Below are 115,343 nucleotides of genomic sequence, written 5' to 3'. Positions count from 1 at the left end.
CTGCCCATTTTAACCGGCACCGTTGGTCCCGATGTTATCGACGTCCGCGGGTTGGGGGCTACTGGTCACTTCACCTTCGACCCCGGTTTCATGGCGACTGCGTCCTGCGAGTCGAAGATCACCTACATCGATGGCGACAAGGGTGTCCTGCTGCACCGCGGCTACCCGATCGAACAGCTCGCCGAAAAATCGGACTACCTGGAAACCTGCTACCTGCTGCTCAACGGCGAACTGCCGAACGCCGAGCAGAAGGCCCAGTTCGTCAGCACCGTGAAGAACCACACCATGGTTCACGAGCAGCTGAAATCCTTCTTCAACGGCTTCCGCCGCGACGCTCACCCGATGGCGGTGATGTGCGGCGTGGTCGGCGCCCTGTCGGCGTTCTATCACGACTCCCTGGACATCAACAACCCGCAGCATCGCGAGATCTCTGCGGTGCGCCTGGTCGCAAAAATGCCGACCCTGGCCGCGATGGTCTACAAGTACTCCATGGGCCAGCCGATGATGTATCCGCGCAACGACCTGTCGTACGCGGAAAACTTCCTGCACATGATGTTCAACACGCCGTGCGAGATCAAACCGATCAGCCCGGTGCTGGCCAAGGCAATGGACCGGATCTTCATCCTCCACGCCGACCACGAGCAGAACGCCTCTACCTCCACCGTGCGCCTGGCGGGCTCCTCGGGCGCCAACCCGTTCGCCTGTATAGCCGCCGGCATCGCTGCACTGTGGGGTCCGGCCCACGGCGGCGCCAACGAAGCCGTACTGACCATGCTCGATGAAATTGGCGATGTCTCCAACATCGACAAGTACATCGCCAAGGCCAAGGACAAGAACGATCCGTTCAAGCTCATGGGCTTCGGTCACCGCGTTTACAAGAACCGCGACCCACGCGCCACCGTGATGAAGAAGACCTGCGACGAGGTGCTGAGCGAACTGGGCATCAAGAACGATCCGCAGCTCGAACTGGCGATGCGCCTGGAAGAGATCGCACTGACCGATCCGTACTTCATCGAGCGCTCGCTGTACCCGAACGTCGACTTCTACTCCGGCATCATCCTGAAGGCGATCGGCATTCCGACCAGCATGTTCACCGTGATCTTCGCCCTGGCACGCACCGTCGGCTGGATCTCGCACTGGAAGGAAATGCTCTCCAGCCCGTACAAGATCGGCCGTCCGCGCCAGCTGTACACTGGCCACGAGCAGCGTGACATCGTTGACTTGAAAGACCGCAAGTAAGCTCTTCGAGCCGAACGTAAAAAAGGCTGCCCTTGGGCAGCCTTTTTTATAGCGCAGCAACCGAAAGACCGCTGCTCACCGCTTCGCGGGCATGCCCGCCCTCAGACTCAGGGCTTTTCAGCCTTGTCGCGCAACCCTTTGAGGGTATTGAATGGGGCGTCGACCACGAACTTGTTGGCCAGCCAGGACGGCACACTGCCTCCAGGCTCGGTGTGCACTTGGTAAGTAACCTCGGTGCTGTCACCCTTGGGCACCAGCTTCCAGAAGCCTTGGACCTGTGCCACACGCACATAGCCCTTTTCCTCCGGCAGGTATTTGGGGTCCTCCTCGAGCTTTCGGACCAGGCTGCCGTCAGCCTCCTCGGTGGTGGTCACGTGAAGGATCGAATCACGCGGCGTCACCGGCCAGGGCGTATTGAAACGAGTATAGGTCCAGCTCTGCGCGCCATCCTGCTTGAGCAGCTTTTGCGACTCGCACTCATGAATCCACTTGCAGGCACCTACGGTGTCCTCCTGCAAAGCCTTGACCTTGGCCAGCGGCGCCTTGATCAAGGTCACGCCGCGATAGGCTTTGTACTTCGAACCCGGCACTTCACTGAGGGACACCTTGATGCCGTCCTCATCCTTGGCCACCTGCCAGTTCTCGGCCCAGGCAGCCGGCGACAGCAGAACACCGACGCCACACAGCAGTGCAATACGCTTGATCGATCTCATCGTTTTGTTCCTTGTTGTCGAAGATCCAACCTGTTACGCCGCCGTCATTTGCTCCAACCAGCCGAGAATCCTGATCGCCTCGTCGCGATCATTGCCGCACACCTCCACGTCCGCCTTGAACCCACCACACACCGCCGGCCGCTCAGGCTTGCCGAACAACTCACAGAGGTTGTCAGTGGTCAGGTGCAGGCACCGCTCGCCAGCTGGCTTGCCCTGGGGCATGCGCGGCATCGGCGAGCTGATGGATGGGGCGATGCAGCATGCGCCGCAGCCCTCTCGGCATTTCATGAAACAGGACTCCCACGAGCAAAACGGGACGAACGTCCCTGGATAGTAACCGCTCAAACATATGTTTGAAATTACGGATCGGATGAAATCTGCCGTGACCCGGCAGTCAGTTGGAACACCTACTGACGAAACTCGAAATCGATAGCAGCGCCCTCCACATCATGACGACTGTCGTTGCGCAGCTGTAACTGCATTTCGTTGTTGATCAGACGCCCATTGAGTTGGAAGGGACTGTCATCGCTGACCGGCTTTTGCGGAAACATGGACGGCAGCAAAGGCTTGCGCCGCATCACCGGATCACCCACCTCTGGCTTGAGTTCTTCCACCATCGCGGCAGGCAAACTCAGGTCTAGCTTTGGCTTGGGCAATGGCTTGGCGACCGCCTTGGTCAAAGGTTTTTTGCGCACTACCTTGCCGGATGGCTTGGCCTTGCCCCTGCCCGGCGTCTTGCTCGCGACTTGGCCGGCCTTGTTCGCCGCCTGCTTGCGTACCGGCTTGGCCGCCGCCTTGGTTTGCGTCGCAGACGCTTTGGCCGCCGGCTGCGTGGCGTGTGCCATAGCAGCGGACAGGCACAACGGCGCCAGGCAAAGGAGTAGGACAAAAGAGCGAAGCGCTTTCATGGACATCAGGAGCGTGCTGGAAAAGTGTGCGTATGCTCTCTGTTCCGACCGCCCCTGGCAAGATTTACAACAGTGATCCTGTCGACGATTTGCATAACTGATGAGCCAGCAGACCCAGCGTGATCACTGCACGCTCGGCCTCCTTGTTCCATGGAATACCGCAGTTGAGCCGAATGCAATGGTTGAACTGCTCGGTGTTGCTGAAGATAAGCCCCGGCGCGATGCTGATGCCTTGCTCCAATGCCCGCACATGCAGATCTTGGGTGTTGACCCTCCCAGGCAGGCTCACCCACAGAATGAATCCTCCCGTAGGCCGGGTCATCTGCGTACCTTCAGGAAAATGCTGCTGCACGGCCAACTGATAGGCGCTGAGGTTCTTGCGGTACTCCTGGCGGATGTACCGCAGGTGGCGGTCATATCCACCGTTTTCTAGATAGGCGGCCACACCCATCTGGGTGACGCTGCACGCCGAATGGGTGGTGAAGGTCTGCAGGCGCTGGATCTCGTCCTGGTAACGACCGGCGATCATCCAACCTACCCGCACTCCAGGCGAAAGGGTCTTGGAAAAGCTTGAGCAGTAGATGACCCGATCCAGACGATCGAATGCCTTGAGCGCCTTGGTCCGGCCTTGCTCGAACATCAGTTCGCCATAGATGTCGTCCTCGACGATCTGGATATCGAAGTCCGAGGCCAGACGCAACAGCTGCTTTTGCCGATCCTCAGGGATCGTGCCCCCCAAGGGATTGCTCAGACGCGGGGTCAAGACCAGGGCCTTGATTGACCATTGGTTGGCAGCCAACTGCAAGGCCTCAAGACTGATGCCGGTCGACGGGTCACTCGGAATCTCGATGACCTTGAGCCCCAACAAGTCGGCCAATTGCAGCAATCCATAATAGGTGGGCGACTCCGCAGCGATCAGGTCGCCTGGGCGAGTCAGTACCCGCAACGACATTTGCAGGGCATCGACGCAACCATGGGTCACCACCACCTCACGCGGATCGACCAGCACCCCGGCGTCACGCATACGAATGGCTATCTGCCGGCGCAGTGGCTCGAAGCCAGGACTGAACATGTAACTGAAGGCGCGCGGGCTGTGAAAGCGCGTCACTTTGGCCAATTGCTGATGCAGAGCCCGCACCGGCAAATAGTCAACGTGCGGGACTGCCGCACCAAAGGGGAAAACTCCGTCTCGTCGCGCCTCGGTCAGCACCTGCTGGATGATGCTCGCACGAGTGACCAGGCCCGGCCGCTCGACCCGGGCGATATCCGGGGTCTGTGCGGTGAGTGCCGGGGTCTGGTGCACGTAGTAGCCGGACTGCGGCCGCGCGCGGATCAGGCCTTGATCCTCCAGATTGGCATAGGCCTGCAGCACCGTAGCATGACTGACGTTGAGCTGGGCGCTCATCTTGCGCACGGAGGGCACACGCTCACCAGGCTGGTAGACACCTCGGCGGATGTCATCGGCCAGTTGCTGGGCAATGCGCTGGTACAACAGCAGGTTGGTCATGGCGGCTCTCGAAACGCGGACGGGTTCGTTGTTCTTGTGCGACTCAAAGCCGAGTCAGAATACCGTAACAGTTACGAAGTGTACTGGGACAGATTGGAGAATAGTCAACAATACAGTGAGGTAACAATCACAGAATCAACAAACCCGCCCGTTACCGACGAACGAGATAGCCAAAAACCTACAAGAACGCCCGGCTTCAACGCGCTGGCGCGAGCTTGCCCTTGTCGTCGGAAAAGACGATTTCGACCCGACGGTTCTGCGCCCTGCCCCGCTCGGACGCATTGGCGTCGATCGGATACTGGTCGCCATAGCCTTCGACCTGTATGCGTTTTTCGTCTACACCCAGGTCGATCAACATATCAGCCACGGCCTGGGCACGATCCCGCGATAGCGCGAGGTTATCCTCGGGCAGTCCGGTACTGTCGGTATACCCTTCGACCCGCACCACACGACGAGGATTGAGCTGCAGGAACTGGACGAGCTTGAGCACCGTGCGGCTGGCGGAGGTCTTGAGCTCGGCGCGACCAGTGTCGAACAGCACATCGCCCAACGTCATCACCAAGCCACGATCGCTTTGCTCGGAGGCCATGGCCGCGATCTGCGCTTCGACCCACTTACCCTGCTGTTGGACGCTGGCCAATTTGGCTTCGCGCAGACCCAGCTGCAAGCGCTGGCGCTCCAGGTCGAGCTTGGCCAGACGCTCTTGATTGAGCGCCAACTTGGCATGCTCGGCCGCGATCTCGCTGTAGCGCTTGCTCAAATAGGCGTAGTGACGCACGTCGGACCCGGTTCCGATGTAGCTCGAGAGACGCTCGGCACGCGCCAGGGATTCACCAGCACGAATCACATCGCGCGGCGCGCTGCGCAGCACATCGGCATCATCCTTGACCTTTTGGAAGGCGACCGCCGCTTCATCGAGCGCCGACTCGCTGCGCTGGCTCGCGCAACCCTGCAACCCGACCAGCGCCATCAGCGCCAGTGCAGCCATTGATTGGCGACGCATCATGGCTGGACCTCCAGTTGCTTGCGAAGGCGCTTGACCCGCGCCTGCACGACCTGAAGCTGCTCTTCGCTCTTCTGGGTCAACACCCGAGCCTCGGCCAGGCGCGCATCCAGCTCGGCCTGCTCGGCGCGCATGCGCGCGTCACGGTAATCCTCGGTGGCCATGTTGGTCTTGGCTCTCGCCAGTTTGTCTTCGGCCAGTTTCAATTCCGCCACCTGCTCGGTGGCACCGACGGCCTTGGCCTGCTCCAGGGCCTGCTCGGACAGACGCATCTGCTCGTTGGGCGCAGGATCGTTGGCACAGCCAGCCAGGCCGAGCATGGCCAAGGCAAGGATCAGTGGTTGGGTTCTCATTGCATTCCTACTGTTTAGGGGCATCCAGAGGCGCCTGCATCTGCGCCTTCCAGCGCTCGACATTGCGCTGCAGCACAGCCTGGGACACCCCGGAGATCGGCAATTCTGTCAGTTTTTTTGCCAGTTGTCCGCGCAGCCAGGCGTCATTGCAGGCCGAGTTGTGCGACACAGCGAGGTACAGGCCTGGGCGGTCCACCGGCAAGCCTCGGGCGATCAAGTCATTGCCCATCCCCAGACTCTGGACCATGCCCATGCCCGAATAGCGCCCGGCCAGCACATAATCGACCTGGCCCAGTACCAGTTTCTGGAAGGCCTGAGTCAGGTTCTGCGCAGGGGCCAGCTTGAGCTGGGCCTTGGCGAAGGCTTCGAAAGCCGGAGTCAGGCGAGCCCGCTCGGAAATACTGCCTTGGTACTGGGCAAGGTCCGCCGGCCCGTCGAAGACCAACGTGGCGTCATGACGAGTCCAGACAAGGTACTCGTTGAGCTGCAACGGCGGATGGATGTAGTCCAGGGCGGTCAACTGTTCGACCTGCATGGGCGTATCGATCAACAGGTCCATACGCCCGCTGCGCACTTCCTCCAGCGCCTGGTCGCGCTTGCCGGCGTGCAGCACTTCGACCGACACCCCAAGCTCGGCGGCGACCTGACGCAGCAGGTCGACATTGGCACCGATCAGATGCCGAGGATCTTTCGGATCCTGCCAGGAATACGGCGGAGCATCCGGGCTGCCAGTCGCCACCAGGCGTTCGCACTTGCCTGCTGCCATTGTCCATGGCGCCGACAACGCCGCCATGCAGGCCAGCACCCTGCCCGCTTTGCGAAACTCCATGCCCTACTCCTTGCAGCCAGAAAAAAGCCCGGCCCTCGTTTCGGAGGGCCGGGCTTCTTTATAAGTGAAGCCGCCGGATCAGACCAGCTTTTCCAGCTCTGGAACCGCCTCGAACAGGTCGGCGACCAGGCCGTAGTCGGCGACCTGGAAGATCGGTGCTTCTTCGTCCTTGTTGATCGCAACGATCACCTTGGAGTCCTTCATGCCCGCCAGGTGCTGGATCGCGCCCGAGATACCGACGGCGATGTACAGCTGCGGCGCAACGATCTTGCCGGTCTGGCCGACCTGCATGTCGTTGGGCACGAAGCCTGCGTCGACCGCGGCACGCGAGGCACCGACAGCAGCGCCGAGCTTGTCGGCCAGGGCGTACAGATGCTTGAAGTTGTCACCGTTGCCCATGCCGCGACCGCCGGAAACGACGATCTTGGCAGCGGTCAGCTCAGGACGGTCGGACTTGGCCAGCTCTTCACCAACGAAAGCAGACTTGCCAGCGTCGTGCACGGCACCAACGGCCTCGACAGCAGCCGAACCACCCTCGGCGGCCACGGCGTCGAAGCCGGTGGTACGCACGGTGATGACCTTGACCGCAGCGCTGGACTGCACGGTAGCAATGGCGTTACCGGCATAGATCGGGCGCTTGAAGGTGTCGGCAGACTCGACCGAGATGATCTCGGAGATCTGGTCGACGTCCAGCAGCGCGGCGACGCGTGGCAGGATGTTCTTGCCATTAGTGGTGGCCGGAGCCAGCACGTGGCTGTAGCCCTTGCCTAACTCGGCGATCAGCGGCGCTACGTTTTCCGGCAGCGCGTGAGCGTAGGCGGCATTGTCAGCGACCAGTACCTTGGCAACGCCAGCGATCTTGGCGGCAGCTTCAGCGACACCACCGACGTTCTGGCCTGCAACCAGCACATGGATATCCCCACCGATCTTGGCGGCAGCGGCAACAGTGTTCAGGGTAGCCGGGGCAACGGCACCGTTTTCGTGTTCAGCGACAACCAGGATAGTCATTTAGATTACCTTCGCCTCGTTCTTCAGTTTCTCGACCAGTTCAGCCACCGACTTGACCTTGATACCCGCGCTGCGAGCAGCCGGGGCTTCGACTTTCAGGGTCTTGGTGGTGGAAGCGGTGGAGACGCCCAGCGCGTCTGGAGTGACAGTCTCCAGCGGCTTCTTCTTGGCTTTCATGATGTTCGGCAGCGACGCATAGCGTGGCTCGTTCAGACGCAGGTCGGTGGTGACGATCGCCGGCAGGTTCAGCGCGACGGTCTGCAGGCCGCCATCGATTTCACGGGTGACGTTGAGCTTGTCGCCAGCCACTTCGACCTTGGAGGCGAAGGTGCCTTGGGCGTAGCCGGTCAGCGCAGCCAGCATCTGGCCGGTCTGGTTGTTGTCACTGTCGATGGCTTGCTTGCCAAGAATGACCAACTGTGGCTGCTCTTTATCGACAATGGCCTTGAGCGCCTTGGCCACGGCCAGGGAGTTGAGCTCTTCGGCGGTCTCGACCAGGATGGCGCGATCGGCACCCAGCGCCAGGGCGGTACGCAGCTGCTCCTGAGCAGCGGTCGGACCGACGGCAACGGCGACGATCTCGGTCGCAACGCCCTTTTCCTTCAGGCGTACGGCTTCTTCCACGGCGATTTCGCAGAAGGGGTTCATGGACATCTTGACGTTTGCAAGGTCGACGCCGGAGTTGTCCGCCTTGACGCGAACCTTGACGTTGTAGTCGACCACTCGTTTGACAGCTACAAGAACCTTCATGGATTCCTCGTTACTCTCCGGTGAAAAGAATGTCGCCTGGGGCATGCCCGGCGATTGCGCGTGGGTACAAGGGCACCTCTAAAAACGTTCCTGGCTGCGGGGAATTTCCTGTGACCGAACAGTCCTGTTTCGACTTCGCCGGCAAAACCGACGGGTCATTTTCTGTCGTGGCGTGTAGACTCCACTACAAAACCGGATTCGGCCCGAAAACCCTGCTCCATGCCTGGTCTTTAGGGGTACACCTGCGCCCGGCGGTCAGCCTACGGCGAGCGTAAAACCGCTCGTATCTTGACCGTAACACCTAATCCGGTCAATACGGCAAATCGGCCAGCCTCCAGCCGCGTTCCAGTGATTTTACTGGGCTCCGGCAAATTCAAACAAACGTTTGTATTGGACCCGCCAAGTGGTGTAGATATAATGCGCGGCCAAGACAAAGCGGTGTAGTCCGTCATCCACGAAGCTACAGCTTACACAGTCGTGCATGGCCCTCCATCACCCAAAAAGACAAGACAAGCAACAGCGATGAGCCTTGAGTAGGAGAGAACCAGTGGAACGCGAATACATGGAATTCGACGTGGTCATCGTCGGCGCAGGCCCGGCGGGCCTGTCCGCCGCCTGCCGCCTGAAGCAGAAGGCCGCCGAAGCCGGTAACGAGATCAGCGTCTGCGTGGTCGAGAAAGGCTCGGAAGTCGGTGCCCACATCCTCTCCGGCGCGGTGTTCGAGCCACGTGCTCTGAACGAACTGTTCCCCGACTGGAAAGAACTCGGTGCTCCGCTGAACACCGAAGTCAAGCGCGACGACATCTATGTACTCAAGGATGCGAGCAGCTCGACCAAGGTCCCTGACCTGTTCGTGCCAAAGACCATGCATAACCAGGGTAACTACATTATCTCCCTGGGCAATCTGTGCCGCTGGCTGGCCCAACAAGCCGAGAACCTGGGCGTGGAAATTTACCCAGGCTTCGCCGCCCAGGAAGCGCTGTTCGATGAGAACGGCGTGGTCCGCGGGATCATCACGGGCGACCTGGGGGTCGACCGCGAAGGCAACCCTAAAGACGGCCTGTACACGCCAGGCATGGAACTGCGCGCCAAGTACACGTTGTTCGCCGAAGGCTGCCGTGGTCATATCGGCAAACAGTTGATCAAGCGCTTCAACCTCGACAGCGAGTCCGACGTCCAGCACTACGGCATTGGCCTCAAGGAAATCTGGGAAATCGATCCGGCCAAGCACGAGCAAGGCCTGGTGGTGCACACCGCCGGCTGGCCGCTGGACGTAGTGAGCGCCGAGAACACCGGCGGCTCCTTCCTTTATCATCTGGAGAACAATCAGGTGGTGGTCGGCCTGATCGTCGACCTCTCCTATGCCAACCCCTACCTGTCGCCATTCGATGAGTTCCAGCGCCTGAAGCACCACCCGGTGATGAGCCAGTACCTCGAAGGCGGCAAGCGCATCAGCTACGGTGCCCGCGCCATCTGCAAGGGCGGCCTGAACTCGCTGCCGAAGATGGTCTTCAACGGCGGCGCACTGATCGGTTGCGACCTGGGCACCCTGAACTTCTCCAAGATCAAAGGCAGCCACACCGCCATGAAGTCCGGCATGCTCGCCGCCGACGCCGTGGCCGAAGCTCTGTTCGCCGGTCGCGAAGGTGGCGACACCCTCGACAACTATGTCAGCGCCTTCAAAGCCAGCTGGCTGTATGAGGAGCTGTTCGCCAGCCGCAACTTCGGCCCTGCGCTGCACAAGTTCGGCCCCTTGCTCGGTGGTGCGTTCAACTACATCGACCAGAACTGGTTCGGCGGCAAGCTGCCGTTCACCCTGCACGACACCAAGCCAGACTACGCCTGCCTCAAGCTGGCGGCCGATTCGCAGAAGATCGACTACCCCAAACCCGACGGCAAGCTCAGCTTCGACAAGCTGAGTTCGGTGTTCCTCTCCAGCACCAACCATGAAGAGGAACAGCCCTGCCACCTGAAACTGGCCGATGCCAGCGTACCGATCGCCAGCAACCTGCCGCTGTATGACGAACCTGCCCAGCGCTACTGCCCGGCCGGCGTGTACGAAGTGGTTACCCAGGAAGACGGCAGCAAGCGCTTCCAGATCAACGCGCAGAACTGTGTGCATTGCAAGACCTGCGACATCAAGGACCCGGCCCAGAACATCACCTGGGTCACTCCAGAAGGCGCAGGCGGGCCGAATTACCCGAACATGTAACATCGCCCCGCATGAAAAAAGCCCCCAAGGCCAGGCCTTGGGGGCTTTTTCGTTTGGGTTGCAGGCCATCACATCGCCGGGGTTTGCGTCCTGTATCGGATCTGCGTACTGCTCGTATCCAGCCCAAGTTGGGCCAGCCGTTCGCGCACATGTGCCAGACATGTGCCGCCATCGGGCAGGTAATGCCCGGACGCGTCGTTGATCATCCCCAAAAGATCCTGCACAGCCATGTGGGTCGCAACACGAGTGATGGTGAGCTCTCCGGCGCACACCACTGGATTGCCGGAGCCGAGTTGGCTATGACGGATATAGCTGCTGCGGGACGCGGTCTTGTCCCAACGCCGGATGATGATGCTTCCCTGTGGGGTGTAGACCCACGTGTAAGAATCGATTGCGGTATTGGGCTCAAGATAGACCGGTTTCTTGTCTTTGAGATCGTAGGCCAGAAGCCTGCCCTGATACTCGCCAATCAACTGGCACACCCCCGTGAGCGTTTCCGGTTCATACGAACGCCAATTCAGCCAATCGGACAGCAGTGGCCCCCAATTGACCGGATAGGTGTACCCGGCAAAGTCCAACGGCGTCTGACCGCCCTCCTCACGCCAGTCCAGCCAATTGATCGTACCCGTCCAGTTTGCGCCTGACGTTGGCAACAGCCATGGACTGTCGGACCCGAGCACACGGTTGCTCATGTGGTCATTGACCACCAGATCCAGCGCGTTCATACGCCATGCTGGACCGTAGCCGTCGCCGCTTACCTGATACAGCTCCACGCTGACGAGTTCGTCGGCAAAGATGGCGCGCCCTTGGAACATACTGGCCAGATCCACCTCGGCAGCCAGCGCCGAGCCTCGTTCGAAATTCCTGGCCAGAAGCTGCTGATGACGGCTGCCATTGATCGAGAAGTAGACGCTGTCCGAAGTCCCGGCGCTGTAGTCGTCGCAGACCTGCACATGCAGGACCAGCTTCTCGACCTGCATGCCCGACGCCTTGTTACGCGGTCGTTTCACCTGCCAACGCACAGATGGCAACCCCGGGTCCTGAGGCTGAAGCCAGACCTCGCCATGCGCCGGGTCTGCGCACAGCGCCTGCGCCTGAGGGCCAAACGCAAGCACCCCTTCGGGAGAAAGATGCCATTTTTCAAGCCCTTGGGCGGGCGGCAGACAACGTACTCCCAGGCCAAGGACTTGACCGGTGGCGACGCTGCTCAGTTTTCCGTCCTTGAACATCCATTGCATGGCCAGGGTCTCCGGCCCCGAATCAATGCGCACGCCCTTTTCATCGGCCATCAGCAAAGCATGGTCATGGCCCAGGCAAAAAGGGATACCCACTGGCAATCCCTCGATTTCGGACTCGCGGCCGTCCTTGCCATCCAGCGAATCAAGTTCCAGGTGCGAGATTTCCACCTCATGGCCATTGGCATCGATCAGACGCAGTGCAACGCCACTGGCCGCCTCCTGGATATCAGCGATATGCCGGAACCCTTGCAGAGGTCGGCCCCCCGTGAGCCGCTGGCCATCCCCATAGACCACCAGCCAGGCCTGCTCATGGTGTACCCGGTCATCAAAGACGCAGGCTTTGCTGTTTCCCCAGCGTATGACGGGCGTACTCATCACAGGGGCATGACCTGGATCAGCCTCTGGCGTGTCGCGCGCCACACCGGAGAACAACATGTCCTGGGGGATTTCCGGCAGTTGCTCGCGCGTCTGCCACTTCACGTTAAAGCCATACATCGGCAGCCTCCAAATCCGGTAGATGCGGGTGCTTGAATCAAGCACCGAGCAATCTACGCAGAGGCTCCACCACCGACAGTCAGTGCCGTTCCCCTTACCTTGCGTGAACCCAAGCTCGCGCACCGTAGGACACGCACTGCACCTTCAGAGGGGCGAGGTAGCCGAGCACGACGTCGCGCACGCTACTCCACGGCCGCGGAAGTAGGCCGCCGTCATGAAACCGACAAGCCCCATGATCAGGCAGAACCCGACGCACACCCAGGGGCTCCATGGCATCAACGCAATCAACGCCAGCGGCGTGGTGCTGGCCCATAAGGCGTAGGCGATGTTGTAGGTGAAGGAAATACCCGACACTCGGATCTGCGCCGGGAACAACCCGACCATCACTGATGGCACCACCCCTACCACACCGCAGGACAACCCTGCCAAGGCATAGGCCAGCCACGTCCAGCCAAACTGCCCCACCAGACTTGCGTACAACGCTCCGATGCCCACAGGCAACAGCAGGCTGTAGATCATCAAGGCGCGCCAGGCACCGATGCGGTCGACCAGCAAGCCGGCCAGCACGCAACCCATGTTTAGAAAAACAATTCCCACGCTGCTCAGGGCGAAGGTGTGGCCCGCTGCGATGCCGAAGCGCTGCTGCATCACGGTAGGGGTGATCACCACCAGCACCACCACTGCCGACGTCAGCACGCAAGTCAGCAAGGCCGCCGGAATCAGTGCATGACGATGCGTGCCCAGCACGCTACGCAGCGGGAAGGCCACTGGCTGTTCCTGGCGTTCGCGCAGGGCCAGGAACACCGGCGTTTCACTCAACCAGCGGCGCAACCAGACGCCGACGACACCAAACACACCGCCCAACAGGAAGGGATAACGCCAGGCGTAGTCGAGAATCTCCTGCGGACTGTAAAGCTTCGCCAACAAGGTCGCGGTCAAGGCGCCCAGCAGGTAGCCGAAGGTCAGTCCGGCCTGCAGAAAGCCCAGGGCATAGCCGCGCCGGCCCACAGGGGCATGTTCGGCAACGAAGGTCCAGGCGCTCGGCACCTCGCCACCCACCGCAGCGCCTTGGAGGATACGCAACGCCAGCAGGATCAGCGGCGCGGCATAGCCGATATCGGCATAGGTCGGCATCAGGCCGATCAGCAGGCACGGCAGGGCCATCATCAGGATGCTCAGGCTGAACACCCGCTTGCGCCCCAGGTGGTCGGCGAAGTGCGCCATCAGGATGCCGCCCAGGGGCCTGGCCAGGTACCCGGTGACGAAAATTCCGAAACTCTGCAGCAGCCGCAACCACTCAGGCATTTCAGGCGGGAAAAACAGCTGGCTGAGGGTCAGGGCGAAGAACACGAAGATAATGAAATCGTAGATTTCCAACGCGCCGCCCAACGCCGCCAGGCCCAGGGTCCGGTGATCGCCGCGGCTGAACCGGGGTGCACGGGCGGTATCGATGACAGTCATGGCATGGTTCCGCAAATCGGCAAAGGGCAAGAGGATAGCAAATGCCACACCCTTGCCCCACCTGACTCAGCTCGAGCGGCTGAACACTGTGTGGCCGAAGTTTCGGTGCCGGATCGGATTGCCCTTGCCCGCCAGGCTCGCCGGCAGCGGCAACTGCCCTACCACCAAAGGCAGGTCGATGATCGCCATGAACGATTGCAGCGCCTCGTCATCCGGTACGCGCGGCAGGCTGATGTTCACCGCCTGGCGCTGGGCCTGAGGCACTGCGGGCACCTTCAGGTGCTGAGAATGGTAGAGCAAGGCATGCTGGATCTGGGTGCTGACCCGGCAAAAGCGCGCCAGGTCGACGCCGGCGTGGCTGGCCAGCTCGATGTTGCCGATCAATAGATTGAATGGCTGCAGCGCGCTCTGCACCAAACGCTGGAGGTCTTCGAAACTTTCCACCGGGGCGATGCGGTAGTAGCCCAGGCCATTGAGCATTTTTTCCAGCTGCAAACGTTGGCACGGATGCTCGTCGGCAATGAGGATGCGCATGGTCTTGTTTGCCATTGTCTGCACCTGGGCAACGAGGCGTTGAGGGAATATGCCCTGCCCCTACTGCGCCAGTACAGGCAACCACCACGACGGGGGCCCGGCCGGGGTCTTTCCTTGATAGTTGTCGGGAAAGCAGGAGAAATCAAGTCGCCAGCATGGGGAATTTTCATTTCCCATCAAGGGTGTAACGCGGCTGATACGGGTGTTTCAGGGATGTGTCGGCAACGTCAGGATTCCCACTCGCGCATGCGTACGCGGCAGTGTTTCATGGCATTGACAATATGCTTTTCCACCAGGCTGCGAGAAATCCCCAGGCGCTCGGCGATCTGCGGGTGAGACAGCCCTTCGAGTTTGCGCAGCAGGAAGCTGTCCCGGCAGGGTTTGCTCAGCTCATCAAGGGCGCGCTGCATCAATTCCAGGCGCTGGTCCATCTGCATGCTGTGGGACAACCCAGGCCCGTGCCAGCGCTCGTCGGTGTCCAGCACTTCCAGCGGCTCGGCCTGGCGCACCTGATGACGTCGGTGGCGATCGACCACCAGGTTCAGCGCAGTGCGGTACAAAAAAGCGCGCGGGTGTTCGATGCGCTGAGCGTCGGTGCGCTCCAGCACTCTCAGGTAGGCATCGTGGGCGACGTCCTCCGCCGCCTGACGGTTGCCCAGGCGCGCGGAAAGGAAACTCACCAGCTCACGATAGTAATGTTCCACGACGGTACCTGGCATTTCCTTGCTCGACACTTGCAATCGGAACACGGGACGAAGTGATATCAGCGCGACATATTACAAATTATAATTATTCTCAGCAACAACCCCCCCCACTTCTCGAATCGACTAAATCTCCCCGTTGTGGCTTCGTCTACCTGAGACCGCCCTGCGTGCCACGATTGGCCGCGTGTGACTTTCACCCCTGGCCGGAAGCCCGCATGAGACGCTTAATCCACACCCGCCGTCGGATCCTGCTCGGTGGCCTGGGCCTGCTTGGCCTGGGCGCCATCCTGGCTTGGAAGACCCTGCCTTTCGGCACCCTGCCGGTAAGCACCGTCCAGATCGTGCGAGGCGATATCGAAAGCAGCGTCACGGCCTTGGGCACCTTGCAGCCCAGGCGTTATGTCGATGTGGGCGCCCAGGCCTCCGGGCAGATCCGCACGTTGCACGTGGAGGTGGGCGATGTGGTGCGCCAGGGTCAGTTGCTGGTCGAGATCGACCCGTCCACCCAGCAAGCCAAGCTCGATGCCGGTCGCTACTCCATCGAAAACCTCAAGGCCCAACTGGCCGAGCAACGCGCCCAGTACCAGCTGGCGACGCAACAGTACCAACGCCAACGTGATCTAGCCGCCGCAGGCGCCACCCGCGAGGAAGACCTGCAAACAGCCCAAGCCCAACTCAAAGTGACCCAGGCGCGCATCGACATGTACCAGGCGCAGATCCGCCAGGCTCAAGCCAGCCTGCGCAGCGACGAGGCCGAGTTGGGTTACACGCGCATCTATGCCCCCATGAGCGGCACCGTGGTCGCTGTGGATGCCCGGGAGGGCCAGACCCTCAACGCCCAGCAACAGACGCCGTTGATCCTGCGTATCGCCAAACTCTCGCCGATGACCGTCTGGGCCCAGGTATCGGAGGCCGACATCGGCAAGGTCCAGCCCGGCATGAGCGCCTACTTCACCACCCTGGCCGGCGGCAAGCGCCGCTGGAGCAGCCGCGTGCGGCAGATCCTGCCGATCCCGCCCAAGCCGTTGGACCAGGCCAGCCAGGGCGGCGGCAGCCCGGCCAGCGCCAGCGCCGGCACCACCGGCAACAAGGTGGTGCAGTACACCGTGCTGCTGGATGTCGACAACCCCGATGGCGCCCTGATGGCCGAAATGACTACCCAGGTGTTCTTCGTTGCCGGCCAGGCCAAGCAGGTGCTCACAGCCCCCCTGGCCGCTCTGGAGGACGCCGATGACGACGGCCTGTACTTGGCCCAAGTGCTCAATCGCGAGGGCAAGATCGAGCAGCGCCAAGTACGAACGGGCCTGAGCGATCGTCTGCGCGTGCAGATCCTCGAAGGCCTGAGTGAAGGCGAACAACTGGTTATCGGCGCCCCGGCCGCCAGCGGAGGTTGAATGCCTGTCCCTCTGATCGAACTCACCGACATCCGCAAGGCCTATGGCGGCATCGACACACCGAAAGTCGAGGTGTTGCGCGGCATCAGCCTGACCATCCACCCCGGCGAGTTCGTCGCCATCGTCGGTGCCTCGGGCTCAGGCAAGTCGACGCTGATGAACATTCTCGGCTGCCTTGATCGCCCCAGCGCCGGCAGTTATCGCTTCGCCGGCAAGGACGTCGCCGACCTGGACAGCGATGAGCTGGCGTGGCTGCGTCGCGAGGCCTTTGGCTTCGTGTTCCAGGGCTATCACCTGATCCCCTCGGGCTCCGCCCAGGAAAACGTCGAGATGCCGGCCATCTATGCCGGAACGCCCGCCGCCGAACGCCACGCCAGAGCTCGTGCGCTGCTCGAACGCCTGGGGCTGGCCAGCCGCACCACCAACCGCCCGCACCAACTCTCCGGCGGCCAGCAACAGCGGGTATCGATCGCCCGGGCACTGATGAACGGCGGACACATCATCCTCGCCGACGAGCCCACCGGCGCGCTGGACAGTCACAGCGGCGCCGAAGTCATGGCCCTGCTGGATGAGCTCGCCCACCAAGGCCACGTGATCATTTTGATCACCCACGACCGCGAAGTGGCGGCACGAGCTCATCGGGTCATCGAGATCCGTGATGGCCTGATGATCAGCGACTCAGCCGACGAGCAACCTGCAACCGCTACGTACCCAGGCCTGCAAGCCGACGAGCTGCGCCAGCGTCTGGACCGCGGCGCCACCCTGCGCGGCGCCTGGAAAGGCGAGCTGCTCGAAGCCCTGCAGGCGGCCTGGCGGGTCATGTGGATCAACCGCTTCCGCACTGCCTTGACCTTGCTCGGCATCGTCATCGGCGTCGCCTCGGTGGTGGTGATGCTGGCCGTCGGCGAAGGCAGCAAGCGCCAGGTCATGGCACAAATGGCCGCGTTCGGCTCGAACATCCTCTACCTGTCCGGCAAAGCGGCGACACTGCGCGAACCTGCAGGCCTCATCACCCTCGATGATGTCGACGCGATCGCCGAACTGCCACAGGTCAAACGCGTCATGCCGGTCATCGGCGAAGAGCTGATGGTGCGCTACGGCAACAACAGCCAGCAGTTCTATGTCGGTGGCAACAACACCTGGTTCCCGGAAGTCTTCAACTGGCCAGTGGTCGAAGGGGCCTTTTTCAGTGAGGCTGACGAGGCCAGTGGTGCTGCCGTGGCGGTGATCGGGCAGAAAGTGAAGGAGAAGATGCTCGGCAACCGGCGCGACCCGCTGGGCCAGTATCTGTTGATCGGCAACGTGCCGTTCCAGGTCGTGGGCATTCTGGCCGGCAAGGGTGCAAGCTCGGGGGACCAGGACAGCGACGAGCGCATCGTGGTGCCCTACTCCGCCGCCGCCATCCGCTTGTTCGGGCGCTATGAGCCCGAGTACATCGCCATTGCCGCTCTCGACTCATCCCAGGTCCACGCCACCGAGGCGGCCATCGACCACCTGCTGCGCCAGCGCCACCAAGGCAAGCGCGATTTCGAACTGACCAACGATGCAGCCTTGATCCAAGCCGAAGCCCGCACCCAGAACAGCCTGTCGCTGATGCTCGGCGCGATTGCCGCCATCTCCTTGCTGGTTGGCGGCATCGGCGTGATGAACATCATGCTCATGACCGTGCGCGAGCGCACCCGTGAGATCGGCATCCGCATGGCCACTGGGGCCCGTCAGCGCGACATCCTGCGTCAATTCCTCAGCGAAGCGGTGATGCTGTCGATGGTCGGCGGGGTCACCGGCATCGTACTGGCCCTGTGCATCGGCGCAGGCCTGATGCTGGCCGACATCGCCGTGGCCTTCGCTCTACCCGCCATGCTCGGTGCATTCGCCTGCGCCGTCGTCACCGGCGTGGTGTTCGGCTTCATGCCAGCCCGCAAGGCCGCTCGCCTCGATCCGGTCAAAGCCCTCACCAGCGTATAACTCATGACATTGCCCAGCCGCATCAGCCTGTTGACCCTGAGCCTCGCCCTTGCCGCGTGCAGCACAACGCCCAGTCCAGAGGCCGATATCACCGCGCCGGCGACCTGGCAGGCGCAGCGCGAAGACGCCACCCGCCCCCTGCCCGATGCCATCTGGTGGAAGGCGTTCGCCAGCCCCCAGCTGGACCAATTGATCGAGCGAGCCCTGCGCAACAGCCATGACCTCGCCGCCGCCACCGCACGGGTGCGCCAGGCCCAGGCCCGCGCAGTGATCGCCGGCGCACCTTTGTTGCCAGAGCTGCAGTTCGGCCTGGATGCCAGCCGCCAGCGCCTGTTGCGCGGCGACGGCAACGACCAACTCGATGCCAGCAGCAGCGAGCGTACCAGCACCTCCTTCGGCACCCGCCTGAGCGCCAGCTACGAGATCGATTTCTGGGGAGGCCTGCGCGCTGCACGCGACAGCGCCTTGCATGGCCTGGACGCCAGTCGCTTCGACCGCCAGACGGTCGAGCTGACGCTGACCTGCGCGGTGGCCGACAGTTACCTGCAAGGCTTGGCACTGGAGGAACAACTGCGTATTGCCCGTCTGAACCTGGACAATGCGCGTGACGTGCTGGCGCTCGTACAAGCGCGGGAACGCTCAGGTTCGGCCACACGCCTGGAGTTGGCCCAGCAGCGCAGCCTGGTGGCCGCCCAGGAACGCCAGGTGCCGCTGCTTGAGCAGCGATGGCAAGACAGCCGCGTCACCTTGGCCACTCTGCTGGGCGAGCCGGTCCAGCACCTGCCCGCCAACCGTGGCACGATCGGCGCCTTGCAATGGCCGCGCATCGGCAGCGGCGTCCCCAGCGATCTGCTCGGCCGCCGCCCCGATATCGCCGCTGCCGAGGCACGCCTGGCGGCAGCCAGCGCCAACGTTCAGGTCGCCCGGGCCGCGCTGTTGCCCAAGCTGACTCTGGGCGCCGACCTGGGCAGCGGCGCGCGCACCTTCGCCCAGATCCTGGACAGCCCCTATTACACCCTCACCAGCGGGCTGATCGCGCCGGTCTTCAACAACGGCCGCCTGCGTGCCGCCCGCGACCTGGCCACTGCCGAGCAGCAAGAACTGCTGGAAAACTACCGGACGAGCATTCTGGCGAGCTTTGCCGACGTGGAGAAGGCGCTCAATGCCATCCAGGGTGTGGACCACCAGCGCCAGTGGCAGGACGAGGAAGTGCGCCAGGCGCGCATCGCCTTCGATCTTGCCCAGCAACGCTATGCTGCCGGCGCAGAGACCCTGCTCAGCGTGCTGCAGACCCAGCGCACCCTATATGACGCGCAGGACCAGCAGGCGCAATTGCGCCTGGCCCGGCTACAGGGCAGCGTGGCGTTGTACAAGGCGTTGGGGGGTGGCTGGCAGGTGCCTTCGCGCTGAAGGGCATCGGGGCCGCAATACGGCCCCTGGACATCGATCAGGACACGATGTTCTTCAGCGAAAGATGCCGCGCATACCAGGGCCGGCGAGGCACCCGCCGCACCAGATCGCCGATCGCATCATCCTCGCCAAAGGTGATGCGCAGCGCCAGTTTCATGATCTCGACATCCATCTCCACCGACTTGCCGGGACGCGTGCCAGGAACCGTGCTGCAACCATGGGTGTCCGGCCCCAGCCAGGGGTCATCGACCTCTACCCAGCGCCCTGGCGCGAACCAGTCCACACCGTTGACCTGCATACGCCGCACCTGGCCTGGGTGGTAGCGCTCCTGGGCGCGGTACCAGTCCTCGATCCGGTCGTCGATCCAACCATGGAAGCCCCAGAACACAGGGTTCACATGGGAAGAGAACGGGTCACCGAGAAAGTCGTTCTCCGGCCCGAACCAACGCAGGGCGAAGTCAGCCGGATCGCGGGCGAAAGGCACCGGCGCACCATTGAGCGGATCACGCGGCACCGAAGCCCAGCACATGTGCAGCCAGTCGTGCAGGGTCATCTCCATCTCCGATCCCAGCGCGCCCAGGCTCAGCTTCGCGAGGTACCGAGGGTCCTGGTATTGCGACTCCCAGACCTGGAAGTTACTGCAAAACGTCTCGCTGGCCTTGATCGCCGACACCCACTGCCCATAGGGCTCATCATCCGGCGCCTGCCAGCTCGGTGGCACACAGCAACCATCGTGATTCTCGTGATAGCGGGCAAAGCCTGCCCGGTCGAGCTCGACATTTGGCGCAGGCAATGGGAAGTGCGTCCAGGATGGTAAGTCCTGCAGCTGACGAGCGGTCTGCAGCATATGCCTGTGCATGAACAGAAAATCGATTCCCGAGCCATTGCGGTGCTTGCGCGGGCCGCGGGCATCGCGCTCACGCTCCCGTGGGCCTGGCTGCCAGCCCAGGCCACGCAGGGCGCCGCGCTGCTGTTCGGACAGGTCGTGCCATTTGTCCCGGGTGGCATGCCAAAGCTGGTGGAACAACCGATGCTCGGCACTGAGCACCCAGGCGTGCATCTGTGGCGTATAGCCGATGCGCTCGCGGGCTTCGGGGAAGCGCCGCTTGACCGCGACGAAGCGGCTGTCGGCCACCGGCAGCATGAGCGGTCGGTCCAACCGCTGCAGACGTCCGCTCAGGGTACCGGTGCCAGCATTGGCGAAATCGCCCCAGACCTCGTCGAGACTGGCAATGCATTCGTAGCTGCCCCCTCCCTGCTGGTTCAGCAAGCGCCAACGCACCTGCGCAGACGATGCCTCGACCAGATCGCCCAACACTCGATAGCGGGCCACCCCGTCACTACGCAAGCGCTCACCGGTATCGACAAAGCCGCGCAAGCCGCGCCCCTTGGTGGCAACGTCGAGAAACAGCTCGACACCGACCACGGGCAACCCTTCAAGGCCCGCTTCTGTGCCTTCGAAGCGCAGGTCCCAGATGCCACGCAGGTGATCGGCCAGTACTTGTCCTGCGTAGTCGGCCAACTCGACGCTGGCCTCCCCTGGCGTGACGATGTCGTCCTCAGGATCGTGGGTCAGCGCCTTGTGTGCGTGATAGGCAGCCGTACCGGTTGCCCCCGCCACTGCCAGGCCTGCGATGAATCCTCGTCGGGAAATGCCCATTGCGCCTCTATCCGTTCCAGCCACACTGCGGGTTCTGTCCAAGCTAGGACGTAACCTGGATCGGGAAATTTACTGCTGGCAGAAGCCCCCGAGCCTTGGCAGGTTCCGTTCGTTCAACCGGCGGACACCGCTGCCTGCACGGCCTGAGCAAAGCGGTCGGCCACGTCGTCGATTTGTTCGGCACTGATGATCAGCGGTGGCAGGAAGCGCACCACCGCACCGTGGCGCCCGCCGAGCTCCAGGATCAAGCCGCGCCTGAGGCATTCGCGCTGAATTTTCGGTGCCAGGGTGCCGTTGGCCGGAGCCCGGCCCAGCGCATCGACGGCGCCATCCGGGTTCACCAGTTCGACCCCAAGCATCAGCCCACGCCCCCGAACATCTCCAAGCTGCGGATAATCCTGCTGCACACGCAGCAAGTGGCCGCGCAAGCGTTGGCCCATGGCCTCGGCGTGCCCGGCCAGGCGATGCTCGACCAAGTAGCCCATCACCGCGGAACCTGCCGCCATGGCCATTTGGTTACCGCGGAAGGTACCGGCATGGGCTCCAGGCTTCCAGGTGTCCAGCCAGTCGCGATAGACCACCACCGCCAGGGGCAGGCTGCCGCCGATGGCCTTGGACAGGGTGACCACGTCCGGCACGATGCCGGCGTGCTCGAAGGCGAACATGCGCCCGGTGCGGGCAAAGCCACTTTGAATCTCGTCGACGATCAACGCGACGCCGGCCTGCTCGGTGATACGGCGCAGGCCACGCAACCACTGGATATCCGCAGGGATCACTCCGCCTTCGCCCTGCACCACTTCGACGATCACCGCCGCCGGCAACGCGACACCGGCTTCCGGATCGCACAGCAGGTTCTCCAGGTAATGCAGGTTGGCACGCACGCCCGCCTCGCCACCCAGGCCGAAGGGGCATCGATAGTCATAGGGATACGGCAGGAACTGCACGCCATTGGCCAGCAGCGCACCCAGCGGCTGTTTCGGCCCCAGGCTGCCCATCAGGCTCAACGCCCCCTGGGACATGCCATGGTAAGCCCCCTGAAAGGCCAGCACCGTGCTGCGCCCCGTGGCGGTGCGTACCAGTTTCAGCGCCGCCTCTACCGCATCGGTGCCGGTCGGTCCACAGAACTGGACCTTTGCCTCCCGGCGCAAGGCTTCGGGCAGGATGCCGAACAGGTCCTGGACGAAGCGGTCCTTGACCGGCGTGGTCAAGTCCAGGGTGTGCAGGGGCAGCTCTTCGGCCAGCACGCGCTGGATAGCCTCGATCACCACCGGGTGGTTGTGGCCCAGGGCCAGGGTGCCGGCACCTGCCAGACAATCGATGAACTGACGGCCTTCGACGTCCTCGACATGGATGCCACGGGCACGCTTGAGTGCCAAGGGAATACGCCGCGGGTAACTGCGGGCGTTGGACTCCTGTTGCTGCTGGCGCAACAGCAGGGGGGAATCCTCGAACTCGTACAGCGTCTGTGGCGCGCTGCTCGGCAGGACCTGGGCAAGGCTGGAAGCGATCGACATCGGAAAAATCCTCGCGAACAAGCGAATGAGCCCCGCCACGCCCCGGTAAGCGGATGGGTGTCGGGTGGTTATCGCTTGGAAAACGCTTCAGCGAGGCAAGGATTTAGCTGTCAGGCAGGTTTTTCCGCAGGCGCACTCTTCGTGGGTAAACCCGCTCCCGCAGGGCCCAGGTGGGCCGAATGGGAACGGGTTTAACCGTCATGAGGTTTGCGCCACATCGAGGATCAAGCCTCCTAGCGCGCCGGCACCTGCAGCCACACCCGCAGCCCATCGTTGTGGCTTTCGAAGCGCAGGCTGCCGGCGCAGCGCTGCACGATGGCCTGGACAATCGCCAGCCCCAACCCGCAGCCACCGCTCTGGTCATGACGCCAGAAGCGTTCGGTCAGGTGCTCGATGTCCTCTTCGGCGATCCCCGGCCCGTGGTCCCGAACCATGAAACCCACCTGCCCGTCGGCCATCTGCACCTCCAGTTCCACCGCGTTGTCGCCGCCGTGGCGCAGCGCGTTGTCCAGCAGGTTGCGCAACGCCGCCACTGCCAGCGGCGCGGGCATGCCCAGGTAGATCCGGCTGGCCTCCTCCGGCAGGCGTACCACGATGCGGCGGTTGTCGCCGCCGCCGGCGTCTTGCACCGCCTGGCGTGCCACCTGCTCGGCGCTGCACTGCACGCCGTCGTCGAACGACAGGCTGCCCTCAACCCGGGCCAGCATCAGCAGTTGTTCGAGAGTCCGGTGCATGCGGTCAGTGCCTTGCTCGGCATGCTCAAGGGCCTGCTCGCGGACCGCGCCGTCAGTCATGCGCGCGACCTGCAGGTGGGTCTTGATCGCCGTCAGCGGGCTACGCAGCTCATGGGCGGCATCGTCGGTCAGGCGCCGTTCGCGCTCGATGGTCTGGGCGATGCGCAAGAACAGTTGATTCTGGGTCTCGAGCAATGGCTGCAGCTCACTGGGCATGCCCGCCACCTGCAGCGGCTCGACGCTGTCGGCGCGGCGTCTGCGCAGCGCATCACGCATGCGGTTGAGCGGCTCCAGCCCTTTGCCGACGCCGATCCACAACAACCCTAGGCTGCCAAGCAGGGCCATCAATACCGGCGCTGAGGCTGCCAGCAAGATCGAGCGATTGAGCGCCTCGCGTTCCTGGTGACGGTCGGCGGTGGTGATGCGCACATCGCCATGGTTGTAGGTGAAGGTGCGCCACAGCGCACCGTCGATGGTCTGGTCACGGAAGCCACTGCGCTGATCGTCCATGGCACCGTCGTGCTTGTGGTTGCTGGCCAGGATCTCGCCGCGCAGGGAGCTGACCTGGCAGGCCATGCCATCCGGCACGCTGAGCTGGTCGGCGGAGAAATGCGCATCCTCGCCCTTGGCCGCCAGCGGCTGCGGCAGTTGTTCGATCAGCCCGGCGACCATACGCGCCGATGCGACCAGCCGTTGGTCGAGGGAAAACATCATCTGTTGGCGCAGGTCGCGCAGCATCCAGGCGGCGGCCAATGCCCAGATGATCACGAAGGCGCTGCCAAGGATCAGCGTCAGGCGCGCGCGCAGGCTCATGGTGCTGGCTCCTGCGGAGCCTGCGCCGGGCCTAGGCGATAACCCAGGCCGCGCACGGTCTCGACGATGCTGTTGCCGAGCTTGCGGCGCAGGTGATGGATATGGACGTTCAAGGCATTGCTTTCGACCTCGTCGCTGAAGCCATAGACGCAGTCCTTGAGCTGCTCGCTGGAGAGCACCCGTCCGGGATTTTGCAGCAAGGCCTGCAGCAGCGCCTGCTCGCGGCGGGACAGGTCCACCACCCGGCCGGCCAGGGTGGCCTCGCAACTGCTGGGGTCGTAACGTAGGGGGCCATGCTCGATGACATTCACCGCACGACCCGCTACGCGCCGCAACAGAGTGTGCAGACGGGCCGCCAGTTCGCGCAGGTCGAAGGGTTTGAGCAGGTAGTCGTCGGCCCCGGCCTGCAGGCCATCGACCCGGTCGGTGACCGCATCGCGGGCGGTGAGCACCAGCACGGGCAGGGTCACGCCTTGTTGGCGCAGGCGGCGCAGCAGTTTGAGGCCATCTTCGTCGGGCAGGCCCAGATCGAGGATCATCACATCGAACTGCGCAGCCTGAAGCAAGGCCTGCGCGGCCGAAGCGGTGGCCACCCTGTCCACGGTCAAGCCTTGGGCGGCGAGGCCGGCGCAGATGCCGCTGGCGATCAGGTCGTCGTCCTCGCAAAGCAGTACGTGCATGAGGGGTCTCCGATGGGGAAGCTTGTATTGCACGCTTGGCGGATTAAGAACCGATTATGAATGATTAACGAGACGGCTGTACCCGCCCATTGCCAGTCGAACCTCGGGCGGCACTTGCAGGATGGCAGCAAAACGACACCGGTTAACTTTGGGTTAATCAGCCAAGGCCAGCATGGCCAGATTCACAGTACTGCCAAGGCGAAGACATGCGCGTTCTCCTGCTCTTCCTGACATTTCTGCTGGCCGGCCCGCTGCAGGCCAACCCGTTCGAGACCAAGCCCGACTTCCTGCCGGTCAACCAGGCTTTCGTCCTGACCCATGACCGCCAGGCAGACGGCCAGATGCGCCTGAACTTCCAGATCAAGGACGGCTATTACCTCTACCAAAAGCGTCTGAAGTTCGACGGCCTCGCGCCTGAACAACAGCCACAGCTCCCTCCCGCCGAAAACCACCATGATGAGTTCTTCGGTGACAGCGCGGTCTACCGCCACCAACTCCAATTGCTGATACCCGCCAATGCCCAGGGCCAATTGCGCCTGGGCTGGCAAGGCTGCGCCGATGCAGGCTTGTGCTACCCGCCTCAAACCACCGCCATCGACCTGGGTGGCCAGGCGGTGCCGGCTTCGGATCAAGCCACTGACCAGGCCCTGGCCAGCGACCTGCAACAGGCCAGCCTGGCGTGGAGCCTGCTGGCGTTCTTCGGCCTTGGCCTGCTGCTGGCCTTCACGCCCTGTTCGCTGCCGATGCTGCCGATCCTCGCCGGGCTGGTCCTGGGCAATGGCGCCAGCGCCCGCCGTGGCTGGCTGCTGGCGGGGGTCTATGTACTGAGCATGGCGCTGGTCTATGCCGGCCTTGGCGTGGTGGCCGCCCTGCTCGGCGCCAGCTTGCAGGCGTGGCTGCAACAACCCTGGTTGCTGGGCAGCCTGGCAGCGTTGTTCGTGATGCTCGCCCTGCCGATGTTCGGCGCCTTCGAACTGCAACTGCCTGCCGCCCTGCGCGATCGCCTGGACCGTGCCGGCCAAGGCACCCGCGGTGGCAATGTGTATGGCGCAGCCCTGCTCGGCGCGCTCTCCGGCCTGCTCATGGGGCCCTGCATGACCGCGCCGTTGGCCGGCGCATTGCTGTACATCGCCCAGAGCGGCGACGTGCTGCAAGGGGCGTTGGTGCTGTTCAGCCTCGGGCTGGGCATGGGCGTCCCTCTGCTGTTGTTGGTCACCCTCGGTAACCGCTACCTGCCCCGCCCCGGCGCCTGGATGAACCTGGTCAAGGGGCTGTTCGGTTTCGTCTTCCTGGCCATGGCCCTGTACACCTTGCGCAGCCTGCTGCCGGCCCCGTTGCTGCTGGCCCTGGGTGGCGCCTGGTTGATCGCCCTGGCCTGGGCCGCCTGGCCGGCCCTGCACCGTTTGCCGGCCCTGCGCGCGATCCCCTTGCTGGGTGCGCTCTGGGGTGGGCTGTTGCTGGTCGGCGCGGCCGCTGGCGGCGACGATCTGTGGCAACCCTTGCAGCCCTTTGCCGGCAGCGGCGTGCAAAGCGCGGCCAAGGCCGAGGACGCCTTCGTCACTGTCAGCCAGCCCCAGGATCTGCAACGCGAACTGGACGCTGCCAAGGCGCGCGGCCAGTGGGTCATGCTGGACTACTATGCCGACTGGTGCGTGTCGTGCAAGGTGATGGAGAAACAGGTATTCGCCCGGCCCGATGTGCTTGCCGACCTCGCCAGCGTGCACCTGGTGCGCCTGGACGTCACCGCCGACACGCCCGCCAGCCGCGAGTTGCTGCAACGCTACCAGGTGCCAGGCCCGCCCAGCCTGATCTGGATCGGTCCGGAAGGCGACGAGCGCCGAGCCCGGCGCATCACCGGTGAAGTGGATGCCGCAGCCTTCAAGCAACACTGGGCACAGACCAGGAGCCAAGGCTGATGCTGACCGTGACCCTGGGGCCACTGACCATGGCCCTCAACCACCTGCTACTGCTCGCGGCCCTGGCCGTGGCCAGTGTCGTGGGCTGGTGGGTGGCCCGGCGCGGCGGTGAAAGCCCCGAGTCGGCGCTGTTCAACCTGTTCCTGCTGGGGCTGCTGTGTGCCCGCGCAGGTTTCGTCCTGGCGTACTGGCCGATGTTCCGCGACGATCCGCTGCAGGCGATCGACATTCGCGACGGCGGTTTCCTGCTGTGGGCCGGCCTGATCGGCATCGTCATCGGCGCGCTGTGGCAGGGCCGGCGACATCCGGGCCTGCGTCGGCCACTGGGCTGGGCGCTGCTGAGCGGTGCGGTGTTCTGGATCCTTGCCAGCCTAGGCAGCCATCTCTACAGCAAAGGCACCGAGTTGCCGACATTGAGCCTGCGCAATGCCGGCGGCCAATCGGTGGCACTGCACGATTACCGAGGCAAGCCGCTGGTGATCAACCTCTGGGCCACCTGGTGCCCACCGTGCCGTCGGGAAATGCCTGTGCTGCAACAGGCCCAGGACGAGTACCCGCACGTGACGTTCCTGTTCGTGAACCAAGGCGAGACGCCGGAGAACGTCAGCACCTTCCTGGCCACTACCGGCTTGAGCCTGACCCACGTGCTGTTCGACGGTAGCGGTCAGCTTGCCCAGCAGGTGGGCTCCATGGCCCTGCCCACCACCTTGTTCTACACCGCCGAAGGGCGCTTGATCGGCAGTCACCTGGGCGAGTTGTCCCGGGCCAGTCTGCACCGCGCCCTGGAACCTTTCGAGCAGGCCAACCTGCCCGCCTCCGCCGCACAAGGAAATTGACATGCGATTGAATGCCCTCCTGCCCCTTGCCCTCTTGGCCTTCACGGCCCCCGCACTGCAGGCTGAAGAGTTGCCCAAGGCCATCGAGCAACTGCAAGCCAAGGGCGCCGAAATCAAAGGCACCTTCGATGCGCCCAATGGCCTCAAAGGCTATGCCGCTGCCTACCAGAACAACGGCATCGCCCTGTACCTCACCCCCGATGGCAAGCATGTGCTGGTGGGCAGCCTGTTCGACGAACAAGGCAAGGACCTCAGCGCCGAGCCGCTGGAAAAACTCGTGTATGCCCCGATGAGCAAAGCGATCTGGGCGAAGATGGAAAAATCCGCCTGGATCGCCGACGGCAGGGACGACGCACCGCGCAAGGTGTACCTGTTCAGCGATCCCAACTGCCCGTACTGCAACATGTTCTGGGAGCAGGCGCGGCCTTGGGTGGAATCGGGCAAGGTGCAACTGCGCCACATCATGGTCGGCATCATCCGCGAGGACAGCCCGGGCAAGTCAGCGGCGCTGCTGGCTGCCAAGGATCCGGCCAAAGCGCTGCAACAGCATGAGAAAGCCGGCAAGGCGAGCACCCTCAAGCCGCTGGGGACCATCCCCGAGGCGGTGCGTCAAAAGCTGGAGGCCAACATGGCCTTGATGGAAGAGATGGGCTTGGCAGCGACCCCGGCGATCTTCTACCAGAATGACAAAGGCCAGTTACAGAGCCAGCAAGGCGCGCCGCGGCCCGAGATGCTCGGGCAGATTCTGGGCAAGCGCTGAACAGTAGCCTGCCCAGCCCCCTGATGCGCGGGTAAAACCGCCCCCGCAGGCACCGTGGTTGTGAGAACACCGCAGTGTCTGCCAGAGCGGGCTTCCCGCGAAGGGGCGCAACGCGGCCCCTACACCTCAAAGCGCCTCCAACTCCGCCATCAGGTCACTGAGTCGGTCGACCTTGCCCTCATCCAGCGCGCTGCCCTCCAGCGCTCGCACGTATTCGGCCAATGCCTCCACCGTGTTGCACTCGAACATCGCCCGCAGCGGCACATTCAGTTGCAACTGTTGTTGCACACGCGAGGCGATCTGGGTTGCCAACAATGAATGCCCGCCCAACTCGAAGAAGTTGTCGTGCACCCCCACGCGCTCGACCTTGAGCACATCGGCCCAGATCCCCGCTAGCTTGTGCTCCAGCTCGTCGCGGGGCGCCAGGTAGTCCTGGCTGTGCTGCGCGCCGATGTCGATCGCAGGCAGGGCCTTGCGGTCGAGCTTGCCGTTGGCGTTGTGAGGCAGGTTCGCCAGCCAGGCCCAGTGCAGCGGCACCATGTATTCCGGCAACTCGGCGCGCAGACGCGACTTGAGCTGCTCCAACAGCACGGCATCGGCCGCCACGCCCTGATGCGCCACCAGATAGCCGACCAAGTGCTTGCCGTTGATGCCTTCCTGTACGCCCACCGCCGCATCGCGAATCTCGACCTGCTCATGCAGACGGGCTTCGATCTCACCCAGCTCGATGCGGTAGCCGCGGATCTTCACCTGGTGGTCGATCCGGCCCACGTACTCGAGCACACCATCGACCCGGCGCCGTGCCAAGTCGCCCGTGCGGTACAGACGCTCGCCTGGGGCACCGTAGGGGTGAGGGATGAAAGCCAGCGCCGTGCGCAGCGGGTCCCCCACATAGCCACGCCCCACGCCGGTACCGGCCACGCACAACTCGCCCACCGCTCCCAAGGGCACCAGCGCCTGGGTCTCGTCGAGCAAGTACAGTCGGTTGTTATCGGTCGGCGTGCCAATCGGCAGGTAGCTGCCGCGGGTAGATGCAGCATCGACCCGGAAGAACGCCACATCGTCCGAGCACTCCGCCGGGCCATAGGCGTTGACCAGCCCGATGTGCGGATAGCGTTGCAACCATTGGGCGGCCAGCTCCGGAGGCATGGCCTCACCGGTTGGCAGCATCCAGCGCAGGCCCTCGAGTGCCCGCTGCTCGCTGGCGAGCATGCCCTGGATCAGCGAAGGCACACTCTCGAGCACTGTGATGCCAGTGGCCTGCACGTGCGCCAGCAGGCCTTGTGGGTCGTGGGCGATGGCGTTCGGCACGATCTGCACCCGGGCGCCGAACAAGGGCGCTGCGAGGAACTGCCACACCGAAATATCGAAGCTCTGGGACGCGGTCTGGGCGATCACGTCGTGCTCGTCCAACTCCAGGTACGGCACCTTGCTCAACTGGTTGTTGAGCATGCCGCGTTGCTCGACCATCACCCCCTTGGGCAGGCCGGTGGAGCCGGAGGTGTAGATCACGTAGGCCAGGTTGTTGGGCGCGCTGTAGATGCCTGGGTTGTGACTGGCCATGGCACTGGCTTGCACCTGCTCCCATACCAGCAGCGTCGGCCTGGCGACCCCGGAGATCTCGTCGAGCAACTGACGCGCCTGCTCGGCGCAGGCCGCCGTGCACACCAGCACCGGCGTGCGGCTGAGTTCGACGATGCGCTGCAGGCGCGCAGGCGGCAGGCCCGGGTCCAACGGCAGATAACCACCGCCGGCCTTGAAGCAACCGACGATCATGCCCAGCAGCGGCAGACCACGCTCGGCGAGCAGCGCCACCGGCTGATCGACGGCCACGCCCGCGGCGATCAAGGCATGGCCCAGGCGGTTGGCCACAAGGTTCAGCCCGGCGTAATCGCAGGACGCATCCAGGCAGCGAGCGACCGTGCGCTCAGGGTGCGCGGCGACCCGCGCCTCGAACAGCTCGACATAGCTCTGCTCCAGCGTATAGGCGTGTTCGGTGCGGTTGCAGTCTTCCAGCAGGAAGCGTTGCTCGGCTTCGCCAAGCAACGGCAGTTCGGCCACATCACCGTCAAAGCCGTCTACAAGCGCCAGCAGCAGGCGCTTGAACTCGGCCAACAAGCGCTCGACGGTGGCGAAGTCGAAGTAACGCTGGTCGAACGACAGGTGCAGGCCCAAGTCGTCGCCCGGGTAGCACACCGCCGTGAGCGGGAAGTTGGTGTGGGTACGGCCCGAATCGGAGCTGGCGTTCAATTGCTGGGCATGGTCCAGCACGGCGGTTTCCACCGGGGCGTTCTCGAACACGAACAGGCTGTCGAACAGTGGCTGGCCCTTGGGCAGTTCGCTGCACTCCTGGATCGCTACCAGCGGCAGGTACTCGTACTCGCGCAGTTCCATATTGCGCTCAAGCAGGCTTTGCAACCATTGCCCCACGCGCTGACGCTGGCCCGGCTCGGGCAGTCGCACACGCAGGGCAATACTGTTGATGAACAGGCCGACAGTGCGCTGCATCTGCGGCAGGCTGACCGGGCGGCCGGCCACGGTGACGCCGAAGACCACGTCGCGCTCGCCGCTATAGCGGGCCAGCACCAGCGCCCAGGCCGCCTGGGCGAAGGTGTTGATGGTCAACTGATGGGCCTGGGCCAGCTCGCGCAGTCGCACGCCGTCGCGCACGTCCAGGCGGGTGTAGCAGTCACCGACGATCATGCCGTTGCCCGCATGGTCATGGCGAAGCGGCCGGTCGCTAGGGATGGCCGTGGCGCGCTCGAAGCCTGCCAGGTTGCGCTGCCACCACTGGCGCGCCTCACCCAGGTCCTGACGTTGCAGCCAGCCGATGTAGTCGCGGTAGCGCGGCGGCACCGGCAACTGAGCGGCGCGCCCCTCGCCCAGGGCCTGGTAGAGCGCGAAGAAATCGTTCATCAGCAACGAACGGCACCAGGCATCGATGAGGATGTGGTGGTTGCTCATCATGAACCAGTAGCGGTCGTCAGCAACCCGTACCAGCCGCAGGTGGAAAGGAGCCTCGCGCAGCAGGTCGAAGCCGGCTTCGCGCTCCTGCTTGTGCAGCGCTTGCAGGCGCGCCTCCTGGGCCGCGTCGTCAAGACCGCGCCAGTCTTGGTAGTCCAGCGGCGTCTTGCCTGGTTTGTGGATGATCTGCAGCATCGCTTCGCCGGCGTTCCAGCTGAACGATGCTCGCAGGGCCTCGTGGCGCGCCACCACGGCCTGCCAGGCCTGGGCGAAGCGCTCGTGATCCAGGGCGCTGTGGATGCGGTAGCGGTCTTGCATGTAATAGATGCCTGTGCCCGGTTCCAGCAAGGTGTGCAGCAGCAGGCCTTCCTGCATGGGCGTGAGCGGGTAGACATCCTCGATCTGCGCTGCCGGAACCGGCAAGGCGTCGATCTGCGCCTGGGTCAGGCGAGCCAGCGGGAAATCCGAAGGCGTGAAACTGCCGGTGCCCTCGGTCAGGCAATGGCCGACCAAGGCCAGCAGCTCCTGGCGATAGGCCTCGGCCAACGCGGCGATGGTCGCCTCGTCATAGCGCTCGGTGCTGAAGGTCCAACGCAGTTGCAGGGCACCGCCATACACCTGGCCATCGACGCTGAGCCAATTGGGCAGCGGCGCATCCAGGTCATGGGCCAGGCCTGCCGGCGCATCCAGCGGCTGGAACAGCGCGGCACTGTCGAACTGCTGGTCGAATTGACCCAGGTAATTGAAGGTGATGCGCGCCTGGGGCAAGGCGGCCATGGCTTCGCGCCCGGTGGTGTCGGCCAGGTAGCGCAGCACACCATATCCCAGCCCCTTGTGCGGCACCTGGCGCAGTTGTTCCTTGATGCCTTTGATGGCCGCGGCGACGTCCTGTTCGGTGTCGCCCAGTTGCGGCGTCAGGCACAGCGGATAGGCATTGGTGAACCAGCCGACGCTGCGGGTCAGGTCCATGTCCTCGAACAGGCCGTCACGACCATGGCCTTCCAGTTGCACCAGTACCTGGCTGTCACCGCTCCAGCGGCACAGGGTGCGCGCCAGGGCGGTGAGCAGCAAGTCATTGACCTGGGTCCGGTAGGCCGCAGGTGCCTGTTGCAGCAACTGGCGGGTCTGCTCCTCGTCCAGGCCGATGGCCAAGGTACGGGCATGGCGGTGCAGGTTGCCGCCCTGGGGATGATCGCAGGGCAGTTCGCGACGGGCAGTACCGAGCTGATCCTGCCACCAGCCAAGCTCGTCACGCAGCGAGTCGCTGCCGGCATAGCTGACCAGGCGCGCGGCCCAGTCAGCCATGGCGTGGGTCTTGGCCGCCAGTGGCTGGCCGCGGTAGAGCGTCTGCAGGTCCTCGAGCAACACGCGCCAGGACACACCGTCCACCACCAAGTGATGGATCGCCAGCAGCAAGCGCTGGGCGCCCTGCCCGTCGGTCACCAGCAGCGCACGCAGCAATGGGCCTTCGGCAAGGTCCAGGCTGCGCTGTACATCGGTGTACAGCGCCTGGCAATTCTCGAAATCCGCCACGGTGGCGACCCACAGTAATTGCTGGCCAGGCGATTGGACGTACTCGGCCTGCCAATGCCCGTTGGCCTGGGTAAAGCGCAGGCGCAGGCTGTCGTGATGCGCCACCAGCGCCGCCAGGGCATGCTCCAGCGCCTGAGTCTGCAACGGCTGACGGACCTCCAGCAGCACGGCCTGATTCCAGTGTTGAGGGTGAACGATCTCGCTGTCGAAGAACCATCGCTGGATTGGCGTCAGGGCGCTGCTGCCCTGCCGAGCGCCCTGCTCAATGCAGCTTTGCGCCTCGCTACGGCTGACCACGGCGGCGAGCGCCTGGACAGTCTGGTGTTGGAACAGATCGCGCGGGGTGAACTGCAAGCCCAGCTGGCGGGCGCGACTGACCACCTGAATCGACAAAATCGAGTCGCCCCCCAATTCGAAGAAGTTGTCCTGCACACCGATGCGGGCAACGTTGAGCACCTCTTGCCAGACCTGCGCCAGTTGCTGCTCCAGTTCGTTGGCCGGCGCCTGATAGTGCTGGCGTGCCTGCTCGATGTCCGGCGCCGGCAAGGCGCGGCGATCGAGCTTGCCGTTGCCCATCAGCGGCAGGCTGCTCAGCAGCACCAGGTGCGCAGGCACCATGTAATCCGGCAGGTGCTGCCGGGCATGGGCCTTGACCGCCTCGCGCAGGGCCGCCTGGGTGTCGGCGTCAGCGCTGGCCTGCGGGCAGACCAGATAGCCCACCAATTGCTTGCCCCCCGGCAGGTCCAGGGCGACGACCACGGCTTCATCGACAGCGGCATGGGCCTGCAGCTGGCTTTCGATCTCGCCCAGTTCGATACGGAAACCACGGATTTTCACCTGCTGATCGGCACGCCCCACATACTCGACCAGACCATCGGCGCGCAGGCGCACCAAATCCCCTGTGCGGTACAGACGACCGCCCTCCTGACTGAACGGGTCGGCGACGAAGCGCTCAGCCGACAGCCCCGGACGATCGTGATACCCCTGGGCAAGACCGGCGCCCCCAATGTACAGCTCACCGATGCCGCCCTGAGGCAGTAACGCCAGGTCATCATCCAGAACGTAAGCCGTGCGCGCCCCGATCACCCGGCCGATCGGCACGCTGCCCGCATCCGCCGGCAACTGCTGCGGCGCAAGGCAGGCCAACGGCATGACCACGGTTTCAGTCGGCCCGTAGGCGTTGAAGAACTGCTGTGGCAGGAATGCCTGGCGGATTCGCTGCAGATGCTCCCCGGTCAATGCTTCGCCCCCGGTGATCACCAGGCGCACCGGCAACTGCTCGTGCTGCCCGAGCAGGTACTGGGCCAACTGGCTACCGTAACTGGGGGTAAAGCCCAGGATGCTCACCTGCTGCGCGCGCACCAGCTGGCAGATCTCTTCGGCACCCCACTGGCCCTGGCCACGCAGCACCACCCGGGCGCCGCACAACAGCGGCGCCAGCAGGCGCTCAGTGGCGGCGTCGAAGTTGATCGAATAGAAGTGCAACTCGCAGTCGTCGCTGCGCATGCCGAAGGCCGCGATCACCGCCTGGCAATGCATGGCGATTTCGCCATGGCTGACCACCACACCCTTTGGCTGGCCGGTGGAGCCTGAGGTGTAGATCAGGTAGGCCTGATGCTGCGGCAGGTTGAGGTTGTCCAGTGGCGAATCGCTGTAATGCGCAAGCGACGCGGCATCGTCTTCCAGGCACCATTGGGCCACGCCTTCAGGCAGCCCCCCTATGGCATCGAACAGAGCACGCTGCCCGAGCAGCAGGCCGAGTCGGCTGTCCTCGATCATGTAGCGCAAGCGGTCGAGGGGATACTCCGGGTCCAGCGGCACATAGGCACCGCCGGCCTTGAGGATGGCAAGCAAGCCCACGACCATTTCCAGCGAACGCTCCAGGGCAAGGCCCACCCGCACCTGCGGCCCGACGCCACGTTCACGCAGGGCGCGGGCCAGGCGGTTGGCCTGCTGGTCCAGTTCAGCGTAGGTCAGGTGCTGGCCGGCGAAGGTCAGCGCCCGGGCCTGAGGGCTGCGCGAAGCCTGCAAGGCGAACAGGCCATGCAGGGTCTGGTCGAGCTCGAGGCCTTGCTCACCCTGCAACTGGCCGACCAGCGCGTGCTGCTCAGCGTTGCTGAGCATCGGCAGCTCGCACAGGCGCGAGCCCGGGGCATCGATCAGGCCGACCAACAATTGCTGCCAGTGCTCAGCCATGCGGGCGATGCGCGGCTCGTCGAACAGGTCACGGCTGTAGGTCAGGCAGCAGCCCAGGCGACCGTCCAGGTCAGTCACCTCCAGGTAAAGGTCGAATTTGGTCGCACTGGCGTCGTTGACCAGGTAATCCACGCTCATGCCCGCCAGTTCGCGGCTTTGCTGGAAGGCCCAGCGCTGGACATTGCACATCACCTGGAACAACGGGTTGTAGGCGCTACTGCGCGGGGGCTGCAAGGCCTCCACCAGCTGGTCGAATGGCAGGTCCTGGTGCGACTGGCCATCGATCACGGTGCGACGGACCTGTTCGAGCAATTGGCTGCCGGTCATTTGCCCATCGAGCTCGCAACGCAGCACCTGGGTGTTGAGGAAGGCGCCAATCAGCCCTTCGCTTTCCGGGCGGACACGGTTGGCCATCGGCGCGCCGATGCGCAGGTCGCGCTGACCGCTATGGCGGTGCAGCAAGGCGGCCAGGGTGGCGGTCATGGTCATGAACAAGGTCAAGCCATGCTGGCTGTTGAAGGCATGCACACGTTCGACCAGCGCGGGGTCGAGGTCGAAGCGGTACAGCTCGCCACGATGGCTCTGTACGGCCGGACGCGGACGGTCCGAAGGCAGCGCCAGCACCGGATGCTCGTGACCCAGGCGGGCTTTCCAGTAGGCCAGTTGGCGGGCTGCTTCTCCGCTTTCGAGCCACTGGCGCTGCCAGACGCTGTAATCGAGGTACTGCACCGGCAGCGGCGCCAGGGGCGACTCGCGCTCATCGACGAAGGCCTCGTACAGCTCGCCCAGCTCACGGGCGAAGATGTCCATGGCCCAGCCTTCGGTGACAATGTGGTGCAGGGTCAGCACGAAGTAGTGTTCGCGCTCACCTGTCTTGACCAGGCAGGCGCGCAGCAACGGGCCGCGCGCCAGGTCGAACGGCAGGTGCGCCTGCTCATCGGCCAGTAGCTGCAAGCGCTGCTGGCGATCTTCGCCCTGGAGCGCGGAAAAATCATGCCACTGCACACGCAGCGGGCTGTCTTCGGCCACGCACTGATATGGCACGCCGTCGATCTCAGGGAAGGTCGTGCGCAGGGTCTCATGGCGCACGACCAGGGCCTGCAAGGCCCGCTCGAAGGCATCCACATGCAACACGCCGCGCAGGCGCGCCATACCGCCGACGTTGTAGGCCGGGCTCTCCGGCGCCATCTGCCACAACACCCACATGCGCTGCTGCGAATACGACAGCGGCACTGCCTGGCGCCGATCGACCCGCTCGATGACGCCTTGCCGGTTGTGCCCGCCGGCGGCCTGAATGCGCTCGATCTCGGCGCAGAAGGCGCCCAGTTCGCTGGCCTCGAACAAGGCCTTGAGCGGCAGCTCGACGTCGAGCGCCTGGCGGGTACGCGAGACGATCTGGGTGGCGAGCAGCGAGTGGCCACCGAGGGCGAAGAAGTCATCCAGAAGACCGACCCGCGGCAGATTCAGCACCTCACGCCAGATCGCCGCCACCTGTTTCTGCACAGCGCTTTGCGGCTCGACATGACCGCGTTGCTGCCAGACCGGTGCCGGCAGTGCCTTGCGATCAACCTTGCCGCTCGGCCCCAGGGGCATCTGTGCCAGGTGAATCAGTTGCGCCGGCACCATGTAGGTCGGCAGGCGCTCGCCCAAGGCTGCGAGCAGCGCCTCGGACTGTTCGACACCGCTGTAGTAGCCGACCAGCTGCGCACCGACGGCATCGGGGTGGACCAGCACCAAGGCCTGGTCGACGCCCGGCTCGGCCAACAGGCAGGCCTGGACCTCCTGGGGCTCGACACGAAATCCTCGCACCTTGGCCTGTTGATCGAGGCGGCCGAGGTATTCCAAGGCTTGCAGCGGCACCAGCCAGCGGGCACGGTCGCCACTGCGGTACAGGCGCTCGCCGTTGCCATCGGGCTGGGGCACGAAGCGTTCGGCGGTCAGCCCAGGACGGCCCAGGTAACCACGGGCCAGTCCCGCGCCGCCCAGGCACAACTCGCCCGGTACGCCCGGCGCGGTCAGTTCCAGCTCGTCATCCAGCACTCGGCACAGCACGTTGCCCAGCGGCCGGCCGATCGGCGAGCGTTCGCCATCCTGCGTCTGGCAATGCCAGTGGGTGACGTTGATGGCGGTCTCGGTCGGGCCATAGCGGTTGTGCAACTGCACCTGCGGCAAGACTTGCAGCACGCGGTCACGCAGGTGCGCCGACAGCGCCTCGCCGCCGGAGAACACCCGGCGCAGGCTGGTACAGCTCGCCGCCAGCGGCTCCTGGACAAACACCTGCAGCAACGGCGGGACGAAATGCAGCGTGGTCACGCCATGGGCCTGCACCAGCTCGGCGATACGCCGCGGGTCGCGGTGCTCGCCAGGGCCGGCCAGTACCAGCGTGCACCCCTGGATCAACGGCCAGAAGCACTCCCACACCGATACGTCGAAGCTGATCGGTGCCTTCTGCATCAGCACGTCGCTGTCGTCCAGCGCGTAGGTGCCCTGCATCCATTGCAAGCGCTCAGCCAGCGCGGCATGGGTGTTGCCCACGCCCTTGGGCTGGCCGGTGGAGCCTGAGGTGTAGATCACATAGGCCAGGTTGTCGCCGTCCAGGTGCAGGCCTGGGGCATGGCTCGGCCAGCTGTCCAAATGCAGCTGATCCAAAGCGATGGCACTGACGCCCTGGACCTGCGGCAGGCGTTCGAGCGTGGCGCTGTGGCTGAGCAGCAGTGCGGCGCCACAGTCGCTGAGCATGTAAGCCAGGCGCTCGGCCGGGTAGTCGACATCCAGCGGCACATAGGCGCCACCGGCCTTGAGGATGGCCAACAGACCGATCATCAACTGTGGCGAGCGTTCCAGGGCGATGGCCACGCGGGTGTCCGGGCCGACGCCCTTGTCACGCAGGTAGTGGGCCAGGCGATTGGCCTGCTGGTGCAGGCTGGCGTAGTCGAGACTGCCACCTTCCCACACCAGCGCCGTACGCTCCGGTGTGCGTTGGCCCTGGTCGGTCAGTTGCTCGACCACCAGGCGCTGGGCGCTCGGCGCAGGCGCCTGCCCCCAAGCCAGCATTTGCGCATGGCCTGCGTCGTCGAGCAAGCGCACCTCGCCCAGCACGCGCTGCGGGCAGGCGCAGACTTGCTCGAGCAGGGTCAGCAGGTGCCTGGCCAGACGTTCGATGGTATCGGCCTCGAACAGCTCGGCGGCATAGTCGAACGCTAGACTCAAACGCCCCTGGTGATCCTGCTCGCTGTGCAATTGCAGGTCGAACTTGGCCTCGCGGCTATGCCAGGGCAATTCTTCGGCGAGCAGACCAGGCAGGCGGCGCAGCGCCGAAAGATCACGCTGCTGATGATTGAACATCACCTGGAACAGCCCCTGCTCGCGGGCATCTGGCAGCGCCTCGAGCAATTGCTCGAATGGCAAGTCCTGGTTGGCCTGGGCCAGCAGTGTGGCCTGGCGCACCTGGGCCAGTAACTGATTGAACGGCAGGCGGCCATGGAGTTCGGCGCGCAGCACTTGGGTGTTGATGAAAAAGCCCACCATGCCCTGGGTTTCCAGGCGCGGGCGGTTGGCGTTGGGCACACCGACGCGGATATCGCCCTGACCGGTGTACCGGTGCAACAGGCCTTGCCAGGCGGCCAGCAGGACCATGAACAGGCTAGCCTGCTGCTCGCGGGCCAACGTGTCCAGGGCAGTGGCCAGCGTGGCGGGCACCTTCACGCTCAGACGCGCGGCGCGATGGGTGCGCTCAGTGGCGCGCGGATGGTCGGTGCACAGGTCGAGCACCGGCAATTCATCGCCCAGTTGCGCCTTCCAGTGGTTCAACTGCCGCTCACCTTCGCCGCCGGCCAACCATTGGCGCTGCCAATGACCATAGTCGGCGTAGCCCAGCGGCAGGGGCGCCAGGTTGGCCTGAAGGCCTTGGCAATGGGCGGCGTACAGCTTGGCGAATTCGTCGAGCAGGATGTTCAACGACCAGCCATCGGCAACGATGTGGTGCAGGGTTACCCAGAGCTGGTGGTCCTCATCGCCCAGGCGCGCCAGCGTGACGCGCAGCAGCGGTCCTTGGGTGAGGTCGAACGGCTGCCGCGCCTCGGCCTCGCGACAGGCCAGGACCTGCTCGGCGTCCGCCCCTTGCAGATCCGTGCGGTGCAGCTCGAAGGTCGCCTCGGGCAAGACCTGCTGCATGGCCTGGCCGTCGACCTCGCAAAAATGCGTACGCAAGGACTCGTGACGTGCCACCAGCGCCTGGAAGCTCGCCTGCAGCGCCGACTCGTCCAACTCACCCCGCAGGTGCAAACCGGCAGGGATGTTATAGGCCGCCGACTCCGGCGCCAGCTGCCACAGTAGCCACAGACGGTTCTGCGCCAGCGATTGCGGCAGAGCCTTGCCACGCCCCAGAGCATCGATGGCCGCGGACGCGGTGCCACCTTCGGCCAGGTTCGCTGCCACCGCAGCGCTGTAATCGGCCAGGGTCGGCGACTCGAACAGCGTGCTCAGGCTCAGGCCGACACCCAGTGCGTCCGCCAGGCGAGCGGTCGCCTGGGTGGCGGCGATGGAGTTGCCGCCCAGCAGCAGGAAATGATCGTCCGGTGCCACCGTTTCGACCTTGAGCACCTCGCGCCAGATGGCCGCGATGCGCTCCTGCAGCTCACCACCTATCACCTGCGCAGCCACAGGCGCTTCGACAGTCGGAAAACGTGCATAGCAGTCCAGGCTGCCATCGGCCATGCGCAGGCGGCAGGCCGAGCGCTGGAGCTTGCCACTGGAGGTCTTGGGCAAGGCGCCGGGGTTGAGCAGCAGTACCACCGCAGGTGCCTGGCGGCAGGCATCGGCAATGACCTGGCGCACAGTACGGATCAGGTCCTGAGGTTTGATGACCTTCTGCACGTTGCGGCTGATCTCCACCGCCACGCCGATACCCTCTTCCCCCTGGTCGTCCACGGCGAATACCGCGACACGGCCTTTACGCAGCCCTTCGACCTCGCGTTCAAGGGTCTTTTCCAGGTCCTGTGGGTAGAGGTTCTGGCCCCGAACGATGAGCATGTCTTTCAGGCGCCCGGTGACGAACACCTCGCCATCACGCATGAAGCCCAGGTCCCCGGTGCGCAGCCAGGTCTGGCCGTCCTGCTCGACAAAGGTGCGTGCGGTGGCCTCTGGGTTGCGCCAATAGCCCTGCGCGATGCTCGGCCCTGCAGCCCACACTTCGCCGATGCGGTTATCGCCCAACACCGCCAGGCGCTGCGGGTCGACGATGCGCACGGCGTGGCCGGGCTGCGGATAGCCACAGCTCATCAGTACACTGCCCTGGCCAGGTTCGGCGCGATTGGCGGCGAGCGCCTCGGCGTCCAGGGCCATGGCAGCGATGCCCTGGCCCCGGCGGCTACCGCTGACGAACAGCGTCGCCTCGGCCAGGCCGTAGCTGGCAAAGAAGCTGCTCGCCTCGAATCCACATGCACTGAACTTGTCCGCGAAGGTCTGCAGGCTGTCCTGGCGAATCGGCTCGGACCCTGAATACGCCACCCGCCAACGGCTCAGGTCCAGGCCAGCCAGGGCCGCCTCGCTGACCCGCTCGCTACACAGGCGGTAGGCGAAATCCGGACCACCGCTGATGGTGCCGCCATAGTCGCTGATCGCCTGCAGCCAGCGCTGTGGCCGGGCAAGGAAATAGCCCGGCGACATCAGCACGCAGGGCACGCCGCTGAAGATCGGTTGCAAGAGCCCGCCGATCAGGCCCATGTCGTGATACAGCGGCAACCAGCTGACGATCACGTCGTCCGGGTTCAGGTCGATGCCAAAGCCCTGACGGATCAGTTGCTCGTTGGCCACCAGGTTGCCATGGCTGACCTGCACGCCCTTGGGCAAGGCAGTCGAGCCGGAGGTGTATTGCAAGAAGGCAATGTGCTCACCGGTCAGCACCGGCTCGCGCCAGTCGGCCGCCAGCGCCGGGTCCTGACAGTCCACGGCCAGCAGGCCAGGGGCGCCCTGCTGCGCCAGGGCATCGAGGCCCTGCAAGCTGTCGCGCAAGGCGTCGACGGTGAGCAGCAGGCGCGGCTGGGCATCGTCGATGATCGATAGCAGACGCTCCTGGTGATGGCGCCGCGAAGATTCCGGCGGATACGCCGGCACGGCAATGACCCCGGCGTACAGGCAACCGAAGAACGCCGCCACGTAGTCCGGGCCACTGGGAAACAACAGTACCGCCCGGTCGCCAAAATCGGTACGCGCCTGCAGCGCCGCGGCAATGGCCCTCGCTCGCAGATCCAGCTCCTGATAGCTGAGCACGGCCTGCTCGCTTGGATCATCGGCCAGAAAGCGCAAGGCGATCCGGTCGGGGGTCCGCGTGGCGCGCTGCGCCAGGGCGTGGACCAACGAGAGCGGGAGTTCGAAGGCGTCCATCATGGGGAGTTCCTGCCAGTGTCTGGATAAGTCGTGCCGACGCTGCGCCGCGAGACAGGCGCAAAGCGTTCGACAGCCGGATGTACACAGGGGAACGGATGGGCGGGGCAAATAATTAAACCGCTTGGCGGCGGCAGACAAAGCAGACGAGAGGCGAAAGGGGCCGATTTCAACGGTCGAGGCTTAGAACGCAAACGCCACGCTACTAATTACTTTTCGCATTTGACAATCATTATCATTGTGAATAATTTGTCGCTCGTCGTAGGAAGCGTCCTACACAGACGCCTTCCCCTTCCCTTCAGCGTCCAGGTGATTTCCATGGCGGAACAACTATCCACAAGTAAGTGCGATTCACCACTGCTCCAGGCATTCGTCGACAACCGCAGCATCCTGGTCAAGATCGCGGCCCGCATCACCGGCTGCCGTTCACGCGCCGAAGATGTGGTGCAGGATGCCTTCTTCCGACTCAGCGCCGCGCCGCAGATCACCTCGTCGTTCAAGGCCCAGCTCAGCTACCTGTTCCAGATTGTGCGCAACCTGGCCATCGATCACTACCGCAAGCAGGCCATGGAGCAGAAGTATTCCGGCAGTGAAGAAGAAGGCCTGAACGTCGTCCTGCAGAACGCCTCGCCCGAAACCACCCACATCAACCTCGCCACCCTCGAGCACATCGCCGAGGCCCTCGGAGAGTTGCCCCAGCGCACCCGTTACGCCTTCGAGATGTATCGCCTGCATGGCGTGCCGCAGAAAGACATCGCCAAGGAACTTGGGGTGTCGCCGACGCTGGTCAACTTCATGATCCGCGATGCCCTGATCCATTGCCGCAAGCACACCCGCCAGGCCTGAACCCGATGGGGCCGCTGTGCGGCCCCATCGGCTCAGGACAGTGAGCAGCGGTCGAAGAACCGCTCCCGCCCCAAGATCATCAACGCCGCCCGTTTGTGCGGAAAATCGAACTCTTTTTCGCAATGGAAGCACTGATCGTGCATGTAGCCGATCATCTTGCCGTTGTCGGCACGCGGCTCGGCGACCACCCGCTGGGTCCGCGGATCGTCCAAGAACAAATAGTGCACCAGCGCCGACAGCCAACTGGCTACCTTGTGCGGACCGCGATGGGCCTGCTCGCCCACCAGCATATGGATACCCCGGTCGTAGTCGTCCGCCGGATAGAACGGCGCGATGCGGTCCTCCTTGGCCCAGTAGGCCTCGAAGTAGGCAAAGGGCTGGTCATCGAAGCAGCCGATCAAGGTAAGGGTATGCGGGTCGGCCTGAAGCTTGGTCAGGTATTGGCGATGCTGTTCGAGCGTGCCGCCTTCCTGCCAGAACTGCAGCACACGTGCATCGTTCTGCCAGCGATTGAAGCGTTCCAGGTCCTGTTCGATTTCAAGCGTGCGCAGCGACACCCAGGCCCCCAGGCGCGCATCGAATCGCCGGTACACCTCACCTCGGGGCTTGGGTGCACGACGAGGATGGCGCTTGCCATCGCTGATGTGCATTTGCTGCGGATAAGCGCCGGCTTGCGCATCGCCCAGCCAGGGCTGCGGCAGTTGCCAGAACATCGCTCGCTCGCACAGGTACAACCCTGGCTGGTCACCGGGCACCAGCAGGCCGCTGGCCAAGGCCGAATCCACTGGATGCGGGCAATGCCAGACCAGTCGCTGGCGCGCTGGATCCCGCGAGAGCAGCCAGTAGCAGGCTGCCCACAGCGCTTGCGCGGGGCGCGCTTGGCACACCTGCTCGAGGTGGACGTGCAGCGGCTCGCCTGGGGTCAGGCGAACCCGGATCAACGCTTGCCCCTCCAGGGTCAGGCTCAACCGGCAATCGTTTTCATCGGCGCTGAGACTGCGCCAACGCGGCAGGGAAAGGGGCTGCGAATCGGCATCGAACGGCATGGTCATGGCTCACGGCATTGAAATGAAGGCTCAATCCGGTAGACGTGACGGGCATTAGGGAATTTAGTGGCCGCTCGGCGCCACGACGCTGATCCGATAGGGCTGGAAGATGCGCAGCAATTCGCCGCTCGCGCGCAGCCGATCGAGCAAGGCGGCGAATGTCCGGGCATCGATCGGCGCGCCTGGTCGCACCATCGCATAGTGGTGATAGACCTGATCGACCCGCTCGGAGGCCATCAGCTGCGCCCGGCTGTCCGGGTTTCGCGCCATGAAGTCGGCTAGAAACGATCGCGTCGCCAGGGCAATGTCGACACGTCCACGCTGCACCATCAGCAAGTTGCTGTCGTGGGAGTAGGTCAGCGTGGCGCTGAAGTTCTGGCTCAGATAGCGGGGGTCGGAATTGAAGTCGGCAAAGGCGTAGTGATAGCCGTGGAACAATGCCAGGCGTTTGCCTTGCAGGCTGCTGAAATAGTGCTGGTCTCGCCCGGCCTGTTGGCGTGCGACGAACACTTCGGCATCTTCCAGGCCCATGTCTACGCTTTCGTGGGGAACCTGTTCCCAGCCCCATTTGGGATTCTCGAATATCGCGATGTCCGTGCGCCCTTGCTGGAAATCGCCAAAACGCCGAGGAATCGACGTGGGAACCTGCACGAAGTGGTAGCTGTGCTGTTGCTGGTTGAGGGCTTTGAGCAATTGCGGCAACAGGCCGTTGTCAGCGCCCTGCTCGGGACGCACGGTATAGGGCGGAAAATGCGCCGCCCCGACCCTCACCTCGACAACCGCTTGCGCCGACGCAGGCAGCGCCATCCACACTGCGGCGAGTATCAACAAGGAAGACAAGGCCTTCGAGCCGGTCACGGAAGTCAAAAGCAGACACTCATCACGGTTTGTGAATGGATTCAACTAAGCTAGGCGCTTTCCCGCCAGGGCACAACCTTCTGCGATGTCAAAACAGCAGCATTGTGCCAGGGGATGCCCTTGGGCCTCAGATTGGCTACGCTCTAGCGACCACGCAGGGGACTGCGTCTTGCACGGGAGCCCGGTATGGGGCATTGGCTGGTGATTGACCTGGAAGCGACCACCGATGACGGTGGCTGGCCCGTCACGGAGATGGAAATCATTGAAATCGGGGCGAGCCTGGTGACACGCGAAGGTCGCGAGATCGATCACTTCCAGCGCTTCGTGCGGCCCAGGCGGCGACCACAGCTGACCCCCTTCTGCCGTGAGTTGACCCATATCACCCAGGCCAGTGTCGACGGCGCAGCCTCCTTTACCGAGGTCTGGGCGCAGTTCGAGCGCTGGCTCGGCCATCATCAGGGGCAGTTGCAGGCCTGGGTCAGCTGGGGCGACTACGACCGCCAGCAGCTGCAACAGGAATGGAAACAGCACCAGCTCACCAGCCTGCTGCAGGCCCTGCCCCACATCAACCTCAAACAGCGCTTTGCCAAGGCCCGCCAACTGCAGCGCCCGATGGGGCTGAACAGCGCCCTGCAACTGGCCGGCCTGCAGTTCGCCGGCCAGCAGCATCGCGCCCTGGAAGACGCCCGCAACACTGCGCGGTTACTTCCGTTGAGCCTGCCGGCCAGCGGCACCTGAATTCAGATGACGAGGTGTTGGGGCTTGGGCATACTGGCCAGCCTTTTTTCCTCCCTTTTTTCAGGAGTCGCTCCATGTTCAAGGTCAATGAGTACTTCGATGGCACCGTCAAGTCGATCGCCTTCACGGGCGAGGAAGGTCCAGCTACCGTGGGTGTCATGGCGCCGGGCGAATACGAGTTCGGCACGGCCAAGCGGGAAATCATGCACGTGGTGTCCGGCGCGCTGACCGTGAAGCTGCCGGGGAGCGATAACTGGGAAGTCTTCAAGGCAGGGAGCCAGTTCAATGTACCTGCGGACAGCAAGTTCCAGCTGAAGGTGGCGGTGGATACAGCTTACCTGTGTGAGTATCGCGACTGAGCTCTTCTTGGGTAGTGTGATTATCCGTTTCTGGTGGTGACGCCACCGACGCTTTTCGCCTTTGCGGCGACTACTGTTGCTGTTGGGCAAAAGTAGGTCGCCGCAATGGCGCAAAGGTGACCAAGCGGCGGCACATCAGACGGATCAGCCACAAACCTCAAACCAACACCACTACCTCATCAGAAACGCAGCAACCCGCTCAGCCGCCACCTGCAGATGCCCCTCATGCGTCAAACCCGACGCCTTCAGCGGCTTCAAGTCATGATCCGCTGCCGCCAACCAACACAACTCGATCGCAGGCGACAACACATACCCCGCCACCGCCTCCCGGTTCCCCAGGGCATCGCGCTCGCCCTGGACGATGAGCGTAGGCGTGCGCAACCCCGCCAGATGCTCGACCCGGGGTTTTTCCGGCTTGCCCACCGCATAGAACGGATACCCCAAGCAAACCAAGGCATCGGCCCCCAGCTCATCGGCCAGCAGGCTCGCCATGCGCCCGCCCATGGACTTGCCGCCAATGGCCAACGGCCCCGCGACCAATAGTCGCACCTGCCGATACACCTCGCGCCAGCAGTCGAGCAGCACCTTCTGTGGGTTGGGCGGCCGCTTGCCGCCGCCCTCACGACGTTGAGCCATGTACGGGAACTCGAAGCGGATCACGCCTACCCCTTGCGCTGCCAGCCTTTGCGCCATGTCCTCCAGAAAGTCGCTGTCCATCGGCGCCCCCGCGCCGTGGGCCAGGATCAGGCAGCCCTTGTAGTCCTGATCCCCCCGAATTCTCGGAGGATCGCAGCGCAAGCCTGGGATATTTCCCACCTGCGCCCATTGATCCCCGTCAATACCGGCAATGTGCCCATTACTCATGCTTGCCTCGCTATCTAGCCTGCCTATAACCGTGGATGGGAACCCATACATGAACACAACCAGCAGTACCGCCTATAACTACAAGGTGGTCCGCCAATTCGCCATCATGACGGTGGTGTGGGGAATCGTCGGGATGGGGCTCGGCGTTTTCATTGCCGCGCAACTCGTCTGGCCCTCCCTGAACTTCGACCTTCCCTGGACCAGCTTCGGCCGCCTGCGACCGCTGCACACCAATGCGGTGATCTTCGCCTTCGGCGGCTGTGCCTTGTTCGCCACTTCCTATTATTCGGTGCAACGCACCTGCCAGACCACCCTGTTCGCCCCCGCCCTGGCGGCGTTCACCTTCTGGGGCTGGCAGCTGGTGATCCTGCTGGCGGCCATCAGCCTGCCGCTGGGCTTCACCAGTTCCAAGGAATACGCCGAACTGGAATGGCCCATCGACATCCTGATCACCATCGTCTGGGTCGCCTACGCCGTGGTGTTCTTCGGTACGCTGATCAAGCGCAACACCAAACACATCTACGTCGGTAACTGGTTCTATGGCGGCTTCATCCTGACCGTGGCGATGCTGCACATCGTCAACAACCTGGAAATGCCCGTCAGCCTGACCAAGTCCTACTCGATCTATGCCGGCGCCACCGATGCAATGGTCCAGTGGTGGTATGGCCACAACGCCGTGGGCTTCTTCCTGACCGCAGGCTTCCTGGGGATGATGTACTACTACGTGCCCAAGCAGGCCGAGCGCCCGGTGTATTCCTATCGGCTGTCGATCGTCCACTTCTGGGCGCTGATCACCCTGTACATCTGGGCAGGCCCGCACCATCTGCACTACACCGCCTTGCCCGACTGGGCGCAGTCGCTGGGCATGATCATGTCGCTGATCCTGCTGGCGCCGAGCTGGGGCGGGATGATCAACGGCATGATGACCCTCTCCGGCGCCTGGCACAAACTGCGCAGCGACCCGATCTTGCGCTTCCTGGTGGTCTCGCTGGCCTTCTACGGCATGTCCACCTTCGAAGGCCCGATGATGGCCATCAAGACCGTCAATGCCCTCTCCCACTACACCGACTGGACTATCGGCCACGTCCACGCCGGCGCCCTCGGCTGGGTCGCGATGATCTCCATCGGCGCGCTGTACCACACCATTCCCAAGGTGTTCGGCAAGGAGCGCATGTACAGCATTGGCCTGATCAACGCCCACTTCTGGCTGGCGACCATCGGCACCGTGCTGTACATCGCCTCGATGTGGGTCAACGGCATCGCCCAGGGCCTGATGTGGCGCGCGGTCAACGCCGACGGCACGCTCACCTACTCCTTCGTCGAGACGCTGGTGGCCAGCCATCCTGGCTTCATCGTCCGCTTCGTCGGCGGCGCGATCTTCCTCAGCGGAATGTTGCTGATGGCCTGGAACACCTGGCGCACCGTGCGCGCACCGGCCACCGACGCCGCCCCTGCGAACGCCCAGCTGGCCTGAGGAGACACGCCTGATGAAACACGAAGTCATCGAAAAGAACGTAGGCCTGCTGGCTTTGCTGATGGTCTTTGCCGTCAGCATCGGCGGCCTGACCCAGATCGTCCCGCTGTTCTTCCAGGACGTCACCAACAAGCCGGTCGAAGGCATGAAGCCCTACACCGCCCTGCAGCTCGAAGGCCGCGACATCTACATCCGTGAAGGCTGCGTTGGCTGCCACTCGCAGATGATCCGTCCGTTCCGCGCCGAGACCGAGCGCTACGGCCACTACTCGGTGGCTGGCGAGAGCGTCTGGGACCACCCGTTCCTGTGGGGCTCCAAGCGTACCGGTCCGGACCTGGCCCGCGTCGGTGGCCGCTACTCCGACGACTGGCACCGCGCGCACCTGTACAACCCGCGCAACGTGGTGCCCGAATCGAAGATGCCGTCCTACCCGTGGCTGGTCGCGCAAAAGGTCGACAACAGTCACACCGACACCAAGATGCGCACCCTGCGCACCCTGGGCGTGCCCTACACCGACGAAGACATCGCCGGTGCCCGCGACGCGGTCAAGGGCAAGACCGAGATGGATGCCCTGGTGGCCTACCTGCAGGTGCTGGGCACCGCGATCAAGAACAAGAGGTAACGATGGAACTGTCACTGGATATCGGCATGATCCGCGGCCTGGGCACCTTGGTGGTGATGATCGCCTTCATCGGCCTGAGCCTGTGGGTCTTCAACCGCCGCCGCGACCGTGATTTCGCCGAAGCGCGCCTGCTGCCCTTCGTCGATGACCGCCTGCCCCCCGCCGGGCAGGAACCTGCCATGAGGAATAATCGGTAATGACCACCTTCTGGAGTACCTACATCAGTGTACTGACCATCGGCAGCCTGATTGGCCTGACCTGGCTGCTGCTCGGCACCCGCAAGGGCCAGAGCAACAACACCACCGACCAGACCATGGGCCACAGCTTCGATGGCATCGAGGAGTATGACAACCCGCTGCCCAAGTGGTGGTTCTGGCTGTTCGTCGGCACCCTGGTGTTCGCGGTGGGCTACCTCATCCTCTATCCGGGTCTGGGTAACTGGAAAGGCATCCTGCCGGGCTACGAGAATGGTTGGACCCAGGTCAATGAATGGCAAAAGGAAATGGACAAGGCCGACGCCAAGTTCGGGCCGATCTTCGCCAAGTTCGCCGCCATGCCGGTCGAAGAAGTCGCCAAGGATCCGCAAGCCCTGAAGATGGGTGGCCGCCTGTTCGCCTCCAACTGCTCGGTGTGCCACGGCTCCGACGCCAAGGGCGCCTACGGCTTCCCCAACCTGACCGACAAGGACTGGCGCTGGGGCGGGGAGCCTGAAACCATCAAGGCGTCGATCATGGACGGTCGCCATGGCGTGATGCCAGGCTGGTCCGAAGTGATCGGTGAACAGGGCGTGGCCGACGTGGCTGCCTTCGTGCTCACCAACCTCGATGGCCGTACCCTCCCTGAAGGCGCCAAGGCCGACCCGGTCAAAGGTCAGGAGATCTTCGCGGCCAACTGCGTGGCCTGCCACGGTCCTGAGGGCAAGGGCACCCCGGCGATGGGCGCGCCCAACCTCACCCACCCGCAGGCGTTCATCTACGGCTCGAGTTTCGCCCAGCTGCAGCAGACCATCCGCTACGGCCGTCAGGGCCAGATGCCGGCCCAGCGCGAAATCCAGGGCAACGACAAGGTGCATCTGCTGGCAGCCTATGTGTACAGCCTGTCGCAGGATGACGCGTCCGAAACCGTGACTGCCAAGTAACACCCTTCGCGGGTAAACCCGCCCCCACAGGAACAGCGCCGATCCTTGTGGGAGCGGGTTCACCCGCGAATATCCCGCCCAAGCACCAGGACAAGCGACGTCCGCCAAGGGCTGCGCCATCGCCCTCCCCGCCTCATCCCTCCTTGCACCCCCTCTGAACAGAACTAAGCTTGTTGCCACAGTGGCCTCGCTTATAGCGAACCCACATGGCGCGGCGCATGGCCTGACTCCGCGCACCGGCTTTTGCGGGTCGATCGCACAGGTTTCGGTAGACGTCCCTTCTTACCGGAGCCCTGCAGAAAAAGCTTGACCGATCGATCAGAAAAAGGCGAAAAACGGTACACATTACAAACATTTATTTGTGTACAATCATCCAGCCCCTAAACCGCGGGACGGTGGTGGAAAGGGCCTGGACACGGGTCGGCGTCATGATCCTTGCGTTGCCATAACCCTGGTGGTTATCGATACTGGCGCCGATTTTCGACCAACAAGAACACCCAAAACCGTGGAACCTTAGAATGAGCACTGCAATCAGTCCGACTGCTTATAACTATAAGGTCGTCCGCCAGTTCGCCATCATGACGGTGGTCTGGGGGATCCTTGGCATGGGCCTCGGCGTCTTCATTGCCTCGCAACTGGTATGGCCCCAGCTCAACCTGGACCTGCCATGGACGAGCTTCGGCCGCCTTCGCCCGCTGCACACCAACCTGGTGATCTTCGCCTTCGGAGGTTGCGCGCTGTTCGCCACTTCCTACTACGTCGTGCAGCGCACCTGCCAGACTCGGCTGATCTCCGACAGCATGGCCGCGTTCACCTTCTGGGGTTGGCAGGCAGTGATCGTCGGCGCGCTGATCACCCTGCCGATGGGCTACACCACCACCAAGGAATACGCCGAGCTCGAGTGGCCGCTGGCGATTCTGCTGGCCATCGTCTGGGTCACCTACGGCCTGGTGTTCTTCGGCACCATCGTCAAGCGCAAGACCAAGCACATCTATGTCGGCAACTGGTTCTACGGTGCGTTCATCGTTGTCACGGCGATGCTGCACATCGTCAACCACATGTCCTTGCCGGTCAGCCTGTTCAAGTCGTACTCGGCCTACTCCGGCGCCACCGATGCAATGATCCAGTGGTGGTACGGGCACAACGCTGTGGGCTTCTTCCTGACCACGGGCTTCCTGGGGATGATGTACTACTTCGTGCCCAAGCAGGCCGAGCGTCCGATCTACTCCTATCGCCTGTCGATCGTCCACTTCTGGGCACTGATCACCCTGTACATCTGGGCAGGCCCGCACCATCTGCACTACACCGCGCTGCCTGACTGGGCGCAGTCGCTGGGCATGGTGATGTCGATCATCCTCCTGGCCCCGAGCTGGGGCGGCATGATCAACGGCATGATGACCCTCTCCGGTGCGTGGCACAAACTGCGCACCGACCCGATCTTGCGGTTCCTGGTGGTCTCGCTGGCCTTCTATGGCATGTCCACCTTCGAAGGCCCGATGATGGCCATCAAGACCGTCAACTCGCTGTCGCACTACACCGACTGGACCATCGGCCACGTCCACGCCGGCGCCCTCGGTTGGGTCGCGATGATCTCCATCGGTGCCGTGTATCACATGATCCCGCGCCTCTACGGTCGCCAGCAGATGCACAGCGTCGGCCTGATAAACGCCCACTTCTGGCTGGCGACCATCGGTACCGTGCTGTACATCGCCTCGATGTGGGTCAACGGCATCACCCAGGGCCTGATGTGGCGCGCCATCAACGACGACGGCACCCTCACCTATTCCTTCGTCGAAGCCCTCCAGGCCAGCCATCCGGGTTATATCGTCCGCGCCCTGGGCGGTGCGTTCTTCGCCTCCGGCATGCTGCTGATGGCCTACAACGTCTACCGCACTGTCCGCGCCGCGAAGCCGGCCGAGGCTGAGGAAGCCGCCAAGATCGTCGTCGTGGGAGCTCACTGATGAAGCACGAAGCAGTCGAGAAGAATATCGGCCTATTGGCCTTCTTCATGGTCATCGCCGTCAGCATCGGCGGCCTGACCCAGATCGTCCCGCTGTTCTTCCAGGACGTCACCAACAAGCCCGTCGAAGGCATGAAGCCGCGTACCGCGCTGGAGCTTGAGGGTCGCGACATCTACATCCGCGAAGGCTGCGTCGGCTGCCACTCGCAGATGATCCGTCCGTTCCGCGCCGAGACCGAGCGCTACGGCCATTACTCGGTGGCCGGCGAGAAGGCTGCGTCGGCTGCCACTCGCAGATGATCCGTCCGTTCCGCGCCGAGACCGAGCGCTACGGCCATTACTCGGTGGCCGGCGAGAGTGTCTGGGATCATCCGTTCCTGTGGGGCTCCAAGCGCACCGGCCCGGACCTGGCGCGTGTGGGCGGTCGCTACTCCGATGACTGGCACCGCGCGCACCTGTACAACCCGCGCAACGTCGTGCCCGAGTCGAAGATGCCCTCCTACCCCTGGCTGGTGGAAAACAAGCTCGATGGCAAGGACACGCCGAAGAAAATGGAAGTCCTGCGCACCCTGGGCGTGCCCTACACCGACGAGGACATTGCCGGCGCCCGCGACGCGGTCAAGGGCAAGACCGAGATGGACGCCCTCGTGGCGTACCTGCAAGGCCTCGGCACCATCATCAAGAGCAAGCGGTGACACTGATGGACATCGGGATGATTCGTGGCCTGGGCACCGTCGTGGTGATGATCGCCTTCGTAGGCCTGGCGCTGTGGGTGTTCAACCCACGGCGCAAGAAAGAGTTCGACGAGGCAACCCAGTTGCCGTTCGCCGATGATCCCGAAGCCAGCCGGCACGTCGAGCAAGCGCAAGCGAAAGCTTCTAGGAGCAAAGAACAATGACAACCTTCTGGAGTCTGTACGTCACCGTCCTGACCCTGGGCACCATCTTTTCCCTGACCTGGCTGTTGCTCTCCACCCGCAAGGGCCAGCGCGAGGAAATCACCGACGAGACCGTCGGCCATGCCTTTGACGGTATCGAGGAATACGACAACCCGCTGCCCAAGTGGTGGTTCTGGCTGTTCGTCGGCACCATCGTGTTCGCCTTGGGCTATCTGGTGCTGTACCCAGGCCTGGGTAACTGGAAAGGCGTCCTGCCTGGCTACCAGTACCTGGATACCGAAAAGCAGACCGAGTTCTCCAACGGCCAGGCCGGCTGGACCGGCGTGCACGAATGGGAAAAGGAAATGGCCAAGGCCGATGCCCGCTTCGGGCCGATCTTCGCCAAATTCGCCGCCATGCCGGTCGAGGAAGTCGCCAAGGATCCGCAGGCGCTGAAGATGGGAGGTCGCCTGTTCGCCTCCAACTGCTCGGTGTGCCACGGCTCCGATGCCAAGGGCGCCTACGGCTTCCCCAACCTGACCGACAACGACTGGCGTTGGGGCGGCGAACCGGAGACCATCAAGACCACCATCATGAATGGTCGTCACGGCGTCATGCCGGCCTGGGCCGAAGTGCTGGGCGAGCAAGGCGTGGCCGATGTCGCAGCCTTCGTCCTGACCAATCTTGACGGCCGCACACTGCCCGAAGGCGCCAAAGCCGATCCGGCCAATGGCCAGAAGCTCTTCGCCGCTAACTGCGTGGCCTGTCATGGCCCCGAAGGCAAAGGCACTCCAGCGATGGGCGCGCCTAACCTGACCCACCCGCAGGCGTTCATCTACGGCTCGAGCTTCGCTCAGCTGCAACAGACCATCCGCTACGGTCGTCAAGGCCAGATGCCGGCTCAGGCGCAGATGCAGGGCAACGACAAGGTCCACCTGCTGGCGGCCTATGTCTACAGCCTGTCGCATCAAGACGCTGCGCAGCAGAAAGCAGAGTAACCACAGCAAGCGGCCCCGGCGATCACCACCGGGGCCGTTTTTTCTGGGCTGGCAGGATTGATAGGAGGAATCGCTACCGGATTCCGAAGGACAGGACACTAGGAAATTCTCTGGTGGACAGGCATCGAGCCTGACTTACCCAGAGGATTTAAGAAATGGCCTACCCCACCTATCCCGTAGCCCTACCCCCAAAACAGCCTGGCCGCTATGGCAACCGCCCGACACCCAGAGCGTTCGTGTTCGCATCCGATCCACAGTACCCATGGACGCCCGCTTCCGACTATGGCGAATATGAAAGCGACGCTGAACGCAACAAAGAATCGAAAGCCCTGATCAACGAGCAGTACGCCAGCATTGCGAGCTACCGCAACAGCTTGGGTGGCACGGGCGTCCCGGTGATGATCAATGGCGACATGACAGCATACGGGCACGGCTGGCAACGCAAAGTCCTCTACCCGATCATCGAGCGCCACCTGCACAAGAACTACTACTTTGGCCTGGGCAATCATGATTACAAGAACAACATCACCGATGAATTCGGAGGCTCATTCAACAACGGCGGGCCCCGGGACAGCGTGATGGATCTGCTCAATCACCACCGAGATGTGGTGGACACGATGGATGTCGCGACCTCGAGCAGCTACAGGCTGACCAGCTACAGCGGCAGCCTGGCATACAGCATCAGTTTCGGCAGGGTTCGCCTGATCCAGCTGAACAACGAGCCCACCTACCGTGTGGATTTCGACAGTGGCTGGGCATGGCCTTTCGAGCCCCGCGATAAGTTCAGGATCAATGACGCACTGGGCTGGCTGGAGGGGCAGTTGAAAGAAGCCTATGAGAACGGCCAGATCGTCCTGCTCAACCTGCATCAGCCAGACGATTGGGACGGCACCGAGGAGGACCTGATGCATTTCAGGGACATGATCAACCACTTCCAGGTCAACGCGGTGTTCGGTGGCCACTATCACACCGAAGCCGGAGGCTGGCATCGCTCCAACCGGCAATATGGCGCGGTCCCGGTCTTCCTGAGTGGTTCGGCCTCCCAGCGCACCTACCTGCTGGCCGAACTGGACGACGATGCCCAAGGGTTGGCCATCAAACGCGTGAGGAACAATGACTGGACCCAGGCCGAAACACTGAGGCACCTGAGGCTGTATCGGGCATAGACACTTGCCTGCGGCGGGCACGCCTTGTCAATTGACCTGCGTCAAGGCGAGCCCCAATACACGATAATCAAATGCAACCCAATGCGACTTAACGCCGCAGCCACACTCCAGGTGCCATGACGGGCGTATCATGCACGGACACCTGATGGGTCACAAACGCGGTCGGCATGCACTGGCCGCAGCGTTTTTCCACTGCCGTGGGACATGATGATGAGCAAGCAAATTCCGGTACATGACGTCACCCCGCCCGCCAAGAAAGGCAAGGAATCCGTCGACCTCTACGCCTCACGGGAAAAAATCTACACCCGCGCCTTCACCGGCGTGTTCCGCAGGCTGCGCATGGTCGGCGGGGCCATCCTGTTCCTGCTCTACTTCGGCACGGTGTGGCTGAACTGGGGCGAGCATCAGGCGGTGTGGTGGAACCTGCCCGAGCGTAAGTTCTACATCTTCGGCGCCACCATCTGGCCGCAGGACTTCATCCTGCTCTCGGGCCTGTTGATCGTGGCGGCCTTCGGCTTGTTCTTCATCACGGTGTTCGCCGGGCGTGTGTGGTGCGGTTATACCTGTCCGCAGAGCGTCTGGACCTGGATTTTCATGTGGTGCGAGAAGGTCACCGAGGGTGACCGCAACCAGCGCATGAAACTCGACAAGGCGCCAATGAGCACCAACAAGTTTTTGCGCAAGGCCGCCAAGCACAGTCTGTGGCTGCTGATCGGCTTCGTCACTGGCATGACCTTCGTCGGCTACTTCTCGCCCATTCGCGAACTGGTCACCGAGTTCTTTACCGGCCAAGCCGATGGCTGGGCCTATTTCTGGGTCGCGTTCTTCACCCTCGCCACCTACGGCAATGCCGGCTGGCTGCGTGAGCAGGTGTGCGTGTACATGTGCCCTTACGCCCGCTTCCAGAGCGTAATGTTCGACAAAGACACCCTGATCGTCTCCTATGACCCACGCCGCGGCGAGACCCGAGGCCCGCGCAAGAAAGACATCGACTACAAGGCCAAAGGCCTGGGCGACTGCATCGACTGCACCATGTGCGTGCAGGTCTGCCCCACTGGCATCGACATCCGCGACGGTCTGCAGATCGAGTGCATCGGCTGCGCGGCCTGCATCGACGCCTGCGACAACATCATGGAGAAAATGGACTATCCCAAAGGGCTGATCAGCTACACCACCGAGCACAACCTGTCCGGGCAGAAGACCCACATGCTGCGTCCACGCCTGATCGGCTACGCCGTGGTGCTACTGGTGATGATCGGTCTGCTTGCCACCGCCTTCGCCACCCGCTCGCTGGTGGGCTTCGATGTCAGCAAGGACCGAGTGCTGTATCGCGAAAACGCCCAAGGACGGATCGAGAACGTATACAGCCTCAAGGTCATGAACAAGGACCAGCGCGACCACGTCTACGTGCTCGACGCCACCGGCCTGCCGGGCCTGCAGCTCGAAGGCCATCGCGAGATCCGCGTCGCTGCCGGCGATATCGTCAGCCTGCCAGTGCAGTTGTCGGTCGCGCCCGAGCAATTGCCCTCGACCACCAACGAAATCACCTTCATCCTCAAGGACGCTGATCAAAGCGCCACCCAGGTTGAAGCCAAGAGCCGCTTCATCGGCCCGCAAATACGCTGAGAGAGAATTCGACAATGCCTGCCGCAACCGCCGACAGCCCCTGGTACAAACACCTTTGGCCGTGGATCATCATCGGTATCCTGGCCACCTCGGTATGCCTGAGCCTGACCATGGTCAGCATCGCCGTGCACAACCCCGACAACTTGGTGAACGACAACTACTACGAGGCCGGCAAAGGCATCAATCGCTCCCTGGATCGTGAACTGCTGGCCCAGACCCTCAACCTCAAGGCCAGTGTGCACCTGGACGAACTGACCGGCGAAGTCGATGTACGCCTGACCGGCAACAGCGCCCCTCAGACGCTGGAGCTGAATCTGATCTCGCCCACCCAGCCAGACAAGGACCGCAAGGTACAGCTAGCCCGCAGCGAACCCGGTCGTTACCTCGGCCAGCTCGACGACCGGGTCGAAGGCCGGCGCTTCGTCGAACTGCTGGGCAGCGAAGACGGTCACGTCTGGCGTCTGTTCGAGGAGGAGAAAGTTGCCCATGGCGTGACCCTGGCGCTGGGCGACGAGGCCCTGCAGGGCGCCGAGCACCAAGAGTAAACGATTCCCCGTTAGAGCAGGTTTACCGCACGATGGCGCCCGACCTGGCGATGAGACAGGCAGTCCGGCGCCATTACGCGGTGAACCCGCCCCACAGGGTTGCGCTGCAGCCAGAAGACATCACATGACCCAACCCACCCCCTGCTACCACTGCGCCCTCCCCATCCCCGCCGGCAGTCGTTTCACCGCGGTAGTCCTTGGCGAGCCGCGTCAGTTCTGCTGCCCGGGCTGCCAGGCAGTGGCTGCGTCCATCGTCGCAGGTGGCCTGGAGCACTACTATCAGCATCGCAGCGACACCAGCGCTAACCCCGAAGCCCTGCCTCGGCAATTGCAGGACGAACTGGCGCTCTACGATCGCGCCGATGTGCAGCAGGCGTTCGTACGTCACCAAGACGAGCTGTCCGAAGCCACACTGATGATCGAAGGCATCAGTTGCGCCGCCTGCGGCTGGCTGATCGAAAAGCATCTGCGTAATGTGGCCGGCGTCGCCGAAGCACGACTGAACCTGTCCAATCACCGCTTGCTGGTGACCTGGGACGACCGCCAATTGCCCCTTTCCCAGCTGCTGGCCGAACTGCGCCAGATCGGTTACGCGGCCCACCCCTATCAACCGGACCAAGCCGCCGAACGCCTGGCCCAGGAGAACCGCAGTGCGCTGCGCCGCCTGGGCGTGGCAGGCCTGCTGTGGTTCCAGGCGATGATGGCGACCATGGCCACCTGGCCGGAATTCAACATCGACCTGAGCCCGGAACTGCACACTATCCTGCGTTGGGTCGCGCTGTTTCTGACTACCCCAATCGTGTTCTACAGCTGCGCACCGTTCTTCAAAGGTGCCGCCCGCGACGTGCGCACACGCCACCTGACCATGGACGTCTCGGTGTCTCTGGCCATTGCCCTGGCTTATGTCGCCGGCATCTGGACTGCCATCACCGGCAGCGGCGAGCTGTACTTCGACACCGTCGGTATGTTCGCGCTGTTCCTGCTCACCGGCCGTTATCTAGAACGCCGTGCGCGGGAGCGCACAGCAGCGGCCACCGCCCAACTGGTCAACCTGCTCCCCGCCTCCTGCCTGCGCCTGGACAGCGTCGGAAACGCTGAGCGCATCCTGCTCGGCGAGCTCAACCAGGGTGATCGGGTCCAGGTGCTGCCTGGCTCGGTGATCCCCGCCGACGGGCGTATTGTCGATGGCCGCTCCAGCGTGGACGAATCGCTGCTCACCGGTGAATATCTGCCTCTGGCACGGCAGGTCGGTGACCGGGTCACCGGCGGCACCTTGAATGTCGAGAGCACGTTGACCGTGGCGGTCGAAGCCATTGGCCAGGACTCGCGCCTCTCAGCCATCGTGCGCCTGCTGGAGCGGGCCCAGTCGGAAAAACCGCGCCTGGCCGAGATCGCCGACCGCGCCTCTCAATGGTTCCTGCTGTTCACGCTGGTGGCCAGCGCAGCCATTGGCCTGCTGTGGTGGCAACTCGATGCGACGCGAGCCTTCTGGATCGTCCTGGCCATGTTGGTAGCGACCTGTCCCTGCGCGCTGTCCCTGGCCACTCCGACCGCCCTCACCGCCGCCACCGGCACCCTGCACAAACTGGGCCTGCTGGTGACGCGAGGCCATGTGTTGGAAGGGCTGAACCAGGTCGATACGGTAATCTTCGACAAGACCGGCACCCTCACCGAGGGTCGCTTGGCGCTACGCAGCATCCTCCCCTTGGGGGCGCTGCCTGTCGATCGTTGCCTGGCGCTGGCCGCCGCCTTGGAGAACCGCTCCGAGCACCCCATCGCTCGCGCCTTCGGTCGTACCGCCGAGCCAGCCGAAGATGTGCAGACCGTGCCCGGGCTGGGGCTGGAGGGGCGCTTCGACGGGCAGCAACTGCGCATCGGCCAGGCCACGTTCGTTTGCGCGTTGAGTGGCGCCCAGATCCCGCCAGTACCAGAGGCGCGTGGCCAATGGTTGCTGCTGGGTGATCGCCAAGGTCCGCTGGCCTGGTTCGGCCTGGATGATCGGCTGCGTGATGACGCACCTGCCCTGCTGGCCGCCTGCAAAGCCCGTGGCTGGCACACCCTGCTGCTATCGGGCGACAACTCGCCAATGGTCGCTGAAGTCGCCACACAACTGGGCATTGACCAGGCCATTGGCGGCCTGCGCCCGGACGACAAACTGGAACGCCTCAAGGCGCTGCAGGCCGAGGGTCGCAAGGTGCTGATGCTGGGAGACGGGGTCAACGACGTGCCGGTGCTGGCCGCCGCCGACATAAGCATCGCCATGGGTTCGGCCACTGATCTTGCCAAGACCTGCGCCGACGCAGTGCTGTTGTCCAACCGTCTGGACGCTCTGGTGCAAGCCTTCGACCTGGCCCGACGCACTCGCCGCAATATCATCGAGAACCTGCTCTGGGCGACCTTGTATAATGGCCTCATGTTGCCGTTCGCCGCCCTCGGCTGGATCACCCCGGTCTGGGCAGCCATCGGCATGTCGGTCAGTTCGCTGATCGTGGTGCTCAATGCCCTGCGCCTGACCCGGCCGACAGGCGCGAGCCTGCTTGCGAGCCAGACGCCCGCGACCGAAAGGAAACCGCTATGCCCGCCCTCTACGTCATGATCCCCGCGGCTCTGCTGATCGTCGGCGTGGCCGTCTACATCTTTTTCTGGGCAGTGGACAGCGGCCAATACGACGACCTCGACAGCCCTGCCCACAGCATCCTGTTCGACGATCAGGACCCACGCCACCAGGCCGCTGTCAAACCCGACGAAAACCAGCCAGACGACAAGGATCCGCCCACCCGTGCCTGACCTGCTTCCCCTGCTCGGCTCGGCACTGGTCCTGGGCTTGCTCGGCGGTGGGCACTGCCTGGGCATGTGCGGCGGCCTGATGGGCGCCCTGACGCTGGCCATCCCTCCTGAGCAACGCAGCCGTCGCCTGCACCTGCTGCTGGCCTATAACTTAGGGCGCGTACTGAGCTATGCCACCGCAGGCCTGTTGCTCGGCCTGGCCGGCGTGGCACTGGCCAGCAGCCCACTGGCCCAAGGCCTGCGCGTGGTCGCTGCACTGCTGTTGATCGCCATGGGCCTGTACCTGGCGGGGTGGTGGAGCGGCCTGACCCGCATCGAAGCACTGGGGCGCGGCTTGTGGCGCCACATCCAGCCCCTGGCCACTCGCCTGCTGCCAGTCTCCAGCCTGCCCCGGGCGCTGCTGCTCGGAGCCCTGTGGGGCTGGCTGCCGTGCGGCTTGGTGTACAGCACACTGCTATGGGCTGCCAGCCAGGGCAATGCCGCTCATAGCGCGGCCTTGATGCTGGCGTTCGGCATCGGGACCTGGCCGGTGCTGGTGGCTACGGGGCTGGCTGCCGAACGCATCGGCGCGGTGCTGCGGCGGCGCGGCGTACGCATGGCCGGGGGACTGCTGGTGGTCCTGTTCGGCCTGTGGACCCTGCCAGGGCCGCACCAGCACTGGTTGATGGGACACTGACAGCGCCTCAGCCCCAGCTACGCGCTCCCATCCAGACCCCGTTGATGCAAATCAAGACGAGCCCCAGCGGGCCGCCCTAGACTCCGGACACTGCCGCTCTCTCCGGGGACCACCATGCTCGACGACCTACGCTGGGACTGCGACCTGATCCGCCGCTACGATCTGGCCGGCCCACGCTACACCTCTTATCCGACCGCCATGCAACTGCACGGCGAAGTGGGTTCGTTCGACCTGCTCCACGCCCTGCGCGAGAGCCGTCGCGCGGTCCGCCCACTGTCGCTGTACGTACACGTGCCGTTCTGCGCCAACATCTGCTACTACTGCGCCTGCAACAAGGTCATCACCAAGGATCGCGCCAGAGCCCAGCCTTACTTGCAACGTCTGGAGCAAGAGATCCAGCTGATCGCCTGCCATCTGGATGCCAAGCAGCGGGTCGAGCAATTGCATTTCGGTGGAGGCACACCCACCTTCCTCAGCCATGTCGAACTGCGCCAATTGATGGCCACCCTGCGCCAGCACTTCCACCTACTGGACGACGACTCCGGCGACTACGGTATCGAGATCGACCCACGCGAAGCCGACTGGTCGACCATGGGCCTTTTGCGCGAGCTGGGCTTCAACCGCGTCAGCCTGGGCGTGCAGGATCTCGACCCGGCCGTGCAGCGCGCGATCAACCGCCTGCAAAGCCTGGAGCAGACCCGCACCTTGATCGAGGCCGCACGCACCTTGCAGTTCCGCTCGGTCAACCTCGATCTGATCTATGGCCTGCCCCGCCAGACCCCGGAAGGCTTCGCCCGCACCGTCGAGGAAGTGATCCGCCTGCAGCCGGACCGCCTTTCGGTATTCAACTATGCCCACCTGCCCGAGCGCTTCATGCCCCAGCGACGCATCGACAGCGCTGAGCTGCCAACGCCTTCGGCCAAGCTGGAAATGCTCCAGGGCACCATCGAGCAATTGACGTGCGCCGGCTATCGTTACATCGGCATGGACCACTTCGCCTTGCCCGATGACGAGCTGGCGATCGCCCAAGAAGAGGGCACCCTGCAACGCAACTTCCAGGGCTATACCACCCACGGCCACTGCGACCTGATTGGCCTGGGCGTATCGGCCATCAGCCAGATCGGCGATCTCTACTGCCAGAACAGCAGCGACCTGGCCACCTACCAAGACACCCTTTCCAGCGCCCAGCTGGCCACCCAGCGCGGGCTGCTGTGCAACCCGGATGACCGCCTGCGGCGCGCGGTGATCCAGCAATTGATCTGCCATTTCGAGCTGGACTTCGACAGCATCGAGCAAGCTTTCACCATCGACTTTCGAGGTTACTTCAAGGACCAATGGCCACAATTGCAGGCCATGCAGCGTGATGGTCTGATCAGCCTGGATGCAAAGGGTATTCGGGTACTGCCTGCCGGGCGACTCCTGGTACGTTCGGTGTGCATGGTGTTCGACGCCTATTTGGCCATGCACAACCAGCAACGCTTCTCTCGGGTGATATAAACAAACCGAGTCGATCAACCGCATGGACAGAACGCCTTGTCAGGCACACTATGGACAGTTAACAGGCCTTGGCGTACTCCCGCCAGAGCCCCGGCCAGGTCGCACCAAAATAGCGCACGCTGGCCTACTGCCTATGCTGTGAGTTACCCTTACAGCTTATGTGTGCTTTCCCACAAGGATCGATAGAAATGTCCGAGCCAGTCAAACTGCGCCCACACAACCAGGCCCATTGCAAGGACTGCAGCCTGGCCCCCCTGTGCCTGCCCCTGTCACTCAATCTGGAGGACATGGATGCACTGGATGAAATCGTCAAGCGTGGCCGTCCCCTGAAAAAGGGTGAGTTCCTGTTCCGCCAGGGTGACAATTTCGGCTCGGTCTACGCCGTACGTTCCGGCGCCCTGAAAACGTTCAGCCTCAGTGATGGTGGCGAAGAGCAAATCACCGGCTTCCATCTGCCGAGCGAACTGGTCGGGCTGTCGGGGATGGACACCGAGACCTACCCGGTGTCGGCCCAAGCCCAGGAAACCACCTCGGTCTGCGAGATCCCCTTCGAGCGGCTGGATGAGCTGTCGGTCCAGCTGCCCCAGTTGCGTCGCCAGTTGATGCGGGTCATGAGCCGGGAGATTCGCGACGACCAGCAGATGATGCTGCTGCTGTCGAAAAAGACCGCTGACGAACGCATCGCCACCTTCCTGGTCAACCTGTCCGCCCGTTTCCGCGCCCGGGGCTATTCGGCCAACCAGTTCCGCCTAAGCATGTCGCGCAACGAAATCGGCAACTATCTGGGCCTGGCGGTGGAAACCGTGTCCCGGGTGTTTACCCGCTTCCAGCAGAACGGCCTGATCAAGGCCGAGGGCAAGGAAGTTCATATCCTCGACCCGATCCAGCTGTGCGCGCTGGCCGGCGGCGCGATAGAAGCCTGAAGCCGCACCGGCAAGGTATACTGGCGCATCCGTTTTCCAGGAAAGCCACATGCACAGCGATACCTTCGACCTCAAAGCCCTGATCCGCCCGGTCCCGGACTTTCCCAAGCCGGGCGTGATCTTCCGCGACATTACCCCTCTGTTCCAGTCGCCGCGCGGGCTGCGCTATGTGGCCGACCAGTTCATCGAGCGTTATGTCGAAGCCGAGTTCAGTCACATTGGTGCCATGGATGCCCGGGGTTTTCTGATCGGCTCGATCATTGCCCACCAGCTGAACAAGCCACTGATCCTGTTCCGCAAGCAAGGCAAGCTGCCGGCCGACGTGCTATCGGAGGCTTACCAGACCGAGTACGGCGAAGCGTTTCTCGAAGTGCATGCCGACAGTCTCTGCGAGGGGGATTCGGTACTGATCTTCGACGACCTGATCGCCACCGGCGGTACCCTGCTGGCGGCCGCCAATCTGATCCGTCGCACCGGTGCCGAGGTGTTCGAGGCTGCGGCCATCATCGACCTGCCTGAGCTGGACGGCTCGCGCCGCCTGCAGGCTGCGGGCGTACCCACCTTCTGCCTGACCGAGTTTTCGCTGAGCGAGTTCTGATTTTTTGTCAGAGCCCTGCGCCTACAGGCGACTGCAGGCGCGGTTCTGTTCATGATTCAGAGCGAGATCGGCTTACGCCCGGCGAAGGCATGAGCCAAGGTACCGCCATCGACCAGCTCCAGCTCCCCACCCAACGGCACGCCATGGGCGATTCGCGAGGCGATCAGGCCTTTCTCGGTCAGCAACTGGGCGATGTAATGGGCGGTTGCCTCCCCTTCCACGGTAGGGTTGGTCGCCAGAATCACTTCGGTGAAGCTGCCTTGCTCCTCGATCAGTGCCATCAATTGCGGAATACCGATCGCATCCGGGCCAAGCCCGTCCAACGGTGACAGATGCCCCTTCAGGACGAAGTAGCGGCCTCGGTACCCTGTCTGCTCCACTGCATACACATCCATCGGACCTTCGACCACACAAAGTTGTGTGTCGTCTCGGCGCGTATCGGCGCATTGCGGGCACAATTCCTGCTCGGTCAGGGTCCGGCATTGACGGCAGTGGCCGACGCCTTCCATGGCCTGGCTCAGGGCCTGGGCCAGACGCAGACCGCCACTGCGGTCGCGCTCGAGCAACTGCAGGGCCATACGCTGGGCGGTTTTCTGGCCGACACCGGGCAGCGTGCGCAAGGCGTCGATCAGTTGGCGGATCAGGGGGCTGAAGCTCATGGGAAAGGCCTGACAGATCAATAGGAGGCGGTTTATACCGGCCGGGGTCATATACGTCAAATACCCCCCTTCAAGCGGCCACCAGCAACGACCTCACATCCCGCCGCCCTTGCTCTTCATGCGCGATAGTCCAGACACCATCAATCACGTATGAAGAGGGGCATGGGCAGCGAACCCGTTGTCGCTGATGTGCTGGATCAGCATGGCTTTTCACAGCCAAATAAAAAAGCCGCCCCGATCATCGGTAGCGGCTTTTCGATGCGCAGCCAGTCATTGCCTGGCCAGGCAACAGTCAGAACGGCATCTTGAAGCCCGGTGGCAGCTGCATGCCTGCAGTCATGCTACCCATCTTCTCCTGGCTGTTCTGCTCGACCTTGCGCACTGCATCGTTCACAGCAGCAGCGATCAAGTCTTCCAGCACTTCCTTGTCCTCTTGCATCAGGCTGTCATCGATGCTGATGCGCTTGACGTCATGACGACCGGTCATCACCACGCTGACCAAGCCGGCACCGGATTGGCCAGTCACTTCAGCATTGGCCAGCTCTTCCTGCATCTTGGCCATTTTTTCCTGCATCTGCTGGGCCTGCTTCATCAGGCCGGCCATGCCACCTTTCATCATGGGGGTACACCTCGATTGGGTCATGTGATGCGCCCCGGCTCGCTACCGGGCGCATGGTTATCCGTTCATTCGCCCTGGCTGACCAGGGCTTGCACAGGCTCAATAGTATCCTGTCGTACCGTCGCACCGAACTGCCGGATCATCTGCTGGATGAGTGGGTCCTGCTCGATCGATACCTCAGCCTCGCGCTGGCGCTCTGCACGCTTGCGCGCAGCAGCCTGGGCCGGAGTTTCCTGCTCGGGGCGGATCAGTTCGATCTTCAGTCGCAGGGTTCGTCCCAAGTGCTGATTCAGCGCATCGTTCAGCCGGCGCTGCTGGGTCGTATTGAACAGCGCGCCCTGCCCCGGGTCCAGATGCAGCAGCCAATCGTCACCATCAGCGGCAATCAGCGTACAGTTTGCGGCGATGTTGCCTGTCATACCGGAGACAGGCAACTGTGGGAATAATTCCAGCCATTGCAGAGCCAAGCCCGTGGCCGGCTTGGCCGCTGGCAGAGGCTCCGGCGCCTTCGCCGGCTCGGCTTCGTGCACATGCTCGGCCAATTCGTCCAGGTAGCTGAAACCTGCCGGATCGCTGTCAGGCGTGTAGTAATCCTCATCGAGCGGCGGTTCGTCGTCGCGGTCCATGCCTGCCGAGCCGTAGGCTGACGGATCGAAAGGCGGCTCGTCATGGCTTGGGCTCTGACTGGACACCGGAACAGTCTGAGCCTGCGGCGCGGGCGAGACGTCGGGCGCAGGTGACGCGACGGGGTCTTCCCACGGCAGGTCGATGACGTCCTCCACCACCACATCCGGCTCCGGCGCAGCTACCTCGACTTGTCGCTCGGGCTCGGGCGCAGGTACCGGGTCGACAACCGCTGACGGTGGTTCGACCGGCGGCACAGCCGCTGGCTCAGCAGCAACAGCTGCCTGGGCCGGCGTCTCGGATTGCTCGGGAACACTCGCGACAGGCGGCTCGACGACAGGCGTCGCGGCTGCCACCGGTTTTGCCGGATCAGCTGTGGCCTGGCTGATCCCCACCGGCTTTAGTACCGGCTTCGGCGCATCTTCGGCATCCGCCGGGCGGAAAGCCAGCATGCGTAACAGGACCATCTCGAATCCGCCCCGCGGATCCGGCGCCAACGGCAGGTCCCGTCGACCGATCAGGCCCATCTGGTAATAGAACTGCACATCCTCGGCCGGCAATGCCGAGGCCAGGGCCAGCACGCGGTCACGATCGCCCTGGCCGTTGTCCACGGCCTCTGGCAGCGCCTGGGCGATCGCGACCCGGTGAAGCACATTGAGCATCTCGGCCAGCACGCCGTTCCAGTCCGGCCCCTGTTCGGCGAGATTGCGCACGGCCTCCAGCAGCGCCCGCGCATCGCCCTCCAGCAGCGCCTGGAGTACGCCATACACCTGACCATGGTCGAGGGTGCCGAGCATTGCCCGGACATCGGCGGCCAGCACCTTGCCCTCACCGAAAGCGATGGCCTGGTCGGTCAGGCTCATGGCGTCGCGCATGGAGCCATCAGCCGCACGGCCGAGCAGCCACAGGGCATCCTCCTCGAACGGTACGTTTTCGGCAGCCAGGACGTGGCTCAGATGCTCCACCACCCGCTCCGGGCTCATGTTCTTCAACGAGAACTGCAGGCAACGAGACAGGATGGTCGCCGGAAGCTTCTGCGGATCGGTGGTCGCGAGGATGAACTTGACGTAAGGCGGAGGCTCTTCCAGCGTCTTCAACAGGGCGTTGAACGAGTGGGTGGAAAGCATGTGCACTTCGTCGATCAGATAGACCTTGAAACGCCCACGGCTCGGCGCGTACTGCACGTTGTCGAGCAGTTCACGGGTGTCCTCGACCTTGGTCCGGCTCGCCGCGTCGATCTCGATCAGGTCGACGAAGCGCCCCTCGTCGATCTCTCGGCAGACCGAACAGGTACCGCAGGGTGTTGAGGTAATACCGGTTTCGCAGTTCAGGCACTTGGCGATGATCCGCGCGATCGTGGTCTTGCCCACGCCGCGCGTACCGGTGAATAGATAGGCATGGTGCAGGCGCTGGTTGTCCAGGGCGTTGATCAAAGCCTTGAGCACATGGGCCTGGCCGACCATTTCGCGGAACGAGCGCGGGCGCCATTTACGTGCAAGAACCTGATAACTCATCAAAAAACCATCGCAACCTGAACAAGCGGAAGATCGCTAATGCTAGCGGAGCGGGGGCAAAATTGCACCCTGCCGAACTCGTCTAAGCTAAGGACAAACGCACGCATTGGCAGCGATCAAGGAGGATTGACGTGCACAAAGCCCTGCTCATCCTCATGCTCTGGGCCGGCAACGCCCTGGCCGAGCAGCCAGTGCTGCGATTCTCCGTCGCCGAAAGCTGGAGCATGCCGCTGATCCGCATCGAACAGGACCAGCCGGTGGAGGGCATTCTGTTCGATCTGATGCAGACACTGGCCCGGGAGACAGGCACACGGGCGGAATATCACGTCATGGCACGCCTGCGGGTGCAACAGGCGATGGACGCGAACGAAGTCGATGTACGCTGCCATGTGACCCCGGCGTGGTTCGACAACCGCTTCGACAAGTTCCTGTGGAGTGTCCCTCTCCTTCACCAGCGTGACCTGCTGGTCGGGAGCCCCGGTCAGTACGCTCCTACCCGCCTTGAACAACTGCCGACTCAGGCCGTCGGCACAGTCCTAGGCTATCGCTACCCCTCACTGGACGCATTGTTTGACCAAGGCCGGTTACGTCGCGAAGACAGTCGCAATCAGGTTCTCGTCTTGCAAAAGCTCCAGGCAGGCCGCTACCGCCATGCCGTGAGCAATGAATTCTCACTGCTATGGTTCAATCGCACACTGCCCCCGGCGCAACAATTACAGGCCCTTGCCGTACTGGAGGAGCAGGACTTGCGTTGTATCGTGCGCAATGACCCGACAGTCCCCACCCAGGCAGTGCTCAACGCCCTGGCACACATGAAGCAATCAGGGCAGATCGAGCGGATTCTGCAGCGCTACAGCCCCCCGCCCACAGAGCCGGTCAGCTCGCAGACAGTGACATCGTCCCAGATTCTCGATCGCTGACCCTCACCACGGGCCCGCCTGCACCAGCATCGCACTCAAGAACAACCCCACCCCGAACACCATATGCGTCGCGACGCTGCGCAGGCAGCTGACCAGCGGCTTGGGCGTACGCGACGCAAAGAAGCCTGCCCCCAAGGCAGGCTGCATGAAACAAAGCGGTGCCACGACCGAGCACAAGCCGAAAGCCAGGGCCGGCCAGAGTGTTGGCGAGCTCAGCCACGCCTCCCCTGCCAAACTCACCAGCAATGCTGCAAGGGCGAGGCCGGTGGCGTAGTGCATGAGCCAGCCCAGTGCGCGTTCGTGCCTAATGGGCGCGGCCTGGGCGATTGCTTCATGGCGCAGATGCCCATGTCCCATATGGCCTACCCAACGTCCGACCATCGCATAGTTCAAGGTGGCAACGCCTATACGCTTGAGCATCAACGTCCACAGGTCCATGACCAGCGTGGCGCCGATGCCGATCGACAAAGTACTTAGGAAAGCAGTTGTGGCAGACATACGAACGCCCTCTGGCATTGACGGAAAATTCCATGCCGCGCAGCATAGAAGTTGAAGTCAACTTCAAGTCAAGGGATGCACAAATGGACATCGCCGATGTGGCCAGGCGCACAGGGGTACCGGCCTCGACACTGCGCTACTACGCCAAGAAAGGTCTGATCAGGTCGCTGTCCAGGCAGGGCGAGCGCCGACAATTCCCTGCCGATATCGCCCAGCGGCTGGGGTTGATCGCCCTAGGCCAGGCTGCAGGATTTTCACTGGATGAAGTGGGGGCGATGTTGGTGGAGCAGCAAGTCGATCGACAGATGCTGCGAGACAAGGCCGACGAACTGGATCAACGAATCAAGCGCCTGCAAGCGATGAGCAAAGGCCTTCGTCATGCGGCGGCATGTCCTGAAGAGGATCACCTGAACTGCCCGACGTTTCAGCGACTGCTGAAGCTTGCCGCCGCCAGTACACGAGCGAAAAAGCAGGCCAAGCCTCAGTAACCGTGCGATTCCCGGAACGGTTGGCTCTTATGGTAGGCCACCCATTCCTCTACCTCATAGGGCAGGTAAAGCTGACGCCGCGCCCGCGAAAGTGCGATGTACACTGCACAGACCCGAGCATCGAACGCATAGGCGTCCTTGAAGGGGTCGGTGCTCATCAGCTCCGGCGTCAACAGCACGCGCTCGAACTCCAACCCTCCCGCATCCTGGGCCAGCATCAACAGAACGCTGCCGGGCTGGCCGGTCACCCGAGCCTTGACCTTGTTCAGCTCAGCGATACGGAAGCCTTCCTGCAGCCTGGCCTCGACCCAGACGAATGCAGCATCGTGCTGATGGATTTCGCGAACCTGCCGCCAATCCGTGGAGTGAGCGAAGGACGGATGCGACTCGTCACTATCCTGCTCTCCCCTGAACAACCTGATCGCGGTTTCCATGAAGCCCTGCAGGTTCATCTGCTCGGCAAAGGCGATTGCGTAATGCTTGCCGGCCAGTTCCATCGCCCATTTCATCGCGTCCCAGTGGGATGCGGTCAACACCACGCAGCCCTCCGGCGGCATAAAGCCTTCTGGATAGAACTCCACGCCGACCTCGGCGCTACCCGCGCCCTCGAATGCCAGCTTGGACTTTTGCGAATGCACGCTGATCAGCGGGTTGATCAAGCGCTCGACCTGAGGACCGCTACGCACGGAGAAGGCGATATCGCGCTGACGCACCTCGCGCTGCCTGCGCAGTCCCGGCCCCCAGGCGCGCTGGTACTCATCGCCAAGGGTAATCAGGACCTGACGGCCACGCTCGATGATCTGCAACAAGGACGCCGGCACGTCCTGGCTCTCGTCGATGATCACGTGGCTATAGCGGGCCGGCACACTGCAACCGGCAAGGCTTGCACGCTTGATCAGCAACAGTGCCAGGAATCCCGTGTGGCTGTCCCAGGCAGGATTAGCCTGGAGGTAGGTCCACAGCCGGCTTGAGTATTCCAGCAGTACCCGACTGTCGAGGTTGGACAGCGGGTGTTCGAAATAGGGCAGGTGCCGGGCAGTGATGCTGTAGTCCCAGGACTCGCAGTAGTTCTTCAGCAGCTCAAGGCAGATCTCCAGCGTTTTCTCCGGTCCGTACTGGCGAAAACCGAGAATGCCCAGTTCCTCGGCCAAGGCACGTTTGCGCGGAACCCTCACGGCCTTGGCAGGAGCGCGTCGCGAGCCCTGCAACAACTCATGGGCGAATTCGCCAAACGTCTTGCCTCGCTTGCTATCGGCAGCGACACCCAGGCGCCGCCGCAGCGCGTGCAATTTGCCGGAGGTACGCGCCAGCGGCAGCACGCTCCCCGCGGGCAGGCAGTCCATCAATGCCCCGAGCAAATAGCTCTTGCCGATACCCGCATAGCCTTGAACGTGCAAGTCCTCGTCCGGATTGGCCCGCACTATCCTGACCAGCTTGTCCTGCTCGGCGGTGAGCCAGCGCTCCCTGTCGAACCTGGTGATCGCTTGCTGACGAAACGGATTGTTGCGCTGGTGGCGGCGGATCTTGAACTCGAAATCCCACTTGCCATCAGGTAACAGGTACTCGCCGGCCGCCACTTCGTCAGCCATCAGCAAATGCAGCTTCGAGCCTTTGATGAGCTCCAGCCCGAAGTACAGTTTTCGCGCATCGAACAACCGCCGCGCTTCCGACAACAGCCCTATCCCAGGTGAATGGCGAACATCGACCGACCAGGCCATCAGCCTGGCCAGTACCTTTTCGGCTGCAGAGGGATCGAGCACCTGCCCCTTGGCCTCGACAAGATTCTGGATAACCAATACCGCTGCCAACTGCGCATCGCCCAGCGCATCGAGCGCGCTGTGATCCTGGGCATCGAGCAACCCCTGGCAGGTCTCCAGGGAGACCGGCAGGAACACGGGGTTGGTGAAATCGTAGTGTTCAGGTTGCATACGCGCTCACGGGAAAATCATTCAACGCGGCAAGGCCCGTCGGCCTCGGCCACTGTCAGGGTGTACTCGTACGTCCCAAGGCTGCCCGACATGCCGCCCGGATAGCTTCGTGCTTCTGGGAGGCCGGCTTCCAGCATGCCGTCGAGTTCATAGATTGCCATTTCCAGCAGCTTGCGCAGGTCCCGGGCGCTACCAGCCGAAACCTTGAGCTCAAAACCCAAAGCCCCTTGAGCGACGACGCCCTGATCAGTGTTTGCAATGACTTCGGCCTCGCCGAGGATGCGCTCATGCTCCTCTTCCATCTGGTCGAGCACCCTCGACAGCTCCAGAACCCGCTCGGGATGGGCAGCCATCAGGTCCTTGATTTCCAGGCGACGGATTTGCCAATCACGGATCTTGTGGCGGGTCTGGTCATCTAGGTGATCCATGGGCGTACCTCAGGAGGTGAAACAGCGAACGGAATGCCTTGCATGATAAGGCGCTCGCAGGGGCGGGAGAAAGACGCGCGGTATTACCAGACGTTGAATACTGGCGCAGGGAGAGAGGTAGGAGAGACAGGTGAATCGCTTGGCGGACGCCAGAAATGGAGGCGGCCCCACCAGCCACACCCCGGCACACGATGTTCCCGCTATGGCTGCTCCCTTCCGGGCCTGACCAGGTTAACGGGTAATCGTTGCGGGGGGACCGATGGGGCCACCACGACGGCTCGCCATGTGACGAGCCGCGCCATTGTACCGGTCTGGGGCGAAGTTACAACCTCTGCATCGAGAAAAAACCATCATTTCTCAATGACTTGTCCCCTCCGCTGGTCAGACGGCGATGCCGTGACCCTCAAGGAAGGCGACAAACGCTTCCTCATCCAGCACCTTGACACCTAGCTCGCTGGCCTTGGCGAGCTTGGAGCCCGCACCGGGCCCGGCGACGACGCAATGGGTCTTGCTGGAAACCGATCCTGCCACCTTGGCACCGAGGCTTTCCAGCTTGTCCTTGGCGATGTCACGGCTCATGCGTTCCAGGGTGCCGGTCAGCACCCAGGTCTGCCCGGCCAGGGGCAGCCCTTGCGCGACCCTCTTCTCGCTGGCCCAGTGCATGCCGAAGTCGAGCAATTGCGCTTCAATGGCACGGGCCAGCTGCTGGTTGGCCTCGACTCTGAAGAACTCCCGCACCGCCTCGGCCTGCTTGGTGTTCAGAGCCTGGCGCAGGTCAATACCATCGGCTTCGATGATCTTGTCCAGGGTACCCAGCTTGTCCACCAGTTTTTCCGCGCCCGTCGGCCCGACCGAGGGGATATCGAGCTTGGCGATCATGCCCGCCAAGGTAGTACTGGCGGCGAACTCGGCCGCCAGTTCGCCCTCATCCTGCAACTGCATACCACTGTCGAGCAACTGCTGGATGACCTCACGGTTGTGGTCATCCTCGAAGAAGTTATGGATCTCGTAAGCGACTTCCAGGCCAATGTCAGGCAGATAGGTCAGCACCTGCGGCAGCGCCTTTTGCACCCGCGCCAGGCTGCCCAAGGAGCGGGCCAGGACTTTGGCGGTCTCCTCGCCGACATCCGGAATCCCCAAGGCGAAGATGAAGCGCGCAAGGCTGGGCTGCTTGCTGGCCTGGATCGCCTCCAGCAACTTGTTGCTGGACACTTCGGCAAAGCCCTCGAGCTCGACGATTTGCTCGAACTTCAGGTCGTACAGGTCGGCCGGAGAGCGGATCAATCCTTCGTCAACCAATTGCTCGACGCTCTTTTCGCCCAGGCCGTCGATATCCATGGCTCGGCGCGAAACGTAATGGATGATCGCCTGCTTGAGCTGGGCGGCACAGGCCAGGCGCCCTACGCAGCGGTAAACCGCGCCTTCACTGGTGGTCTCCTTGCCTTTGCTGCGCTTGACCAACTGGGTGCGCTCGACTTGCGAGCCACAGACCGGGCACTGACTGGGCACAACCACAGGACGGGCGTTGTCGGGACGGCGCTCGATCACCACCTGCATCACTTGCGGAATGACGTCACCGGCCCGACGGATGATCACGCTATCGCCAATCATCAGACCCAGGCGGGCGATTTCATCCATGTTGTGCAGCGTGGCGTTGGAGACCGTGACACCAGCCACCTTCACCGGCTTGAGCCGCGCCACGGGGGTGACGGCGCCAGTGCGGCCGACCTGGAACTCGACGTCGAGCACTTCGGTGAGTTCTTCCATGGCCGGGAACTTGTGGGCGATGGCCCAACGCGGCTCCCGGGCTCGAAAGCCCAGCTCGCGCTGGGCAGCCAGGCTGTTGACCTTGAACACCACACCGTCGATCTCGTAAGGCAGATCGTTGCGGCGGGCGCCAATGTCGCGGTAGTACGCCAAGCATTGCTCCACCCCTGCGGCATGGCGCAGCTCGCGACTGATGGGCAAGCCCCAGGTCTTGAGCTTCTCCAGGATACCGATATGGCTGTCGGCGATGGCCTCGGAGACCTGGCCCAGCCCGTAGCAGCAGAATTCCAGGGGGCGGCTGGCTGTAATCTTGGAGTCCAGCTGGCGCAAACTGCCGGCAGCGGCGTTGCGCGGATTGGCGAAGGTCTTGCCGCCGCTCTCGGCCTGGGCGGCGTTCAGGCGCTCGAAGCCGGCCTTGCTCATGTACACCTCGCCGCGCACCTCAAGCACCGCCGGCCAGCCTTCGCCGTGCAGCTTGAGCGGGATGTTGCGAACAGTACGCACGTTAGCGCTGATGTCCTCGCCCGTGGTGCCATCCCCCCGAGTGGCGCCCTGCACCAGTTGGCCGTCGCGATACAGCAGGCTGACTGCAAGGCCATCGAGCTTGGGCTCACAGCTGTAATCGACCGCGGCCTGCTCAGCGAACAGATCGCCGGCCGGCAGATCCAGCCCCTCCACCACGCGCCGATCGAAGTCGCGCAGGTCGTCTTCCTCGAAGGCATTGCCCAGGCTGAGCATAGGAATTTCGTGGCGCACCTGGCTGAACGCCGCCAGCGCCGCCCCGCCGACGCGCTGGGTTGGCGAATCGGGCGTCACAAGGTGCGGATACTCGGCCTCCAGCGCCTTGAGCTCGTTGAACAGACGGTCGTATTCGGCGTCAGGCACGCTCGGCTCGTCCAGCACGTAATAGCGGTAATTGTGCTGTTCGAGTTCGGCACGCAGTTCATGGATACGGTTTTCGGCGTTCATCGTTCATCTTCTCTTGCAACGCAAAAGAGCAGCACAGGGCTGCTCTTTTTGCTCAAATCGGGCGGGCAGGATCAAGGCAGGTCCGCCCGCTGGGGGCCATCAACGCTTCTGGGTCAGCGCGCGACGCTCGAACTCGACGATGCGCTGGCGGTAGTGCTCGATGGTCTGGGCGGTCAGTACGCTACGCTGGTCATCCTTGAGCTCGCCGTTGAGTTCATGGGCCAGCTTGCGGGCGGCAGCGACCATCACGTCGAAGGCCTGCTTGGGGTGACGCGGGCCTGGCAGGCCCAGGAAGAAGCTCACCGCGCGAGTGCTGAAATGGTCGATATCGTCCAGATCGAACACCCCTGGCTTGACCGCATTGGCCATGGAGAACAGCACTTCGCCGTGACCGGCCATGCTCTCGTGCCGATGGAAGATGTCCATCTCGCCGAAACGCAGGCCGCTTTCGAGGATGTTCTGCAGCAGGGCCGGCCCCTTGAACCCCCCCTCGTCGCGGGAGATCACGCTGATCACCAGTACTTCCTCGGCCGGAGGCAGTTCTTTGACTGTATTGCCCGCGCCTGCACCGTTGTGGCGGCTGTGTTCGGCAGGACGATCATCATCGGCGTCGGCAAACAGGTCCGGCTCACGCGGCTCGGCAGCCAGGTTCAGGTCGCCCTGCTGTGGCTCGCTGGCGCGCTTGCCACGTTTGTTGGTTTTGGCTGGCTTGGGCTCACGCTCACGCGCCGGGGCGCTGACCGAAGGCAGATCGCTTTCGTCCAGCTCGGGTTCTTTTTGGGTTTCCAGTACGCGTGCAGGGCCCAGTACCTCGGCGCTGCCCTCGTCGTCCGGCAGATTGGAGTAGCTGCGATCCAGACGGAATTTCAACTTGCCCTTGCCGCCGCGCATGCGGCGCCAGCCGTCGAAAAGAATACCGGCGATGACAATGACGCCGATGACGATCAGCCATTCGCGCAGACCGATTTCCATGTAATCCCGTGCCTCTAAAAAATATGCTTGAAAACAAAGGCTTCAAAGCCCTTTAACACGTGGCGCCAACTCTATGTTCTGACAGGCGTTTTACCCACGCAAAAAATAAGTGACATAAAGCTAGCACGACCAAAGGCAACTTTACACCGTCTGTCGCACATGTCGGGGGGATTTCCCCACGTATCCTGCCTTATCTTCGCTCATCAGGCATCGACCATGGCCAACGCTTCCTCCACATCAACTGCAACAAGACGTGAGCAGCCTGGCTCGTGCATGGTCACCCCCATCAATTGATCGGCCATTTCCATGGCAATCTTGTTATGGGTGATGTAGATGAATTGCACGCTTTCGCTCATTTCCTTCACCAACCTGGCGTAACGTCCGACGTTGGCATCGTCCAGCGGCGCATCGACCTCGTCGAGCATGCAGAACGGTGCCGGGTTCAGCTTGAAGATGGCGAACACCAGTGCGAGGGCGGTCAACGCCTTCTCGCCACCGGACAGCAGATGGATGGTGCTGTTCTTCTTGCCCGGCGGGCGCGCCATGATCGTCACCCCAGTATCGAGTAGATCTTCGCCCGTCAGTTCCAGGTAAGCACTGCCGCCACCGAAAACTTTTGGAAAAAGTGCCTGCAAACCGGCATTTATCTGATCAAAGGTATCCTTGAAGCGATTACGGGTTTCCTTGTCGATCTTGCGGATGACGCTTTCCAGTGTCTCCAGTGCTTCCACCAGGTCGGCATCCTGGGCGTCCAGGTAACGCTTGCGTTCGGACTGCTGCTGGTATTCCTCGATGGCCGCCAGGTTGATTGCGCCCAGGCGCTGGATGCGCCCGTCCAGTTGCTCGAGCTCTTGCTCGGTGCCCTGCTCGCTCGCCTCGGGCTCGAGGATGGCGAGCACACCCTGCAAGTCATAGCCATCGGCCAGCAGTTGCTCCTGCAGCGTCTTGCGACGCACATCCAGGCCCTGGGACTCCAGGCGGGACTGCTCAAGCTGACCGCGCAGCAACTGAGCCTGTTGCTCGGCCTGGGTTCGACGGCGCTCGGCATCGCGCAGTTCACGGTCGGCTTCATCCATATGCAGACGAGCCTGGCGCATTTCCTCATCGACGCTCATGCGCCGCTCCAGCAGCTCTTCGAGCTTCAGGCGCTGTTCTTCCAGCGGCGCTTCGCCCTCCTCCAGATTGAGGCTCAGTTGCTCCTGGCGCTCGCTCAGGCGTGCCGCCTGTAGCTCCAAACGCTCCAGGGCCTGACGGGTGGAATCATGCTGGGCCCGCAGGGAGCCCAGGCGCACCGCCAACTGATGGGCATGATCCTTGTGCTGACGAGCCTCCTGACGGATACGATCGAGCCCTTCGCGCAGAGTGTCGCGCCGGGCCATCAGTTGCTCGCGCTGCTCGGTGTCTTGAGCCATCCGCTCCAGGGCTTCCTGTAACAGCAGACGGGCCTCGCCCAGTTGCTCATGCTCCATGGCCCGCTGCTCTTGCAGCTCGGCCAATTCTTCTTGCAGCCGGCGGCAGCGCAGCTGCACCTGCTCGGCGCGGGCTCGCCCGGCCGAAAGCCGCGCCTTGAGTTCGCCGAGCTGGCGGTTTTCGTCCTGACTGCGTCGGCGCAGCTGTTCACGCTGCGCTTCCAGGTCGCGCTGTTGTCCGCGCAGGTCCTGAAGGTGTTGCTCCAGTTGCTCCAGACGCGACTGGAGTTCGAGCTGCTCATGCCCCAGGCGTTCGATTTCCTGGCCACGGGCCAGTACCCCGCCTTGGGACTCCCCACCCCGGCTGATCCGCAAAAAGTGCCGGCCGATCCAATATCCGTCTCGACTGACCAGGCTCTGACCTTCCGTCAGCCCGGCTCGCAAGGCCAAGGCCTGTTCGAGACTCTCCACGGGACGTACCTGACCGAGCCAGGGCGCAAGATCGGTGCGGCCCTCGACTTTGTCCAGCAGGCTGCCCGGCAGTCGAGCCCCCTGCGTGCTCGCCAGCAGCAGCCGCAGTTCGCCCTGCTCCAGGGCAGTGAAATCCAGTGAGGCGAAGTCTTCGACCAACACTGCTTGCAGATCGGCACCCAGCACGGTCTCGACCGCCAGCTCCCAGCCTGGCTCGACCCGCAGCCCTTCAGCCAGCCGCGGCTTATGCTCCAGCCCTTGGCCGCGCAGCCAGTCACTGGCACCCGCACCGGGCTCCAGGGCCGCCTGCTGCAATGCTTCCAGAGATGCCAGGCGCCCGCCTAAACGTTGCAGTTCGCCTTGGGACTGCTGATGAGTCTCAGTAGCCTGTTGCAACTGCTCGCGTACCGCGTCGAGCTGCTCGAGCACCTGTTGCTCGCTCATCTGAAGCGTTTCGAGCTCCAGTTCGCTACCAGCCACTTGCTCGGTCAACTCGAACAACGCGGCGTCTTCGGGTTCGGCCGCGAGCTGCTCGCGCTCTTCCTCCAGCTTGCGTTGACGCTCGGCCAAACGCTCCAGGCCAGCCTCCAGCTGCTGCAAACGGGACTGTTGCACTTCAGCCTGGCGCCGCGGCTCGGCGGACTGGGTATTGAAACTGTCCCATTGCTCCTGCCAGGCGTGCATGCCCAGCTCAGCCTCCTCGAGGGTGGCGGTCGCCTCTTCGGCGCTGGCCAAGGTCAGTTCCTGCTCGGGTTCGAGCATCGCCAGCTCTTCACCCAGGGTCGCCAGCAACGTGCGGTCATGCCCTAGGTGCGACTCAGTTTCCAGGCGGGTGCGCTCGGCTTCCTTGAGGTCGTCTTGCAATTGGCGTAAGCGTTGCTGGCCATGCTGGATGCTCTGTTCCACACGGGCGATGTCGCCGGCGACGGAATAGAAGCGACCCTGGACCTGATTGAAGCGCTCTGACAGCTCATGATGGCCGTCACGCAGGCGCTCGATACTCGCATCGGCATTGCGCTGCTCGGCCACCAGGGCTTCAAAAGCCACCTCCTGATCGCCGATGACCGCTTCGCGCTGGCGCACGCGCTCATCCAGCTCGCGCCAACGCAGGGCTGACAGGCGCGCCTTGAGTTGGCGCTCCTGGGCCTTGTACTCCCGGTATTTCTCGGCGGCCTGGGCCTGGCGGTGCAGGCGTTCAAGCTGGCGTTCGAGCTCCTCGCGAAGGTCGGTCAGGCGCGCCAGGTTCTCCTGGGTACGACGAATGCGGCTCTCGGTTTCGCGGCGACGCTCCTTGTATTTGGAGATGCCTGCGGCTTCTTCGATGAAGTTACGCAGCTCCTCTGGCTTGGCCTCGATGAGCTTGGAGATCATCCCTTGCTCGATGATCGAGTAGCTGCGCGGCCCGAGGCCGGTGCCGAGGAAGATGTCCGTGATATCACGCCGCCGGCATTTGGTGCCGTTCAGGTAATAGGTGTTTTGCCCGTCGCGGGTGACCTTGCGGCGGATGGAAATCTCGGCGTAGGCGGCGTACTCGCCCAGCAACGTAGTCTCGCTGTTGTCGAACACCAGCTCGATGCTGGCCTGGCTCACCGGCTTGCGGCCGGATGAGCCATTGAAGATCACGTCGGTCATCGACTCGCCGCGCAGGTTCTTGGCCGAGCTTTCGCCCATCACCCAGCGCACCGCATCGATGATGTTGGATTTCCCGCAGCCATTGGGACCTACCACGGCGGCCATGTTGCTGGGGAAATTGACCGTGGTCGGATCGACGAACGACTTGAACCCGGCCAATCGAATGCACTTCAGGCGCATCGATCAGACCTGCGCCAGGGCCGCCAACACCAGCTCGCAACTGCGCTGGCTGTAGGCGACCAAGACCTCGCGGATACGTGCCTGGTCGCGGGCGACCACGGCTTCGAGCAGGCGAGCGAACAGTTCGAGGTAGTCGACCATGTTGGCCTGGCGCTGGTCCAGGGCCAGGTAATAGGCGCGGCTCATGGCAGGCTGCAGGTTTTCGACGGTTTCCTGCAGATAGGGATTGTCGGCGAACGGATAGGCTGCGCGCATCACCGCGAAGCTCTCGGCGACGAAGGTTTCGATGTCCTGGTTGGCATGGGCCCGCTGCAAGCGCTGCTGGATCTCGAGGAACGGCTCCAGATCACGCTCATGGCGCCAGCTGCTGGCCACCGCGTTGCCCAGCAGAATGTAGAACTCGCCCATCAGAGTGCACAGGCTGTGCACGCCACGTTCGTCCAGTTCGGTGACGTGGGCGCCGCGGCGCGCCAGGATCGCCACCAAATGTCGGCGTTCGAGGATCAACAGCGCCTCGCGCACAGAGCCGCGGCTGACGTTGAGCGCCTGGGTGACCTTCAGTTCCTGGATCCGTTCGCCCGGCTTGAGTTCGCCGCGAATGATCCGTTCGGCCAGGTAATGGGCAATCTGCTCGGAGAGGCTGTCCGGCGCCTTGAACGTCATGGTTTTCCTTCAGAATCTTGAACGGGGCACAAGGAGGCGATTGTAGCCTACTTGCCCGGCCGTCGCGCAGGGGTTCGCTGCGCTTTAATTCGACCTGTGGACGTGCTGCGAAGCCGGCGCGTTCTATGCTTTGAATATGACGATCTTGTCCCGTCGGGACGTGGCGTACGCAATTTCTTGACCTTTGAGTCAGAAATTTATTGACCAAATGGTCAAGCGTGCTTAGAGTCCGACCGAACAACAATAAAACCATTGCGAGGCCTTCCCCGTGATCCAGTTTCTCGTCAACCAGGAGCTGCGTAGTGAGCACGCCCTGGACCCGAACATGACGGTGCTGCAATACCTGCGTGAGCACCTGGGCAAACCCGGCACCAAGGAAGGCTGCGCCAGTGGCGACTGCGGCGCTTGCACCGTGGTGGTCGGCGAGCTGACCCAGGACGACCAGGGCCGTGACACGCTGCGCTACCGCAGTCTCAACTCATGCCTGACGTTCGTCTCGTCACTGCACGGCAAGCAGCTGATCAGCGTCGAAGGCCTGAAACACCAGGGTGAACTGCACAGCGTGCAGCGAGCCATGGCCGATTGCCATGGTTCCCAGTGCGGCTTCTGCACTCCAGGCTTCGTCATGTCCCTGTTCGCCCTGCAAAAGAACAGCGACGGCCACGATCTGCACCAAGCCCAGGAGGCCCTGGCAGGCAACCTGTGCCGCTGCACCGGCTACCGCCCGATCCTTGCCGCGGCCGAGCAGAGCTGCGCCCAGCCTTGCCGCGACCAGTTCGACGAGCAACAAGCCCAGACCATCGCCCGCCTCAAGGCGATCGCCCCGACCGAAACCGGTGAGCTCAACAGCGGCGACAAGCGCTGCCTGGTGCCACTGACCGTGGCCGACCTTGCCGACCTGTACAGCTCGCACCCTGAGGCGCGTCTGCTGGCCGGCGGCACCGACCTGGCCCTGGAAGTCACCCAGTTCCACAAGTCGCTGCCGGTGATGATCTATGTCGGTCACGTGGCCGAACTCAAGCGCATCGAAAAAACCGAGACCCACCTGGAAATCGGCGCCGCCACCCCGCTGACCGACTGCTACGGCGCACTCAACGAGGAGTACCCCGATTTCGGCGCCCTGCTGCACCGCTTCGCCTCGCTGCAGATCCGCAACCAGGGCACGCTGGGCGGCAACATCGGCAACGCGTCGCCGATCGGTGATTCGCCACCCCTGCTGATCGCCCTCGACGCCCAGGTGGTTCTGCGCCAGGGCGAGACCCAGCGCACCCTGGCGCTGGAAGACTACTTCATCGACTACCGCATCACTGCGCGCCAGGACAGCGAGTTCATCGAGAAGATCATCGTCCCGCGTGCCAGCGCAGACTGGACGTTCCGCGCCTACAAGGTTTCCAAGCGCCTGGACGACGACATCTCGGCGGTGTGCGCGGCGTTCAACCTGCGTATCGAGGACGGTGTGGTGCGCGAGGCGCGGATCGCCTTCGGCGGCATGGCGGCCATTCCCAAGCGCGCCCGCGCCTGCGAGGCCGCACTGGAGGGCAAGGCCTGGGACCAGGCCAGCATCGAGCAGGCCTGCCTGGCCCTGGACGAAGACTTCACCCCGCTCTCGGACTTCCGCGCCAGCAAGCAATACCGCCTACTGACCGCACAGAACCTGCTGCGCAAGTACTTCATCGAACTGCAATCGCCGTACATCGAAACCCGGGTGACCGCTTATGTCTAACCATCACGTAGCCAAAAGCCAGGCCGAGATGGCCGAACTGTTCAGCCAGGACCTGACCACCGGGGTCGGCCGCAGCATCAAGCATGACAGCGCCGACAAGCACGTCAGCGGCGAGGCGGTGTACATCGATGACCGCCTGGAATTCCCCAATCAGCTGCACGTCTATGCGCGTACAGCCGACCGCGCCCATGCGCGCATCCTGCGCATCGACACCACGCCGTGCTACGCCTTCGAAGGCGTACGCATCGCAATCACCCATGAAGACATCCCGGGCCTGAAGGACATCGGCCCAGTGGTCGCCGGCGACCCGCTGCTGGCCATCGACAAGGTCGAGTTCTTCGGTCAGCCAGTGCTTGCTGTCGCCGCCCGAGACCTGGACACCGCACGCCGCGCCGCCATGGCGGCGATCGTCGAGTACGAAGACCTCGAACCGGTGCTGGACGTGGTCGAGGCCCTGCGCAAAAAGCATTTCGTGCTGGACAGTCACACCCACCAGCGCGGCGACTCGGACAGCGCCCTGGCCACCGCCCCCCACCGCCTGCAAGGCACCCTGCACATCGGCGGCCAGGAGCACTTCTACCTGGAAACCCAGATTTCCTCGGTGATGCCCACCGAGGACGGCGGCATGATCGTCTTCTGCTCCACCCAGAACCCCACCGAAGTGCAGAAACTGGTGGCCGAGGTGCTGGACGTGCCGATGAACAAGATCGTCGTCGACATGCGCCGCATGGGCGGCGGCTTTGGCGGCAAGGAGACCCAGGCCGCCAGCCCGGCCTGCCTGTGCGCGGTGATCGCGCGCCTGACCGGTCAGCCGACCAAGATGCGCCTGCCGCGCGTCGAAGACATGATGATGACCGGCAAGCGTCACCCGTTCTACGTGGAGTACGACGTCGGCTTCGACGACACCGGCCGCCTGCACGGCATCAACCTGGATCTTGCCGGCAACTGCGGTTACTCGCCTGACCTGTCCGGCTCGATCGTCGACCGCGCCATGTTCCACTCCGACAACGCCTACTACCTGGGCGATGCCACCGTGCATGGTCACCGCTGCAAGACCAACACCGCATCCAATACCGCCTATCGCGGCTTCGGCGGGCCACAGGGCATGGTCGCCATCGAACAGGTGATGGACCATATCGCCCGCCACCTTGCGCTCGACCCGCTGGCCGTGCGCAAGGCCAACTACTACGGTAAGACCGAACGCAACGTCACCCACTACTACCAGACCGTCGAGCACAACATGCTCGAGGAGATGACCGCCGAACTCGAGGCCAGTGCCGACTACGCCGAGCGCCGCGAGTCGATTCGTCGCTTCAACGAGCACAGCCCGGTGCTCAAAAAAGGCCTGGCACTGACCCCGGTGAAGTTCGGAATTTCCTTCACCGCGACCTTCCTCAACCAAGCCGGCGCGCTGATCCACATCTACACCGACGGCAGCATCCACCTGAACCACGGCGGCACCGAGATGGGCCAGGGCCTGAACACCAAGGTCGCACAGGTGGTGGCGCAGGTGTTCCAGGTCGATTTCGAACGCATCCAGATCACCGCCACCAACACCGATAAGGTACCCAACACGTCGCCGACCGCCGCCTCCAGTGGCGCGGACCTCAACGGCAAGGCCGCGCAGAACGCCGCTGAAATCCTCAAGAAGCGCCTGACCGAGTTCGCCGCGCGGCATTACAAGGTCACCGAAGAGGATGTGGAGTTCCGCAACGGCCACGTGCGGGTGCGCGACCAGATCGTCAGTTTCGAGCAGTTGGTGCAACAGGCCTACTTCGCCCAAGTATCGCTGTCGAGCACCGGTTTTTATCGCACGCCGAAGATCTACTACGACCGCGACCAGGCCCGCGGCCGCCCGTTCTACTACTTCGCGTTCGGCGCTGCCTGTGTCGAGGTGGTCGTCGATACCCTGACCGGCGAATACAAGATGCTGCGGGCCGACATCCTGCACGACGTTGGCGCCTCGCTGAACCCAGCCATCGACATCGGTCAGGTCGAAGGTGGCTTCATCCAGGGCATGGGCTGGCTGACCACCGAAGAGCTGGTGTGGAACGCCAAGGGCAAGTTGATGACCAATGGCCCAGCGAGCTACAAGATCCCGGCGGTGGCGGACATGCCGCTGGACCTGCGCGTGAAGCTGGTGGAAAACCGCAAGAACCCGGAGGACACGGTGTTCCATTCCAAGGCCGTGGGCGAGCCGCCGTTCATGCTCGGCATCGCCGCCTGGTGCGCCATCAAGGATGCCGTGGCGAGCATCGCCGACTACCGCGTGCAACCGCAGATCGATGCACCGGCGACGCCTGAGCGGGTGCTGTGGGGCTGCGAGCAGATGCGCAAGGCGGCAGCCGCCGAGCAGCCTGCCGAGCAGGAACTGGAAACCGTGACTCACTGACAACGCGAATCCCTATGGGAGCCGGTTCATCCGCTTCCACAGGGGGCCGTGGCGCAACTTAGAGAGGCTGCATCATGCACCAATGGATCAACGCCCTCGCCGACCACCAGGCCCGCGGTGAAGCTTGCGTTCTGGTGACCATCATCGAGGAGCGTGGCTCGACGCCACGCAACGCCGGCTCGAAGATGGTGGTCAGTGCCGCGGGTCTGTTCGACACCATCGGCGGCGGACATCTGGAATACAAGGCGCTGCACATCGCCCGGCAGATGCTCGCGGAGCAGCGCACCACCCCGCATCTGGAGCGCTTCAGCCTGGGCGCGAGCCTCGGCCAATGCTGCGGCGGCGTCACGGTGCTGCTGTTCGAACCGATGGCCGCAGTGCAGGCGCAGATCGCAGTGTTCGGCGCGGGCCATGTCGGCCGTGCTCTGGTACCCTTGCTCGCCGCGCTGCCCTGCCAGGTACGCTGGATCGATTCGCGCGAGCATGAGTTTCCCGAGGTCATCCCCAATGGCGTGACCAAGGTCGTCAGCGAGGAACCGGTCGACGAAGTCGCCGAGCTGCCAGCGGGCAGCTATTGCATCGTCATGACCCATAATCACCAGCTCGACCTGGAACTGACCGCCGCCATCCTCAAGCGCAATGATTTCACCTGGTTCGGCCTGATCGGCTCGAAGACCAAACGGGTCAAGTTCGAGCACCGCCTGCGCGAACGCGGCTACGACGACGCCGTCGTGGCGCGGATGCGTTGCCCTATGGGCCTGGCTGAGGTCAAAGGCAAGCTGCCGATCGAGATCGCCGTGTCCATCGCCGCGGAAATCATCGCCACCTACAACGCCTGCTTCGGCCAGCATGACGCTGCCGCCAATTCAGGCCCAATCGCCCAACTGCTGCCGCCCTCCCGGCGCAGCCAAGCCAATTGACGAGACCGTTATGAGCGCAACCCGCAAAGCCTACCGAGCCGCCATTTTGCACAGCATCGCCGACCCGGCCGAGGTGGGCCTCGACGCCTCCCATGAATATTACGAAGACGGCCTGCTGGTGGTCGAAGATGGCCGCATCAGTGCACTGGGTCACGCCAGCGACTTGCTGCCCAGGCTCGGCACCGACGTCGAAGTGATCCATCACCAGCACGCTCTGATCACTCCAGGCTTCATCGATACCCATATTCATTTCCCACAGACCGGCATGATCGGCTCCTACGGCGAGCAGCTGCTGGACTGGCTGAACACCTACACCTTCCCTTGCGAAAAGCAGTTCGCCGACAAGGCCCATGCCGACCAGGTGGCCAAGATCTTCCTCAAGGAACTGCTGCGCAACGGCACCACCAGCGCGCTGGTGTTCGGCAGTGTCCATCCCGAGTCGGTCGATGCCTTGTTCGAAGAAGCCCAGCGCCTTGACCTGCGCCTGATCGCCGGCAAGGTGATGATGGATCGCAACGCCCCGGACTACCTGACCGACACCGCCGAGTCCAGCTATGCGCAAAGCAAGGCGCTGATCGAGCGTTGGCACGGCAAGGGTCGTCTGCACTACGCGGTGACCCCGCGTTTCGCACCCACCAGCACCCCCGAACAATTGGCTCTGGCCGGTCAGTTGCTCAAGGAGTACCCGGGTCTGTACATGCACACCCACCTGTCGGAGAACGTCAAGGAAATCGACTGGGTCAAGGCACTGTTCCCTGAGCGCAAGGGCTACCTGGACGTCTACGACCACTACGAACTGCTGGGCGAGCGCTCGGTGTTCGCCCACGGCGTGCACCTGTGCGATGCAGAGTGCCAGCGCCTGGCCGACACCGGTTCGGCTGTGGCCTTCTGCCCCACCTCCAACCTGTTCCTGGGCAGCGGACTGTTCAACCTGCCCCAGGCCGAGCGCTTCAAGGTCAACGTGGGCCTGGGCACCGACGTGGGTGCCGGCACCAGCTTCTCGCTGCTCAACACCTTGAACGAGGCCTACAAGGTCATGCAACTGCAGGGCGCGCGCCTGCACCCGTACAAGTCCCTGTACCTGGCGACCCTCGGCGGTGCCCGCGCCCTGCGCCTGGACGACCGCATCGGCAGCCTGCGCCCAGGCAACGATGCCGACTTCGTGGTGCTCGACTACAAGGCCACCCCGCTTCTGGACTACCGCATCCAACAGTCCAACAGCATCGAAGAAACCCTGTTCGTGCTCACCACCTTGGGCGACGACCGCACCGTGCGTGAAACCTACGCTGCCGGTCGCTGCGTGCACCAGCGCTAAGGCTCCCGCCCCAGCGCCCGGTACAGCGCGCCGCCGATCGCCGCCCCGATCAGCGGCGCGACCCAGAACAACCACAACTGCTGCAACGCCCAGCCCCCGACGAACAGGGCTGGGCCGGTGCTGCGCGCGGGGTTGACTGAGGTGTTGGTCACCGGGATGGAAATCAGGTGAATCAGCGTCAGCGCCAGGCCTATGGCATGGGCGCCAGGCCCGCTGGCGCGCGCGTGTCGGTGGCCCCCCTGATGATCACCAGGAACATCGCCGTCATCACCACCTCACTGACAAAGCCCGCCGCGAGCGAGTATCCCTCCGGTGAATGATCGGCGTAACCGTTGGAGGCCAACCCCGACGACAATTCAAAACCCGCCTTGCCACTGGCAATGAAGTAGATCACCGCTGCCGCCAGGATGGCCCCGATTACTTGGGCAATCACGTAAGGCACGAACTCCTTGGCCGGGAACCGCCCGCCCACCACGAGCCCGAGCGATACCGCAGGGTTGAGGTGGCAGCCGCATCAGCCCTGGCTTCCCGCCCCATTAGCGATCATTGCGGGGCTGAAATGAAAAACGCCACCGCTCCGGGTAGGGAACGATGGCGTTGGTAGCAGCGGTCTGCCCGTAGACCGGGCAAACGATCAACCTTTGACCGATACCTTCGGCTTCTTCAGCAAATGCGAGAACACAGCATGCAGGTCGTCGGAGGCGCCCTCTTCGTCCAGGTTCAGCTTGGTGTCGATGTGATCCATGTGATGCATCATCAGATTCACCGCCAGCTCTGCGTCACGAGCCTCGATGGCGTCGATCAGCTGCATGTGCTCGTCATAGGAGCAATGCGAACGGTTGCCGCTTTCGTACTGTGCGATGATCAGCGAGGTTTGCGAAACCAGGCTGCGCTGGAAACTGATCAAGGGGGCATTGCCGGCCGCTTCGGCCAGCTTGAGGTGGAACTCGCCGGAAAGGCGGATACCCGCGCCCCGGTCGCCGCGAGAGAAGCTGTCGCGCTCCTCGCGCACCATCTGGCGCAGTTCATTCAGTTGCTCGATCGTGGCGTGCTGCACGGCAAGCTCGGTGATCGCGCGCTCGACCATGCGCCGAGAGAAGAACACCTGGCGCGCCTCTTCCACCGTGGGGCTCGCCACCACTGCACCGCGATTGGGCCGCAGTAGCACCACGCTTTCGTGAGCCAGGCGCGACAAGGCACGACGGATGATGGTGCGGCTGACGCCGAAGATCTCGCCCAGCGCTTCCTCGCTCAACTTGGTGCCCGGTGCCAGACGCTGCTCGAGGATCGCCTCGAAAATATGCGCATAGACGATGTCGTCCTGGGTACCGCTGCGGCCGGCCTTGCCATTGCGCGCAGGTTTCTTCAGAGGTTGCAGCTGTTCGTTCATGGGTTCTCGAGCACGAGGATCCGCCAGTCGGGACCTTGACTGTAATACCTGTCAGAGGGTGGCTGGCAAGTCCTGGATAGAAAATAAAGGGACCAAGGTATCGGTCTATTGTACACAGGCCATTCGATTTCTGCAGGTGGCCTTTTCCCATATAGCCACTACGCGACAGATCGCGCACACAAAAAATAAAACATTATTTGCATTATTTGTACACAACAGCATAATCCAGCGAGCAACTTTCTGACTCGAAAGTCAACAAATCGATCAGACGTCTGCCAATCCCCTCGCGGAACCGCCCAAGTGCATTGGCGCAGGACCAAGGTTCCGAAACAACAAGAAAGACTTGAGGAGTACTCGCTGTGGAAAGCCGCAAATCCGAAGCCCCTACGCTGGATCTCGCTCCACCGCTCGAAACGAGTTGGCTGGAACGGATTTTCAAACTCAAGCGACACGGCAGCACCGTCAGGACCGAGCTGATCGCCGGGGTGACCACCTTCATCACCATGGCCTACATCATTTTCGTCAACCCCAACATCATGGCCGATGCCGGTATCGACCATGGTGCGGCCTTCGTTGCCACCTGTATCGCCGCGGCCTTGGGCTGCCTGTTGATGGGCCTCTATGCCAACTGGCCGGTGGGCCTGGCCCCCGGCATGGGGCTCAACGCCTTCTTCACCTACACCGTGGTCGGCACCATGGGCTACACCTGGGAGGCGGCATTGGGTGCAGTGTTCGTGTCCGGTGTGCTGTTCATGGCCCTGACTCTCTCGCGCGTGCGCGAATGGTTGCTCAATAGCATTCCGGTCAGCCTGCGCCACGCCATGGGCGCGGGGGTCGGCCTGTTCCTGGGGCTGATCGGCCTTAAAACCGCCGGTATCGTCGTCGACAGCCCTGCCACGCTGATCAAGCTGGGTTCTCTGCACGAGCCTGGCCCACTGCTGGCGGCGGTATGTTTCCTGATGATCGCGGTACTGAGCTACCACCGCGTGTTCGGCGCGATCCTCATCAGCATCATCACCGTCACCCTGGCAGGCTGGGGCCTGGGACTGGTCCAGTATGGCGGGGTGTTCTCCCTGCCACCGAGCCTGGCTCCGACCTGGATGGCCATGGATGTAGCGGGCGTATTCAATGTCAGCATGATCAGCGTGGTGCTGGCGTTCCTGTTCGTGCATATGTTCGATACCGCCGGCACCTTGATGGGTGTGGCCCAACGCGCCAACCTGGTCGGTGAAGATGGCCGCATCGAGAACCTGTCCCGTGCACTGAAGGCCGACAGCGCCTCCAGCGTGTTCGGTGCTGCCGTCGGCGTACCACCTGTGACCAGCTATGTGGAAAGCGCCGCAGGCGTCGCCGCCGGGGGGCGTACCGGCCTGACGGCCGTGGTGGTTGGCCTGCTGTTCGTCGCCGCCATGTTCTTCGCACCGCTGGCCGGCATGATCCCCGCCTACGCCACCGCAGGGGCGCTGATCTATGTGGCCATGCTGATGATGGGCAGCATGGCGCACATCCACTGGGACGAGGCGACCGACAGCATTCCTGCGATCGTCACCGTGATCATGATGCCGCTCACGTTCTCGGTCGCCGACGGCATCGCCCTGGGCTTCATCAGCTACGTGGCGCTCAAGGCCGGGACCGGCAAGTTCAAGGATATTTCTGCCAGCCTGTGGGTACTCTGCGCGATCTTCATCGCCAAGTTCGTGTTCCTCTGAGAGCCTGGCTGCCGAGGGCGCCTCGAGCCCTCCCTCGCACAAACAAAAAACCCGATGGCAGTTCCCTGCCATCGGGTTTTTTAGTGGGTAACCGATTTACTTGGCGACGGACCCGGCGGCGCCGGAGGCCTGCCCACTCCGCTTGCTCTTGAGCATGTAGAAGGCATACATCACCACCAGCCAGACCGGAATCGCATACACCGAGACCTGGATACCAGGGATCTGCAGCATGATGCCCAGGATCAGCACCACGAAGGCCAGGCACAGGTAGTTGCCATACGGGTACCAGAGGGCCTTGAACAGCGCCTTCTGCCCGGTGCGGTCCAGGTGCTGACGGAATTTGAGGTGCGAGTAGCTGATCATCGCCCAGTTGATCACCAGCGCAGCCACCACCAACGACATCAACAGCTCCAGCGCATGTTGCGGCATGAAGTAGTTCAGCAGCACCGCCACCAGCGTCACGCCGGCCGAGGCCAGGATCGAACGGACCGGTACGCCGCGCTTGTCGATCTTGGCCAGGCTTGCCGGGGCGTCGCCTTGCTCGGCCATGCCGTAGAGCATGCGAGCGTTGCAGTAGGTCCCGCTGTTATAGACCGACAGCGCCGCAGTCAGGACCACGAAGTTCAGCAGGTGCGCCGCCACGTCGCTACCGAGCAGCGAGAACACCTGGACGAACGGGCTGCTGCCATAGCTGCCGCCGGAGGCATCGATGCTCGCGACCAGGCTATTCCATGGGGTCAGCGACAGCAGGATCACCAGCGCGCCGATATAGAAGATCAGGATGCGGTAGATGACCTGGTTGATCGCCTTAGGAATCACGGTCTTTGGCTTGTCGGCCTCGGCAGCGGTGAAGCCCAGCATTTCCAGGCCACCAAAGGAGAACATGATGATCGCCAGAGCCATCACCAGGCCACTCACGCCATTGGGGAAGAAACCGCCATGGGCCCAAAGGTTGGTCACCGAAGCTTCAGGACCACCGCTGCCGCTGGTGAGCAGATAGGCACCCAGGCCGATCATGCCGACGATGGCGAGTACCTTGATGATGGCGAACCAGAACTCGGCCTCGCCGAACACTTTCACGTTCATCAGGTTGATCGCGTTGATCAGGATGAAGAAGCCCGCCGCAGTGACCCAGGTAGGGATCTCCGGCCACCAGTAGTGAATGTACTTACCGACCGCGGACAGCTCCGACATGCCGACCAGAATGTACAGCACCCAGCAGTTCCAACCGGACAGGAAGCCCGCGAAACCGCCCCAGTACTTGTGGGCAAAGTGGCTGAAGGAGCCGGCAACCGGCTCTTCGACGATCATTTCGCCCAGTTGGCGCATGATCATGAAGGCGATGAAGCCGCAGATGGCGTAGCCGAGAATCATCGACGGACCGGCGGACTTCATCACGCCGGCAGAGCCCAGGAACAATCCGGTACCAATTGCGCCACCCAGGGCAATCAGCTGGATATGGCGGTTCTTCAGGCCACGCTTGAGCTCGCCTGAAGGCATGTTTTGTCCACTCATGAACGAAGTCACCTGCTTGTTTTTATCTGTGACGGAATCGGACCCACCGCGCTCGTGGCGCAGCGGAATGGGCAAGGTGGTTACCTTGGGTTTCTTGGACGGGGGTGATGACACCGAGGGACAGGCCCCGGGCGACTCAACCAGGCGTCAGCAAGAGTGCGCGGTACGCATTGGGGTCACAGGTAAAACGCGGCGCATTGTATACCCCTGCGTACGCGCAGGCGTCAACGCGTTGCGTCATTTCCTGATGAAAAAACGCAGCGATCCTGGCGGGAAGGCCTGAAAAGGCAAGATGATCGGCGTACATGGCGCCTCCATTTGTTGTTTTCGATGCCCAGCTCTACGGCCAGGCCCTGCACACGGCATGGGCGCTATATCAGCGTGCGGCGACGGGTTGAACAAGGGGGCGAGTGGCAAAGAAACAGCTCTGGAACGCGGCACTTGGCAGAATTTGTTTACATGCACAGGTGTACCGGCAAAAAAACGGTCGAAATTCGTAAAGATTTTGTTACAAGCCGGTCGATAGGGTTTCCAGACCCCATAAAAAATCGCGTCGGATCAAGATGTTAGATTTCTAGAGGCGCAAAAAAGGGGCCACGAGGGCCCCTTTGCTATGACGCTGAGCAATCAGCCGCGTGGCTTGCCGCGGCCACGGCCTGCTGGCTTGTCGGCCTCCGGCTTGGCCGGACGCTTACGCATCTCGCTGGGGCGTTCAGCAACCGTGCTGCTGCGACCGCCCTTGCGTGGCGCCTCTTCACGGGTCGGACGTTCACGCGCAGGACGCTCGGCTTGGCCATCTTGGGCGGGACGCAGGGTACGCACACGTTCGCCACGACCGAGCGGCCGGGTGGACTTGCGCTGCATGCGCTCGAGCTTGTCCTTGGCCTTGAGGTTCAACGCTGGCAACGCCACCGGCTGCAGGCCGACTTCCGCTGCCAGGATGTCGATCTCGCCCTGGGTCATTTCGCGCCAACGCCCCATCGGCAGGTCGGAATTGAGGAACACCGGACCGAAGCGCACGCGCTTGAGGCGGCTGACCACCACGCCTTGGGATTCCCACAGGCGACGTACCTCACGGTTGCGACCTTCCATCACCACGCAGTGGTACCAGTGGTTGAAGCCTTCGCCGCCCGGAGCTTTCTGGATGTCGGTGAACTTCGCCGGACCATCTTCGAGCATCACACCCGCCTTGAGGCGATCGACCATGTCGTCGTCGACCTCACCGCGCACACGCACCGCATACTCACGGTCCATCTCGTAGGAGGGGTGCATCAGGCGGTTGGCCAGTTCACCGTCGGTGGTGAACAGCAGCAGGCCAGTGGTGTTGATGTCCAGACGGCCGATATTGATCCAACGCCCTTCTTTCGGACGCGGCAGGCGATCGAACACAGTCGGACGACCTTCCGGATCGTCACGGGTGCAGATCTCGCCGTCAGGCTTGTTGTACATGATCACGCGGCGGGTGGCCTCGGCGGCCTCCACACGCTTGATCAGCTTGCCATCGACGGCAATGGCATCGTGCAGATCGACACGCTGGCCAAGGGTAGCCTCGACGCCATTGACCTTGATACGGCCCTGGCTGATCCAGGCCTCGACGTCACGACGCGAACCGACGCCGATACGCGCCAGCACCTTCTGCAGCTTTTCGCCGGACGGAGGGGTGGATTGGGTTTCTTGCAGGTCTTGGTCACTCATCTGGGCACCTCCCGGTGTAGTAGTGAAAGCGTTTTTTGGCGAAAGATGCGCCAAAGGGGCGCGCATCATACGCGGTTCGGCGGACGAACGCACTGGAGACTAACGGTTTATCGCGATTGGGCTGTGAGTTTCCGCCCGAAGGTGCTGCAGCGTCACCCGCAGCCCCGCTGCACCTATGAGCGCGGGTTCATCCGCGAACGGGCCAGAGCGATCTATGACTCAGGCTCATCCTCGACGTTGGCAGCCTCATCCCGCAGATCATCGAAATCGGTCTTGAGCCCATCTTCCATCGCATCGAGCTCCACCAGCAGCGTCCGGAAGCTGGTCTCCTCCCGAGGCGGCGCCTCGCCCTCCTCGTCCTCACCCAGGCTCGCATCGGCCAGCGCCTGCAGGTGCGCAGGCACGGGTGCGTCATCCGGATCCAACAACGGCTCGGTGTCCATTTCGCGCAGTTCGGCCAGAGCCGGCAGCTCATCGAGGCTCTTGAGGTTGAAATGATCGAGCAATGCCTTGGTGGTGGCGAACATCGCCGGTCGGCCGGGCACCTCACGATAACCGACGATACGGATCCATTCACGCTCCATCAGGGTCTTGATGATGTTGCTGTTGACCGCCACACCGCGCACATCCTCGATTTCGCCGCGGGTGATCGGTTGGCGATAGGCTATCAGCGCCAAAGTCTCCAGCAGCGCCCGGGAGTAGCGCTGCGGACGCTCTTCCCACAGCCGGCCGACCCAGGGCGCAAAGTCCTCGCGGATTTGCAGGCGATAGCCGGTCGCCACTTCCTTGAGCTCGAAGGCGCGGCCATTGCAGGACTTGGCCAGGATTTCCAAAGCCTTCTTGAAGACAGCAGGCGCGGGGCGCTCGGCCTCTTCGAGCAACTCGTACAGGCGCTCGAGCGATTGCGGCTTGCCAGAGGCAAGGAGGAAGGCTTCGATCAGCGAGGCCAGGTCACGGGGTTCGTTCAGGTTCATCGGTAGGAAAGGCTTGCTCGTGGTCACTCGGCCCGGGCACGGACATGGATCGGGGCAAAGGGGTCATTCTGCACCAGTTCGATGAGCGATTCCTTCACCAGTTCGAGAATTGCCATGAAGGTGACGACCACCCCCAACTTGCCTTCCTCGGCGGTAAAGAGCTCGATGAACGGCACGAAGCCGCCACCCTTGAGTCGTTCGAGCACTTCACTCATGCGCTCACGGGTCGACAAGGTCTCGCGGGTGATCTGATGGCTTTCGAACAGGTCGTTGCGCCGCATCACCTGGGCCATGGACAGCAGGATTTCCTCCAGAGAAACATCGGGCAACAGCTTGCGAACCCTGGCCTGAGGCGCCTCCAGGCGCGGCACGACAATCTCCCGGCCTACCCGCGGCAGCTCATCGAGGCCTTCGGCGGCGGCTTTGAAGCGCTCGTATTCCTGCAGCCTGCGGATCAGCTCGGCACGTGGATCGCCCTCTTCCTCCTCGACCTCGCTGGAGCGCGGCAGCAGCATGCGCGATTTGATCTCGGCAAGCATGGCAGCCATCACCAAGTACTCTGCGGCCAACTCCAGGCGCACGCTCTTCATCAGCTCGACGTAGGACATGTACTGGCGGGTGATCTCCGCCACGGGGATGTCGAGGATGTCGATGTTCTGCTTGCGGATCAGATACAGCAACAAGTCCAGCGGGCCCTCGAAGGCTTCAAGGAACACTTCCAGGGCGTCAGGAGGGATGTACAGGTCCAGCGGCAGTTCGGTGAGTGCCTCGCCATAGACCAGCGCCAGTTGCAGCTGTTGCGGCGCCTCGCTGTCAGCGACCGGGGCCGGGGCCTCTTGCACCGTGCTCACGCGGGCGCCAGGAACGGCGCAGGGTCGCCACAGCCAACACGGATGACTTCCGGCTCGTCACCTTCCAGGCTGATCACGGTGGAAGCTTTGAGGTCACCGAAGCCGCCATCGATGATCAGGTCCACATGATGCTCAAGGCGCGCACGGATCTCGTAGGGGTCGGTCATCGGCTCTTCATCACCGGGCAGGATGAGGCTCACGCTCATCAAGGGTTCGCCCAATTCCTCGAGCAGTGCCCGGGCAATGGGGTTGGAAGGAACCCGCAGGCCGATGGTCCGACGCTTTTCATGCAACAACAGCCTGGGCACTTCCCGCGTGGCATTGAGGATGAAGGTATAGGGACCGGGAATGTGCGCTTTGAGCAGACGGAAGGTCGCTGTGTCGATCTTGGCGAACAACCCCATTTGCGAAAGGTCGCAACACAGCAGTGTGAAGTTGTGGTTCTTGTCCAGCTGGCGCAGTCGTCGGACCCGCTCCACGGCGGTCTTGTCGCCGATCTGGCAGCCCATCGCGTAGGCCGAGTCGGTCGGATAGACCACGACACCGCCCTTGCGGATGATCTCGACGGCCTGTTTGATCAGGCGCGCCTGCGGGTTTTCCGCATGAATCTGGAAAAATTGGCTCACGTAGTCGTCCTGTTCATACCGCCAAAGGCTGTTCATGGCTGAATCGGCGCCACAAAGGTGGCAGATCCTCGGGCAATGGCCGGTAGGCACCGATCTCGCCCCAGGTGCCGGGGCCGTGGAAGTCACTGCCAGCACTTGCCAGCAGGCCGAACTCACGGGTGAGGATGGACATCGTGCCCACCTGCTCGGCCGGCATCATCCCGTTGACCACCTCCAACGCCTGCCCGCCTGCCTGAATATAGTCTGCAATCAGCCGTCTGCGCTTACTGCGAGTCAACTCGTAATGCATCGGATGGGCCAGACTCACCCAAGCGTTGGACCGACGCAGCGTGGCGACGGTTTCCTCCAGGGTCGGCCAATGCAGCTTGACGTCGCCCAGCTTGCCGGCGCCCAGCCACTTGCGAAACGCCTCGCCGCGGTCTTTGACGTGGCCGGCCCGCACCAGGAACTCGGCAAAGTGCGGACGCGCCGGGGCATTGCCGCTGTCGCCCAGCTCCTGCTGCACCGCCCTGGCGCCTTCGAGCGTGCCGGGCATGCCCTTGGCCGCGAGCCGTCGGTCGATTTCCTCGGAGCGCAGCCAACGGCCACGGTGCAAGGCCTCGATAGCCTCGAGTAGCGGCGGTGCATCGAGCGGGAAGTCATAGCCCAGCACATGGATCGTGGCGCCCCCCCAGGTACAGGACAGTTCCACTCCACTGACCCAGCGCATGCCGTTGGCGTGACAGGCCTGACGCGCCTCGGCCAGGCCTTCTATGGTGTCGTGGTCGGTCAGTGCCAACGTCTGCACCCCGTGCTCGTGGGCCCGGGCGACCAGGGCCGAAGGCGACAAGGCGCCGTCGGAGGCCGTGCTGTGACAGTGCAGATCAACATTCATGGAGGAGCGCTTTCGCTGGAATCGATGTTTGTTATTATGCCGTCACATCCCGCTTCTGGCTGCCACTGTGAAACAATTCATCGATTTCATCCCGCTGTTGTTGTTCTTCATCGTCTACAAACTCGACCCGCGCGCGGTCGAAATCGCTGGTCACAGCGTCGAGTTCGGCGGCATCTACAGCGCCACGGCGGTGCTGATTCTCAGCTCCCTGGTGGTCTACGGCGCGCTGTTCCTGCGCCACGGCAAGCTCGAGAAGGGGCAGCTGCTGACCCTGGTCGCCTGCCTGGTGTTCGGCGGCCTTACCCTGGCCTTCCACAGCGAAACCTTCCTCAAGTGGAAAGCACCGGTGGTGAACTGGCTGTTCGCCCTGGCCTTCGCCGGCAGCCACTTCGTCGGTGACCGGGTCCTGATCAAGCGCATCATGGGCCACGCCCTGAGCCTGCCCGAGGCAATCTGGACGCGCCTGAACCTGGCCTGGATCGGCTTCTTCCTGGTGTGCGGTGCGGCCAACCTGTTCGTCGCATTCACCTTCCAGGACTTCTGGGTCGACTTCAAGGTGTTCGGCAGCCTGGGCATGACCGTGATCTTCCTGGTGGCCCAGGGCGTGTACCTGTCGCGCCACCTGCATGACAGCGACCCCTCCACTTCCAAACCTAAGGATTGACATGCTCTACGCCATCATCGCAAGCGACGTCGAAGGTTCCCTGGAAAAACGCCTGGCTGCCCGCCCGGCGCACATCGAGCGCCTGCAGCAGCTCAAGGCCGAGGGACGTGTGATCCTGGCCGGCCCGCACCCGGCGATCGACAGCAACGACCCAGGCGCCGCAGGCTTCACCGGCAGCCTCATCGTCGCCGAATTCGACTCCCTGACCGCCGCCCAAGCCTGGGCCGATGCCGACCCGTACATCGCCGCCGGCGTGTACGACAAGGTCGTGGTCAAGCCATTCAAGCAAGTCCTGCCTTGATCGGACCGGGCCTCATGACAGGCTCATGAGGCCCGCGCTCATCTATTACGACCTGCGGCCGACAACCTTCTGAACCGATAGGAATCAGGAGTTCCAATGCGCCGAGGTCCGATGTCACTGCTGCTTTGCCTGCTGTCGCTGTCCCCTTTCGCCATTGCCGAAGAACCACTGTCGTTGACTGCCGCTGCGCAGATCACGGAGCTGCAGCAACGTCTGCAGGACAGTGAACAGCAACGCGCCGCGCTCAACCAGCAATTGCAAGACACCCAAAACGGGCAAGACAATGCCCAGCTCGCACGCCTGCGCCAGGAAAACCAGCGCCTTAAGCTTTCGCTCAAGGAGCTGCAAGCCAGCGCCCCGGTACCGCTGCTCAGCGACCAGCAGTTATGGTTCGTGATCGGCTCGGCCGTTGCACTGTTTTCGGCTGTCTGCGGTATCTTAGCCAGTGGCGGACACAGAAGACGCCGTCAATGGTTGAATTGAGTGAGTCATGAGCGAGCTGTTACTGATTGATGATGACCAGGAACTCTGCGAGCTGCTCGGCAGTTGGCTGAGCCAGGAAGGGTTCGACGTACGTGCCTGCCACGATGGCCAGAGCGCGCGCCAGGCCTTGGCTGCCCATGCGCCGGCGGCCGTGGTGCTGGACGTGATGCTGCCTGATGGCAGTGGCCTGGAGCTGCTCAAGCAACTGCGCACCGAGCATGCGGAGTTGCCAGTGCTGATGCTGTCGGCCCGCGGCGAACCCCTGGACCGCATCCTGGGCCTGGAGCTGGGCGCCGACGACTACCTGGCCAAGCCCTGCGACCCACGCGAGCTCACCGCCCGCCTGCGCGCGGTGCTGCGTCGCAGCCACCCGGCAGCCACCAGCACCCAGCTCGAAGTCGGCGACCTGACCTTCAGCCCTGCGCGGGGCGTGGTCAGTGTCGATGCTCGCGAAATGACCCTCACGCTTTCCGAAAGCCGCATTCTCGAGGCATTGCTGCGCCAGCCTGGCGACCCACTGGACAAACAGGAACTGGCGCAGATCGCCCTGGGCCGCAAGCTGACCCTCTATGACCGCAGCCTGGACATGCACGTCAGCAACCTACGCAAGAAAGTCGGCCCGCACCCTGATGGCCGACCTCGCATCGTTGCCCTGCGTAGCCGCGGTTACTACTACAGCCTGTAGCGGCAAGCGATGAGCTGCAAGAAGGCAGCCTCCCCACGGATCTGTCTTGTAGTTTGCAGCTTGCAGCCCAAGCCTTTACCAAGTCTTTACGCTCACCTGACCGCCCTTGACCTTGCTTTCCCTAGACTGGGCTCATCCGGTAACCACCGGCCCATGAAAGGAGAAACACCATGCGCAAGACCCTTATCGCTCTGATGTTCGCCGCCACCCTGCCGACCGTGGCCATGGCCATGCCCGAAGGCGGTCCGCACCACGGTGGCTGGCATCATCGCGGTGACGCGCCTTTCGCCCAACTGGACCTGAGCCGCGACCAGCGCCAGCAGATCGGCAAGCTGATGGGCGAGCAAATGAAGCACCGCCGCGACATCACCGAACGTTACATCGCCAAGTTGCCGGCTGCCGACCAGAAGGCCATGAAAGACGAGATCAAGGCCAGCCACGACAAGACCCAGGCCGATATCCGCGCCTTGCTCAAGCCCGACCAGCAGAAGAAGTTCGACGAGCTGCAAAAGGAACGCGCCGCCCGCAAGGCCGAGTGGCAGGAGTTCCAGGCCTGGAAAGCTGAAAAAGGCACCAAGGCCCAGTAAGCTGTCAGCCCTGCGCCCGACCCGCCTCCCGGCGGGCCGGGTTTTTCTTGCTTTCAGGAGGTGCTCTTGCGGTCATTGTTCTGGCGCATCCTGGCCAGCTTCTGGCTGGCCATCGCCCTGGTCGCCGGCCTGTCGATCCTGCTTGGCCACATGCTCAACCAGGATGCCTGGATCCTCAGTCGCCATCCGGGCCTCAATACCCTGGCCAGCCGCTGGACCCAGCACTATGAGCAGGAAGGCCTGGAGTCTGCCCAGCGCTTTCTGGAACGGCGCAAGCACCGCTTTGGCATCGATGTGCAAGTGCTCAACGACAGTGGCGAGGCCGTGGTCCCGGGCACTTTCCCACGTCGCGCCGCCGCCTTCGAGGCCCGTCAGCACAATGACCAGCGCCGTCTGCCCTGGCGTCGCCTGACCCAGGAATACACCAGTCCAGACAGTGGCGAGACCTACCTGCTGATCTACCGCATTCCACATCCGGCGCTCAACGCCTGGCACCGCGAGAGCCTGCTGTGGCCGCTCAGCGCCTTGGGAATCGCCCTGGTGGTGCTGACGCTGTTCAGCCTGTTCGTCACGCTGTCGATCACCCGCCCGCTCAGCCGGCTGCGAGGGGCGGTACACGATCTGGGACAAACCAGCTACCAGCAGAACAGCCTGGCGCGACTGGCGGCCCGGCGTGACGAGTTCGGTGTACTGGCCAATGACTTCAACAAGATGGGCGCGCGGTTGCAAAGCCTGATCGGCAGCCAGCGGCAACTGCTGCGCGATGTCTCCCACGAGCTGCGCTCACCCTTGGCGCGGCTGCGCATCGCCCTGGCCTTGGCCGAACGTGCCGAGCCTGAGCAGCGCCAGGCCCTATGGCCGCGACTGACCCGTGAGTGCGATCGCCTGGAAGACCTGATCAGCGAAATCCTCGCCCTGGCCAGGGTCGACGCCGAGCAGTCCCATGCCGAGCCAGTGGACCTCAACGCCCTGCTGGGCAGCGTGCGCAAGGACGCCCAGCTCAGCGTCCCGGAGCAGGAAATACGCCTGGAGGCCACCCCGGGGCTCACCCTGCAAGGCTGGCCGACACTGATCGAGCGTGCCGTGGACAACCTGGTGCGCAATGCCTTGCGCTTCAACCCGCCAGGTCAGCCGATCGAGATCCATGCCGTTCGCGAGGCTGGGCGGATCGTACTGAGCGTACGTGACCATGGGCCCGGGGTGGCCGATGAGCACCTGGCGCAGTTGGGGGAGCCATTCTTCCGCGCTCCTGGGCAGGAAGCACCTGGGCACGGCCTGGGACTGGCCATCGCCCGACGGGCGGCGGAACGCCACGGCGGGAACCTAGTGCTAGGCAATCATCCGCAAGGCGGGTTTGTCGCGACGCTGGAGCTGCCCTGCGAGATGATTACCGACTGAAAGGACCCAGGACCGTGCAGCGGCCCTGGTGAATCACTCGCCCCAGGCGTTGACGAAGTCGGCGGTAGCCAGCACCGGAGCGGTCCGTGGCTCAGCCATGGGCGTGCCGACATACAGGTAGCCGATCAGCTCCTCGTTGTCGGCAAGCCCCAGGCCTTGGTGCACATGAGCATCGAACGCCATGTCGCCGGTACGCCACACAGCGCCGATCCCCTGGGCATGAGCGGCGATGAGAATGCCATGGGCAGCGCAACCGGCTGCAAGGCGTTGCTCGGACTTGGGCACCTTGAAGTGGTCCTGCAGGCGAGCCACCACCACGATCAGCAAAGGCGCACGCAGCGGCATGGCCCGCGCCTTGTCCAGCGCGGCCTGGCTGGCGTCGCCCTTCTTCTGTACCGCTTCGGCGAACAGCTCACCGAGCTTTTCACGAGCCGCACCCTCGATGGTCAGGAAGCGCCATGGGCGCAGCTGGCCATGGTCCGGGGCGCGCAAGGCCGACTGGAACAGCGCTTCGCGCTGGGCGGCATTGGGCGCCGGGTCGGTCAGGCGTGGCACGGAAACACGGTTGAGCAATGCGTCGAGAGCCTCCATGGGCTACCCTCCTGGCAGATTGAAAAAGTGCGGCCATTCTCAAGCTGCACGCCGCAAGCTGCAAGCCGCAAGAAAAACGTCCTCTCACGCTTGCAGCTTGCAGCCTGCCGCTTAAAATGGCGCCCTTTCCGTTTCGAGTCAGAGCAGATCACATGGCGTTGCCGACTTTAAGGATCATTGGTTTCATCATCGGCATCTTCCTGATCACCCTGGCGGTCAGCATGGTCGTGCCCATGACGACCCTGGTGGTCTTCGAACGCACCAGCGACATGCCTTCGTTCCTCTGGTCGAGCCTGATCACCTTCATCGCCGGCCTGGCGCTGGTCGTTCAGGGGCGGCCCGAGCACGTCCACCTGCGCCCACGCGACATGTACCTGCTGACGGTCAGCAGTTGGTTGGTCGTGTGCGTGTTCGCCGCCCTGCCGTTCCTGTTGACCCAGCACATCAGTTACACCGACGCTTTTTTCGAAAGCATGTCCGGCATCACCGCCACTGGCGCCACGGTGCTCAGCGGGCTCGACAACATGTCCCCAGGCATCCTGATGTGGCGCTCGATGCTGCACTGGCTCGGCGGCATCGGCTTCATCGGCATGGCGGTAGCGATCCTGCCGCTGCTGCGAATCGGTGGCATGCGCCTGTTCCAGACCGAATCCTCCGACCGCTCTGAAAAGGTCATGCCGCGCTCGCACATGGTCGCCAAGTCGATCGTGGCGGTGTATGTCGGCATCACCGTGTTCGGCAGCCTGGCGTTCTGGTGGGCAGGCATGCGGCCGTTCGATGCCATCAACCATGCCATGTCGGCGATTTCCACCGGCGGGTTCTCCACCTCCGATCAGTCCCTGGCCAAGTGGGACATCCCAGCCGTGCACTGGGTGGCGGTGGTGGTGATGATCCTGGGCAGCGTGCCGTTTACCTTGTACGTGGCCACCTTGCGCGGTAACCGCAAGGCCTTGATCCGCGACCAGCAGGTCCAAGGCCTGCTCGGTTTGCTGGTGGCCACCTGGCTGGTACTGGGCACTTGGTACTGGGCCACCACCAATCTGCACTGGCTCGACGCCTTGCGCCATGTGGCGCTGAACGTCACGTCGGTGGTCACCACCACTGGGTTCGCCCTGGGCGACTACAGCTTGTGGGGCAACTTCTCGCTGATGCTGTTCTTCTACCTGGGCTTCATCGGGGGCTGCTCCGGCTCCACTGCCGGCGGCATCAAGATCTTCCGCTTCCAGGTCGCCTACATCCTGCTCAAGGCGAGCCTCAACCAGTTGATCCACCCCCGCGCGGTCATCAAGCAAAAATACAACGGCCACCGTCTCGACGAAGAGATCGTGCGCTCGATCCTGACCTTCTCATTCTTCTTCGCCGTCACCATCTGTGTCATCGCCCTGCTGCTGTCGTTGCTGGGCGTGGACTGGATGACCGCGCTGACCGGCGCCGCGGGCACCGTCTCCGGCGTCGGGCCGGGCCTGGGCGAGGTGATTGGCCCTGCGGGCAACTATGCGACCCTGCCGGATGCGGCCAAGTGGATTCTTTCAGGCGGCATGCTGCTCGGCCGTCTGGAAATCATTACGGTGCTGGTGTTGTGCATGCCGGCGTTCTGGCGTCACTGACCGACTCTGCCTCAAGGCGGGCGCGATACTCGCTTGGGGTGACATCGAACCAGCGGCGGAACGCCCGGTAAAAGTTGCTCGGATCGGCAAACCCCAGCAAGTAGGCGGTTTCCAGCAAAGTCATGCCGGGCTGGGCCAGGTACTGTTCGGCGAGTTCCCGGCGGGTGTCGTCGAGCAAGGTCTGGAAGCTGGTGCCCTCCTCCTGCAAGCGGCGCTGCAGGGTACGCTGGGACAGGTGCAACGCCTGGGCGAGGGTTTCGCGCTTGGGCTCACCCTGGGGCAGGACGCGACACAACACCTGGCGCACCCGATGGGTCACCCGGCTTTCCGAGAAGCGTGCCAGGTACTCCCCAGCGAATCGGTCGTGCAGCACGGCCATGGCCTCGTTGGCCGTCGGCAGCGGGGCCTCCATGTCCGCCCGCTCGAACACCAGCGCATCATGGGGCGCACCGAACACCAAAGGGGCATGGAACGCCGTCTTGTAGGGCTCGACGTTCTTCGGCTGTGGCCCCTGGATCAACACCCGGCGCGGCTGGATGGCACGCCCACTGAGCCAGGTGCACAAGGACAACGCGCAAGCCAGCGACGCCTCGGCGCTATGGCGGGTGGGAGGCAGGTGGTCGCCATGCACGGTCAGCACCAGCGCGTAACCCTCCGGCTCCAGGCGAAAGCTCAGATCGGCGCTCTCGGCGATGATTCTCTGATAACGCACCAGGCGTTCGAATCCCTCGGCCAGGGTGCGGCTGGACATCAGCGCATAACCCACCACATGGAACGATGCCGGACGCACCACCCGGGCCATGTTCAGGCCAATCGCTTCATTGCCCGAAAGCTCCACCGCCAGCTGCCACAGGCGGGTCATGGCGTCCTGGGGAAAGCGCGCGTCAGGATCGTCCAGGGCCGCAAAATCCAGCCCGAGCTGCTTGAACATGGCCTGGCAATCGAGCCCTTCCAGCTCGAGCGCTTTGACAATCCCTGATGCCCAGCTGGCTGACGTGGTTCTCTCGCTCATGGCAGGCTTCTTTTGCTGACCGCTTCATGCGGCGAATCGAAAAGATACTCAATTGGCGCCTTTGGTCACTGGCCGGCTCCGACAATCACTCTAGACTCGATTCAGGCTCCGCGCCGTGTATCTGTTCACAACGCGAACCTGACGGGAGTACTGCCATGACCCCTACCGCACATTTTCGAAGTTTTGCCGAGTTCTACCCCTATTACCTGGGCGAACACAGCAACCCCACTTGCCGCCGCCTGCACTTCGTCGGCACCAGCCTGGTCATCGCCCTGCTCGCCTACACCTTCGCCAGCGGGCGCTGGCAACTACTGCTGGTCGTACCCTTTGCCGGGTATGGCTTTGCCTGGATCGGTCATTTCTTTTTCGAGAAGAACCGCCCGGCCACTTTCAGCCATCCGCTGTACAGCCTGCTGGGCGACTTCGCCATGTTCCGCGATATCCTGCGCGGCAAGATCAGCCTCTAAGGCAGCTAGGCCGTCTCACGTAGCGCGGCCAAACGCTCGGCCTCGCGGGCCTGGGCATCGGCCAGGCGATAGAGTTCGATCTGCCCATCCCAGTGCTCGATCAGCGCCGTGCACGACTCCACCCAGTCGCCGCAATTGAGGTATTGCACCTCTCCTACCTGGCGAATCTCGGCGTGATGGATATGACCGCAGACAACGCCGTGCAAGCCCCGCCGGGTGCATTCGTGGGCGATGGCATCTTCGAAGTCACTGATGAAGTTCACCGCCCCTTTGACCTTGTGCTTGAGGTACGCCGACAGCGACCAATAGCCGTAGCCATAGCGGGCCCGCCACTGGTTGAGCCAACGGTTGAGCACCAGGGTGAATTCATAGGCCCGATCACCCAGGAACGCCAGCCAGCGATGGTAGCGAGTAATCACATCGAACTGGTCGCCATGGATCACCAGCAGGCGCCGGCCATCGGCGGTCAAGTGTTCGGCCTCGTCCACCAATTGGATGTTACCCAGGATCAACTTGGAGTAGCGCCGCAGGAATTCGTCGTGGTTGCCAGTGACATAGATGACCTCGGTGCCGCGTTTGCTCAGGGTGAGCAACCGACGGATAACATTGGTATGGGCCTGGGGCCAGTAGATGCCACCGCGCAGCTTCCAGCCATCGATAATGTCCCCGACCAGGTAGATGCGGTCGGCCTGGTACCCCTTGAGAAACTGCGACAAGTGTTCGGCCTGGCAATCGCGGGTACCTAAGTGCACATCGGAAATCCACAAGGTGCGCACGCGTTGCTTGCGCGACGGGCGGGCGAGTTCGGCATGGGTCATGGGCAGGCTCCTACGCTGTTTGCTGGAGACTGGCAGTTGCGGATGACAGGTTGGTGGCAGCGGCGTGACGGATTCCCCGAGCAACAGCCCGGTGTGTACACTAGGGCCCGAATGCAATGTGTTCACGAAACGGAGCGGGCAAGCGCAGCGTATTGGCGTACACGAGCATTCCAACCCCGTTTCAACGCAGTGTGGGCGAGTGCGGATACATTTCGCACAGAGCCTAGCGCCCTGCCCCGCGAGGAAGCTCCCATGACCGCCGGCCCGATCCTCTCCCTGCGCCACTACCGCCACGACCTGATTGCCCACAGTCACGACCATTCACAACTGGTGTTTGGCCTGGGCGGCCGCCTGGATTTCGAGGTGCAGGGCCATGGCGCTTTAGTCCAGCGCCAGGGCCTGATGGTGGTGCCAGCCGGCGCACATCACACCTGCGGCAGTCCATCCGGCAGCGACTGCCTGGTGCTGGATGTTCCTGATGAACACTGGTTGTACGAGCAATTGGGCCGCCACGCCGATGCCAGCCGCCGCCTGCTGGATCGTCCAGGCCCTCTGAGCCTGGACAGCCGGCAGCAACAGTTGGTCGACTGGCTCGCCAGCAGCCCGGTGGATGACCCCTTGATCGCCCAGCAGGGCGCAGTCCTGCTGCTGGCCAGCCTCAATGCGCACACCCTGCCGGCGAGCGTCCAGCGGCGCCTGCCCTACGCGGCATTCGATGCGCACATCGAGCAGCATGCGGCCCACCCGCTGCAGGTGGCCGACCTGGCACGCCTGGCCGGTTTGTCCAGCGCCCGCCTGCATGCGCGCTTCGCCAGAGAATGCGCGATGACGCCAATGGACTACATCCGCCAGCGGCGATTGCTCAAGGCGCGACGTTTGCTGCAGCAGACCTGCCTGCCGATCGGCGAAATTGCCGCGCAGGTCGGTTACAGTTCCCAGAGTGCGTTTTCTGCCGCCATGCTGCGCGACTTCGGCCGCTCGCCCATGGCCTTGCGCCGCGAGCCTGGCGACAACTGACGCGAGGATCGCGACAGACAGTACGCGACAGCCCTCGTAGACTGGCCCTGGAATATCGAGCCAGCGGGTTGTTCGCCGGCCGCCTGACCCATCGCCGGATACACCCACTCCACCGCGCCTGGGCCACTGTCATCACAAGGACTACCATGAACCACCGCACCGCCCTTGGCGCCCTGCACATCGGCGCCCTTTTCTTCGGCCTTACCGGCGTCTTCGGCAAGCTGGCGACCAGTGCCAGCCCCACGATCATCGTCTTCGGACGCGCCGCCTTCGCCGTGCTCGCTCTGGCACTGTTCGCCAGCCTCGCCGGCCCCGGTTGGCAACGCCTCAGCGCCCAGGATGCGCGCCGGCTGCTGCTCGGCGGGGTGCTGCTGGCCGGGCATTGGGTCAGTTTCTTCATCGCCGTCAAGGTCGGCGGCGTGGCCATCGCCACCCTCGGCTTCGCCAGTTTCCCCGCCTTCACAGTGATTCTCGAAGGCGTGTTGTTCCGCGAGCGTATACGCCGCAACGAGGCCGTGCTGGTGGTGCTGGTGAGCATCGGCTTGGTCCTGGTCACCCCTGCCTTCGACCTGCAAAGCGAAGCGACAGGCGGGCTGCTGTGGGCGTTGCTCTCGGGATTGCTGTTCTCGCTGCTGTCGCTGACCAATCGCGCCGGTTCCGGACGGCTGCCGGCGGTACAGGCGGCGCTGTGGCAGAACCTGGTGGTCGGTCTGTGCCTGCTGCCCTTCGCCGGCCCAGGCCTGAACCAGGTAGCGACCATGGACTGGCTGTGGATCGCCCTGCTCGGCATCTTCTGCACAGGCGTCGCCCACAGCCTGTTCGTCGCCAGCCTGGCAGTGATCAAGGCGCGCACCGCCGCCGTGGTGTTCGGCATGGAGCCGGTCTATGGCATCGCCGTCGCCTGGGTGGTGTTCGCCGAAACGCCGACCGTGCGCATGTTGGTGGGCGGTGTGCTGATCATCTTCGCCATCGTGCTCTCCAGTCGCATGGCCGCCGAGCAACCGCCCAGGCAGCGCTCACTGGCCGAAAGCGCCTGATCAGCGATCGTTATGGCCCAGGTCGCGCTGCGGGTCGATCTGGTCGCGCAGTCGCTGCTTGAGCACCTTGGCCTCGGGGAAGCCACCATCGGCCTTGCGCTCCCAGAGCTGGATGCCATCGCAGGTTATGCGGAACACGCCACCGGTACCCGGCTCCAGGGCCACGCGGCCCAGGTCGTCGGCAAAGGTGCTGAGCAACTCCTGAGCCAGCCAGGCCGCACGCAACAGCCATTGGCATTGCGTGCAATAAGTGATGACGATTTCAGGCTTGGGCTGCGTCATGGCAACGCGTCTCCTTCGGGATGAGCCGCTTATACTAGCGGTCTTTGACCACGGTTTTGAGACTCACGATGCGCCGCCTGCTGTTCTGCCTTTTGCTGATAGTCACCAGTTTCACTACCCTGGCCGCTGAAGTCGCCCGGCCCAAGGTCGGCCTAGTGTTGTCAGGTGGCGCGGCCCGGGGCATTGCCCATATCGGCGTGCTCAAGGCTTTGGAGGAGCAAGGTGTACGCATCGACGCTATCGCCGGCACCAGCATGGGGGCGGTGATCGGCGGGCTGTATGCCTCCGGCTACAGCGTCGAGGAGCTCGAGAAACTCGCCACCACCCTCGACTGGCAGCAGGCGCTGTCCGATGCACCGCCACGCAAGGACGTACCGTTCCGGCGCAAGCAGGACGACCGCGATTTCCTGGTCAAGCAGAAGCTCAGCTTTCGCGACGATGGCAGTCTTGGCCTGCCCCTGGGCGTGATCCAGGGCCAGAACCTCTCCCTGCTGCTGGAAAGCAAGCTGGCCCACACCGCCGACACCCGTGATTTCGACAAGCTGCCGATCCCTTTTCGCGCCGTAGCCACCGACATCGCCAGTGGCGAAAAGGTGGTGTTCAGCCGCGGCCACCTGCCCCAGGTGATCCGCGCCAGCATGTCGATCCCGGCCGTGTTCGCCCCGGTCGAACTCGACGGCCGCCTGTTGGTGGATGGTGGCATGGTCGACAACATTCCCGTCGATGTGGCGCGGGACATGGGGGTGGACCTGGCCATCGTGGTCGACATCGGCACCCCCTTGCGTGACCGCAAGCAACTGGCCACGGTGGTCGACGTGCTCAACCAGTCGATCACCTTGATGACCCGACGCAACTCCGAGGAGCAATTGGCCAGCCTGCACCAAGACGATGTCCTCATCCAGCCCTCGCTCGCCGCCTTCGGCGTGACCGATTTCGGCCGCGCCCAAGACATGATCGATGCCGGCTATCGCGCCGCCCGAGCCTTGGACAACCGCCTGGCCAGCCTGCGCCGCGCCGAGGGCGATACCGGGCTGGCCGTGGCTCGCTCGCCACGCCAGCGCCGGCCGATCATCACCGCGATCAAGGTGGAGAACGATTCGAAGGTCAGCGACGATGTGATCCGTTACTACATCCGCCAACCCTTGGGCGAGCCCTTGGAGCTGGATCGTCTGCAGACAGACATGGGCACTCTGTACGGCTTGGACTACTTCGACCGGGTGCAGTACCGCGTGGTGCACAAAGGCGATGACAACACTCTGGTGATCAATGCCCGCGGCAGGCGTGGCGGCACCGATTACCTGCGCCTGGGCCTGAATCTTTCGGACGACATGCGCGGCGACAGCGCCTTCAACCTCGGCGCCAGCTACCGGGTCAACGGTATCAACCGGCTAGGCGCCGAGTGGCTGACCCGTGCCCAGATCGGCGACCAGCAGGAGCTCTACAGCGAGTTCTACCAACCCCTGGATGTGGGCTCGCGCTATTTCATCGCGCCCTATCTGGACTTCGGCTCGCAGAACATCGAGGCGACCCTGGACAACGACCCGATCGCCGAATACCGCCTTGAGCGCTACGGCTTCGGCCTCAACCTCGGTCGACAGATCGGTACCTATGGCGAAGTACGCGTGGGGGTGGGCAAGGCCTGGGGCGAGGCCGAGGTACGCATCGGGGACCAGGACCTGCCTTCGGTCAGCTTCAACGAAGGTTTCTACGAGCTGAAGTACTCCTTCGACACGTTTGACAACGTGTACTTCCCTCACAGCGGCGAAGACATCGGGCTGGCCGTGCGCCAATACGACAAGTCGCTGGATTCGGACGAGCAGTACCGCCAGTGGGAGTTCAAGCTGGACAAGGCCTTGAGCAGCGGGCCGAACAGCCTGGTGCTGGGCGGGCGCTATGGGCGCACCCTGGATGACGCCCAGGTGGTGACCTCAAGCTTCGTGTTCGGTGGGGCCAGGCAGTTGTCGGGCTTTCGCCAGGACTCGGTGTCGGGGCAGAACATCAGCCTGATGCGCATGGTCTACTACCGCCGCCTGACGCCCCGCGCCTACCTACCGCTGGACTTCCCATTGTATTTGGGGGGCTCGCTCGAGCGTGGCCGGGCCTGGAACAACGACAACGAGTTCGACAGCGGGTACATCAACGCAGCGAGCATCTTCCTGGGCCTGGAGACACCGTTGGGGCCGTTGAACATCAGCTATGGAGCCAATGATGAACATCAGAAGGCGGTGTACCTGAACCTGGGTCATACCTTCTAAACCAGTGGAGCCGCCGTGCGGCCCCACGTGGCATGGATTCAGGATTTTTCGAGGTTGGCGAGAATCTTCGCATGCACCCGCATGCAGACTTCCAGATCAGCCTCGTCGACCCCTGTGAACAACTCCTGACGCAGGGCGTTGGCGATGGTCTCGATCTGGTCGATCAGCGGCTTGGCCGGTGGGCACAGCAGGATTTTCTTCGCCCGACGGTCTTCCATCACCGCCTGACGGCGCACCAGGCCTTGGCTCTCCAGGCTGTCGAGCAACCGCGCCAGCGTCGGCCCCTCGACCCCGACGCTCTGGGCCAGCTCGCGCTGGGTCGGGGACTCTTCGAAGCGGGCCAGGTGCAACAGCACCAACCAGCGTGCCTGGGACAGGTTGAGCCCGGCAAGGCGGCGGTCCAGTTCGGCGCGCCAGCCACGGGACATCTGGGCCAGCTGCATGCCGAAGCGGTGTTGGTTATCGGTCAGGGGCATAAGCGACTCTATGAACAGAACTAATTATTAGCCAGCTAATCATGCCCGACGCCAACAGGCAAGGCTGCAGCGCGCGGGAATGTCCGATAATCGTCAAAAAGCGTGACGAGGGTCAGTCACAGCTCGAACTCCGCGGCCAATGCCGCACGCACACAATGCAGCACGCCTTCAGGTACGCGCTGGCCGAACAATGGTGACACTGCCGATACCGGAGGCAGTTCGCCTTCGCCGTCAAGGAAGGCATCCTGCACTTCCATCAGCAGGTCTTCGGGCAGATCCAGAGCCTGCTCAAGGCTCAACTCCTGGCGACCAAGGGCCTCGGCCAGCAGGCTGTAGACATTCTTCTCACTGCAATTGAGCTGGCCGGCGATCTGCGCCGGCGTCATGCCGGCACGGGCCAGGCTGACCAGCTCGTGGCGAAGGTCGAGCACCACCTTCGGCGCCTGATCCCCCGTACCGCCATTGAGTACCTCGAGGAACGCTTCGCCGTAACGCTCCAGCTTGCGCGCACCGACGCCACTGACCTGGGCCATGTCGCTGAGGCTGGTAGGTTGGCTGCGCAGCATCTCCAGCAGGGTCGAGTCGGGGAAGATGACATAAGGCGGCACGCTGTGCTCCTCGGCCAGCTTGCGCCGCAGGGCTCGCAGCGCCTCCCAGAGCTCGCGCTCCTCGGCACGCACCAGCTGGCTGGCAGGGCTGCCGCCACCGGAGGATTTGGCCACGGCCTGTGGTTTGAGGTCGCGGCGCAACTGCAAGGTGACTTCGCCGCGCAACAAGGGCCGGCAACTGTCCGTCAGACGCAGCCCACCGTAGCCTTCCAGGTCGATGTCCACCAAGGCACGTGCCACCAGCTGGCGGAACAGCGAACGCCATTCGTGTTCGCTCAGGGCCTTGCCGACGCCGAACACCGACAGCTTTTCATGACCGAAACTGCGCACCTTCTCGGTATCCTTGCCCACCAGCACATCGACCAGATGGCCCACCCCGTAGCGCTGACCAGTGCGGTATACCGCCGACAGGGCCTGGCGCGCAGGCTCGGTGGCATCCCAGGTCTGGACCTGGTCTACGCAATTGTCGCAATGACCGCAGGGCTGTTCGAGCACTTCGTCGAAGTACGCCAGCAGTGTCTGGCGGCGACAGCGGGTTTCTTCACACAGCGCCAGCATGGCGTCGAGCTTGTGCTGCTCGATGCGCTTGTGGCGCTCGTCGCCTTCGGAGTTCTGCAGCATCTGCTTGAGCATCACCATGTCCTGAAGGCCGTAGGCCATCCAGGCGTCAGACGGCAGGCCATCACGGCCGGCACGGCCGGTTTCCTGGTAATAGGCTTCCATCGATTTGGGCAGATCGAGGTGGGCGACGAAGCGTACGTTAGGCTTGTCGATGCCCATGCCGAAGGCAATGGTGGCGACCATGATCAAGCCTTCCTCGTTGAGGAAGCGATGCTGGTTGGCCGCACGGGTCTCGGCGGCCAGGCCGGCGTGATAAGGCAGGGCTGGGAAGCCCTGCTCGCAGAGGAAGGCGGCTGTCTCGTCGACTTTCTTGCGCGACAGGCAATAGACGATGCCGGCATTGCCACGGCGCTCTGCGAGAAACGCCATCAGCTGCTTGCGCGGCGCTTCCTTGGGCACGATGCGGTAGAAGATGTTGGGCCGGTCGAAACTCGACAGGAATCGCTCTGCGCCCTGCAGATGCAGGCGCTGGACAATCTCCTCGCGGGTACGCATGTCGGCCGTTGCAGTCAGGGCGATCCGGGGTACCTGGGGGAACAGCTCGGCCAGTTGGCCCAGTTGCAGGTATTCCGGGCGAAAATCATGGCCCCACTGCGAGACACAGTGAGCTTCATCGATGGCAAACAGCGCGATATCCAGGGTCCGCAGAAACTCCAGCATGCGTGGCTGCACCAGGCGCTCGGGGGCCAGATACAGCATCTTCACCTCGCCACGACGCAGGCGCCCGGCCAGCTCGCGTTGCTGCTCGGCGCTCAAGGTCGAATTCAGCGCAGCGGCCGCCACCCCCAGTTCGTCGAGGGTGGCGACCTGGTCGTCCATGAGCGCGATCAGCGGTGAAACCACGACAGCAAGGCCCGGACGCAGCAAGGCCGGCACTTGGAAACACAAGGACTTGCCGCCGCCGGTAGGCATCAGCACCAGGGCATCGCCGCCACTGGCCACGCATTCGATGATCGCTGCCTGGCGCCCCCGGAAACTGTCGTAGCCGAAGATGTCCTTGAGGACGCGCTGAGCCTGTTCGAGCATTGGAAACTCCAAAATCGCCGTACCATCCTGGACACAGGCTGGACGAAAAATCCGCCGGACACACTTGCCAATGCGTAAGCGGCTTTTGCCGGAATGCCGGGGAAACGGCACCCTGGGTGAAAAATCGCGAAGTATACCCCAGTGCCCGCTCGCGCAGGATGCCTTGACTGCTTCCCCACGACAGACGTTCCCTTGGCCCCCAGCCGCCGCAAGGTGCTAGAATTCGTTATCGTTTATTCCCCAAGGTAGCCCTGTAATGTCCTTCGCCGAGCAACTGACCCGCCTGCAAGCCTTCCTCGACGCCGACGAGCTGCACGAAGAAGCGCTGGACTACGTCGCCGCCCATGGCTACCTGACCGCGCTGTCGATCTGCTCCGAGGAAGTTCCCGAGCGCGAATGGATCGACGCCCTGTTCGCTGAAGAGCCCCACTACGCGAGCGATGCCCAGCGCACCGAGATCGAGGCGACCCTGGTGGCCCTCAAGGCCCACATCGGCCGCCAACTGGCCAGCGACGACGAGTTCGAGCTGCCATGCGACCTGGACCTGACCGACGAGCCGGACGACTCCGACCTGCGCGGCTGGTGCATCGGTTTCATGGAAGGCGTCTTCCTGCGCGAGGAAGCCTGGTTCGAGAACGCCGAGGAAGAAGTCAGCGAAATGCTGCTGCCGATCATGGTCGGTTCGGGCCTGTTCGACGAGCAACCGGAGTTCGAGGACATCGCCCGCAATGCCAGCCTGCAGGATGACATGATCGTGCAGATCCCCGAGGCGCTCACCGCGCTGTTCCTGCTGCTGCACGCCCCTGACGAGAAACCTGCCCTGCTCAAGCCGCGCCACCACTAAGGTGGTCATGCGCTACCTGTTGCTGGCCATCGGCTGGCTCAGCGTTGCGCTGGGGGTGGTGGGGATCTTCCTGCCGGTGCTGCCTACCACCCCTTTCCTGCTGCTGGCTGCGGCGTGCTTCGCGCGCAGCTCGCCACGCTTTCACCACTGGTTGATCAACCACCCCAAACTGGGTCCGTGGATCCGCGATTACCTCAGTGGCGAAGGCATCCCGCTCAAAGGCAAGGTCTACGCCATCGGCCTCATGTGGGCGAGCATCGGCCTTTCCTGCTACCTGGTGCCCCTGTTCTGGGCACGGGCCTTCATGCTCACCAGCGCCGTGTTGGTCAGCCTGTACATTCTCAAGCAAAAGACCCTGCGCCGCCCCGGTTGACGCTCAATCGCTGAGCGACGACGGTTCGGACTCCACCACCAGCAACAGACACCCCCTGGGCGAACGCAACCAATGCTCGGAGCCTGCGGCGTAGACCAAGCTGTCGCCCGCGCGAAACACCTGACCATCGACATCCATGACTTCGCCCTCCAGCACCTGCAGCAACTCGGTGGCTGCGTGCCGGTGCGGCACTGAGCGGCTGCCGGGCGCCATTTTCATCCAGTAGGCCTGCCAAGGGCCGGTATCGGCCAGGATTTTCCAGCTGACGCCTTCCAGGCGCTGACCGCCCAAGAGCATGGGCTGCCACTGGACCTGGCTGGGGGTATGGGATTCGCGTAGGGACATGTGGACTGATTCCGAGGTGGGCTCGATCACAGTCTAGGGAGCTGACGCAGGCCCGGTGCTGCAGGTACGACCAGGGCGTATGCCCTGGCGTCGCATTTGTGCCTGGATCGAGAGGCGAGCCCGCGCCTGCAGGCGCGGGTCTCACGCCGCCCGTAACATTCAGACAGTATCCACTTTCAATGAGTGGTCATTGAGCATCCCATTGATGATAGTTGCAGTGTCCTGCCCCGAGGCGATCACCCCACCCGCGCCGGCCGTGACGCCATAATGCTGAGCCAAGTCGACCCCGGCCAGCTCGATGGTCTGGGTGGGCGCCGCGCCCGCCACACTGCTGACTTCGATGGTCGAGACCACATTGGTTCCGGTACCGGTGACCTTGAAGTGCAGGTAGTCGTCCAGCGAGGCGGACGTGGCATGCTCTCCCTGAAGCAGCTGCGACAGGTCGAGGCGATCACTGCCGGGGATGAAGTCAGTGACGGTGTCGTGCCCCACATCCCCCTTCTGCCACACAAACGTATCGTTACCGCCCCCCCCGGTGAGCCGGTCATTGCCCAGCCCGCCGATGAGGACGTTGTTGCCGCTATTGCCGATCAGGAGGTCGTTGTAGTCGGAGCCGATCAAGTTATCGATGCCATTGAGGGTGTCGATACCAGCGCCCCCGGTATCCTGCGCCCCCGTGAGGTTCAGGTTGACCGTCACCGCGCCGGGGGCCGAGGCGTAGCTGGCGGTATCGGTACCTGCACCGCCATCGAGCAGATCATTGCCCGGGCCGCCGATCAGCAGGTCATTGCCTTCCCCGCCGTAGAGCTTGTCATCACCACCGCCACCGACCAGCACATCGTTGCCAGCAGCACCGTGCAGGGTATCGTTCCCCGCGCCGGCAACCAGGGTGTCGTTGTCGGCAGTGCCGGTGAGCACACTGCCGCCCTGGTAGGTGATGTCGGCATTGCCCGTCGCGCTGCCGCCGTGGCCATCGCTCACCGTGTAAGTGCCGTTGTAAGCATCCTGCTCGGCATTGCTGTAATCGATCGACATCGTCAGTAGGTAGTTCACATTGCCGTGGCTGCCATTGCCGCTGGACAAGTTGATCATGTGGATGGAGTACGTCCCGTCGTGGCTGGCAGTGAAACCTTTGTCATTGTCGATGGCCTGGTAGCTACCGCTTTCGTCCCTCCATGCCATGGCGACCTGACTTGCCGACACGTCATGGTGCAGGTTCAGGGTCTCACCTTTCTTGAGCGTGACCGTCAAAACATCCTGGGCGTTGGCGAAGTTGCCGTTGGGCGAGGCCAGGAAGCCGCTCACGATCAGCGCGGCCGCCATGCTGTCGGCCGGCCCACGGAACTCGCTGCGCGCAAGGTCACGCACCCGGTTGGACAAGTTGCTGCCGGTACCAGCGAAGTCGGCCACAGGCGTGTCGCTTCCCACGCCAAAACCTGCGCCGTTGGGGGAAAACCGAGTGTCGAAGTAGGTCGAGGACACCGAGAGCTTGTCGTGATCAGGGTCGTTGTCATTGGCCAGCAGGGCCTCGGCCGGCACCGTCATCCCAGTGCCGGCGATATTGGTGATGAGATGGTCGGCCCCAGCCACAGGAGGCGCGTTCGTCACCTGCGGTTCACCGATCCAGGGCTGGCTGTCCTGTACCTTGATGCTGACGGTGGTGGTGCTTTCATCGCCGTCGGCGTCGCGGATGGTGTAGACGAAGGTGTCGGTCGCGCCATCGCTGCCCACGCTGTTGGGGTTGGCGTGGTAGCTGGCGCTGCCGTCGGCCTTGAGGATCAGGTAGCCATAGTTGCCCATGATCTGTGTGCCAACCTCACCATGGGCGGCGGTCGAAGTGTCGCTGCCAGCGCGCACGCCAACCACGACGTTGCCATTGGTCACCTTGTCCGCGCCCAGGTCATCGTTGTACAGCACATTGCCGGTGACCACCCCGCCTTCATGCACGATCGACTTCGCATCGGCGATGGCCTGGGGCACGTCGTCGACGATGTTGATGACGATCTGGCTGGTGATGGTATTGCCCTGCTGATCCTTCGCCTGGTAGGTGAAGGTCTCGGTCAGGGTGTTCGGGCCATCGTTGACGCCACCTGGGGTCTTCGGCGCCGAGGTCAGGGTGTAGGTGTAGGTGCCGTCTCCGTTCAGATGAATCTGACCGTATTGCCCGACGGCATTGCCCACCAAGGTGTAGGTCAACGCACCGACCCCGCCTTGCACCGCGCCGACCAGGGTGCCTGTCCCGGTCTCACCCGTGGAGGTTGGGTCGCTGCCGGTGACGTTGCCAGCCGCCAGGTCCTTGCCGTCCTGGTTCAGGTCCAGGGCTTTTTCGTAAACCGTCACATCACGGTCCGCCCCACTGACCGACAGTCCGCTGTCCAGCACCTTGATAGTGACGGTGGTGGTGCTCTCGTCGCCGTCGGCGTCGCGGATGGTGTAGACGAAGGTGTCGGTCGCACCGGCACCCGCCACACTGTTGGGGTTGGCGTGGTAGGTGGCGCTGCCGTCAGCGTTGAGGATCAGGTAGCCATAGGTGCCCATGATCTGGGTGCCGACATCGCCATGAACAGGTGTCGAGGTATCGCTGCCAGCCCTTACGCCGACCACGGCCTTGCCCTCAGGAGCACCATCGGCCCCAACCACATCGTTGTGCAATACGTTGCCGGTGACCACCCCGCCTTCGTGCACGATGGATTTGGTATCGGGATTGGCTTGAGGCACATCGTCGACAATATTCACGTCGATGCTGCCGCTGGCACTGCTGCCATCGCTGTCGGTCGCAACGACGGTAAAGCTTTCGCTCACACTGTTGG

The 115,343-nt window shown here is 63.2% G+C and carries 94 protein-coding genes, 1 other RNA gene and 2 pseudogenes (1 of these 97 running past the window's edge); 49 read left to right on the top strand and 48 right to left on the bottom strand.

From position 1 onward, the window contains the following. Positions 1–1,239, top strand: the 3' portion of a protein-coding gene (gltA, locus tag DQ397_RS02030; protein WP_043211428.1) for a citrate synthase. The gene continues 51 nt to the left of window position 1, outside the view; 1,239 of the gene's 1,290 nt are visible here — the last part of the coding sequence; its start codon lies off the left edge, out of view; the stop codon is at positions 1,237–1,239. Positions 1,240–1,346: 107 nt separating this feature from the next. Here the strand turns inward: gltA and DQ397_RS02025 are convergent, their stop codons facing one another. From DQ397_RS02025 to DQ397_RS01985, 9 genes are all read right to left on the bottom strand, one after another. Then, positions 1,347–1,952: an START domain-containing protein gene (locus DQ397_RS02025; protein WP_043211429.1), complete on the bottom strand. Its 606-nt coding sequence runs from the start codon at positions 1,950–1,952 to the stop codon at positions 1,347–1,349. A gap of 33 nt (positions 1,953–1,985) precedes the next feature. After that, positions 1,986–2,240: a YkgJ family cysteine cluster protein gene (locus DQ397_RS02020; protein ID WP_043211431.1), complete on the bottom strand. Its 255-nt coding sequence runs from the start codon at positions 2,238–2,240 to the stop codon at positions 1,986–1,988. A gap of 119 nt (positions 2,241–2,359) precedes the next feature. Continuing rightward, positions 2,360–2,860, bottom strand: a complete 501-nt coding sequence (locus DQ397_RS02015; protein ID WP_043211452.1) for a hypothetical protein — start codon at positions 2,858–2,860, stop codon at positions 2,360–2,362. Between the two features lie 64 nt (positions 2,861–2,924). Beyond that, positions 2,925–4,367 (bottom strand): PLP-dependent aminotransferase family protein, encoded by a 1,443-nt coding sequence (locus tag DQ397_RS02010; RefSeq protein WP_043211432.1) that lies wholly within the window; start codon positions 4,365–4,367, stop codon positions 2,925–2,927. Between the two features lie 196 nt (positions 4,368–4,563). Then, positions 4,564–5,373 (bottom strand): OmpA family protein, encoded by an 810-nt coding sequence (locus DQ397_RS02005; RefSeq protein WP_043211433.1) that lies wholly within the window; start codon positions 5,371–5,373, stop codon positions 4,564–4,566. Next, positions 5,370–5,723 carry a DUF4398 domain-containing protein gene (locus tag DQ397_RS02000; protein ID WP_043211434.1) on the bottom strand — a complete coding sequence of 118 codons (354 nt, stop codon included), beginning with the start codon at positions 5,721–5,723 and terminating at the stop codon, positions 5,370–5,372. Before DQ397_RS02000 ends, DQ397_RS02005 begins: the two co-directional genes overlap by 4 nt. 7 nt (positions 5,724–5,730) lie before the next feature. Continuing rightward, the gene (locus DQ397_RS01995; RefSeq protein WP_043211436.1) at positions 5,731–6,552 is read right to left on the bottom strand and encodes an ABC transporter substrate-binding protein; all 822 of its coding nucleotides are present in this window, start codon (positions 6,550–6,552) and stop codon (positions 5,731–5,733) included. A gap of 78 nt (positions 6,553–6,630) precedes the next feature. After that, complete coding sequence (locus DQ397_RS01990; protein ID WP_043211437.1) at positions 6,631–7,560, bottom strand: electron transfer flavoprotein subunit alpha/FixB family protein; 930 nt, start codon at positions 7,558–7,560, stop codon at positions 6,631–6,633. After that, positions 7,561–8,310, bottom strand: a complete 750-nt coding sequence (locus DQ397_RS01985) for an electron transfer flavoprotein subunit beta/FixA family protein (protein WP_043211439.1) — start codon at positions 8,308–8,310, stop codon at positions 7,561–7,563. Between the two features lie 547 nt (positions 8,311–8,857). On the opposite strand from DQ397_RS01985, the gene DQ397_RS01980 reads away from it, so the two are divergent. After that, positions 8,858–10,522, top strand: coding sequence for an electron transfer flavoprotein-ubiquinone oxidoreductase (locus DQ397_RS01980; protein WP_043211441.1), 1,665 nt, complete (start codon positions 8,858–8,860; stop codon positions 10,520–10,522). Positions 10,523–10,590: 68 nt separating this feature from the next. On the opposite strand, the gene DQ397_RS01975 is transcribed toward DQ397_RS01980, so the two are convergent. The 4 genes from DQ397_RS01975 to DQ397_RS01960 all read right to left on the bottom strand — a co-directional run bounded on the left by DQ397_RS01975 (position 10,591) and on the right by DQ397_RS01960 (position 14,954). Further along, the gene (locus tag DQ397_RS01975) at positions 10,591–12,255 is read right to left on the bottom strand and encodes a hypothetical protein (RefSeq protein WP_043211442.1); all 1,665 of its coding nucleotides are present in this window, start codon (positions 12,253–12,255) and stop codon (positions 10,591–10,593) included. A gap of 144 nt (positions 12,256–12,399) precedes the next feature. Then, on the bottom strand, positions 12,400–13,716 hold the full coding sequence (locus tag DQ397_RS01970; RefSeq protein WP_052352466.1) for an MFS transporter: 1,317 nt from the start codon (positions 13,714–13,716) through the stop codon (positions 12,400–12,402). Between the two features lie 66 nt (positions 13,717–13,782). After that, positions 13,783–14,265, bottom strand: coding sequence for a response regulator (locus DQ397_RS01965; RefSeq protein ID WP_043211443.1), 483 nt, complete (start codon positions 14,263–14,265; stop codon positions 13,783–13,785). A 212-nt stretch (positions 14,266–14,477) separates the two neighbouring features. After that, positions 14,478–14,954, bottom strand: a complete 477-nt coding sequence (locus DQ397_RS01960; RefSeq protein ID WP_070574319.1) for a sigma-70 family RNA polymerase sigma factor — start codon at positions 14,952–14,954, stop codon at positions 14,478–14,480. Between the two features lie 215 nt (positions 14,955–15,169). On the opposite strand from DQ397_RS01960, the gene DQ397_RS01955 reads away from it, so the two are divergent. The 3 genes from DQ397_RS01955 to DQ397_RS01945 are packed head-to-tail and all read left to right on the top strand — an operon-like array spanning position 15,170 to position 19,723. Beyond that, the gene (locus DQ397_RS01955; protein ID WP_043211445.1) at positions 15,170–16,348 is read left to right on the top strand and encodes an efflux RND transporter periplasmic adaptor subunit; all 1,179 of its coding nucleotides are present in this window, start codon (positions 15,170–15,172) and stop codon (positions 16,346–16,348) included. After that, positions 16,349–18,313 carry a MacB family efflux pump subunit gene (locus tag DQ397_RS01950; protein ID WP_043211446.1) on the top strand — a complete coding sequence of 655 codons (1,965 nt, stop codon included), beginning with the start codon at positions 16,349–16,351 and terminating at the stop codon, positions 18,311–18,313. Positions 18,314–18,316: 3 nt separating this feature from the next. Next, complete coding sequence (locus DQ397_RS01945) at positions 18,317–19,723, top strand: efflux transporter outer membrane subunit (protein ID WP_148921456.1); 1,407 nt, start codon at positions 18,317–18,319, stop codon at positions 19,721–19,723. A gap of 37 nt (positions 19,724–19,760) precedes the next feature. On the opposite strand, the gene DQ397_RS01940 is transcribed toward DQ397_RS01945, so the two are convergent. The 4 genes from DQ397_RS01940 to DQ397_RS01925 all read right to left on the bottom strand — a co-directional run bounded on the left by DQ397_RS01940 (position 19,761) and on the right by DQ397_RS01925 (position 25,124). Continuing rightward, a complete protein-coding gene (locus DQ397_RS01940) occupies positions 19,761–21,383 on the bottom strand; it encodes a twin-arginine translocation signal domain-containing protein (protein WP_148921455.1) in 1,623 nt (540 codons plus the stop codon). A gap of 113 nt (positions 21,384–21,496) precedes the next feature. Continuing rightward, positions 21,497–22,897: an aspartate aminotransferase family protein gene (locus tag DQ397_RS01935; RefSeq protein ID WP_043212332.1), complete on the bottom strand. Its 1,401-nt coding sequence runs from the start codon at positions 22,895–22,897 to the stop codon at positions 21,497–21,499. A 233-nt stretch (positions 22,898–23,130) separates the two neighbouring features. Further along, complete coding sequence (locus DQ397_RS01930; RefSeq protein ID WP_043212330.1) at positions 23,131–24,444, bottom strand: ATP-binding protein; 1,314 nt, start codon at positions 24,442–24,444, stop codon at positions 23,131–23,133. Then, a complete protein-coding gene (locus DQ397_RS01925) occupies positions 24,441–25,124 on the bottom strand; it encodes a response regulator transcription factor (protein WP_043212326.1) in 684 nt (227 codons plus the stop codon). The genes DQ397_RS01930 and DQ397_RS01925 overlap by 4 nt, the downstream gene beginning before the upstream one ends. Positions 25,125–25,330: 206 nt before the next feature. On the opposite strand from DQ397_RS01925, the gene dsbD reads away from it, so the two are divergent. From dsbD to dsbG, 3 genes are read left to right on the top strand one after another with little or no spacing between them, the layout of a single operon-like run. After that, a complete protein-coding gene (dsbD, locus tag DQ397_RS01920; RefSeq protein ID WP_043212324.1) occupies positions 25,331–27,040 on the top strand; it encodes a protein-disulfide reductase DsbD in 1,710 nt (569 codons plus the stop codon). Then, entirely contained in the window at positions 27,040–27,876 is an 837-nt protein-coding gene (locus tag DQ397_RS01915; RefSeq protein WP_043212321.1) for a TlpA disulfide reductase family protein, read from the top strand. The genes dsbD and DQ397_RS01915 overlap by 1 nt, the downstream gene beginning before the upstream one ends. A gap of 1 nt (position 27,877) precedes the next feature. Further along, positions 27,878–28,636 (top strand): thiol:disulfide interchange protein DsbG, encoded by a 759-nt coding sequence (gene dsbG / locus DQ397_RS01910; RefSeq protein WP_043212318.1) that lies wholly within the window; start codon positions 27,878–27,880, stop codon positions 28,634–28,636. 126 nt (positions 28,637–28,762) lie between these two features. On the opposite strand, the gene DQ397_RS01905 is transcribed toward dsbG, so the two are convergent. Beyond that, positions 28,763–41,716, bottom strand: coding sequence for a non-ribosomal peptide synthetase (locus DQ397_RS01905; RefSeq protein WP_148921454.1), 12,954 nt, complete (start codon positions 41,714–41,716; stop codon positions 28,763–28,765). Positions 41,717–42,031: 315 nt separating this feature from the next. On the opposite strand from DQ397_RS01905, the gene DQ397_RS01900 reads away from it, so the two are divergent. Further along, positions 42,032–42,559, top strand: coding sequence for an RNA polymerase factor sigma-70 (locus tag DQ397_RS01900; protein WP_043212316.1), 528 nt, complete (start codon positions 42,032–42,034; stop codon positions 42,557–42,559). A 32-nt stretch (positions 42,560–42,591) separates the two neighbouring features. On the opposite strand, the gene DQ397_RS01895 is transcribed toward DQ397_RS01900, so the two are convergent. Together DQ397_RS01895 and DQ397_RS01890 are read right to left on the bottom strand one after the other, a co-directional pair. Continuing rightward, a complete protein-coding gene (locus tag DQ397_RS01895; RefSeq protein ID WP_043212343.1) occupies positions 42,592–43,605 on the bottom strand; it encodes a GNAT family N-acetyltransferase in 1,014 nt (337 codons plus the stop codon). Between the two features lie 63 nt (positions 43,606–43,668). Then, positions 43,669–44,412 (bottom strand): substrate-binding periplasmic protein, encoded by a 744-nt coding sequence (locus DQ397_RS01890; RefSeq protein WP_372240720.1) that lies wholly within the window; start codon positions 44,410–44,412, stop codon positions 43,669–43,671. Between the two features lie 237 nt (positions 44,413–44,649). Here DQ397_RS01890 and DQ397_RS01885 point away from each other — a divergent pair, with 237 nt between their 5' ends. Both DQ397_RS01885 and DQ397_RS01880 read left to right on the top strand, forming a co-directional pair. Next, positions 44,650–45,201, top strand: a complete 552-nt coding sequence (locus DQ397_RS01885) for an exonuclease domain-containing protein (RefSeq protein WP_043212313.1) — start codon at positions 44,650–44,652, stop codon at positions 45,199–45,201. A 74-nt stretch (positions 45,202–45,275) separates the two neighbouring features. Continuing rightward, positions 45,276–45,560 (top strand): pyrimidine/purine nucleoside phosphorylase, encoded by a 285-nt coding sequence (locus tag DQ397_RS01880; RefSeq protein WP_043212311.1) that lies wholly within the window; start codon positions 45,276–45,278, stop codon positions 45,558–45,560. Positions 45,561–45,731: 171 nt separating this feature from the next. Here DQ397_RS01880 and DQ397_RS01875 read toward each other — a convergent pair whose 3' ends face one another. Further along, complete coding sequence (locus DQ397_RS01875) at positions 45,732–46,424, bottom strand: alpha/beta family hydrolase (RefSeq protein WP_043212341.1); 693 nt, start codon at positions 46,422–46,424, stop codon at positions 45,732–45,734. A gap of 49 nt (positions 46,425–46,473) precedes the next feature. Here DQ397_RS01875 and ccoN (DQ397_RS01870) point away from each other — a divergent pair, with 49 nt between their 5' ends. The 17 genes and pseudogenes from ccoN (DQ397_RS01870) (at position 46,474) to DQ397_RS01785 (ending at position 63,311) form a co-directional block, all read left to right on the top strand. Next, positions 46,474–47,898: a cytochrome-c oxidase, cbb3-type subunit I gene (ccoN, locus tag DQ397_RS01870; protein WP_043212309.1), complete on the top strand. Its 1,425-nt coding sequence runs from the start codon at positions 46,474–46,476 to the stop codon at positions 47,896–47,898. Positions 47,899–47,911: 13 nt separating this feature from the next. Further along, the gene (gene ccoO / locus DQ397_RS01865) at positions 47,912–48,520 is read left to right on the top strand and encodes a cytochrome-c oxidase, cbb3-type subunit II (RefSeq protein ID WP_043212308.1); all 609 of its coding nucleotides are present in this window, start codon (positions 47,912–47,914) and stop codon (positions 48,518–48,520) included. 8 nt (positions 48,521–48,528) lie between these two features. Next, positions 48,529–48,717, top strand: a complete 189-nt coding sequence (locus DQ397_RS01860; protein ID WP_043212339.1) for a cbb3-type cytochrome c oxidase subunit 3 — start codon at positions 48,529–48,531, stop codon at positions 48,715–48,717. Next, positions 48,717–49,658 (top strand): cytochrome-c oxidase, cbb3-type subunit III, encoded by a 942-nt coding sequence (ccoP, locus tag DQ397_RS01855; protein ID WP_043212306.1) that lies wholly within the window; start codon positions 48,717–48,719, stop codon positions 49,656–49,658. Before DQ397_RS01860 ends, ccoP (DQ397_RS01855) begins: the two co-directional genes overlap by 1 nt. 518 nt (positions 49,659–50,176) lie before the next feature. Beyond that, complete coding sequence (gene ccoN, locus DQ397_RS01845; protein WP_043212304.1) at positions 50,177–51,619, top strand: cytochrome-c oxidase, cbb3-type subunit I; 1,443 nt, start codon at positions 50,177–50,179, stop codon at positions 51,617–51,619. Further along, positions 51,619–52,313, top strand: a pseudogene (gene ccoO / locus DQ397_RS01840) (cytochrome-c oxidase, cbb3-type subunit II). Before ccoN (DQ397_RS01845) ends, ccoO (DQ397_RS01840) begins: the two are co-directional and overlap by 1 nt. Positions 52,314–52,318: 5 nt before the next feature. Then, positions 52,319–52,516 (top strand): CcoQ/FixQ family Cbb3-type cytochrome c oxidase assembly chaperone, encoded by a 198-nt coding sequence (locus tag DQ397_RS01835; RefSeq protein ID WP_043212337.1) that lies wholly within the window; start codon positions 52,319–52,321, stop codon positions 52,514–52,516. Beyond that, complete coding sequence (gene ccoP / locus DQ397_RS01830; protein WP_043212299.1) at positions 52,513–53,493, top strand: cytochrome-c oxidase, cbb3-type subunit III; 981 nt, start codon at positions 52,513–52,515, stop codon at positions 53,491–53,493. The genes DQ397_RS01835 and ccoP (DQ397_RS01830) overlap by 4 nt, the downstream gene beginning before the upstream one ends. 236 nt (positions 53,494–53,729) lie before the next feature. After that, complete coding sequence (locus tag DQ397_RS01825) at positions 53,730–54,659, top strand: metallophosphoesterase (protein ID WP_178113760.1); 930 nt, start codon at positions 53,730–53,732, stop codon at positions 54,657–54,659. 210 nt (positions 54,660–54,869) lie between these two features. Further along, the gene (gene ccoG, locus DQ397_RS01820) at positions 54,870–56,285 is read left to right on the top strand and encodes a cytochrome c oxidase accessory protein CcoG (protein WP_043212297.1); all 1,416 of its coding nucleotides are present in this window, start codon (positions 54,870–54,872) and stop codon (positions 56,283–56,285) included. A 14-nt stretch (positions 56,286–56,299) separates the two neighbouring features. Continuing rightward, positions 56,300–56,830: a FixH family protein gene (locus tag DQ397_RS01815; protein WP_043212295.1), complete on the top strand. Its 531-nt coding sequence runs from the start codon at positions 56,300–56,302 to the stop codon at positions 56,828–56,830. A gap of 124 nt (positions 56,831–56,954) precedes the next feature. Then, positions 56,955–59,426 (top strand): heavy metal translocating P-type ATPase, encoded by a 2,472-nt coding sequence (locus DQ397_RS01810; protein WP_043212292.1) that lies wholly within the window; start codon positions 56,955–56,957, stop codon positions 59,424–59,426. Continuing rightward, on the top strand, positions 59,405–59,617 hold the full coding sequence (gene ccoS, locus DQ397_RS01805) for a cbb3-type cytochrome oxidase assembly protein CcoS (protein ID WP_043212290.1): 213 nt from the start codon (positions 59,405–59,407) through the stop codon (positions 59,615–59,617). The genes DQ397_RS01810 and ccoS overlap by 22 nt, the downstream gene beginning before the upstream one ends. Then, a complete protein-coding gene (locus DQ397_RS01800) occupies positions 59,610–60,293 on the top strand; it encodes a sulfite exporter TauE/SafE family protein (protein WP_043212288.1) in 684 nt (227 codons plus the stop codon). Before ccoS ends, DQ397_RS01800 begins: the two co-directional genes overlap by 8 nt. 114 nt (positions 60,294–60,407) lie before the next feature. After that, positions 60,408–61,790 carry an oxygen-independent coproporphyrinogen III oxidase gene (gene hemN / locus DQ397_RS01795; RefSeq protein WP_043212285.1) on the top strand — a complete coding sequence of 461 codons (1,383 nt, stop codon included), beginning with the start codon at positions 60,408–60,410 and terminating at the stop codon, positions 61,788–61,790. A gap of 188 nt (positions 61,791–61,978) precedes the next feature. Continuing rightward, positions 61,979–62,713: a Crp/Fnr family transcriptional regulator FnrA gene (gene fnrA / locus DQ397_RS01790; RefSeq protein ID WP_070574256.1), complete on the top strand. Its 735-nt coding sequence runs from the start codon at positions 61,979–61,981 to the stop codon at positions 62,711–62,713. A gap of 49 nt (positions 62,714–62,762) precedes the next feature. After that, on the top strand, positions 62,763–63,311 hold the full coding sequence (locus DQ397_RS01785) for an adenine phosphoribosyltransferase (RefSeq protein WP_043212282.1): 549 nt from the start codon (positions 62,763–62,765) through the stop codon (positions 63,309–63,311). Between the two features lie 56 nt (positions 63,312–63,367). Here DQ397_RS01785 and recR read toward each other — a convergent pair whose 3' ends face one another. Next, on the bottom strand, positions 63,368–63,970 hold the full coding sequence (gene recR / locus DQ397_RS01780) for a recombination mediator RecR (RefSeq protein WP_043212280.1): 603 nt from the start codon (positions 63,968–63,970) through the stop codon (positions 63,368–63,370). Between the two features lie 162 nt (positions 63,971–64,132). Between recR and DQ397_RS24440 the strand changes: the two genes are divergently transcribed. Then, positions 64,133–64,279, top strand: coding sequence for a hypothetical protein (locus DQ397_RS24440; protein WP_178113759.1), 147 nt, complete (start codon positions 64,133–64,135; stop codon positions 64,277–64,279). On the opposite strand, the gene DQ397_RS01775 is transcribed toward DQ397_RS24440, so the two are convergent. Both DQ397_RS01775 and dnaX read right to left on the bottom strand, forming a co-directional pair. Next, positions 64,263–64,589 carry a YbaB/EbfC family nucleoid-associated protein gene (locus tag DQ397_RS01775; RefSeq protein WP_043212277.1) on the bottom strand — a complete coding sequence of 109 codons (327 nt, stop codon included), beginning with the start codon at positions 64,587–64,589 and terminating at the stop codon, positions 64,263–64,265. The genes DQ397_RS24440 and DQ397_RS01775 overlap by 17 nt on opposite strands. Positions 64,590–64,654: 65 nt before the next feature. Beyond that, positions 64,655–66,727, bottom strand: a complete 2,073-nt coding sequence (gene dnaX / locus DQ397_RS01770; RefSeq protein ID WP_043212276.1) for a DNA polymerase III subunit gamma/tau — start codon at positions 66,725–66,727, stop codon at positions 64,655–64,657. Between the two features lie 155 nt (positions 66,728–66,882). Between dnaX and DQ397_RS01765 the strand changes: the two genes are divergently transcribed. Beyond that, positions 66,883–67,647, top strand: a complete 765-nt coding sequence (locus tag DQ397_RS01765) for a substrate-binding periplasmic protein (protein WP_372240719.1) — start codon at positions 66,883–66,885, stop codon at positions 67,645–67,647. 3 nt (positions 67,648–67,650) lie between these two features. On the opposite strand, the gene DQ397_RS01760 is transcribed toward DQ397_RS01765, so the two are convergent. Further along, complete coding sequence (locus tag DQ397_RS01760; protein WP_148921452.1) at positions 67,651–68,145, bottom strand: DUF2938 domain-containing protein; 495 nt, start codon at positions 68,143–68,145, stop codon at positions 67,651–67,653. 83 nt (positions 68,146–68,228) lie between these two features. On the opposite strand from DQ397_RS01760, the gene DQ397_RS01755 reads away from it, so the two are divergent. Next, positions 68,229–68,633, top strand: coding sequence for a helix-turn-helix domain-containing protein (locus tag DQ397_RS01755; RefSeq protein ID WP_043215544.1), 405 nt, complete (start codon positions 68,229–68,231; stop codon positions 68,631–68,633). Here the strand turns inward: DQ397_RS01755 and DQ397_RS01750 are convergent. From DQ397_RS01750 to DQ397_RS01720, 7 genes are all read right to left on the bottom strand, one after another. Then, positions 68,627–70,561, bottom strand: a complete 1,935-nt coding sequence (locus DQ397_RS01750; RefSeq protein WP_043215542.1) for a hypothetical protein — start codon at positions 70,559–70,561, stop codon at positions 68,627–68,629. The two genes, DQ397_RS01755 and DQ397_RS01750, sit on opposite strands and share 7 nt — an antisense overlap. Before the next feature lie 17 nt (positions 70,562–70,578). Continuing rightward, a complete protein-coding gene (locus DQ397_RS01745) occupies positions 70,579–70,989 on the bottom strand; it encodes a hypothetical protein (protein WP_043215541.1) in 411 nt (136 codons plus the stop codon). A gap of 165 nt (positions 70,990–71,154) precedes the next feature. Then, positions 71,155–71,251: signal recognition particle sRNA small type (gene ffs / locus DQ397_RS01740), an RNA gene on the bottom strand. 119 nt (positions 71,252–71,370) lie between these two features. Next, complete coding sequence (gene ligA, locus DQ397_RS01735; protein ID WP_043215539.1) at positions 71,371–73,725, bottom strand: NAD-dependent DNA ligase LigA; 2,355 nt, start codon at positions 73,723–73,725, stop codon at positions 71,371–71,373. 99 nt (positions 73,726–73,824) lie between these two features. Next, entirely contained in the window at positions 73,825–74,697 is an 873-nt protein-coding gene (gene zipA / locus DQ397_RS01730; RefSeq protein WP_043215536.1) for a cell division protein ZipA, read from the bottom strand. A gap of 203 nt (positions 74,698–74,900) precedes the next feature. Next, positions 74,901–78,389, bottom strand: coding sequence for a chromosome segregation protein SMC (gene smc / locus DQ397_RS01725; protein WP_043215535.1), 3,489 nt, complete (start codon positions 78,387–78,389; stop codon positions 74,901–74,903). Between the two features lie 3 nt (positions 78,390–78,392). After that, a complete protein-coding gene (locus tag DQ397_RS01720) occupies positions 78,393–79,052 on the bottom strand; it encodes a GntR family transcriptional regulator (protein ID WP_043215533.1) in 660 nt (219 codons plus the stop codon). A gap of 268 nt (positions 79,053–79,320) precedes the next feature. Here DQ397_RS01720 and xdhA point away from each other — a divergent pair, with 268 nt between their 5' ends. The 4 genes from xdhA to guaD all read left to right on the top strand — a co-directional run bounded on the left by xdhA (position 79,321) and on the right by guaD (position 85,402). Then, a complete protein-coding gene (gene xdhA / locus DQ397_RS01715) occupies positions 79,321–80,775 on the top strand; it encodes a xanthine dehydrogenase small subunit (RefSeq protein ID WP_043215531.1) in 1,455 nt (484 codons plus the stop codon). After that, a complete protein-coding gene (xdhB, locus tag DQ397_RS01710) occupies positions 80,768–83,167 on the top strand; it encodes a xanthine dehydrogenase molybdopterin binding subunit (RefSeq protein WP_148921451.1) in 2,400 nt (799 codons plus the stop codon). Before xdhA ends, xdhB begins: the two co-directional genes overlap by 8 nt. Before the next feature lie 74 nt (positions 83,168–83,241). Continuing rightward, the gene (gene xdhC / locus DQ397_RS01705; RefSeq protein ID WP_043215800.1) at positions 83,242–84,087 is read left to right on the top strand and encodes a xanthine dehydrogenase accessory protein XdhC; all 846 of its coding nucleotides are present in this window, start codon (positions 83,242–83,244) and stop codon (positions 84,085–84,087) included. 10 nt (positions 84,088–84,097) lie between these two features. Beyond that, entirely contained in the window at positions 84,098–85,402 is a 1,305-nt protein-coding gene (gene guaD / locus DQ397_RS01700; RefSeq protein ID WP_043215799.1) for a guanine deaminase, read from the top strand. Here the strand turns inward: guaD and aqpZ are convergent. After that, positions 85,399–85,913: pseudogene (aqpZ, locus tag DQ397_RS01695) on the bottom strand (aquaporin Z); the annotation flags it as partial. The gene guaD and the pseudogene aqpZ sit on opposite strands and share 4 nt — an antisense overlap. Positions 85,914–86,036: 123 nt before the next feature. Further along, a complete protein-coding gene (locus DQ397_RS01690; RefSeq protein WP_043215798.1) occupies positions 86,037–86,792 on the bottom strand; it encodes a GntR family transcriptional regulator in 756 nt (251 codons plus the stop codon). Between the two features lie 359 nt (positions 86,793–87,151). Between DQ397_RS01690 and DQ397_RS01685 the strand changes: the two genes are divergently transcribed. Further along, positions 87,152–88,501, top strand: a complete 1,350-nt coding sequence (locus tag DQ397_RS01685) for an NCS2 family permease (protein ID WP_043215797.1) — start codon at positions 87,152–87,154, stop codon at positions 88,499–88,501. A 96-nt stretch (positions 88,502–88,597) separates the two neighbouring features. Here the strand turns inward: DQ397_RS01685 and DQ397_RS01680 are convergent, their stop codons facing one another. The 6 genes from DQ397_RS01680 to DQ397_RS01655 form a co-directional block, all read right to left on the bottom strand. Beyond that, positions 88,598–90,016 carry an amino acid permease gene (locus DQ397_RS01680; protein ID WP_167358113.1) on the bottom strand — a complete coding sequence of 473 codons (1,419 nt, stop codon included), beginning with the start codon at positions 90,014–90,016 and terminating at the stop codon, positions 88,598–88,600. A 627-nt stretch (positions 90,017–90,643) separates the two neighbouring features. After that, the gene (rluB, locus tag DQ397_RS01675; protein WP_043214311.1) at positions 90,644–91,711 is read right to left on the bottom strand and encodes a 23S rRNA pseudouridine(2605) synthase RluB; all 1,068 of its coding nucleotides are present in this window, start codon (positions 91,709–91,711) and stop codon (positions 90,644–90,646) included. Between the two features lie 212 nt (positions 91,712–91,923). Then, positions 91,924–92,685, bottom strand: a complete 762-nt coding sequence (gene scpB / locus DQ397_RS01670; protein ID WP_043214314.1) for an SMC-Scp complex subunit ScpB — start codon at positions 92,683–92,685, stop codon at positions 91,924–91,926. A gap of 23 nt (positions 92,686–92,708) precedes the next feature. Continuing rightward, positions 92,709–93,407 (bottom strand): ScpA family protein, encoded by a 699-nt coding sequence (locus tag DQ397_RS01665; protein WP_178113762.1) that lies wholly within the window; start codon positions 93,405–93,407, stop codon positions 92,709–92,711. A 125-nt stretch (positions 93,408–93,532) separates the two neighbouring features. Then, positions 93,533–94,162 carry an L-threonylcarbamoyladenylate synthase gene (locus DQ397_RS01660; protein WP_043214365.1) on the bottom strand — a complete coding sequence of 210 codons (630 nt, stop codon included), beginning with the start codon at positions 94,160–94,162 and terminating at the stop codon, positions 93,533–93,535. Between the two features lie 13 nt (positions 94,163–94,175). Then, positions 94,176–95,036 (bottom strand): PHP domain-containing protein, encoded by an 861-nt coding sequence (locus tag DQ397_RS01655; RefSeq protein ID WP_043214317.1) that lies wholly within the window; start codon positions 95,034–95,036, stop codon positions 94,176–94,178. A gap of 67 nt (positions 95,037–95,103) precedes the next feature. On the opposite strand from DQ397_RS01655, the gene DQ397_RS01650 reads away from it, so the two are divergent. From DQ397_RS01650 to DQ397_RS01625, 6 genes are all read left to right on the top strand, one after another. Next, positions 95,104–95,700 (top strand): septation protein A, encoded by a 597-nt coding sequence (locus tag DQ397_RS01650; protein ID WP_043214319.1) that lies wholly within the window; start codon positions 95,104–95,106, stop codon positions 95,698–95,700. 1 nt (position 95,701) lies between these two features. Next, positions 95,702–96,001, top strand: a complete 300-nt coding sequence (locus DQ397_RS01645) for a YciI family protein (protein ID WP_043214321.1) — start codon at positions 95,702–95,704, stop codon at positions 95,999–96,001. A 96-nt stretch (positions 96,002–96,097) separates the two neighbouring features. Then, positions 96,098–96,484 carry a translation initiation factor 2 gene (locus DQ397_RS01640; RefSeq protein ID WP_043214324.1) on the top strand — a complete coding sequence of 129 codons (387 nt, stop codon included), beginning with the start codon at positions 96,098–96,100 and terminating at the stop codon, positions 96,482–96,484. Between the two features lie 7 nt (positions 96,485–96,491). Further along, complete coding sequence (locus DQ397_RS01635) at positions 96,492–97,169, top strand: response regulator transcription factor (protein ID WP_043214326.1); 678 nt, start codon at positions 96,492–96,494, stop codon at positions 97,167–97,169. 170 nt (positions 97,170–97,339) lie between these two features. Continuing rightward, complete coding sequence (locus DQ397_RS01630; RefSeq protein WP_043214328.1) at positions 97,340–97,756, top strand: LTXXQ domain protein; 417 nt, start codon at positions 97,340–97,342, stop codon at positions 97,754–97,756. A 60-nt stretch (positions 97,757–97,816) separates the two neighbouring features. Continuing rightward, positions 97,817–99,154 carry a HAMP domain-containing sensor histidine kinase gene (locus DQ397_RS01625; protein WP_043214329.1) on the top strand — a complete coding sequence of 446 codons (1,338 nt, stop codon included), beginning with the start codon at positions 97,817–97,819 and terminating at the stop codon, positions 99,152–99,154. A 33-nt stretch (positions 99,155–99,187) separates the two neighbouring features. On the opposite strand, the gene DQ397_RS01620 is transcribed toward DQ397_RS01625, so the two are convergent. Beyond that, a complete protein-coding gene (locus DQ397_RS01620; RefSeq protein WP_043214331.1) occupies positions 99,188–99,745 on the bottom strand; it encodes a nitroreductase in 558 nt (185 codons plus the stop codon). 152 nt (positions 99,746–99,897) lie between these two features. On the opposite strand from DQ397_RS01620, the gene DQ397_RS01615 reads away from it, so the two are divergent. Continuing rightward, positions 99,898–101,352, top strand: coding sequence for a TrkH family potassium uptake protein (locus tag DQ397_RS01615; RefSeq protein WP_043214333.1), 1,455 nt, complete (start codon positions 99,898–99,900; stop codon positions 101,350–101,352). Here DQ397_RS01615 and DQ397_RS01610 read toward each other — a convergent pair. Then, positions 101,309–102,364 carry an AraC family transcriptional regulator gene (locus tag DQ397_RS01610; protein ID WP_043214335.1) on the bottom strand — a complete coding sequence of 352 codons (1,056 nt, stop codon included), beginning with the start codon at positions 102,362–102,364 and terminating at the stop codon, positions 101,309–101,311. The two genes, DQ397_RS01615 and DQ397_RS01610, sit on opposite strands and share 44 nt — an antisense overlap. Positions 102,365–102,519: 155 nt before the next feature. Between DQ397_RS01610 and DQ397_RS01605 the strand changes: the two genes are divergently transcribed. Next, positions 102,520–102,831: a DUF962 domain-containing protein gene (locus DQ397_RS01605; RefSeq protein ID WP_043214337.1), complete on the top strand. Its 312-nt coding sequence runs from the start codon at positions 102,520–102,522 to the stop codon at positions 102,829–102,831. Between the two features lie 5 nt (positions 102,832–102,836). Here the strand turns inward: DQ397_RS01605 and DQ397_RS01600 are convergent, their stop codons facing one another. Next, entirely contained in the window at positions 102,837–103,649 is an 813-nt protein-coding gene (locus DQ397_RS01600) for a UDP-2,3-diacylglucosamine diphosphatase (protein ID WP_043214340.1), read from the bottom strand. Between the two features lie 252 nt (positions 103,650–103,901). On the opposite strand from DQ397_RS01600, the gene DQ397_RS01595 reads away from it, so the two are divergent. Both DQ397_RS01595 and DQ397_RS01590 read left to right on the top strand, forming a co-directional pair. Then, entirely contained in the window at positions 103,902–104,666 is a 765-nt protein-coding gene (locus DQ397_RS01595; protein ID WP_043214343.1) for an AraC family transcriptional regulator, read from the top strand. A gap of 146 nt (positions 104,667–104,812) precedes the next feature. Next, positions 104,813–105,703: a DMT family transporter gene (locus DQ397_RS01590; RefSeq protein WP_043214345.1), complete on the top strand. Its 891-nt coding sequence runs from the start codon at positions 104,813–104,815 to the stop codon at positions 105,701–105,703. Here the strand turns inward: DQ397_RS01590 and DQ397_RS01585 are convergent, their stop codons facing one another. Further along, positions 105,704–105,985, bottom strand: coding sequence for a SelT/SelW/SelH family protein (locus DQ397_RS01585; RefSeq protein WP_043214349.1), 282 nt, complete (start codon positions 105,983–105,985; stop codon positions 105,704–105,706). A gap of 68 nt (positions 105,986–106,053) precedes the next feature. On the opposite strand from DQ397_RS01585, the gene DQ397_RS01580 reads away from it, so the two are divergent. Beyond that, positions 106,054–108,240 (top strand): patatin-like phospholipase family protein, encoded by a 2,187-nt coding sequence (locus tag DQ397_RS01580; protein ID WP_043214351.1) that lies wholly within the window; start codon positions 106,054–106,056, stop codon positions 108,238–108,240. Between the two features lie 38 nt (positions 108,241–108,278). On the opposite strand, the gene DQ397_RS01575 is transcribed toward DQ397_RS01580, so the two are convergent. Together DQ397_RS01575 and recQ are read right to left on the bottom strand one after the other, a co-directional pair. Next, complete coding sequence (locus DQ397_RS01575) at positions 108,279–108,716, bottom strand: MarR family transcriptional regulator (protein ID WP_043214353.1); 438 nt, start codon at positions 108,714–108,716, stop codon at positions 108,279–108,281. Positions 108,717–108,832: 116 nt separating this feature from the next. Continuing rightward, on the bottom strand, positions 108,833–110,971 hold the full coding sequence (recQ, locus tag DQ397_RS01570; RefSeq protein WP_043214355.1) for a DNA helicase RecQ: 2,139 nt from the start codon (positions 110,969–110,971) through the stop codon (positions 108,833–108,835). Positions 110,972–111,227: 256 nt separating this feature from the next. On the opposite strand from recQ, the gene DQ397_RS01565 reads away from it, so the two are divergent. Together DQ397_RS01565 and DQ397_RS01560 are read left to right on the top strand one after the other, a co-directional pair. After that, positions 111,228–111,815 (top strand): YecA family protein, encoded by a 588-nt coding sequence (locus DQ397_RS01565; RefSeq protein WP_043214359.1) that lies wholly within the window; start codon positions 111,228–111,230, stop codon positions 111,813–111,815. A 7-nt stretch (positions 111,816–111,822) separates the two neighbouring features. Next, on the top strand, positions 111,823–112,188 hold the full coding sequence (locus tag DQ397_RS01560) for a YbaN family protein (RefSeq protein WP_043214361.1): 366 nt from the start codon (positions 111,823–111,825) through the stop codon (positions 112,186–112,188). A 3-nt stretch (positions 112,189–112,191) separates the two neighbouring features. Here DQ397_RS01560 and DQ397_RS01555 read toward each other — a convergent pair whose 3' ends face one another. Continuing rightward, positions 112,192–112,533, bottom strand: coding sequence for a cupin domain-containing protein (locus DQ397_RS01555; RefSeq protein ID WP_052352502.1), 342 nt, complete (start codon positions 112,531–112,533; stop codon positions 112,192–112,194). Between the two features lie 159 nt (positions 112,534–112,692). Next, a partial coding sequence (locus DQ397_RS01550) for an Ig-like domain-containing protein (RefSeq protein ID WP_148921450.1) occupies positions 112,693–115,343 on the bottom strand: 2,651 nt, incomplete at its 5' end.

Origin of the sequence: Pseudomonas sp. CK-NBRI-02 (assembly GCF_008124495.1) — a bacterium.
GTDB classification, from domain to species: domain Bacteria; phylum Pseudomonadota; class Gammaproteobacteria; order Pseudomonadales; family Pseudomonadaceae; genus Aquipseudomonas; species Aquipseudomonas guariconensis.
Note: the sequence above shows the minus strand (reverse complement) of the source record. Positions and strands in the feature narration are given on the sequence as shown.

Excerpts from the sequence above, each read along its gene's own strand:
- DQ397_RS01745 (WP_043215541.1), bottom strand. The coding sequence starts at position 70,989 with ATGGATCACCTAGATGACCAGACCCGCCACAAGATCCGTGATTGGCAA.
- DQ397_RS01580 (WP_043214351.1), top strand. The coding sequence starts at position 106,054 with ATGCGCCGCCTGCTGTTCTGCCTTTTGCTGATAGTCACCAGTTTCACT.
- DQ397_RS01900 (WP_043212316.1), top strand. The coding sequence starts at position 42,032 with ATGGCGGAACAACTATCCACAAGTAAGTGCGATTCACCACTGCTCCAG.
- DQ397_RS01775 (WP_043212277.1), bottom strand. The coding sequence starts at position 64,589 with ATGATGAAAGGTGGCATGGCCGGCCTGATGAAGCAGGCCCAGCAGATG.
- ccoN (WP_043212309.1), top strand. The coding sequence starts at position 46,474 with ATGAACACAACCAGCAGTACCGCCTATAACTACAAGGTGGTCCGCCAA.
- smc (WP_043215535.1), bottom strand. The coding sequence starts at position 78,389 with ATGCGCCTGAAGTGCATTCGATTGGCCGGGTTCAAGTCGTTCGTCGAT.
- ccoO (WP_043212308.1), top strand. The coding sequence starts at position 47,912 with ATGAAACACGAAGTCATCGAAAAGAACGTAGGCCTGCTGGCTTTGCTG.
- DQ397_RS02015 (WP_043211452.1), bottom strand. The coding sequence starts at position 2,860 with ATGAAAGCGCTTCGCTCTTTTGTCCTACTCCTTTGCCTGGCGCCGTTG.
- DQ397_RS01955 (WP_043211445.1), top strand. The coding sequence starts at position 15,170 with ATGAGACGCTTAATCCACACCCGCCGTCGGATCCTGCTCGGTGGCCTG.
- DQ397_RS01565 (WP_043214359.1), top strand. The coding sequence starts at position 111,228 with ATGTCCTTCGCCGAGCAACTGACCCGCCTGCAAGCCTTCCTCGACGCC.
- DQ397_RS02025 (WP_043211429.1), bottom strand. The coding sequence starts at position 1,952 with ATGAGATCGATCAAGCGTATTGCACTGCTGTGTGGCGTCGGTGTTCTG.
- ccoN (WP_043212304.1), top strand. The coding sequence starts at position 50,177 with ATGAGCACTGCAATCAGTCCGACTGCTTATAACTATAAGGTCGTCCGC.
- DQ397_RS01680 (WP_167358113.1), bottom strand. The coding sequence starts at position 90,016 with ATGAGTGGACAAAACATGCCTTCAGGCGAGCTCAAGCGTGGCCTGAAG.
- dsbD (WP_043212324.1), top strand. The coding sequence starts at position 25,331 with ATGCGCGTTCTCCTGCTCTTCCTGACATTTCTGCTGGCCGGCCCGCTG.
- ccoP (WP_043212299.1), top strand. The coding sequence starts at position 52,513 with ATGACAACCTTCTGGAGTCTGTACGTCACCGTCCTGACCCTGGGCACC.
- DQ397_RS01635 (WP_043214326.1), top strand. The coding sequence starts at position 96,492 with ATGAGCGAGCTGTTACTGATTGATGATGACCAGGAACTCTGCGAGCTG.
- DQ397_RS01835 (WP_043212337.1), top strand. The coding sequence starts at position 52,319 with ATGGACATCGGGATGATTCGTGGCCTGGGCACCGTCGTGGTGATGATC.
- DQ397_RS01560 (WP_043214361.1), top strand. The coding sequence starts at position 111,823 with ATGCGCTACCTGTTGCTGGCCATCGGCTGGCTCAGCGTTGCGCTGGGG.
- DQ397_RS01555 (WP_052352502.1), bottom strand. The coding sequence starts at position 112,533 with ATGTCCCTACGCGAATCCCATACCCCCAGCCAGGTCCAGTGGCAGCCC.
- DQ397_RS01585 (WP_043214349.1), bottom strand. The coding sequence starts at position 105,985 with ATGACGCAGCCCAAGCCTGAAATCGTCATCACTTATTGCACGCAATGC.
- zipA (WP_043215536.1), bottom strand. The coding sequence starts at position 74,697 with ATGGAAATCGGTCTGCGCGAATGGCTGATCGTCATCGGCGTCATTGTC.
- ccoS (WP_043212290.1), top strand. The coding sequence starts at position 59,405 with ATGCCCGCCCTCTACGTCATGATCCCCGCGGCTCTGCTGATCGTCGGC.
- DQ397_RS01765 (WP_372240719.1), top strand. The coding sequence starts at position 66,883 with ATGCTCTGGGCCGGCAACGCCCTGGCCGAGCAGCCAGTGCTGCGATTC.
- DQ397_RS02010 (WP_043211432.1), bottom strand. The coding sequence starts at position 4,367 with ATGACCAACCTGCTGTTGTACCAGCGCATTGCCCAGCAACTGGCCGAT.
- dnaX (WP_043212276.1), bottom strand. The coding sequence starts at position 66,727 with ATGAGTTATCAGGTTCTTGCACGTAAATGGCGCCCGCGCTCGTTCCGC.
- DQ397_RS02000 (WP_043211434.1), bottom strand. The coding sequence starts at position 5,723 with ATGAGAACCCAACCACTGATCCTTGCCTTGGCCATGCTCGGCCTGGCT.
- DQ397_RS01995 (WP_043211436.1), bottom strand. The coding sequence starts at position 6,552 with ATGGAGTTTCGCAAAGCGGGCAGGGTGCTGGCCTGCATGGCGGCGTTG.
- hemN (WP_043212285.1), top strand. The coding sequence starts at position 60,408 with ATGCTCGACGACCTACGCTGGGACTGCGACCTGATCCGCCGCTACGAT.
- DQ397_RS01720 (WP_043215533.1), bottom strand. The coding sequence starts at position 79,052 with ATGACGTTCAAGGCGCCGGACAGCCTCTCCGAGCAGATTGCCCATTAC.
- DQ397_RS01655 (WP_043214317.1), bottom strand. The coding sequence starts at position 95,036 with ATGAATGTTGATCTGCACTGTCACAGCACGGCCTCCGACGGCGCCTTG.
- DQ397_RS01595 (WP_043214343.1), top strand. The coding sequence starts at position 103,902 with ATGACCGCCGGCCCGATCCTCTCCCTGCGCCACTACCGCCACGACCTG.
- DQ397_RS01935 (WP_043212332.1), bottom strand. The coding sequence starts at position 22,897 with ATGTCGATCGCTTCCAGCCTTGCCCAGGTCCTGCCGAGCAGCGCGCCA.
- DQ397_RS01890 (WP_372240720.1), bottom strand. The coding sequence starts at position 44,412 with ATGGCGCTGCCTGCGTCGGCGCAAGCGGTTGTCGAGGTGAGGGTCGGG.
- guaD (WP_043215799.1), top strand. The coding sequence starts at position 84,098 with ATGAGCGCAACCCGCAAAGCCTACCGAGCCGCCATTTTGCACAGCATC.
- DQ397_RS02005 (WP_043211433.1), bottom strand. The coding sequence starts at position 5,373 with ATGATGCGTCGCCAATCAATGGCTGCACTGGCGCTGATGGCGCTGGTC.
- DQ397_RS01645 (WP_043214321.1), top strand. The coding sequence starts at position 95,702 with ATGCTCTACGCCATCATCGCAAGCGACGTCGAAGGTTCCCTGGAAAAA.
- dsbG (WP_043212318.1), top strand. The coding sequence starts at position 27,878 with ATGCGATTGAATGCCCTCCTGCCCCTTGCCCTCTTGGCCTTCACGGCC.
- recR (WP_043212280.1), bottom strand. The coding sequence starts at position 63,970 with ATGAGCTTCAGCCCCCTGATCCGCCAACTGATCGACGCCTTGCGCACG.
- xdhC (WP_043215800.1), top strand. The coding sequence starts at position 83,242 with ATGCACCAATGGATCAACGCCCTCGCCGACCACCAGGCCCGCGGTGAA.
- DQ397_RS01810 (WP_043212292.1), top strand. The coding sequence starts at position 56,955 with ATGACCCAACCCACCCCCTGCTACCACTGCGCCCTCCCCATCCCCGCC.
- DQ397_RS01750 (WP_043215542.1), bottom strand. The coding sequence starts at position 70,561 with ATGCAACCTGAACACTACGATTTCACCAACCCCGTGTTCCTGCCGGTC.
- ligA (WP_043215539.1), bottom strand. The coding sequence starts at position 73,725 with ATGAACGCCGAAAACCGTATCCATGAACTGCGTGCCGAACTCGAACAG.
- xdhB (WP_148921451.1), top strand. The coding sequence starts at position 80,768 with ATGTCTAACCATCACGTAGCCAAAAGCCAGGCCGAGATGGCCGAACTG.
- DQ397_RS01815 (WP_043212295.1), top strand. The coding sequence starts at position 56,300 with ATGCCTGCCGCAACCGCCGACAGCCCCTGGTACAAACACCTTTGGCCG.
- DQ397_RS01690 (WP_043215798.1), bottom strand. The coding sequence starts at position 86,792 with ATGAACGAACAGCTGCAACCTCTGAAGAAACCTGCGCGCAATGGCAAG.
- DQ397_RS01915 (WP_043212321.1), top strand. The coding sequence starts at position 27,040 with ATGCTGACCGTGACCCTGGGGCCACTGACCATGGCCCTCAACCACCTG.
- DQ397_RS01970 (WP_052352466.1), bottom strand. The coding sequence starts at position 13,716 with ATGACTGTCATCGATACCGCCCGTGCACCCCGGTTCAGCCGCGGCGAT.
- DQ397_RS01640 (WP_043214324.1), top strand. The coding sequence starts at position 96,098 with ATGCGCCGAGGTCCGATGTCACTGCTGCTTTGCCTGCTGTCGCTGTCC.
- ccoG (WP_043212297.1), top strand. The coding sequence starts at position 54,870 with ATGAGCAAGCAAATTCCGGTACATGACGTCACCCCGCCCGCCAAGAAA.
- DQ397_RS01610 (WP_043214335.1), bottom strand. The coding sequence starts at position 102,364 with ATGAGCGAGAGAACCACGTCAGCCAGCTGGGCATCAGGGATTGTCAAA.
- DQ397_RS01615 (WP_043214333.1), top strand. The coding sequence starts at position 99,898 with ATGGCGTTGCCGACTTTAAGGATCATTGGTTTCATCATCGGCATCTTC.
- DQ397_RS01760 (WP_148921452.1), bottom strand. The coding sequence starts at position 68,145 with ATGTCTGCCACAACTGCTTTCCTAAGTACTTTGTCGATCGGCATCGGC.
- DQ397_RS01885 (WP_043212313.1), top strand. The coding sequence starts at position 44,650 with ATGGGGCATTGGCTGGTGATTGACCTGGAAGCGACCACCGATGACGGT.
- DQ397_RS01880 (WP_043212311.1), top strand. The coding sequence starts at position 45,276 with ATGTTCAAGGTCAATGAGTACTTCGATGGCACCGTCAAGTCGATCGCC.
- DQ397_RS01950 (WP_043211446.1), top strand. The coding sequence starts at position 16,349 with ATGCCTGTCCCTCTGATCGAACTCACCGACATCCGCAAGGCCTATGGC.
- DQ397_RS01945 (WP_148921456.1), top strand. The coding sequence starts at position 18,317 with ATGACATTGCCCAGCCGCATCAGCCTGTTGACCCTGAGCCTCGCCCTT.
- DQ397_RS01755 (WP_043215544.1), top strand. The coding sequence starts at position 68,229 with ATGGACATCGCCGATGTGGCCAGGCGCACAGGGGTACCGGCCTCGACA.
- DQ397_RS01875 (WP_043212341.1), bottom strand. The coding sequence starts at position 46,424 with ATGAGTAATGGGCACATTGCCGGTATTGACGGGGATCAATGGGCGCAG.
- ccoP (WP_043212306.1), top strand. The coding sequence starts at position 48,717 with ATGACCACCTTCTGGAGTACCTACATCAGTGTACTGACCATCGGCAGC.
- DQ397_RS01985 (WP_043211439.1), bottom strand. The coding sequence starts at position 8,310 with ATGAAGGTTCTTGTAGCTGTCAAACGAGTGGTCGACTACAACGTCAAG.
- fnrA (WP_070574256.1), top strand. The coding sequence starts at position 61,979 with ATGTCCGAGCCAGTCAAACTGCGCCCACACAACCAGGCCCATTGCAAG.
- DQ397_RS01990 (WP_043211437.1), bottom strand. The coding sequence starts at position 7,560 with ATGACTATCCTGGTTGTCGCTGAACACGAAAACGGTGCCGTTGCCCCG.
- rluB (WP_043214311.1), bottom strand. The coding sequence starts at position 91,711 with ATGAGTGACCAAGACCTGCAAGAAACCCAATCCACCCCTCCGTCCGGC.
- DQ397_RS01590 (WP_043214345.1), top strand. The coding sequence starts at position 104,813 with ATGAACCACCGCACCGCCCTTGGCGCCCTGCACATCGGCGCCCTTTTC.
- DQ397_RS01895 (WP_043212343.1), bottom strand. The coding sequence starts at position 43,605 with ATGCCGTTCGATGCCGATTCGCAGCCCCTTTCCCTGCCGCGTTGGCGC.
- DQ397_RS01940 (WP_148921455.1), bottom strand. The coding sequence starts at position 21,383 with ATGGGCATTTCCCGACGAGGATTCATCGCAGGCCTGGCAGTGGCGGGG.
- DQ397_RS01975 (WP_043211442.1), bottom strand. The coding sequence starts at position 12,255 with ATGTATGGCTTTAACGTGAAGTGGCAGACGCGCGAGCAACTGCCGGAA.
- DQ397_RS24440 (WP_178113759.1), top strand. The coding sequence starts at position 64,133 with ATGGGCAGCGAACCCGTTGTCGCTGATGTGCTGGATCAGCATGGCTTT.
- recQ (WP_043214355.1), bottom strand. The coding sequence starts at position 110,971 with ATGCTCGAACAGGCTCAGCGCGTCCTCAAGGACATCTTCGGCTACGAC.
- DQ397_RS01785 (WP_043212282.1), top strand. The coding sequence starts at position 62,763 with ATGCACAGCGATACCTTCGACCTCAAAGCCCTGATCCGCCCGGTCCCG.
- DQ397_RS01965 (WP_043211443.1), bottom strand. The coding sequence starts at position 14,265 with ATGGCAAACAAGACCATGCGCATCCTCATTGCCGACGAGCATCCGTGC.
- DQ397_RS01930 (WP_043212330.1), bottom strand. The coding sequence starts at position 24,444 with ATGAGCCTGCGCGCGCGCCTGACGCTGATCCTTGGCAGCGCCTTCGTG.
- DQ397_RS01605 (WP_043214337.1), top strand. The coding sequence starts at position 102,520 with ATGACCCCTACCGCACATTTTCGAAGTTTTGCCGAGTTCTACCCCTAT.
- scpB (WP_043214314.1), bottom strand. The coding sequence starts at position 92,685 with ATGAACCTGAACGAACCCCGTGACCTGGCCTCGCTGATCGAAGCCTTC.
- DQ397_RS01620 (WP_043214331.1), bottom strand. The coding sequence starts at position 99,745 with ATGGAGGCTCTCGACGCATTGCTCAACCGTGTTTCCGTGCCACGCCTG.
- DQ397_RS01630 (WP_043214328.1), top strand. The coding sequence starts at position 97,340 with ATGCGCAAGACCCTTATCGCTCTGATGTTCGCCGCCACCCTGCCGACC.
- DQ397_RS01600 (WP_043214340.1), bottom strand. The coding sequence starts at position 103,649 with ATGACCCATGCCGAACTCGCCCGCCCGTCGCGCAAGCAACGCGTGCGC.
- DQ397_RS01905 (WP_148921454.1), bottom strand. The coding sequence starts at position 41,716 with ATGATGGACGCCTTCGAACTCCCGCTCTCGTTGGTCCACGCCCTGGCG.
- DQ397_RS02020 (WP_043211431.1), bottom strand. The coding sequence starts at position 2,240 with ATGAAATGCCGAGAGGGCTGCGGCGCATGCTGCATCGCCCCATCCATC.
- DQ397_RS01925 (WP_043212326.1), bottom strand. The coding sequence starts at position 25,124 with ATGCACGTACTGCTTTGCGAGGACGACGACCTGATCGCCAGCGGCATC.
- DQ397_RS01575 (WP_043214353.1), bottom strand. The coding sequence starts at position 108,716 with ATGCCCCTGACCGATAACCAACACCGCTTCGGCATGCAGCTGGCCCAG.